Source organism: Bacillus sp. X1(2014), from assembly GCF_007678255.1.
Genome location: NZ_VEED01000007.1, coordinates 115,344 through 230,686, shown reverse-complemented (window position 1 = coordinate 230,686; position 115,343 = coordinate 115,344). Strand labels below are relative to the sequence as shown.

The window sequence follows — 115,343 nt, the reverse complement described above, 5'->3', positions numbered from 1 at the left end:
CTTTCTCATATTAAAACATTTACGGACTTGGAAGATGTTTTTAAAATGGTCAAAGAAAAAGAACCAACATTAACACCAGTAGTCAACACATCAATGGGAACATCGGTTGCCACCGCAATTACTGCTGGAAAATTTGATGTGCTAGGGGACAACCTTGGAGTGGTGTCATTTAAAGATAAGAAAATTGTAAATATGTTTAAAGACCCGCAATATGTAGAAGCAGTTAAATTAGCACGAAAGTGGTTCCAAGCGGGTTATATCATTAAGGATTCAGCCACATCAAAAGAATCTGCCGCTAATCTTGTTAAAGCAAATAAAGGATTTGGCTATTTCGCTAAGATGAAGCCAGGTTTTGATGTACAAGAGAAGGGAATAACTGGATATGACATGGTTTCGGTAAAATTAACGGATGTTTATTCGTACACAGATGCAGCCACTGGCTTCAACATGTCTATTGCGAGAAGCAGTCAAAATCCTGAAAAAGCGATGGAATTTATCAATTTACTTTATACGGATAAAGACATTATGAATTTACTAGATCTTGGCGTGGAAGGTAAACATTATGTGAAAAATTCGGATGGAACGATTAAATTGCCGGAAGGCGTTAAGGAATCAAAATATGCTTTTAACCAGTGGGAAATTGGAAATAACTTCTTGACTTATCCTTGGGAAGGAAACCCTGCAAATTACTGGGATATAATGAAAGAACATAACGATTCAGCCATTTTTTCTCCAGCATTTGGCTTTACGTTCAATCCAGATCAAGTAAAAACAGAAATTGCTGCAACTACAAACGTATTAAATCAGTACAAGCTAGGACTTGAATCCGGTACTCTAAATCCTGAGAAAAGTTTGCCGGAATTTAATAGTAAGCTTAAAGCATCAGGTCTGGGGAAAATTATTGCGGAAAAACAAAAACAATTTGATAAGTGGAAAGAGAAGTAAGGTGAGAAAAGAGAGCTAGTAGTGCTAGCTCTCTTTTTTACTGGCTTGTATTGAGAGGATTTCACGTTCCCAATAGTCGGATAATCGAAAATAAGAAGTCGTATTATGGATAGTTTCAATAGACTTAGTTTAATAAAATAAAATTATAGTAAGAATTGAAAGTTACTTGTAAGCGGAATCACTTTAATCAGCAAGGGGGAAAAAGGATGTCAGAAGTGACAGTGAAGAAAATGAAAGCAAGCATCCAGGCGATACCAACTAAAAAGGTAAATAACAGGATGATCAAGTTTAAAAGGTTTTTACCTCTTTTTATCATGATGGTACCTGGATTAATTTATTTACTGATCAACAATTATTTACCAATGTTCGGTTTGGTCATTGCTTTTAAAGATGTTAACTATGCGAAAGGAATCTTCGCGAGTGATTGGATAGGTTTTAAAAACTTTGAGTACCTATTTAGTTCAAGAGATGCCTTTGTTATTACCCGAAATACTATTCTCTATAATGGAGGATTTATTATCATAAATACGATACTGGCAATTGGGATAGCCATAATGCTCAATGAAATTAAAAATAAGCTCGCGAAAAGCTTTTATCAAAGTGTTATTCTATTGCCCTTCTTGATCTCGATGGTTATTGTCAGTTATCTGGGATTTGCCTTTTTAAGCGAAGATGTGGGTTATCTGAATAGAACGATTCTGCCTTTACTTGGGCTGGATGGAGTTTCATGGTATAACGAAGCAAAATATTGGCCCTATATATTAACCTTCATAAATTTATGGAAGGGTGTCGGATTCCTCTGTGTCATTTATTTGGCGGCTATTATCGGGATCGACCAGGAGTACTATGAAGCAGCCACTTTAGATGGGGCGAATAAATGGCATCAAATTATTCATATTACCATTCCATCGATTATGCCAGTCATTATCATGATGACATTACTGTCAATAGGCCGGATTTTCTACTCTGATTTCGGTTTGTTCTATCAAGTACCAATGAATTCGGGTGCAATCTATGACACAACGAATGTTATTGATACCTATGTATACCGAGGATTAATGCAGCTTGGGGATATCGGGATGTCCGCTGCAGCCGGTCTTTATCAATCTATCGTTGGATTTGTACTGGTCCTGTTATCCAATTATCTCGTCCGTAGAAAAAGTAAAGACAATGCATTATTTTAATCTGGAGGTGAAGCAGAATGTATAAATCTGATCGAATTACGCAATGGGTTTCTCATATCTTTTTAATTATACTCGCAGCAGGCAGCATCATTCCGTTTATCATTCTTTTATCTTCTTCTCTTACAGGAGAAACAGTCATCTTGAAGGACGGGTATTCCTTTTTTCCTAGAGAATTTAGCTTTGCAGCTTATGAGTATTTATTAAATAATTCATCAAGTATCTTAAGGGCTTACGGTATTACAATTTTCGTAACTGTATTTGGAACGGTTGTTAGTTTGGCTATAACTGCGTTTTTGGCATATGCACTTTCACGGCGAGATTTACCTTACAGAAATGTTTTTGCTTTCATTGTCTTCTTTACCTTATTATTCAACGGTGGACTTGTACCAACCTATCTGGTTTACACACAAATCTTTGATTTGAAAAATACGATTTGGGCTTTAATTGTACCCGGTCTGCTTATGAATGGTTTTAACGTATTATTAATGAGGACATTTTTTATAACTTCCATTCCAGAGCCCGTGATTGAATCAGCACGGATGGATGGAGCAGGTGAATTCAGGACCTTTTTCTCCATAGTCCTCCCGTTATCACTGCCTATTTTGGCGACGATTGGATTACTTCAAACTATTCATTATTGGAATGACTGGTTTAACGGTCTCATTTATATTACCGACCCACAACTATTCAGTATCCAAAACATTTTAAACAGGATGCTTGCGGATATTCAGTTTTTAGCGACCAGTGATTTGGGTTCAAATGCCAGTCAGGCAGCTTCGGAAATTCCTTCAACAGGTGTACGTATGGCGATTGCTGTTGTAGGGGTATTACCGATTTTAATTGCGTATCCATTTTTCCAAAAATACCTTGTAAAAGGAATTGCATTAGGTTCTGTAAAAGGATGATATATTGACCGAAAATAGCCCTATCTTAGGGCTATTTTCCTTAGAATGAAAGAGTTATATCAGCGATAAAGGAAGGAGCTATCCTTAATGGAAGGTTTTATGAAGGGCATTCATCGTTTTTCCGAGTGGGTTATGAGATTAATGTACGTAAATGTGCTTTGGATTGTCTTCACGTTTCTTGGTCTGATTGTGCTAGGTTTTTTTCCTGCGACAGCAGCGATGTTCGCCGTTGTCCGAAAGTGGGTAATGAAGCAGGATATTCATGTATTTCAAACGTTTTGGAAGGTTTATAAAAGTGAATTTCTAAAAAGTAATGGTGTCGGTTTGATTCTGATCGCGTTAGGAAGTTTCCTATACTTTAATATAAAGATAATAGAAGCCATATCGATCCCAATATTCAAAATACTTTATATTCCCAATGTTATTTTGATTTTAATTTTCTTCCTTACCTTATTTTATATTTTTCCCGTTCTTGTACATTTTCATGTGGGGGTAAAAGGAGTCTTTAAAAATGCAGTTATCCTAATGACGATTAATCCAATTGCAACCTTAATAATGGCTGTGTTTACAGGAATTTTCTTTTTTATAACATTTAAGTTTCCGGGATTAATTCCTTTTTTTAGTGGAAGTATCCCTGCATTTTTACTTATGTCTCTATGCCATTATACATTCAAAAAATTTCATCAAAAGTCGGATAAATGAAAATAGGTGGTCGTAATTCGAATAGTAGAAATAATGCCAGTGTCTTAAAATGTAATTTAAAGGTAGTTAACTTAGAACAAAAGTAATATTATCCGTAATATCCAATTATGAAAGCGTTATAAATTAAGGAGGATTCTATGAAAAGAAATATTAGACAATTAATTGAAAAAATGACACTTGAAGAAAAGGCAAGTCTTTGCTCAGGTTTAAATTTTTGGGAGTTAAAAGGAGTAGAGAGATTGGGAATTCCATCGATATTTGTTACAGATGGTCCTCATGGTCTACGCAAGCAGCAGTTAAGTGCTGATCATTTAGGACTTAATGATAGTGTACCGGCAACATGCTTCCCATCAGCAGTAGGTCTTGCAAGTACATGGAATCGTTCACTAATTGAAAAAGTAGGAACTGCATTAGGTGAAGAATGTCAGGCAGAGAATGTAGCTGTCCTACTTGGTCCTGGTGCAAATATTAAACGTTCACCGCTTTGCGGAAGAAACTTTGAATATTTTTCAGAGGATCCTTATCTTTCTTCCGAATTGGCTGCAAGTCATATAACTGGTGTTCAAAGACAGGGAGTTGGTACTTCCCTTAAACATTTTGCAGTCAATAACCAGGAGCATCGTCGTATGTCTGTCGATGCTATCGTTGATGAAAGGACCTTAAGAGAGATTTATCTTGCCAGTTTTGAACATACAGTTAAGAAAGCACAACCTTGGACGGTAATGTGTTCCTATAACAAAGTAAATGGGACGTATGCTTCAGAAAATAAAACATTATTAACGGATATATTAAAGGATGAATGGGGCTTTGAAGGATTTATCGTCTCAGACTGGGGTGCTGTAAATGAGCGTGCACAAGGGGTAGAAGCTGGATTAGATTTAGAAATGCCAGCAAGTAATGGAATCGGTGATAAGAAAATTATTGACGCCGTAAAAAGTGGTATGCTTTCCGAACAGACACTAGACAGAGCAGTTGAGAGATTATTAAACATTATTTTTATGGCTGTTGATAACAAAAAAGAAAATGCTGTCTATGCAAAAGAGGAACACCATCAATTAGCTAGAGAAGTAGCAAGGGAAAGTATGGTTTTATTAAAAAATGATGATCAAATTCTCCCACTAAAAAAGCAAGGGACCATTGCAATCATTGGAGAATTCGCTGTAAGACCAAGATACCAAGGAGGAGGAAGCTCTCATATTAAACCTACAAAACTTGATAATATTTTTGAGGAAATTGAAAAGAGTGCCTCGAATGCAAGTTTCCTTTATTCGCAAGGATACGATCTAAAAACTGATTTAATAAATGAAAAATTGTTAGCAGAGGCAAAGGAGGCTGCAGCTCAGTCGGATGTGGTAATACTATTCGTTGGTCTCCCAGATCGCTATGAGTCAGAAGGATACGACAGGGAGCATCTCCGAATTCCAGACAATCACCGGATTTTAATAGAAGCTGTTTCGGAAGTACAACCTAATTTAGTTGTTGTATTAAGTAATGGTGCACCAATTGAAATGCCGTGGCTTGATAAAGTAAAAGGGCTTCTTGAAGGATATCTTGGAGGACAGGCACTAGGCGGTGCGATTGCCGATTTACTTTTTGGGATTGAAAGTCCAAGTGGAAAATTAGCTGAGACGTTCCCTAAAGAGTTACGCCATAATCCTTCTTACCTCAACTTCCCGGGAGAAGGAGACAAGGTCGAATACAAGGAAGGAATATTTGTCGGCTACCGTTATTATGATACTAAAGCAATTGAACCGTTATTCCCATTTGGTTATGGTTTGAGCTATACAAGCTTTGACTATTCAAATCTTAGAATAGGAAAGCCGGAAATGGATGATACAGAAACCGTACAAGTGACGGTTACGGTGAAAAATACGGGTGTAGTTGCTGGAAAGGAAATTGTTCAGTTATATGTACGGGATATTGAAAGTACTGTCATCCGTCCCGAAAAAGAACTAAAGGGATTTGAAAAGGTGGAACTACAACCTGGAGAAGAGCAAGACGTTACCTTTATTTTGGATAAAAGAGCATTTGCTTATTACAACATTGATATTAAAGACTGGCATGTGGAAAGCGGTTTGTTCGAAGTGCTAGTAGGTAAGTCTTCAACCGAAATCATTTTAAAAGGCAGTATAAAAGTGAACTCCACTGTTACTTTAAAAAAATCAGTCCATAGAAATACAACAATTGGTGATCTCGTGGCAGATCCAATTCTTTCACCGATTGTACAAGAAACCCTTACCAAGGCGAATGAAGGAGGCCCATTTGCAAATATGTCCGAAGACTCGGATTCGTTTGAAATGTTTCAGGCGATGATGAAATTTATGCCTTTACGCGCAATGGTTGCTTTCAATCCAGATAAATTTACTGAGGATATGTTAAATGACCTCCTAAATCAACTGAATGAAGTATTAGGAAATGTTCAAGAAGATGTAATCTTACGAAACTATTAATTTACTATCAAATTTACTCAACAGATCTATGATTTTAAAAAAGGAGACTGAAGATGTTATATCCTATCGTTACTGAAACACGGAGTATTATTGATCTAAATGGGATATGGAATTTTAAGCTTGATTCGGGAAATGGTTTTCAGGAAAACTGGCAAAATGCAAAATTAACCGACTCAATGAGCATGGCTGTTCCATCTTCTTTTAATGATATTGGAGTAAATGCAAATATACGCGATCATGTTGGCTGGGTATGGTATGAACGGGAATTTACTGTTCCATCAAAGCTTCAATCAGAACGTGTGGTTTTGCGATTCGGTTCTGCCACCCATCTAGCTAAGGTGTATGTCAATGGAGAGCTTGTTGCCGAGCATAAGGGCGGCTTCTTACCTTTTGAGGCAGAATTAAATACATTTTTACAAAAAGGAAAAAATCGATTAACGGTTGCTGTCAACAATATAGTGGATTACTCGACTTTACCGGTTGGTACAGTCATAGAAAAGGAAATTCCTGGTGTTGGCAAAGTGAAACGCAATCAGCCAAATTTTGACTTTTTCAACTACGCGGGCTTGCACCGTCCCGTGAAAATTTATACAACGCCGATTACTTATATTGAGGATGTAACGATTGTTACGGATATAAATGGGCATGTTCACTATTCAATTGAGGCAGCCGGTACAGCACAAGTAAATGTAAAGGCTATAGACGAATCTGGTGTTGTAGTAGGTGAAGCAGAAGGATCTGCTGGCAAAATTCACATACCCAATGTAAGACTATGGGAGCCATTAAATGCTTATTTGTACACACTCCAAGTAGAACTAGAAAAAGATGGAGAAACGATCGATCTCTATCAACAACCATTTGGTGTGAGATCAGTAGAGATCAAAGATGGAAAGTTCCTCATTAATAATAAGCCATTTTATTTTAAAGGCTTTGGCAAGCACGAAGATACGCCGATTCATGGAAGAGGCTTTGATGAAGCCGCTAACGTGATGGATTTCAACCTGATGAAATGGATGGGAGCTAACTCATTCCGTACAGCGCATTACCCATATTCAGAAGAAATCATGCGCCTTGCTGACCGGGAAGGTTTTGTGATCATTGATGAAGTACCAGCAGTGGGGATGCACTTGAACATGTTGGTGGTCTTTTTAGGTGGACCGAAACGGGAAACCTGGAAAGAGCTTAAAACCTTCGAACATCATCAACAGGTGATCAAGGAACTAATCACGCGTGACAAAAACCATCCATCTGTCGTGATGTGGAATATCGCTAATGAAGCTGCAACAGAAGAAGAGGGAGCATATGAGTATTTTAAGCCACTAATAGAGCTTGCCAAAGAGCTGGACCCGCAAAAACGTCCTGTTACCATTGTTACTGAAATTCAATCCTCACCTGAAAAGGATCAAATTGCGGAATTGCTGGATATCCTTGCCTTTAATCGATACTACGGCTGGTATGTTGACGGTGGTGATTTGATCTCGGCTAAAGAAAAGCTTCGTGCAGAATTTAATGCTTGGCTTAAACGATGCCCCGACAAACCATTTATGATGACCGAGTATGGGGCTGATACGGTGGCTGGCTTGCATGATGTAGAACCTGTTATGTTTACGGAAGAATATCAAGTAGAATTCTATCGGGCAAATCACGAAGTGTTTGATGAATTTAAACAATTTGTTGGAGAGCAGGTATGGAACTTTGCTGATTTTGCAACAGGCCAAGGAATTGTTCGAGTTCAAGGAAACAAAAAAGGCATTTTTACTCGCGACCGGAAACCAAAATATGCTGCCCATGAGCTGCGAAGACGTTGGACAGAAATACCTGATTTTAACTATAAGGGATAAAACCAAGCCTATCATAAGCTCATAAATAGTTGTTTAATATAAATATTTTGTTTGAATAGTGGTGAGTTTTATGGAAATTGGTGTTGCTGCTTATCTTAAGAAGATAAATAAAAGCTTGGTCTTAAGTAAAATTATTAAGCATGGGTTGATCTCTAGGTCTGAATTAGCAAATATCACAAAACTAACAAAGGCAACGATTTCTTCACAGACAGCGGAATTATTAGAGGAAGGATTAATAATTGAATCTCATCAAGAGTATAACCAAGTGGGAAGAAAGCCGATTATGCTTTCACTTAATCAACATGCTGGTTATGTCATAGGTATTGATCTGGACTTTCGGTATATTACATTTACTGTATCTGATTTAATAGGAAATCCAGTTCATTCGAATAACGTAGAGTTAGAGAATTCAAACTATGATAAGATTCTTCAAATTTTAATTAATAAAATTAGAGGATACCAAGAAAAATTTTCCCAATGTCGTTTTGGAATTGTTGGTGTGGGAATAGGAATTCATGGAACTGTGAAGAATGACGGAACGATCTCATTTGTTCCACATCATAAATGGTATAACAAGGACTTAAAATGTGATTTAGAGAAAAATGTAAATACAGCAGTTTATGTTGAAAATAATGCAAATTTATGTGCATTTGCAGAAAAAGTATTTCATTTCCATCAAAGTAACGACCTAATCAGCCTAAGTATGTTTTCCGGTATAGGTCTTGGTTTTTTGTTCAACGGGGAACTAGTAAAAGGGTACCATGGATTTGCAGGGGAAATGGGTCACATGATCATTTCTCCTGATGGAAAACTTTGTAATTGCGGAAAAACCGGTTGTTGGGAGTTATATGCCTCTGAAGACAGTTTCTTTAAAAATTTATCTGAAATAATTGATAAACCAAAATTGACCCACCAGGATATCAAAAATCTTGTTATTGCCAGGGATCCAGCAGTTATGTCTCAATTGGACGAGTTTATTAAGTATGTATCTATTGGACTAAATAATATAATTAATATACTGAATCCTGAAATACTGGTATTAAATAGTGAGTTATTGAAATTGATTCCGGATGCCATGAATACCATTAAATTAAACTTAAAAACTTCAATTAGTAATTATAAAGAAATATTCATTTCAGATCTCGGTACGAACGCATGTGTAATGGGCGCTTGTGCCTTAACAATAAAGAAGTTTTTAGATATTCCTGAATTAAGTTTGAAAATTAAAAAGGAAGCGTTTGTACCAAATAGAGTTTAGAGATGTTTTGATTCGAGGGGACTTGTGAGAATTACACAAATGGAAACATATCTTCCCGAATGAAAGTGAATAAGCAAGCAAGAGGGGTCGGTGGATATATTAACTCGAATAGCAGCAGTCTTCTTTTCGAGTTGGTAAAAGAAAGTGAGGCCGTTTAAACAAAAATGAAATAGCCTGAATTCTTGTCAATATAGAACTCAGGCTGATTTTATAAGATAATTAAAAACTAATATACGTTAGCGATGATAGAAGAATGGATGTATAATAATGGTAATTAGTGGACGTATTGCTTTAGTTCGTAATTTTTTTAAGCTAATATTTAAACCTAATCCTGTCATTGACATTGTCAACAAAAATGATGTACCGTTTGCAATATCAGACATCACTGTTTTTGGTACCACTACCCTATCTCCAATGATATAGCTTCCCAAAAAACTCATAACGATAAATCCAATTAAAAACCATGGAAACTCGAATTTTGTCTCTGCCTCTATTTTCCTTTCCTTTTCATCGAAAGCATAAGGATAAAGCAAACCGGAATTAATAGGAATACTGGTGCAAGTTTGGCAAGTAATTGCTTGGGCAAGAGCATCCTGGCCAGCTGGGGCCCCAGCAATAGCTCTATATAAATTTAACATATAAAGAAAATACAAAGCTCTTTACTGGGAGGGCACTGAAAAACCTTCGGTTTTTTTAAGAATCTGTAAGGCAAAACAAAAAAAGGACGACTCAAAATTCACATTTATGAAATTTGAGTCGTCTTTCTTATTCAATGAGGCTATTTTTGCACCTAAATTTCATCGATTAGTTTTAATATCCTTTTTAGATTCACCGTAAATATTGCCATGGCTCCTTGCAATTCCATACCAATTAGACCCGAGGATTTTGCAACATTGTACCCGTGTCTGTGTTTTAATTCGCTATTCTTAGCTTCTATTTTATAACGCTCTTTAGATTTTTCTTTAAAGTACTCGCTTTCTTGAAATTTTGCTTGTTCTGTATGTTCATTTGATTTGATGGGTTACAGAGTAAGTCTTACTTTTAGCCCCCTCTTTATAACACCCTTCTTTAAATGGACAGTGTTTACACTTATCTACATCGAAATAGTATGTAGTAACTTGGTTTCTAGCTTTGTGTCCTGTTCTAGCTTTCCTTATCGCCATATGACCTGCTTTACAAACATACATTCCAGCATCCTTATTAAAATCAAATTCATCTTCTTTTTTACGGAAACCTTGGGTAACAGAAGAGTTCAGTTTGGCAACTAATTTTATTTTATTTTCATTTGCATATTCGATATTTCCCTTTTCAGAATAAGCTGCATCACCGATAACAGTTTCAACTTGCATTCCAGCATTGATACTATTTTCAATCAGTGTTTCTAGTTGTTTTCCGTCATTCTTTTCTCCTGTAGTAACTGTTGCGGCTGTAATAATCCGTTCTTCGCTTATGGCAATATGTGTTTTATAGCCGAAAAATGAGGTGTCCGCAGTTTTATGCCCTACTTTTGCATCCTTATCTTCAGAGCACTGCAGATGTTCGATATCGTCGTTAACTGTTTCTCTTAGAAGGTTTAACTGTTCCTTTACTTTCGGGTATTGGATAAGACCTTCTTCGTTTTCCATCACTTCAATGAGTTTCTGGCAATAATCGATTTCATCTTCCAAAACATCAGTTGTATTTTTGTCAGGGAACTTCTTTTTCATAGACTCATCTATTTGATAAATAGTTTTTCTCAGTTTTTTAGAACGGTCCCTAAGTATTTCTTTTGGAGACATTTGGTTGTATCGGGCTTTCGTATGGGTGGCGTCCACAATAATGGATTTACTTTTAATGATTTCCTTTTCGATGGCAATTTCAACGGTTTTATTGATAAGCATATCCAAAAGGTTTACATCTTTTAAACGAAGTTTTCGAAACTTGGTTAATGAGCTTGGCTCTATTACTGGCTCCTCCGGAGCCATGTTCTATGCTATATTTCTTTTTTTATATTAAAGTTAAATGAAGCATTTGCATCGCAGGTTCTGGCAGTAAATAAGGAATTGGACTTGCAAGAGGAGATCATTAATTTTAATGGAAGAGCTATTGCATTGGGTCACCCAATCGGTGGAAGTAAGAAAGGAATGAGTTCTATTAATAATGGAATTCATTCCTTAATTCAAGTTTGTGAGAAATTATTATTTAATGACCCTTAGAATGGCTGATTTGGTTAATCCAAGCAAAAAGCTCATTCAAATCATAATCATCACTATGGGGAATATCCCATAGAAGTGCAAAGTCATCCATGTATTAACCATTTAAGTTCCTCCTTTAAAATAAAATCTTAATACAAAGGTACAATTGAAAAATAAACACCTCACCTTTTAATTAATTAAAATAAATTGTTAAACAAAGTAAAATACCATCTAAGATAAATATCAGGTAATTTAAAGGAAGTTGTAAATATACATATAAGTAATGAAAAATAATCGCCAGGCGTTAGAACGGCAGATCTTAACACAATGATTGTTAGCAAAGGAGGGATAGTTTGATGGTGTGGACTATTTTTATATTTCTATTGATTGTTTTTATTGTTGGACCGATTTGCTTACTTTTGTGGTTAAATTTTCTAGCAAAGAAACCACAGCATTCGATTATTAGAGCACATCCTTATTTGGGATGGATGCGCTACTTATTAGAAAAGATTGGCCCGGAATTCAGACAATATTGGTTTGAAGATGACAATAGTGGCAAACCATTTTCACGAACAGATTTTTTAGGGATTGTTTTTTCTGCCAAATATCGAAGTGACCTTATAAGCTTCGGTTCCAAACGTGACTTTGATCAGCCTGGTTATTATATTGCGAATGGTTTATTTCCATTATTAAATGAAGAATTAAAGGTAGACAATCAAGAAAAAGTCCACTCAATGAAATATAAAATTGATCATGAAGGATTGTTTACTCGTCATGAAAAGCTTGAAAAGGACCAAACACCCCGTTGGCTTTACCAAGAGGAAGAGACTATAATCGTTGGCGAGAATCGGAAATTTTCATGGAGACTTCGGGGGCCATTTGGTGCTTCTGCCACATCTTACGGAGCAGTCGGTGAAAACTATATCCTTTCAACAGGTCATGGCAGCCATTTGGCAGGTGGTTCATGGATTAATACGGGAGAGGGCGGAGTGGCACCAGAGCATTTAGAAAGTGGTGCAGATGTGGTCGCTCAAATTGGGCCTGGATTATTTGGTTTTCGTGATTATGAGGGGAAATTTTCTATTAATGAATTTAGGCTTAAAGCACAGGAACCGAATATAAAAGCATTTGAGCTTAAATTCGGCCAAGGAGCAAAAATCCGTGGCGGACATCTGGAAGGGTCGAAGGTTACAACGAAGGTGGCAAATATTCGGAAGGTACCATTGGGAAAAACCATTAATTCACCAAATCGCTTTCCAATTTTGCATAATGCGATCGAAACTTTGCAGTTTATTAAAATGCTGCAAGATGAAGGTGGAAAACCTGTCGGAATCAAAATTGTCGTCGGGTATCCTTCCAGTTTAGATGAATTCTTTGAGGCTATGAATAATCTTAAAATTTATCCGGACTTTATAACGGTTGATGGGGGAGAAGGCGGAACAGGCGCTACTTTCAAATCAATGGCAGATACAATGGGGCTTCCTTTGTTTCCTGCTTTAATTGCTGTTGTCGATAAGGCCTGCCAATTTGGTCTGCGAGACAAGCTGAAAATTTTTGCTTCAGGAAAGTTAATTTCAGCCGATAAAATTGCTATTGCCCTTGCAATTGGTGCAGATGCCGTGAACTCTGCGCGAGGATTTATGATTGCTAACGGCTGTATTATGGCTCTTCAATGCCATACTGGTAAATGCCCTGCAGGTGTTACCACAACCGATCCAAAATATCAAGAAGCACTTGTACCAGAAGAAAAGAAATGGCGAGTAATGAACTATATTATTAATGTACGACAAGGTTTGTTTGCCTTAGCCGCGGCTTGTAGCATTGATAGTCCCCGTAAATTCACTCGTGAGCACATTGTATTTAAAGATGTTGATGGAAAAATAAAAAGGTTATCAGAACTGTTTCCGGACTCTAGGGTCAGTCCCCCAATAAATTAATGCTTTAATGTGGTGGGGGACTGACCCCTAATTTTCATCTTCTCGCTTTGTGACTACTGTTTCATTACCACATCTGTTACATCTATACCAAGTCGCGATATATCCCCATCCATCGGGTCTCTGATTTATTTCTTCATACACGTGACCTTTAAATTTACAGATGATATTCGCTAATATACTCATATATAACCTCCTTCAAAGAAAAGTTGTTTTTTTATTTATTACATCTTTATGTTCCAATGCTTGTACTCGTTTTTTAAGATTTCACTACAATCATTACAATGAAGTAATATCTGCAGGGTCCTATTTTCTTCGAATACAACTCATAACCATTTGATTTGTTGTTGACAGCAGAAAGATAAACATATACACAAAAAAAGTTATTTGTTAATAATAGCTAAATAGATAGCTATAGAAGCAAAGAGGAGATAAATTGGGGTTAAAAGTAAGAGATGTCCTTACGTTTGAGCGGACTTTTACAGTAAAGAAAAGTATAATTGTTATATAAACCACACAATCAAATAATTGTATGAAAAAGGATGCGTATCATGCCGATTAATTCGTTTGAAAACTATCCGATGAGCTGGAAGCCATCGATTGATAAAACTAAAAAGCCAATTTATCAAACACTTGCAGGGCAATTGGAACAGGATATTTTAAACGGAGTTTTATTACCAGGAACAAAACTACCCCCACAGCGAGAATTGGCTGATTATTTAGATTTAAATTTGAGTACCATTTCAAAAGCGTTAAAAGTGTGTGAGTTAAAGGGATTGATCAGTGCCTCTGTGGGAAGTGGCACATTTGTATCGTTTGATGCGTTATCGAATTCGTATTTACTTGAAGATACAAAGCCGAAGCATTTAATTGAAATGGGAGCGACACTGCCAGATAATGCTTCATACGAGCCACTACTACTCCAACTGAAAAATATGCTGCAAGAGACAGATTATGAAAAATGGTTTGGGTATGGTCGAGCGGGGGAAAGTCACTGGCAAAAGGATGCAGCACTAAAGCTAATCCGAAGAGGTGGATTCGAAACAACCGTTGATCACATTTTATTTGCAAATGGGGGTCAAAATGCGATTGCAGCTACACTGGCAAGTCTTTGTAAGCCTGGCGATCGCATTGGCGCTGACCATCATACATACCCTGGCTTAAAAACAATTGCAGCGATGCTTAGTGTGCAAATAGTACCGATAAAGTCAGAGAACGATGAAATGAGTTCAAATGCATTTGAATATGCGTGTAAAAATGACAATATTAAAGGCATTTATTTAATCCCAGATTACCATAATCCGACCGCTTCCTGTTTGTCTGTCGAGAATCGAAAAACGATTGCGGCAATTGCCAAAAAGTATAATCAGTTCATTATCGAAGATGCGACCTATCAACTCCTCAACGAAAAACCAATTCCAGCAGTAGCATCGTTTGCACCAGAACAAAGTATCTATATTGCGAGTTTATCGAAATCAATAGCACCGGGATTACGACTAGCCTATGTAGCAGTGCCGAGTCGATTCAAGGAGCCAATTTCAAAGGCACTTTATAATCTTAATATATCAGTTTCACCCTTATTAGCAGAACTGGCGGCACGTACGATTGTATCGAATCAATTTGAAAACATCATTAAAGTTCATCGGGAACAAACCATTCGTAGAAACCATGTCGTAAATCAATATTTGTCAGACTATACCTGCTTAGGTACTGAAACAGGTATCTTTCGTTGGTTACTATTACCAGGCAAAATCACAGGTGCGGAATTTGAAAGAGTAGCTGCTGGGCATGGGGTACAAGTGTATGCGGCGGAACGTTTTGTGGTTGGAAATAGTTGCCCAGAGCGGGCTGTTAGAGTTGCTGTCAATGCACCAGAAACACTTGAAGAGCTTGAGCAAGGATTGATCATCCTTAAAGGTTTACTAAACGATCTTACCTAATTTTATTTGCCGTACTTCCATAATATTGTTTGCCATACAATTATAATGTTGTATGGTTTTTTTGTGCATGTTAAGATGTTTAGAAAAAATAAACTGAAAATTCGGGGTATTTTAAAGTGAAAGTAGCTATTAAATAAAAAGGAATGATGAAAAGTGGAAAATAAATTTGCTGATCGAACTCATTTAGTAAAACCTTCTGAGACTCGTGAAATATTAAAAGTAACAGAAAGACCAGAAGTTATCTCTTTTGCCGGGGGCCTGCCAGCTCCAGAGTTGTTTCCAGTAGAAGCTCTTAAGGATGTATGCAATGCTGTATTGAATGAAGAAGGTGCGGCTTCTCTTCAATATAGTACAACCGAAGGATTTATTCCTTTAAGAGAAGCTATTTGTCAAAGGATGAAAGTTATGGGAATTAACTCTACTATTGATAATGTTCTGATCACATCAGGGTCCCAGCAAGCAATTGACCTTACTGGAAGGATATTCATTAATGAAGGAGATACGATTATTTGTGAAAGCCCAACCTATCTTGCCGCAATAAATGCATTCAAGCCATACAATCCCAAATTTGTTGAAGTAGCTATGGATGATGACGGGATGGTCATGGAAGAACTTGAGAAAAAGCTGCAAAAGTATCCTAACACGAAATTTATCTATACGATTCCAGATTTCCAAAACCCTACAGGTCGCACATTAAAGCTCGAAAGACGAAAGAGAATGATAGAACTCGCTAATCAATATGATGTACTGATTGTAGAGGATAATCCCTATGGAGCGATAAGATTTGCTGGAGAGGCACTCCCGCCTGTGAAATATTTTGACATCGAGGGTAGAGTAATTTATATCAGTACCTTTTCTAAGATTTTTACTCCCGGTCTTCGACTTGGATGGATTTGTGCAGACGGTTCATTCATTGAAAAGTACGTAGCTTTTAAGCAAACAGCGGACTTACATACGGACAGCTTTGCTCAAAGAATTACAGCTAAGTATTTGGAACTTTACGATATCGAAGAGCACATAAATAAAATCAAAGCTGTTTATAAAGAAAGATGCACAGATATGTTATCGTGCATTGAAGAATTCTTCCCAAAGAATTTGTCTTACAGTAAACCAGAAGGGGGATTATTTATTTGGGTTGAACTTCCTGAGTCTGTTGATTCTAGGGAATTATTCGTTGAATGTTTGGCAAATAATGTTGCCTTTGTTCCTGGTACCCCATTCTTTCCGAATGAAACAAAGAATAACGCTATACGTTTAAATTACTCGAATATGCCTAAAGAGAAAATTAGGGAAGGTATGAAGCGTTTGGGAGATGTGCTACATCGTGAATTAGAAATTAAGAAACAATTCTTGTATGATTCAGAGGTCACAGTCTGACCAAAAGGATTTAAAAGGGACCAATATAAAAAGAATAACTCTTTCAAAAATACATTTAAACAACATAGATACTGTCAGAAGGAGGACAAGATATGAAAAATTCTGTAATTATTGTTGGTGCGGGTTTAAGCGGGCTGCGTGCTGCATCACTACTTACTCAACAAGGGATTAAATGTAGGGTACTAGAGGCAAGAGATAGGATTGGTGGCAGGATTTTGAGTACTTCTGAGCCAAACAGATCTGACCTTGGGAGATTTGACCTTGGCCCGACGTGGTTTTGGCCACAGTATGAAAGCCATATTGTTAACCTTGTTAAAGAACTAAATTTAGAAACTTTCGAACAATATAAGAAAGGCGATATACTTATCGAACGATTCCAAATCAAGCCACCAGAGCGCTGTGTGCTGAAAGAAAATTCTGACGAAAAATGGGTCCGATTGACTGGAGGTGTGCAGTCACTTATCGATACTCTAGCAGAGACGATTCCCTCAGAAATAGTTGAGCTAGAAACGCGAGTTAAGAAAATTAAGCAGAATGAAGCTGGTGACCTCACAGTTGAAGCAGAGCTTTCCGATGGCAGTAGAAAAAATATTCCTGCTGATGCTGTTATTTTAGCATTGCCACCTCGTTTAGTGGCGCATCACATTGAATTTTCGCCTTCCCTCCCTCTAAATCTTATGACTGACATTGAAAACAAACCAACGTGGATGGCGGGACAGGCCAAGGTGGTTGCAGTCTATGATCGTCCCTTCTGGAGAGAAATAGGACTTTCTGGATATGTATTGAGTGCCGTTGGTCCCTTAGAAGAAATATATGATGCTTCTCCTAATAAAGGCGCTGGTTCATTATTTGGTTTCTTCGGAATGCCTCCAGAAGCACGTAAAAAAATGGGTCAAGATAAATTTTTAAAATTGGTTGTTGATCAATTAGTTAAGCTCTTTGGAAGTGAAGCTAAAAATTTAAAGGGCCTTCTTTATAAAGATTGGTCCATAGATTCTGAAACCACTGTTGAGGAAGACTTAAGTCCTCTTAAAAATTACCAGAGCTATGGTCCACCACCAGTAAAAGGTATATGGGAAAACAAAATTATTTTTGCTGGTACAGAAACGAATTCAGAATATAGCGGACATCTTGAAGGTGCCATACAGTCAGCTGAACAGGCAGTTTTTGAGATCATTCATTTAAAGAATAAGGCTTAATGACTCGATTTTTGATGTTTATTTTATTTTTTGTAAAGGAGTACTATGATGCAATTTTTCTTTGATCACCTTGTTTGGTTCTTTAAGAAACCAGAGGAAGCAATTTCACCGTTAAAACAAAGAGGACTTCATGTTGTAAAGGGTGGCCGTCATGAATCTTGGGGAACATATAATACCCTAACCTATTTTGGCTTAAGTTATATTGAATTTTTAGGAATTGAAAATTTATCAATAGCTGAAAAACATGGTGAAAATCGATTAATTACGCAAATCGTTGACCAGCTAGCAAAAGAAAGTCGGGAAGGACCTGCAAAAGTAGCAATCCGAACAAATCAAATTAAAGAGCTAGCAATAAAACTTAACGCAGAAGGACTTACAGTATATGGGCCGCTAACTGGGGAGAGAGTTCGTGCTGATGGTCAAGTAATCAGGTGGTCATTGTTATTCCCTGAATACGCGGAAAACAAGGTTCCTTTACCATTTTTTATTCAATGGGAAAAATCAGATGAAGAAAGGTATTCGGAGTTAGAGGAACAAAGACTCATTGGGTCACACATATTAGGCCAGCCAAAATTGGAAAGTGTTGGTTTTGTCGTACATGATTTGGATAAAACAGTAGAAATTTGGAGGAAATTGTTTTGCCTTAAACAAGGGGAGGAGTATATCGATATGGAAATCAATGCACGTTGTAGAATCCTAGAATTGAACAGAACTAATTTATTATTTTGTACACCAAAAGGAGACGGCCCGGCTGCTAAGGTATTAAAAGAAAAAGGGGAGACTCCTTTTTTAGTGAACCTTACTGATACGAATCAAACCCACTTTTTTGAAATGTTGGATGGTTATTGGAGGTTTCAGTAATATTAGGGGTCAGTCCCCCAATAAATTAATGCTTTAATGTGGTGGGGGACTGACCCGCTGACCTAGACAAAAAATGTTTTTTCTGCTCAAGATAATTTAACAATCGGAAAAACTGCGGCAAGATCACACAAATAATGAGGATTCGAAGAACCTGTACTGCTACGACAAAGGTCGAGTCACCATGGAGGACGACAGAAGTTGTCGTCATTTCAGCAATTCCGCCCGGTGCGAATGCAAGAATAGAGGTTATAAGTGAGATCTTTGTTATCTTAGCCACTAAAATAGCACAAATAACCATCGAAAAAATGAGACCAATTGTACTGAAAAAGGACACCATGATCGTCCGCTTTAAACCGATAAACATGCTTTTCTGAAAACGGGAGCCAATACTGGCCGCAATCATAATCTGTGATAAAATGATTACTTCAGGTGGCCACCACGGAATGATGTCACTGCCTATAATGAACGAACCAAGAGATTGGGCAATCGCTACCCCCACCATACTTCCAATCAGCCACGGAGCAGGAAACCGTAAATATTTGATCAACCGATAGCCTGCATAGGCAAATCCAATAAGTGCAAAAGTCCAAAGCAACATCCCGATTTTAAATACCGGGTCAATCAGTACAGGAATGGGAACATGATTCGCTGAGTTTCCACTTGCTGAAGCAGATAAAGAAGCAAAGAACGGAATCATTAGGATCACTAAAAATACACGCATGGTTTGAATAATACTGACGACAGCCGTATTTGCCCCTGCCTCTTCTGCAATCCCAGGCATGGCGGATAATCCACCTGGAGCCGTTCCAAAAAAGCTCGTCATCATATCCGTATTACTATATTTCCAGAGTACGAGGCCGGAAAGCAAGGAAAAAATGATAGAAAGAAGAAGCATAAGAATGATGGCAAGCCAATTTTCTTTAAAAACATGCAAAAAAGTCAAGTTTAATTTCTGTCCCAAATGAATGCCTAAAATAAACTGCCCCATATTTAACCAGTATTTTGGCATCCCTTTTTGATTCCCATTACCCCTTAAAACTGATGGCCTCCAAAATGAAAGGAGAGCAGCTGCTAAAAATGTGCCGATCATCCATCCAATGGATAGGTCCGTCAATGAAATCAAAAATCCTCCTAAGCTAGTTACAGATATAAAACAAACACTACGAAAAAAGGTGTTTTTTCTATTCATGAACACTCCTCCTTGCATTCAAACCTTCCAATTAACATTTCGTAATTTAAATATAGTATAATCAAAGCAATAAATAAAATATCGAATTTATATCAAAGGCCATAATCAAAAATTATTTCTTATGGTAAGAGGTGATCATGATGGATGAAAGAGACTGGATGGTTTTGCAAACTCTATATCAAGAAAAAAATATAACCAATACAGCTAAAATACTGCATATTTCGCAGCCGGCTTTAACCAATCGTTTAAAAACAATGGAAAACTACTTTGGAGTAAAAATCGTTAATCGAAACTGGCGCGGGGTCGAATTTACCCCACAAGGTGAATATCTTGCAAAAAATGCTCATGAAATGTTATTGCAAATCCAAAGGATGAAAGAAACAGTTCTTAATATGGAGGAAAAAATATCGGGTACATTAAGGCTGGGTGTTTCAACCTTTTTTACGGATTATAAACTTCCTGGATTATTAAAACTTTTCAAAGATCAGTACCCTGATGTCGAGTTTAAAGTTACAACGGGGCCAAGCAACGAGATTGCCCATTTAATGTACAATCATGATGTACATGTTGGCTTTTTAAAAGGGGAATATGGCTGGAAGGGTCAAAAAAAGCTCCTCTTCGAAGAAAGTATTTGTATCGCTTCAAAAGAAGAAATAGACCGGAATTTACTGCCCAGTTTACCTAGAATTGATTACGAAACCGATCCGTTATTAAAAGCTGTAATTGATAACTGGTGGGCTGAAAATTACTCACAGCCTCCACTTGTCAGTATTAATGTGGATAAAGCTGATACATGCAAAAAGATGGTCGGTTATGGTTTGGGCTACGCGATTATGCCAAGCATGAATATTGATGACCTTGTTCATATCAATAAAATTAAAATTAAAAATAAGGAGGGAGAAAAAATAATCCGAAAGACGTGGATGTTTTACCATGAAGAATCTTTAGAATTTAAAGTAGTAAAGGCCTTCGTCGAATTTGTTGATGCGATTGACCTGCAATCCATTACATAAAAAAGCTTTCCAAGCTATCATCTATCTTGGAAGTAATAAATGAAATGGACATTAGACTTTATTTTAGTCTGATGGTCCATTCCATTTCATAGTTTGTTCATAAGTGATTGGAAATCCTTCAATGCCCATTTCCATTATAGAACTCAGACTGCCTACAAATGATTTTAAAAGATTTTTAAAAACTAATATAGGTTATCAATGATAAAAGAATGGGTGTAATAATAATGGCAATTAGTGGTCGTATTGCTTTGGTTCGTAATTCTCTCAAGCTAATATTTAAACCTAATCCTGTCATTGACATTGTCAGCAAAAATGATGTACCGTATGTAATATCAGACATCATTGTTTTTGATACCACTACCTTTTCTCCAATGATATAGCTTCCCAGAAAACTCATAACGATAAATCCAATATAAAAACCATGGAAATTCGAATTTTGTCTCTCCATCTATTTTTCCTTTCTTTTTCATCCAAACCATAAGGATAAAGCAAACCGGAATTAATAGGAATACTCTTGCAAGTTTGGCAAGTAATGCTTGGGCAAGAGCATCCTGGCCTGCTGGGGCCGCAGCTAAAGCAACATGGCCTATCTCGTGTAGGCTGATTCCAACCCAATTTCCATAGTTCATAGGACCAAAAGATAAAAAAGGAAATACTAACGTATAGACGATTGAAAAGACTGTGCCAACTAATGCAATGATGCCGACTCCCATAGCCGTATCCTCATCTTTTGCTTTTATAATTGGTGAGAGGGCCGCGATGGCTGCCGCACCACAAATGCCTGTGCCGAGACTTAATAATAAAGAAAGATTAAAATTTTCAGTACAAATTGGCAACACAAGGGATATTGCTAATGCAATCACTAGCCATGAGATCGATGTAGGAATTGTAGAGGGGGAAATTCCTCATCGAAATTTATATATAAAATCCGTTTCAACCGATCAAATGTATATTGTAGCAGGAGGGAAATATCCAATTTATTTCAATAAAGAAGTAACACGAGGACAAATTGAAAAAGAGAATTGGATTGTTCGCAAAGAAGGTTCTGGCACAAGAGATGCAACAGAAAAACTATTTGAAACTTTAGAAATACGCCCTACAAGGTTAATGGAGTTCGGTAGCACACAACTTATTAAAGAAGCAGTCGAAGCGGGGCTTGGTATTAGTTACTTATCTGAACTGACTGTAAAAAAAGAAAGAATGCTTGGTACCATTCAAGTATTAAATGTAAAAGGGAAACCGATAAAAAGAAATTTTTCAGTTATAACAGAATCTGTGGAATTGCATACGAAATCTATGAACTTATTTATTGAGTTAATAGAAAAATATGTAGAGAATCAATTATTGCAATAGCTCTTAAATCAAACATATAATACTAATAATCTTTTGTTATAAGATATACAGAAAAAAGTTGGTGTAACAATTGAGTAAAAAGAAACAAAAACGTAAAGCAAGGACGAAGGAACCGAGTACATTCGGTACAGCACTAAAGCTATTAGTCTGTTTTTTTCTTGTATTATTTTTAGGCTGGTATATGATGGTAGGTCATTTAGATGGTGAAACTTTTCAGGGAGTCGTGGAGATCCCCTTAAAGGAGAGCTATGCGAACGTTGTATTTAGTTTGGCATTTATACATTGGGTTATAGGCATTCCTAGTGTAATTGTTTTTTTAATATTAATGGTAAAAGGGAACATTAGGGAATTCATGATTTCCTGCTTCTATAGTGTACCTATTATTTTATTGAGTTTGGGCTTTACGATTCAGTATATGGTTTTGTTAATTAAAGTTGGTGCTGAATCCTTATGGTGGTTTTATGTTGTTGCAGCAGTTCTCGGCTTCCTACTAGCTAATCTCTTAATCTATTTGGATAAAAGTAAATTACATACTGTTTTTATGGGACTGGGTGCTGTGTTAATAGTCCTTAGCTGGATCCTTTTAGTCATAGCGAACTCTGCCGATGGAAATTTTATTATTACATATAAGGATAACCTAAGAGGAAGTTTCTCGATTAAGATCATGGTAGGAACCTTTCAAACGATGGGAATTATGATTTTCCTGCTTATGTTTGGTTTTCTATTGAAGCTTCGATTTGGCGGGGAAGATTAATAGTCTCTTCCCACCCCCTGACTATTACGTTTTAAGTGATTTTCGGACGTGAAGATGGATGGCAGAGTTGAATAATACGACATAAAAAAGATGATTTCATCATATTTATCATCAATAAGAGGTTAAAGAGGTGAAAACATGTTACGTTATGTTGGCAGAAAACTCATCTGGTTTCTGATCGGAAGTACGATCTATACTACATTTATCGGATTTATCCTGTTTAAGGCTGGCCTCATATCATTTCCATGTATTCCCAATTCCCAAAATGCACTGAATAATAAAGATCGTAATCGAAATAAAAGAGTTGGTAGAATTCGAGTTACTTAGAGATAAGGTATTGTTAGCTTCAATAGTGTCTATGTAGTAATTCAAAGTCAAACACTGGAGGTTTGGACTTCTTGCCCGCAATGTGCTAAAAGCCCAAACCTTTAATATATTTGTATCTTGACAAAACAGTGAAACCAAAGCGTGAGCAAGAGGGAATTTTACCGTTTATTTTTCCAATATAGTGAAATCAACATTCAGCAATAACTTCTGCCCTGATGTAAATGTCAGGAAAGGGGTATTTTTTTTGAGATTACGGAACACAAGAAAATTCAAGGCAGAAAAAAATGATACAACAGAAATTCCGGAAAATATTACAAATTTGTGATAACGTTGGTTATTTTTTCAAATTTATGTAATAGTTTAGTAGAATTGAAACATAATAATTAATACAACCAGTTTTGAAGCTTCTTACTACAAGAGACATAATTATCTGTTGCAATATTCACAAGAACAGGGAGGAGAAAAACGAATGGATGCTAATATTGGAAAGTGCCCGTTTCACGGCGGCGCTGCTAGTAACAATTCTAAGGGTACGTCTAATAGAGACTGGTGGCCAAACCAGTTGAACTTGAACATTCTCCATCAGCATGACAGAAAATCTAACCCTATGGGAGAAGACTATGATTATGCAGAAGAATTTAAAAAGTTAGACTACTATGCCCTTAAACAGGATCTTCGTGATTTAATGACCAACAGTCAAGATTGGTGGCCAGCTGACTATGGACATTATGGTCCATTCTTTATCCGTATGGCTTGGCACTCCGCTGGTACATATCGTACTGGAGACGGCCGTGGTGGCGGTGGAACTGGCACACAGCGTTTTGCTCCACTTAACAGTTGGCCTGACAACGGTAACCTTGATAAAGCTCGTCGACTACTATGGCCGATTAAGCAAAAGTATGGCAACAAGATTTCTTGGGCTGACTTATTTATTCTTACAGGTAATGTCGCTATAGAATCAATGGGCGGAAAGACATTTGGTTTTGGTGGAGGACGAGCAGATGTTTGGCATCCAGAAGAAGACATTTACTGGGGGACTGAATCAGAATGGTTAGGTGATAAGCGTTACACAGGTGATCGTGAGCTTGAGAACCCACTTGCAGCCGTTCAGATGGGTCTTATCTATGTTAACCCTGAAGGTCCAAATGGTAATCCAGATCCGCTTGCAAGTGGTCGTGACATACGCGAAACCTTTGCACGTATGGGAATGAATGATGAAGAAACAGTAGCATTAATAGCCGGCGGCCATACTTTTGGTAAGGCACATGGTGCAGGAGATGCTGCTCATGTTGGTCCAGAACCAGAAGCTGCTCCAATTGAAGCTATGGGCTTGGGCTGGTTAAGCACACACGGCAGGGGTAAAGGTCATGACACCATCACAAGCGGTATTGAAGGTGCTTGGACTGCTAATCCAACACAGTGGGATAATGGTTACTTTGATTTATTATTTGGATATCAATGGTGGCTTACAAAGAGTCCTGCGGGTGCCTATCAGTGGCTTGCGGTAAACCCTGATGAGAAGGACCTTGCACCGGATGCAGAGGATTCATCCGTTCGTGTTCCGACTATGATGACTACTGCCGATATGGCATTGCGTTATGATCCAGAATACGAAAAGATATCTCGTCGTTTCCATGAGAATCCAGAAGAGTTTGCTGATGTATTTGCACGGGCTTGGTTTAAGCTAACACATCGTGACATGGGGCCGCGTTCAAGATATCTAGGACCAGAAGTTCCAGAAGAAGTTCTTATCTGGCAAGACCCTGTACCGGCTGTTGAATATACATTAACAGATGCAGAAGTTGATAAGATTAAAGTCATGATCTTAGACTCAGGACTTACTATCAACGAATTAGTTACAACTGCTTGGGCTTCAGCAAGTACTTACCGCTGCTCAGATATGCGTGGCGGTGCTAATGGTGCTCGCATCCGTCTTGCTCCACAGAAGGATTGGGAAGTAAATCAGCCGGAGCAACTTACCAAAGTACTTTCTGTACTAGAAAGCATTCAAAGTCATCTAGGAAAGAAAGTTAGCATGGCTGACTTGATTGTACTAGGCGGTAGTGCGGCAATAGAAAAAGCTGCAAAAGACGCAGGCTTTGATGTAACTGTTCCTTTCGCTCCAGGACGTGGCGATGCAACCCAAGAACAAACTGACTTAGAAAGTTTTGCAGTGCTAGAACCTGCCGCTGATGGTTTCCGCAACTATCAAAAGGAACAGTATCGTGTAAGTGCGGCAGAGCTGCTAGTTGACAAGGCGCAACTTCTAGGCCTTACCGCACCAGAAATGACTGTACTTATTGGCGGTATGCGTGTATTAGGTACTAACTTCGGTGGCACGAAACACGGAGTTTTCACTAATCTTGTAGGCACACTTACTAACGACTTCTTTATTAACTTACTTGACATGGGAATAGCGTGGACGCCTGTAGGCGGTGACGTATTTGAAGGACGTGATCGCAAGACAGGAGCAGTAGTACGTACAGCAACTAGTGTTGACCTAGTGTTTGGTTCAAACTCCGTTCTACGTGCCATAGCAGAAGTTTATGCTCAAGATGATAACAAAGAGAAGTTTGTGCGTGATTTTATAGCTGCTTGGGTAAAAGTTATGAATGCAGATCGCTTCGACCTTCGGTTGAAGAAAGCTCAACTACTAGGCTATTCGAAGTAAAATCTAATTAGAGAAAAAAACAGGCTCAAACCTTTAATCAAAAAGGGTTTGGCCTGTTTTTTGTTTTAGGGAAATCAGGGTCAGTCCCCCATTTAATTAATGCTTTAATATGGTGGGGGACTGACCCTTAACAGCTCATTCTTAGGTTAAAGAAAAATATGGGGAGTGATTATAAATAACCTCGGAAAGAATTTTGCAACCTTGAATTCTTTCATAATTTTCTTTGGCTTCCTTTTCCGTCTCAAATTCAAACATTGTAATTTTATTATCCTTAGAGTAGGTGTTGTATACAGTAATGATCCACATGGAATTAGCCCCCAATTTAAAAATTAATTTTTAGCATTTGTTTTATAAAGAAATAACCCCTAAAACTAGTGCTGCTATTACCATTACTGTAGTTGTTCCTAGCGCCCATTTAATTAAGAAACGCTGTAAATCACTAAATTCGATTCCTACCATACCTATTAATAAATGTGCTGCTGCCACTAATGGACTTAGTACGTGTACAGGCTGTCCTAGTATGGAGGCACGGCCTATTTCGGCAGCGCTAATGCCATAAGACTCGGCAGCTTGGGCAATAATGGGAAGTACACCAAAATAAAACGCATTATTGGACATAAAAAAAGTAAAGGGTGCGCTTAAAAAAGCGACAATAACTGGTAAATGCTGCCCCATTGCTTCTGGAATCAATGACACTAAAGTAGTAGCCATCGCATCAATCATTTTCGTTCCTGACATTATACCTGTAAAAATACCAGCTGCAATAACAATGGAGACGACCGCTACTGCGTTACTTGCGTGTGAAGAGATTCGTTCTTGTTGCTCTTTTATATTTGGATAATTTACTAATAAAGCAATAGCAAATGCAACCATAAATAAAATCATGAGCGGAATAACATCCATAATTAACAAAACTATGAGAATGAGGGTTAAAGCAAAGTTAAACCATACCAGTTTTGGACGGCGATAGTTAAACTCGATTTTTGCATCCATTTCAGCCGTACTGGCCACTTCCCGAAATGCATCAATTTCTAAAACTCCAAGTCTTCTGCGTTCCATTTTTCCGAAAATAAAGGATATAACCAGAACCCATAAAAGCCCAAAACCCATGACAGGAATGAGTGGCAGAAACAGCTCAGATGAGTCGAGCTTCAATGAAGTCATCGCCATTGCAGAAGCTCCTCCCCAAGGAGTCATATTCATTACTCCCATTGAAGACATGGCTACTCCTGCAAGAATTAGAGGATTCATTCTTAGACGTTTATATAGGGGAAGCAAGGAAGAAACCGTAATCATATAGGTTGTAGTTCCATCCCCATCTAAAGCAACCATCATCGACAGTACAGCTGTACCTACAACAATTTTTAAAGGATCACCTTTGACGAGTTTTAAAATTTTGCCAATAAGGGGTTCGAATAAACCAGTATCAATCATAAGTCCAAAGTACAAAATTGCGAAAAAGATCATAATGGCGGTAGGGGCAATAGCTTTGACACCCTCAAACATCATCGCACCTAAATCATTCGCATAACCCCCGATTAGACCAAATAGTATGGGAATGAGCATAAGAGCTACAAGGGGGGTTAACCGTTTTGACATAATTAAATACATAAAAACTGCAACCATAGAAAAACCCAAAAAAGATAGCATACTTTATATCCTCCTTCGTTGTTAAAAGCTGGCCATAGAAAATCTCATTTTCTTGGAGTAATGTAAGTCTATAAAAGAAAACAAGAGTGTGACCTACTGATTGTTAGCGCTTTCTCAGAAAGATTAACACGGGAACAGTCAAAGGAATATATATAACGAATATTTTCAATATTCGTTATAAATATAATTATTTTCATATTTTTCACAGCCAATTCTATAATTCTTCAATGTTACTGTATAGCTAGTGACATTGATGGAGGTTGAACTAAAAAAATTAGAATATTACTATAATTGTTATATAATAAAGGTAGTTATATTATGAAGGAATATAAGTGAGGGGAAATGATTGGGCAAAAGAATTAAAAAAACAAGGCTGCTAACACAAATGATAGTATTTATTTCTATTATTATTCTTCTTACGATTGTATCAGTTAGCGCTCTCTTCTCCTCTATGATTGATGATATGATTAAAACTTCATTGGGAAACCAAGCCATGACAGTAGCAAAGATGACGTCTCAAAAGGAACAAATTATCAATGCTTTTAAGGATCCGAATCCTTCTTTAACCATACAGCCCATTGCAGAAGAAATACGCAAAGATACAGGTGCCGGCTATGTCGTAATTGGCAATAAAGAAAATATTCGCTATTCTCACAATATAACAAAATATATTGGAAAGACTATGGGTTCCAGCAACAAACCGGTATTTGAAAATAACGCCTCAATTATATACGAAGGAACTGGTATTTCAGGAAAGGCTATTAAAGCAAAGACTCCTATTTATAATGAGGACGGAGAAATAATCGGTGTATCGTCCGTTGGTTTCTTAACCTCGGAAGTGGAGGGTAAAGTCCATAGCTATCGCCTCAAGTTACTTCATTTTACTGTTTTTATTTTGCTAATTGGGATTGTAGGGGCGGTCATTATATCAAAGAGGGTAAAAAAATTAATTTTTAATCTCGAGCCCGAAGAAATATCTTTTTTGTTTAAAGAAAAAGAAGCGACCTTAGAATCAATTAGAGATGCCACCGTTGCAGTCAATAAAGATGGCAAAGTAACCTCCATCAATAAACGGGCAAGAGAGTTGCTGAAACACGATCACATTGAGAAAGGCATAAGAATGGAGAATGGGCGTTTAAACACGTTGATTAAAACCGTAATGGGAAATCAACAAAACACCATTAATCAAAAAGTTATCTTTGGCGAACAGCTCTATTTGGTTGATGCATCTCCCATACTGGAGAATCAAAGAACAAGCGGTGCCGTATTAACCATACGTCCTGTTTCTGAAATAGAGGAGATTATAGATGAAGTTTCTAAAGTTCAAAACGTTTCTGAGCATATCCGCGCCCAAAATCATGAGTATTTAAATAAATTAAATACTATTTATGGATTGATTACCCTAGAACAATATGATGAGGTAAGGGAACTAATCTCAGAAGAAGTCAAAGAACGTCAGGATATAGTGGTTTTCTTAACTTCATCCGTAAAAGATCCTTTTATTGCCGCTTGTCTGCTCGGAAAAATAAATCGATCAAAGGAATTAAAAGTAGACCTGGAAATAGATAAAGAGAGCAACCTTGAGAGTATCCCCTCTACATTAAATACAAAACTATTTGTTTCAATACTTGGTAATCTTATAGATAATGCCATGGAGGCAGCGGTTCGGACTAATTCTGACGGGGCTAATGTGAAAGTTTCTTTCACAGATATTGGTAGCGATATCATCTTTGATATAGAAGACAACGGCAACGGCATTCCCCAAGAATGGCATGATATGATTTTTATCCAAGGATTTACGACAAAAGAAGGAGAAAATCATGGTTTGGGACTAGCCATTGTTAAAAATGCGTTAAAAAAAATGAACGGGGAGATTTTTATTTCTACCAGTGATTCAGGCGGAGCTCAATTCACCATTGTTTTACCAAAAGGCAAATAAGAGAGGGTTACGATAAATGAGCAAAAGTTTAATCAAAGTAATGATTGTAGAAGATGATGAAACAGCGGCTAAAATTTATGAAAAATTTACTGATAAAGCAGAAGGATTCCAAGTAGTGGCCATTGCAAATACGGGGAAACAGGTACTGGACATGCTTAATGTGTTTACTCCAGATCTCATTTTACTTGATGTCTTTCTTCCTGATATGAATGGGATCGATCTATTATGGGAGATTAGGAAGAATATGAGAAGTTTGGACATCATTATGATTACAGCAGCTAATGATGTTGGCACGGTAAGTGAAGCAATCAGGGGAGGCGCATTCAGTTATATCCTTAAACCGATTATGATTAACAAGTTTTTTGAGGTACTGGAACAATTCAAAGAAACTAGAGAAAAACTAGTCAAATTAACCATTGTCGAACAGGAAGATGTGAATGATTTTTTCATGTTGAAAAAACCACGGGAAGATCCTCTAATCAGGGAGGAATTACCTGAAATACTGCCAAAGGGAATTGACAAACATACATTAAAAAAAGTGAGACAGCAAATAAAGGATATAAATGAAAACATAAATGCAGAAGAATTTTCAAAAATAATCGGAGCCAGTCATTCAACAGGCAGGAGATATCTTGAGTATTTAGTTTCAATCAATGAGATGGAAGTAGAAGTTATTTACGGGACCATAGGACGCCCTGAGAGGAAATATCGGAAGAAGTAATCTGGGGCATTATTTCTTTACCAAAAACAGTTTGTTCGTTCTAAAAAGAAATGAATAAGGCTGTTCGCATGCCTTATTCATTCCTTTTTATTTCATCCTTTTCTCGCTCTGTAGTCTTTTATTTTGGGCATTGATTAAGAATATGGTTGACAGAGAGATTCTTAATAGTAAAATAACTATAATTTAAGTTTATCTGATAATATAAATAGTATATCTCAATCGAATACATAGAAAATAAATGATGAATTTTGAAAGGGGATACATAATTTTGAACTCAAAGTATCTAGACTTACTTGTCCAAAAATATGATTGTGAAGAAAAAGTAGTAACTGAAATTATTAATCTGGAAGCCATTCTTAATCTCCCAAAGGGGACAGAACATTTTGTTAGTGATCTACATGGGGAGTATCAGGCTTTTCAACATGTGTTAAGAAATGGTTCAGGGAATGTAAAAGAGAAAATCAGGGACTTGTTTCAAGATGTTTTATTTGAAAAAGAAATAAATGAATTTGCAGCATTAGTTTATTATCCTGAAGAAAAATTACAATTAATTAAAAATCATTTTGGCAATGAACAAGAATTAAACCAATGGTATATAGTCATCATCGAGCGGATGATCAGGCTTATTTCTCATGCTTCCTCTAAATATACACGTTCGAAATTAAGAAAAGCATTACCGAGTCAGTTTGTGTTTATTATAGAGGAGCTGCTATACAAAACATATCAATCTACAAATAAAGAACAATATTATACAGAAATTGTCCAGCAGATCATCTCCTTAGGTCAGGCTGATAAACTCATTACAGGGCTTGCCTATACCACCCAGAGATTGGTTGTCGATCATCTTCATGTAGTGGGCGATATTTATGATCGTGGACCTGAACCTGATAAAATCATGGATACTCTGATCAATTATCATTCGGTTGATATTCAATGGGGAAACCATGATGTACTATGGCTAGGTGCTTTTGCTGGTTCAAAGGTTTGTCTTGCTAATATCATTCGTATCTGCGCGAGATATGACAATTTGGATATTATTGAAGATGTTTATGGAATCAATCTTAGACCCTTGCTGAATCTTGCGGAGAAATACTATGAGGACAATCCAGCCTTCAGACCTAAGCTGCATTCAGAAAAGAAACTATCTGACCATGAAAAATTACAAATAACGAAAATTCATCAAGCAATTGCGATGATTCAATTTAAGCTCGAAATGCCTATTATAAAGAGACGCCCAAATTTTAATATGTCAAAAAGGCTTTTGCTGGAGAAAATTGATTATGACAAAAACGAAATAACGATTTATGGGAAAACTTACCCTCTAGTAAATACTTGCTTTGCAACTGTAAATCCAGAGCAGCCTGATCAATTATTAGAAGAAGAAAACCAGGTTATGGAAAAATTGTTATTTTCTATCCAACATTCAGAAAAGCTGGCCAGACATATGAATTTCCTAATGAAAAAAGGGAGCCTGTATTTAAAATATAACGGGAACCTATTAATACATGGTTGTATTCCTTTAGATGAAGAAGGGAATATGGGGAAAATGGTAATTGAAAATAAAACCTATTCAGGCCGTGATTTACTGGATGTTTTTGAACATTATTTACGCCATTCTTTTGCGCATCCTGAAGAGACAGACGATCTTGCGACAGATATGGTCTGGTATTTATGGACAGGAGAATATTCATCACTCTTTGGAAAAAGAGAAATGACAACTTTTGAGAGGTACTTTATTAAGGATAAGGCAACTCATAAAGAAGGTAAGAATCCGTACTACCATTTACGTGAAAATGAAGATTTTTGCCGCAGAATCCTAACAGAATTTGATCTGAATCCTGACCAGGGTCATATAATAAATGGCCATACACCAGTGAAAGAGATTGAGGGAGAAAATCCAATTAAGGCAAATGGTAAGATGATCGTGATCGATGGAGGCTTCTCCAAAGCTTATCAATCAACAACAGGTATTGCAGGATATACATTACTCTATAATTCCTATGGTATGCAGCTTGTCGCCCATAAGCATTTTAATTCAAAAGAAGATGTTCTACTTAACGGGACTGATGTTTTATCAATAAAAAGATTGGTAGATAAAGAATTAAAGAGAAAAAAGGTAAGAGAAACGAATATTGGAGAGAAATTATTACAGGAAATTTCTATTTTGAATAATCTGAGAGAACATCGCTATATGGATTGACATCAATTTGGACGTGGGGACAGGAACACTGTCCCTGTTTTTTGTAAATAAAAAATTCTGTTTTAACAATGGAAGAATATGCAAAAAAATAAGCAATCTTAGTCCTGTTAAGTACAGAAATACCAAGATTGCATAAAAGCATACTGTCTGCCTGAAGTCAGATGTTCGTCTATGATGTCTTTCCTTATAGTATGAAATCATTCTTTAATGGAGAAAAAATGCTCTAGAAGTATAAAGTTTTATGAAGGATATAAGTTCTACTATTATGCAAAAATGGCCTTTGTCAATAAAAATAAAATAGATGGGGCAAGTAAGCACCCTAGGCCAGTATAAAATGTGGCGGTAACCGCTCCATATGGAACAAGCTTTGGATCTGTTGCGGCTAATCCTCCTGCCACCCCACTCGTGGTTCCCATGATTCCGCCGTATACCATGGCAGTACGCGGGTTATTTAATCCAATATATTTTGCGATAAAAGGTGTGCCGATCATGGTCAAGATGGATTTTACCAGTCCTGCTGCGATGCTAAGCGTGATAACTTCGGAACTTGCCCCAATAGCAGATCCCGTTACTGGTCCTACAATATATGTAGCCGTCCCGGCACCAATAGTTGTTAAACTAATTGCATCTCTGTATCCAAAGGCAAGTGCAATAATGACACCGACAACAAAAGAGAGGACAACGCCTACAAACAAGGATAAGACCCCGTTTATGCCAGCTTTCTTTATTTCACTAAAGTTTGCCCCAAAGGCGGTAGCAACGATAGCAAAGTCCCTGAGCATCCCGCCGCCCATTATCCCGATGCCAGAAAAAAGGGTAATATCTGATAACCCTTTTTCTCCTCCGGTAACTACTCCGCCGATGTATGCGAGAACAAGTCCGAGAGCAATGGCAATGGCAGAACCGTGGATGCGGCCCTTCGTTAATTTATTAGAGATAAAATAAGAGAGATACATAGTTAAGCCGACAATGGCAAAAGCAACAATTAAACCATTATTTTTCAGAACATTACCTAATATTTCTAACACCCTGCTCGCCTCCATTCACATCTATTTCAAGAATTTCTACCTTAGCGCCCTTGCTTAAAAGAGGAACTACGGCCCAGCTAATCAGTACAACGGCCACTCCGGCAATAATAGCCAAAATCCCTCCATCTAGGGCAGCTACTACATTTTGCTGTGCCGACATAGCAATAACGATTGGAATATACATTCCACTCCAAAAAGCTAGTCCTTCTGATGTTTGCTTGTGTAGCTTATCTTTCTTCTTCATATATTCGACGAGTAGAATCAACATGAGCATAGCAAAGCCAACACCGCCGACATTTGCGTCAATTCCAAGGATGTGACCTAAGAGATCTCCAAAAAATACCCCTGATAAAAAGCAGATAGATAATATTGCTACCCCAAAAATAATCATGCAATTTCTCCTTTTCAATTTTTTCTTTTAAACAATAAGGCATAAAACTGAAAGCGAACAGAACAATTAAACGTATGTCTGTACTCAGAAGAAATTGAAACAAAGGAAAGCGTTTGCAAAAGTGAGAGAATCAACAGTCGACTGTATTCCTAAAACTCATAATAAATCGTGATAAATTACAATGTCAACACCTTTTTTAAATTTTCTAAATATATTGAAATTTGAAAAATCAGGCGTTATAATAAAAATCGACAGTCGACTATTTTAAAATTTAATGGAGGAGACTTCGTCATGAAAACAAATAAATTTACTCAAAATGCGTTATCAAATCATATTGCTGAACATATTACCGATCAAATTATTAAAGGCGAATTAATCCCCGGGGATAAACTAGTCGAACATATTTATGCAGAAGAGTACGGAACTAGCCGCGCTCCTGTTAGGGAAGCTATTTATTTACTTTCCATAGAAGGCCTTGTGGAAAGAATTCCGAGAAAAGGGGCCGTAGTCAAAGAATATACGGTAAATGAAATATATGATCTTCTTGAAATACGCAACATGCTTGAAACCATGGCTATTGAACGTATTGGACGAAACGGAATAGACCAAGCGGACCTGCAAAAAATGGCTGATATTTTAGAAGAAATGAAGGATAAGACGGAGGTTCATCACTATACTCAACTAAATCACTCTTTCCATATGACACTTGTGGAAATGAGTAAAAGTGAGACGATTAAAACGATGTATTCAAGGCTTGGATGGCCACTCTTAAGAATCCAAAGCCTATCTTTCTCAAACGATGGAAATATTGAAAAGTCTGTAAGAGAGCATCAAATGTTAATCGAATTTTTGAGAGAAGAAAACATCCAGGAAGCAGCGAATCTGTTAAAACATCATAACGAGGATGTCATTTTAAGTATGAGGAAGAAGCTAAGTTCACAGAATAAATAAGTTTTTTACAGGATTTTCAGTGTAATTGATTTCCAAACAAGGTGGTGAAAGTTTGGTGAAGCTCGCATTCTTATTTCCTGGCCAAGGTTCTCAAAAACCTAATATGCTCCATGAACTTCCTGAACATCCTGCTGTTGAGGCAGTTCTATACGAAGCGATGGAGGCGCTTGGAGAAAGCGTTTACAAGTTTGATTCTAGAGATGCTTTGATATCGACTGTCTCAGTTCAAATCTGCCTGCTAGTTTCTTCTATTGCTATGTTAAGAGTTTTTGAAGCCGAAGGGGTATATCCAGATTTTGTGGCAGGCCATTCAGCAGGTGCTTTTAGTGCAGCGGTTGCCTGTAAGGCCATTGGGTTTGCTGATGCTTTAAGAATGATAAAGCTAAGAGGGCAGCTAATGGAACAGACCTTTCCCAGAGGTTATGGAATGGGTGTCATTACCGGAATGGATGAACGGACAGTAAAAGAACTTGTACTTTCTTATTTTACAGAGACCGAACCTGTATACACGGCAAATGTCAATGCTACCGATCAAATCACGATTGCAGGCTCTATTAATGCACTAAACAAGGTGATTGACATTGCTGCTACTAGAGGGGCAAGAACAGCGGAACTTTTAAATGTGAACATACCCTCCCATTGTTCCTTGCTACACTCAGTTTCTAAATCTTTACAGGAGGAATTGTCAAAAATTAAATTTAGGCAGCCAGTCATTCCATACGCTTGTAACCGAACGGCAAGGCTTTTAAGATCGCCGGAACAGGTTAGGGAGGATCTTGCTTTTAATGTTTCTCATCCAGTTATGTGGCATGATATTTCTTCCATCCTTTGTGAGCACGGTACAAGGCTTTTTATTGAGATGCCTCCAGGAAATGTTCTTACCAGTTTATCCAAAAAAGCAAGGCCTGGTGCCCGTTCTCTTTCTGTGGATGAAAATGGATTTCGAAATTGTTTGGTTATGGCTAGGCGATCTTGTTCTGAACATTCTTAAGGATAAAAGTTTGATAGGAGAAAGGGGATAGCAGCAAATGCAGGTAATTAAAAAACATTCTTGGAAAAAACGATTAGAGGCAAAAGAAAAGAGAATGGAGAAAATGAAAGACATTACGGGCAGCCGAATTATTCCTACAAACAAAATTGTTCAGGCGCTTGAAACCTTAATCCAACCTGGTGACCGTGTTGTTCTAGAGGGAAACAATCAGAAGCAGGCATCCTTCCTATCGGCAGCACTTGCCAAGGCAGACCCAGTAAAATTATATGATTTGCATATGATTATGTCGAGTATATCCCGACCTGAGCATTTGGATTTGTTTGAATATGGAATTGCTAAAAAAGTAGATTTTTCTTATGCCGGCCCGCAAAGTCTTCGGATTGCACAAATGCTGGAGGATGGGAAGCTTACGATGGGTGAGATCCATACTTATATAGAGTTGTATGGTAGGTTGTTTATTGACTTGATCCCATCAGTTGCACTGGTGGCGGCTGACAAAGCCGATGTTACCGGTAATTTATACACAGGTCCGAATACAGAAGAAACCCCAACATTGGTTGAAGCAGCAGCTTTTCGTGATGGAATTGTCATTGCCCAAGTGAATGAACTAGTGGATGAACTTCCGCGTGTTGACATTCCTGGTTCATGGATTGATTACGTCGTAGTTGCTGACAAGCCATATCAACTAGAGCCTCTTTTTACCCGTGACCCCCGCCATATTACAGATATCCAGGTGCTTCAAGCGATGATGATTATCCGTGGTATATATGAAAAACATCAGGTGAAGTCGTTAAATCATGGAATTGGCTATAATACAGCTGCCGTGGAATTATTACTTCCTACATATGGAGAAAAGCTTGGTCTTAAAGGAAAGATCTGCAAACACTGGGCGTTAAACCCTCATCCTACACTGATTCCAGCCATCGAAAGCGGCTGGGTAGAGAGTGTCCATTGCTTTGGCGGGGAAGTTGGAATGGAAAAATACGTGGCCTCAAGGCGCGATGTATTTTTTACAGGCCGTGATGGAAGTTTACGTTCAAATCGGACATTATGCCAGCTAGCAGGACAATATGCTGTTGATTTGTTTGTAGGTTCAAGTCTCCAAATTGACGCTTACGGAAATTCCTCGACTGTTACCCGCGGGAGGCTTGCAGGGTTTGGCGGCGCACCAAATATGGGGCATGACCCAGGGGGAAGGAGACATTCCTCCGAAGCTTGGCTGGATATGAAGACAAATAATGATCCACTTGCACGTGGGAAAAAACTGGTAGTACAAGTCGTAGAAACCTTCCAAAACGGAAATAAACCGGTGTTTGTTGAATCTTTAGATGCATTGGACGTTAAAAAAGATGCAAATCTCGCAACTGCACCAGTCATGATTTATGGTGAGGATGTCACACATATTGTGACAGAAGAAGGGATTGCCTATTTATATAAGATAGACAGTATGGAAGAACGCAGGCAGGCAATTGCAGCAATCGCAGGCGTTACACCGCTTGGGCTTCAACATGACATCAGAAAGAGCAAAAAATTGAGAAGAGAAGGTTTGATTGCCCTCCCTGAGGATCTTGGGATTAGAAGAAATGAGGCAAAGCGTTCATTGCTTGCTGCTAAAAATGTAGAAGAGCTGGTGGAATGGTCAGAGGGTTTATATGAACCACCTGCGAAATTCCGCAGCTGGTAAGAGGTGGCTTTAAGTGGAACAGTTCCAAACCTACACAGAGAATCTGGCGAATTTAGCAGTGAAAGCACTGATTGAGGAGGCAGAGCTGACGCCGAAGCCTGGGCTTGTTGACAGAGAAAGTGCAGGTTCCCACCATGATATGTCGATAGAATTAATGATTCAATCTGCCAGATCATTAGAGCCGGCGTTCAGAGAAATGGCCGAGGTAAGCTATGGAAGGATCCCATCCCAGGAATTAAGGGAAAAGCTTGCTGCTATCGGGCGACAAGGGGAAATCGATATGTTGCAAGCTACTGGTGGCGTGAATACACATAAAGGTGCAATCTGGGCATTGGGCCTTCTTATTTCAAGCGCAACCATGAACCCAAGAGAGACATCCTTGGAACATATTGCTAAAACAGCAGGAAAACTTGCCCGTTTCCCGGATCGGCACTTACCACAACATATAACCAATGGTAAACGAGTAAAGGAAAAATATGGGGTAAATGGAGCACTGGGGGAAGCACAACTTGGGTTCCCTCATATAAGAAAGATAGCCTTACCTGTTCTTTATGATTCGAGGAGCAGGTGCATCAAGGAGGACCATTGCAGGTTAAATACCCTAATTGCTCTTATGGCAAGCCTTGATGACACATGTATTTTACATCGGGGAGGGGCTCAAAGCTTGGCCGCTACTAAGGAACTTGCTTCGGAAATCCTGCTATTAGGCGGGGTTTGGACAAAGACAGGATGGAAGGTTTTAGAGGAACTAAGCCAATTCTTAATTAAGTGCCATGCTTCTCCAGGCGGGAGTGCGGATTTGTTGGCAGCTACATTATTCCTAGATAATCTCTATAAAAATAACACGAGCCATTTATGGGAGTTTAAAAAGTACTCACTGATTAGAAAATAAGGAGGGTGCCAAAATGGAAAAATTAGTGTTTCGTTTTCCTGCAACAAAAAAAGTCCAGTCGAATGCACATGTGGGTGTAGTTGGATCTGGAGATTTGGAAATTTTGATGGAACCTTCAGAAGGAGCGTATGCAGAAGTTCTTATACGTACTGGTACGACCGGGTTCAAAGAAACATGGAACGCGGTTTTAGAACGATTCTTTACGCAGCACGATTTTTCAGCCATTGTAAAGATTAATGATTTCGGTGCAACCCCAGGAGTTGTAACATTACGTTTATCACAAGCGTTGGAGGTGGCTAACGATGCTAGATACGTTAAAAAATAGTTTTGTAGAATGCAGCGGACGTGAACGGGCACGTGCCTTGTTAGATGAATCGAGCTATAGGGAATTACTGGATCCATTCACAGGGATTGAATCACCACATTTGGAACCTCAGGGCATTGTCCCGCAAAGTGATGATGGTGTGGTAATTGCAAGGGGAGAATTGCATGGTCTATCTTTGTTGGTGATTTCGATAGAAGGGAATTTCCAGGGAGGAGGCATTGGTGAGGTCTCAGGTGCTAAAATTGCTGGGGCACTGGAACTTGCATTGGTGGAGAATAAAGCAGGCGGTTCAGTGTACCCTGTCATTGTGTTTGATACAGGGGGCGTAAGGCTGCAGGAAGCAAACTATGGTCTATTGTCCATTGCAGAAATCGGGGCTGCCATTGTTGCACTTCGGGAATATGTACCGGTTATCGGTATTATTCCTGGAAAGATTGGAGCTTTTGGCGGGATGTCGATTACCGCTGGATTATGCAGCTTTTTAATTATGACCCGTGAAGGACGGCTTGGACTAAATGGGCCTGAAGTTATTGAACAAGAAGCCGGGATTGAGGAATTCGATTCCATGGATCGGCAGTTAATCTGGAATACAATTGGTGGGAATCAAAGAGCAGCAACGGGATTCGCCAATCTGGTTGTGGATGATGATATTGAGGCTTTTCAGCAGGCCATTTTTTATGCAGCTGAAAAAGCGGCTGAAAATCCACCAAGAAGCACCCAGGTCGAGAGGTATTTAACGTTTTTACATTCGGTTAATACTTCAGAACCAATTAAGCCTGAAAAAGCACGTCACTTATGGAAGCAGTACGAGAATACTAAACTAGCTGAATATAGCTTAAAGAGGACCACACAGGAAAATGAGATAGTAAGCAGGGGACATAAATGGTTTAATCTCTTAACGAATGGAACCACAAGTATCAGTAAGATTCCTTCAGTACTTTGCGCAGATTCCTTTATTGGGAACCTCCCGGCGCGTTTCCTTGCAGTTGTACCGGATAAATTCAGCCACTTCCCAAGAGCACGATCCGGTGAATTCGGCCTAGGAGAGGGATGGATGATCGCCAAGCATATACTTGATGTTATCGAGGAGGATCGGCATCAGGAGAAGCGGGCAATTATCTCAATTGTTGATGTTCCAAGCCAGGCTTATGGCTATCGCGAAGAACTACTCGGAATTCATCAGGCATGTGCTGCAGCCGTAGATGCATATGCTTCTGCTAGATTAGCAGGTCATCCAGTCATTGCCTTCATACCAGGAAAAGCTATTTCGGGTGCTTTTCTTTCCCACGGAATGCAAGCCAGCCGTCTGATAGCCTTAGAGGATGAAGGGGTGAATGTTCACGTCATGTCCAAACATTCAGCAGCAAGGATTACTCAGCGAACGATTGAAGAATTGGAGGAAGCAACAAAAAAAGTGCCTGCAATGGCCTATGATATTCGGTCTTTTGAAAAACTAGGTGCACTATTTTCCCTAATGAGTGGTATAAATGCAGATTCACCAGGAAGTTCCGACCGTGAGAAAGTTTTCAGTAAATTAGTTGAAGCCATTGAAGACACAAAAAACAGTCCAAGGGATCTTAGCAGCAGACTCAAAACTTCGTTTGCACGAGAAGGTGGGCGGGCGGCTTCAATACTTGTTCGGAAGAAGCTTAGAGAACAATGGCGCTAGAACCACATGACTTATTAAAGATTAATCCAAAGGATATCATCAGCCACTCTTTTATCCCTGAATGGGTCGTACATTCTTTGGAGAAAGCACCATTTGTAGTAGTCCGCAGGGCACATGCTCCAAAAGGGCAGGCAGCTATTGGCATTAGGGGCAAGGAAAGAAACCAGAGATTTGGGGCATTCTTACCAGAACATAGTGTAATAAAACAAATAAAACCTGAAGAACTTGCCGGAAGAAATCAGTGGAAGGATAAACATTCACCGGTTTTCGCAGCTATGGGATTTGCAGAAGAGATATTCAATGTTCACAGGCTTTCATGGGGGCCTGGAGGAAGTGCCGGTTTCGAGCTTGCCAGTGGGGTGGAAACAGTGACATCAACAAGTGACCTAGACTTGATCATTCGCTCACCAAAACTATTGGAATTTTATATAGCGAGGAAGATTGTAGAAGAATTTAAAAGAAGCCCGGTAAGAGTTGATGTTCAAGTAGAGACCCCTGCTGGTGCCTTTTCATTATTAGAGTATGCAGGAGGTCCAGGGCCAGTGTTATTAAAAACCATGTTCGGTCCAAAGTTGAGCAGTAATCCTTGGGAGCTATGTAATGCTTCTTACTCTTTTATATAGGTAATTTAATAAAATGGGAGAGTGCTTCAAATAAGGAGAGTGGACTAGTCCCATTGAAGACAATAGCAGAAGCCCGGCCCCTTAATAGGTAAGCCGGGTTTTTTTGAACTGTTTTAATAAGGGGTACCACCAGCAAAAACTCTAATTACAAAGTTAAGAAGAACTGTGTATAAAGATTATTCGCACGGTAATGTAACCGATGCTTAATATTATCACTGATTGTTCATTGGCCGTAATGATTCTAAGGTAGCAGCCTCTTTTTGATCAAGCGATACCCACCTAGTAAGTTGATATGATCCATCCTATAGTTAATGGTTTTCTTTATATTTCATTGGTCCACCATCAGGCCAATACAGCAATATATTTATGTTGTAAGGAGCAGATTAAATTGATAAATTTTTTAACATGCATATTTCCCCAGGTTAATAATCTATAATTAGTGTGTTAAGAAAGTAGCTAATTCTTTACTCTTTTGTTTTCGATGCTTGCGCATTAATGCTCGGTCCGGTGCGGATTCATGCAATTTTTTCTCTTCTTCAGTTTCAGGAATGACCTGAGGAACATGTGCTGGACGTTTATGCTGATCAAGTGCAACAAACGTTAATAGAGCAGTAGCTGCAATTCTCCGTTCACCACTTTTTAAATCTTCAGCAATAATCTTTACAAAAACCTCCATGGATGATGTACCTGTCCATGTCACATAGGATTCAAAACAAACCGAATCTGATGTATGAACGGGACATAAAAAGTCTACTGAATCGGTTGAGGCAGTTACACATTCTCTGCGACTATGTCGAGCTGCGGAAATCGACGCTACCTGGTCCACATCACTCATTAATCGTCCCCCAAATAATGTATTGTGGTTGTTTACGTCATTTGGAAATACACGACTTGTTCGTATAACTCTTGATTCTCTACAAAATTTTGCTTCCATACATATTCTCCCTATTTCTCCCATTATCTGTTACCATAAAGATTGTTTCACTATTCCAACATAAGCCGTCCAAGCCCGAACAATTCCAACAACAATAGTTCATACATGAGAACGTTTTGTTTCTATAATATATCTATTTAGAATTTAAGCTAAGACAGATTAGTCCCTTAATACCAATAAACGTTCTTCGATTTCATGTATATTAATATTCCTTTGTGAAACTCCTGTTTCCATTGCCGCCTTAGCAACTGCGGCGGCTACATGTGCAGCTACTCTTGGATCAAATGGATCCGGAATAACATAATTCGGGGTAAGCTCTTCATCCTCAATTAACCCAGCAATCGCATAAACCGCTGCAAGTTTCATTTCTTCGTTGATTTCTTTTGCACTAACATCTAAAGCACCGCGGAAAATTCCAGGGAATGCTAATACGTTATTGACTTGATTTGGAAAGTCAGAACGTCCTGTCCCGACAACAAATGCTCCAGCTTCCTTTGCCTCTTCCGGCATGATTTCCGGAATCGGGTTTGCCATAGCAAATATAATAGAATCACGATTCATCGAACTAACCATTTCTTTTGTAACGGCACCGGCTGCTGATACTCCTACAAATACATCCGCTCCAACAAGAGCATCTGCCAGTGTACCTTGCTTTTGTTCTTTATTAGTGATGCGTGCCATTTCCTCCTTAAAACGATTCATCCCGTTTGGACGACCTTCATAAATGATTCCATTTGTATCACATAAAATAACATCTTTTACACCCATATTAAGCAGCAGCTTAACGATCGCTACACCGGCAGCACCTGCGCCGTTTGCAACAACGCGAATATCTTCTAACTTTTTGTCAACGAGTTTCAACGCATTAATTAACCCAGCGGCGGTTACAATGGCTGTACCATGCTGATCATCATGGAAAATTGGAATATTACAAATTTTTCTCAACCTGTCCTCAATTTCGAAGCATTGTGGTGCAGCAATATCTTCCAAATTCACTCCACCAAAAGTCGGCTCCAATAATTTAACGACCTCGACAATTTTGTCAGGATCTGATGTATCTAAGCAAATTGGGAATGCATCAACATCTGCAAATGATTTGAATAATAAGGCTTTCCCCTCCATGACTGGCATAGCGGCCTTAGGTCCAATATTTCCAAGCCCTAATACAGCTGTTCCGTTTGAGACAACGGCAACGAGGTTCCCTTTTATTGTGTAGTCATACACTTTGTTTTCATCTCTATAAATTTCCTTACACGGCTCAGCAACCCCAGGAGAATAAGCAAGACTCAAATCCTTTGCATCGCGCAGAGGAACCTTTGACATAACGCCAAGTTTGCCTTGCTTTTCCTTATGTATCCTTAATGCTTCTTCATTTAAAATTGACATATACTATTCTCTCCCATTCATTATTCGTTATAGATTTTTAAATAGATGCTATACGGATAAGAATACTGCGGTTATCAGAATAATAAAAATTGTAAAAAATTATACTTACTTATAAGAAATTTTTATATGGGAAAAAAAGGATTGAACTGTAGGTGATATATCCTGGATTTCAGCATTGACCGTCAGGGAAAAATAATATATTGAGATACTTATTTAAAAAAGGTGCGGCTGCCGTCGCACAAAAAGGCTGCGGAATCGCATTATTCCGCAGCCTAATCTATTTTTCATACCATTTGATAGGAAAAACCTCGAAATTTGAATATTTTATTTTAAGAACGGAAAAGGGAAATTACTTCAACAAGAAGATCGTCATTTTTTGTAAAATCACCAATAAGAATTTGAATTTTTGTACTTAAATAATCGGGTACAAGAGTTATGTGCCAGTATGGAAGATAGGTTAAAAATAGTATTCTAACAAAATAAATATCTGCTTACTACCATATCCCCTAGACTCTCTTAGATCGACAATTTTTAATTGCGAATGAAAAGCCAGTAGATAACAATTACCAAAAAAGTCCAACTGGTGTAATTGCTTTTTTCATTTTGTTTTCCTAATATCGTTATTCAAATGAAAAAGCATATACATCTGCTTAGCAAGGAATTGCGGTGTATAAGGCATGTCTTTACGCAACCAAGCTACGATTGTGCCTATAAGAGCTGAAGAACCGTGCCAAATAGCAATATCCCTTTGGATATCGGTAGTAGCGAGCATGGAGTCGATCTCCGTTCTCTCTGTTATTGATTTCGTAAGGATTTTTAATAACCGCTCTGTAAAGATAGGCGTTCGTGTGGAACCAAGAACTACTTTATAGAATTTGGCATTCTCGGCTATGTGCTCAAGCAGGTTTATAAGTTTTAACGAATCCATTTCTTCAGAGGAATTCATGTTTGTTGTTGTACTCATCATAATGCCCTCAATATCCTCGGCCATTTCCTGCGCCATCTTCTCCAGCATGTCTTGTATATCATGATAATGCAAATAAAATGTAACACGGTTGATGGTTGCGCGTTCAGCAATCCGGTTAACCGTGATTTTATTTATTTCCATTTCCTGCAGCAAATCTATTAACGCGTCTTTTATTAATTGGCGTGTACGAAGTACCCGAGGATCTACACGCGTCTTTTCATTATCTTTCATGTCTAACCACTCTTCCTATAAATTGGTAATTTACAATAATTTAAGTTCTGTCTATTTTTTTCGGTTTTCTCAACAAAATTGAAATAAATGATAACTAATTTACACTTCTCAAGAAATTGTCTGTTGTCATAACCAACGGTCTTAATATAATGTAATTTATACAATGTTAATTATTAAACACATTGTAAAAAAAGTCTATATTCAAGTTAGAAAGGGTAGGAGAGAATTGAATAATAATGCTAAAACTGTCACAAATTCGATAAAAAAAGGACCTATTATGTTCATTATGATATTAGGTGCTTTCATTGCAACATTAAACCAAACACTCATGAGCGTTGCTACTCCTGAACTGATGGTTGAATTTAAAATCTCAGCTGCAACAGCACAGTGGTTAACCACAGGTTACATGCTGGTAAATGGTGTTTTGATTCCCATTACCGCCTACTTTATGCAGCGGTTTACCACCCGTCAGCTTTTTCAAGCGTCGATGTTTATCTTTCTAGCCGGGACTATCGTTTCTGCTATTGCAACGGGATTTCCTTTATTATTGACCGGACGTATGATTCAGGCGGCTGGTGCAGGAATCATTATGCCGCTGCTTACGAACGTCATTCTTACCATATTTCCTCCCGAAAAAAGAGGTGCGGCCATGGGGATGGTCGGGCTTGCGATCATTTTTGCCCCGGCCATCGGTCCTACAATTGCCGGTTACATTATTGAAAACTACAAATGGGAAACAATGTTTTATGGAATGATTCCATTTGCGGTTATTGTTATTGTACTTGGATTCATTTATCTCCGAAATGTATCCGATCAAATCAAGACAAAACTTGATATCCTAAGTGTTGCCCTCTCTACCATTGGTTTCGGAGCCTTGCTTTATGGTTTTAGCCGTGCTGGAAGCCTTGGATGGTCAGACAAGGAGGTACTAAGTACGATCACAGTAGGAATCTTGGCCCTAGCAGTCTTTTCATGGCAGCAGATGAAATCGCAAAATCCGCTGCTTGACTTGCGTGCATTCAAGTATAATATGTTCTCCTTAACAACTATTATCAATATCGCGGTTACGATGGTGATGTATGCCGACATGATGCTGCTTCCGCTCTACCTTCAGAATATCCGTGGTTATACAGCGATTGAGTCCGGTCTTCTCCTTCTTCCAGGGGCACTAATAATGGGTTTCCTTATGCCAGTTACAGGGAAGTTGTTCGATCGGTTCGGCGCGAAATGGCTAACTGTTATTGGAATGGTTATTACGATTACCACAACGTTAGGCTTTACCAACTTGACAGACTCAACAAGTTATACCTTTTTGGTTCTGATGTCAACGGGGCGTCGCATTGGGATGGCCTTAATGATGATGCCTCTACAAACCGCTGGCTTAAATCAACTGCCACAGCAGTTAAGTGCACACGGAACTGCCATTAGCAATACCATTCGGCAAGTTGCCGGTGCTGTCGGGACTTCACTCCTTGTTACTGTTATGTCAGACCGAACAAAATCACATCTGCAGGACATGATTCCTACTGCCGCTGCTAAGGGCTTGACTCAAGGGCAGCTTATAAAGGAATCGACTATTCAGGGGATTAATGACGCATACCTCGTCATTATTGGGATTGGCACCATTGGATTAATTCTTTCTTTCTTTATTAAGAAAGTTAAACAAGCTTCCGAACTTGAATCCAAAGCTACTTTGGAAAAGGTACAACAAAGAGACTTGAAAACTACCTAACTTTACGAACGTTGAAACAAATATCAGTTCTTCAATGACGGGAGTTGACGAATTTGGTATGGGGCGCATTAAAGCTGGATTAGGAATAAATCCACGTGTAGGGAAACCAGAAGAAATTGCAAATATAGCTCTTTTTCTAGCCTCTGATGTTAGTGGAACAGTTATTACGGGGGATGCAGGTTGGACCGATTATTAATTTAGTACATTGGTAAAACCGTCGAGATTTATCTTGACGGTTTTTTTCTTTAATAGTTTGTGAAATATTGTTAGTATGGCAATGGGCTTGCACGAGTGCACTCATTCTGGCACCTGCTATCGGTCCAACGATTGCTGTTAAAAAACTAAAATTACTTGTTAGGAGAAAGTTATGAAAGCATATGTACCCTTCAAGGTGACTGGCACTTATTTTAGAATTATGGAACAATTTCAAAAACAGTACCTTGGTTAAGGTCAGTCACTTTCATAGAACCATAGACCCCCAAGTATAGTCTGGATTGATCCATATTCGTTCCCAAACCGACATAATAAGCGGACTGAGACCCAAAATTATACTCTGTTTCAATCACACTATAATCATTTGGTTTGCCATCTGTTCTTACCTTGGTATACGCTAAAACCCCTCTAACCAAAGATTGCGATTTTTCTTTCCTGGCTAGATCGGTAAACACAACACTTCCTGTTAAATCGGGGATTCTATTCCCCATATAGGGCTGGACTCCTGTAAGAGCCGTTCCTCCAAACTTATCAGGCCTTACATCTTTATGAAAATAACTAGTTAGAGGCTGAAGACGCTTCACTGAAGTGTTTACTGCTTCATTGAAATAAGCAATGGTTTTCTCATCCAAATTCGGTTTTCCAGAGCAGCCCCTAACAATTGAAGTAGGAAAAGCACCTTCCCACCCTCGCCAGCCAAAGTTAATAAATCCTTCTTGTTCAGATTCGGTGTTTGTTAAAGAAGCTTGAACAAGTTGAATAACCGGTATTGGTTTATAATGAGCGAATGAAAAAATCGACTCTACCAGGTCCTGTCCGACATTTCCCACATATTTGATATACTGGTTATAAAATCTTTGGAATGAAATGCCTGGTATATTGCGGACCCCTTTGGCAATGACCGTAAGAGTTTCCTGAATAGGTGCAGGAAGTTCGTTAAAACGTGTAACTACAGGTGGATTATTGATAAATGTATTCTTAGCAACGTCAATTTCAATTATTTTACCGGCTATTTCCATATAATCCTGACTTAAATTAAATGGATCATAGCCAGAGCCACCATCTCCGGTGGTTAAAACAAGTTTTCCTGTTTCGGGTGAAAAGTTTAAACTATTGAACCCATTATGATTCAAAAATGGTCTTCTTATGTTAAGTAATGTCCGTCGTTTTTGAGGTTGACCATTCGATTGTAAAATCCATTCTTCAACAGTATCAATATGTTCATATTGTGTTTCTCTATTGATCCACTTTAGGTTTAACGTTTTGGGATCACATGGGTTTGGATTAAAACCTTCAGTGAGAGCACCTGGGCCCTGTGTCCCAGCTACTGAGAAATGTAGATAAAAAAGACCGTTATAATAAAATTCAGGATGAAACGCCAGCCCCAGCAATCCCCGTTCATCATAACCACCAGAAGGACCAAGTTTTATGATTCGCGTGCGAATATCTAAAAAAGTCCTTACTGCTCCGTTTCCTATGTAAAAGATTTCTCCTACCTGGGTTGCAATAAATAATCTTTCAATAGAGTCACCTGGGAGTATAGCTGTTTTCAAAACAGTGGGTAAGTTTATCTTACTAATAATGGGTTGTAAACGGACCTTAACTTTCTTCACCTAAACTTACACCCCTTCTAATTATTTTCTTTTATAAGAATATGATTAGAAATGTTTTATTAGTACCAGTACTAAATTAGGGCTTGGGAATCTAAAAAAGGCATTTAAAAATAAACAAAGAAGGGAAACGGCACTGTCCCATTTCCCTTCTTTTTGGTCATCTATTTATTTCAACATACTATCTAAATAACGAATCACTTCATCGGGTTTACCGGAAACTTTCTCATACCGTTCTTGATCTTTTACAAGTTTTTCTTTTGCTTTCCTTAATACCTCTTCCTCGATCGCTTTCGGAATAACTACAACCCCATCAGCATCCGCTACAATGATGTCTCCAGGACTGACTGAGGTGCCGCCGCAAGATATCGGCACGTTAACTTCTCCCCAACCACCCTTAGCGCTTGCTGCAACAGTCGTACCTTTGCAGAAAACTGGAAAATTTAGCTTTTTTACACCAAGAATGTCACGAATAACCCCATCAGTTACGATTCCTGTAATTCCTAATGTTTGTGCAAGTCCAAGGATAAAATCTCCTGCAATGGTCCGATAAGTATCCCCTTTGGCATCGACAACGAGAATATCTCCTAGCTTGGCCTCACGAATAGCACGTAAAACGCATTGATTATCACCAACTGGCATTTTAACCGTATAGGCGCGACCTGCTATTCTGTATTCCTCTTTTAATGGTTTAATTAATGGATCCATATTATTTAGTCCTTGCATCGTGTCAGAAATGCACGTGGTTGGAATCTCTTGAAATGCTGAAACAATTTCACTCATTGAGTTGCCCTCCTTAAAGATAGTAATAGAATGTAATTCTATGCTACAAAAAACAATGCACTTTAAATAATAGTAAAAAAGAATGGAAGAATATAACCAAAAGGAATAAAAAAAGTTTTGTATTACATTAAGTTGAGAGAAATTTGGTAATTCTGAATGTTATATAGATAATGAATATATTAATCAATTCCATAATTAAAAGGTATGGTATTAGATAAAAAACTGACATCGTTTATAGAAGCAATGAAAGCAGATCCGTCCTCATTGACAGTTATTGATGGGGGTGTTTAGGTATTGATCTTTCTGATATTCTTTAATGGTGGATGATCGTACTTTGTCGCAGAAAGTTGTTTGGATTATTTCAAGATTGCTGATGATGACCAAAACTCCGAAAGTCAGAAGTTGAAAAGGTCATCATTAAGCTGATGATGACCAAAACTCCGAAAGAAAGCAGAAGAAAAGGTCGTTATTAAGTTAATGATGACCAAAACATTGAAAGAAAGCAGAAGAAAAGGTCGTCATCTAACTGATGACGACCCTTTCTCTGAATAATCTCATAAGACTAGTAATTAGTCCACTATATTTTTTTGTTGCTAAAGACTTCTACAATAAACAATTATTTCTATTTTGTTATCTTAAAGCTCTACTCTTTAAACGTTCTGCAAGAGGTATTACAATGATACCCGCTATTACGACCTGCATTATGTTTCCAGGAATGGAGCCGAATGGCTGTATCCAATTACCATAAAGGATTACTTCTGCAAAATAATAGCCAACCACTTTTATGATTAATGCAGTGGCAATTGCCAAACTATTAACAAAGATTTTATTGCCGGGTACTTTTTCAGAAATAAGTCCGACTATGAAGCCCATTGCACCTACGATAATAAATGTAAACGGGGACCAAATAGCCCAGCCAGAGATAAGATCGAATAAGCCCATTCCGAAGGCTCCTGCTATGGCTCCTGTTTTCTTGCCGTAAACCAAGGCTGCTATAAAAAGAGGCACGTTGCCCAGATGGATTAGCCCTCCGTTACCCATTATTGGGAGCTTGATGTTAATGAACATCGTGGCAACGAGAGTTAATGCGATGAAAAGTGCATTGATGACAATGGCCTTTGTCTTAGATGTTGTTTTTGTTGATGAGAATGTGGATTCCATATGTTGTTTACCCCTTCTTTTTTTAAAATAATATCATACAAATAATATTTAATAAATGGAATTTTGAAACATTTTCAAGATTTCAAGATAATTTTTCCACGTTTAGAGGTAATGCAAGTTGAATCGGAGTGTTGTTCACATAATTATAGAAACTTTAGTAGAGACAAAATTATATTAAAAGTAGAGTGATATATATAATGCTTTTAAAAAACTTGTTTTACCGTGACAGAAAATCCATATATATAGGAGTAAAAGCTAATAGGAGTAGAAATCATTGGACAAACAAAATAGCACATTTAGATGGATTGTATTTGCAACTGTCTTGTTTACTTATTTATTGATGGCGAGCCAACGAACCGCACCTGGACTTATTACAGAACAAGTGATGAGGGATTTTAATGTAACAGCATCAACGATTGGGTTACTAACAAGTATACAATTTTTTGTATACACTGGATTGCAAATCCCGATGGGTATTATGGCTGATCGTTTTGGCCCCAATTTTTTTCTCATTATAGGTGCCATACTTACAGGTTTAGGTACAATCATCTATAGTCTTGGTACGCATGAAGTTGTCCTGTTTTTTGCCAGAATATTGACGGGGACAGGAGATGCGACCATCTGGGTCAATATGGTGTTAATCTTGGGTCAGTGGTTTAATGTAAAGGAATTTGTTCGTTTAATTGGTCTGGCGGGAATGTCAGGAAGTCTTGGTTTCCTATTGGCGACAGTCCCTTTTTCCGCATGGATTGTATTGCTTGGTTGGAGGACAGCATTTTTTTCAACGGGGCTCTTATTATGTCTGTGCGGCATTCTCCTTTATTTGGTACTCTTAAAAATACCAAAACAAATCCTTATTAATGAAACGGTATCTTTAAAAAATGAGATACCACGTGAAAGAACATTGGTTTTACTACGAAGAATGTTTTCAAATCCTCAGGCATGGGCTTTATTCTTTTGCCACTTTGGGGTTGTCGGCGCGTATGTAGGATTTATCAGTTCGTGGGCAGTGCCCTATGGGATGAATGTCTATGGAATGACACGTTCAGATGCGAGTCAACTCATTATGGTTGGTCTTATCGGGGCACTTATAGGTGCTCCCCTAACTAGTTGGATTTCAAGCCGGTTAGAAACCATTAAACGTCCCTATGTTGTTGTTCATATCATTATGTTATTAAGTTGGTCTACCTTTCTTTTATTTAGGGAAAATCCGCCCCTTTCCTTGCTTATTACGCTTTTCTTTATCATAGGCTTTGGGTATGGGGCAAGCGCCTTAACGTTTGCTGTCGTTCGTCAATCTTTTCCCATCATAGAATCTGGTATTGTTTCTGGGTTTGCAAATACGGGTGGATTTTTAAGTGCTGTATTGCTGCCAAGCATTTTTGGATATGTGTTGAATCATTATCAGATTGCTTCAGATAGTTTAGACGATGGATACTATTACGGTTTCATCGCTCCAGTTTTTTTCTCGATACTTGGCTTGATTGGCGTGATTTTTATAAAGGAAAAGCGTCAGATGAAAAACATGAATAGAGAGGGAGGCTAAACAAATCCTTCCGTCTCTTAAAGAAAACCTCCCTTCAATTTTGGAAGGGAGGTTTCTTTAACAAAAATCGTTAAGATTAATAGGTCAACATTCGGGAATGAAAATTAAAATGTTCCAAAAATTTCTTTGTGTTAATAGAAAAATGATTATTCTCTGAGCGTACCCAGCCTACACCTATCTTTTCTTGTTCGTAATTGATGATTTCGATAGGAACGATTTCGCCGCTTAAAACATAAGGATCATTTTTGTTAGAAAAGTCTGGGCCGAAACTAATTCCTAAGCCCTCTAAAATCGCTTTTTTTATTACCTCGGTATTATCAGAGGTAAATAAAATGTTCATTGGCCCAAATTTACTAATTAAATCATTTGCAAATCGTTTCACATAATCCCCATTATATAAAATAACGTTTCGAGTTATCAATTCTTGAGGAGTTATAAATTTTTGTGCCGCTAAAGGAGATGATTTGCTAACGTAGACTTTCATCTTTCCTTCAAGTATTACTTCAAATACTAAATCTTCTCTTTTTTTTATTAAATCATCGTAAATCGTAATTAGGCCAATGTCAATCTGGTTATTTTCGATATGCTCAATAATATGTTGAGTTCCTTTTTCTGAGACTTCAATATTTACATTGGGATATGCGTTTTTAAAAGATGCTAGAGGTTCTAACAGGAACAACATAAAGCCAGGAATCGATGATAACTTTAAATTTCCCGAGGTCACTATGTTGAAAGATTGGGCCTCCTCTTTAAATTCTTGAAGTCTGACTAATACCTCGTAAGCTTTTTTTATTAAAGTTTTGCCCTCATTGGTTGGTACGGCTCCAAGTCGTCTGTGGCGTTTAAATATTTTAACGCCCAACTCATCTTCTAATCTAGTAATCGATTGGCTGATTCCCGATTGAGAAACATGCAGGCTTTCTGCTGCTATAGAAATAGATCCTTTTTCAGCAACCTTTACAATGTATTCCAATTGTTCGATATGCATTGTTTTCTCCTTTATATTATAGAAGCGCAGCTTCTATATACTTCATTAACGGTTGATTTATTTAAGTTTAAATTATATATATAATAAATTCAAGGAAATCTTAATTTTCTAAAAACTAAAAGGAGGAAAGGAAAAGGATGGCTTTGAATTTGAATGAGAATTTAAAGAAAAGTGCAGCAAGATTTCCAAATCGCACCGCCTATACATTTTTGAACCAAAGTAAAACATATGCAGAACTTGATAAATTGGTAGATTGTGCATCTATCAGTTTACATGATGCAGGCATCAGAAAAGGGGATCGAGTCGCTTTAATTCTTGGTAATTGTCCTGAGTTTGTGATTGCTTACTTTGGAATCCTACGGGCAGGTGCAGTGGTTGTTCCGATTAATCCTGTCTACACTTCAGCAGAAATTGCTTATATTCTTTCTAATAGTCAAGCAATGGCTGTAATTGCACATTCCTCTTTAGAACCAGCAATAACTTCTGTAAAAAAGAAACTAGAACATTTGAAGATGGTTATCTACACAGATTCAATCGGGTCTGAATGGCCTTGGGAGCGTCTTGTTCAAGAATCAAAAGAAGTTTTTGAAAGCCCTTCCATTGCTGAGGGTGATTTGGCCGTCATTCTTTATACCTCTGGCACGACTGGAAAGCCAAAAGGTGCCATGCTGTCGCATCGAAATCTGGCATCGAATGCTGCTGCAATGTCCCAGCTTGCCGAGTTCACGGAAGAAGATCGAATCATTGCGGTTCTTCCCATGTTCCATGTGTTTAGTATTGCGACTTGCATTAACATTCCAATAGCTTCCGGGGCAGCCATTGTCATTGTTCCAAAATTTAGCCCAACCGATGTCATTAATACAATTAGAAGCGAGAAGGCAACGATTTTTGCCGGAGTTCCAACCATGTTTAGCTTTTTGTTGCAGGTGCCAGGCGCAATGGCAGAGGACTTTTCATCGATTAGGGCTTGTTTTTCAGGAGGTGCTTCGATTCCAGTTGAATTATTACATAGATTTGAAAAGAAGTATAAGGTTCATGTTTTAGAGGGGTATGGCCTTTCTGAAACGGCTCCTGTAACAGCCTTCAATCCGCTGCGGGGAACACGTAAACCAGGCTCTGTAGGAATAGACATACCCGAAGTGAAGAATAAAGTGGTGGATCCGAATGGAGTGGAAGTTTCAAGAGGCGAAATCGGTGAATTAATTGTAAAAGGTCCGAATGTGATGATGGGGTATTTAGGAATGCAGGAAGCTACATCTTCCGTTTTGAAAGACGGATGGTTTTACACAGGTGATTTGGCCCGAATGGATGAAGAAGGATACATCTATATCGTTGATCGTAAAAAAGATATGATCCTCGTTGGCGGATATAATGTCTATCCGAGAGAAGTCGAAGAGGTATTATATCAGCACCCAGCCATTGTCGAAACGGCGGTGATTGGAATTCCGGATAAAGAATACGGAGAAATCGTGAAGGCCTTCGTGGTCACCAACGATGAAGGTATCACGATGAATGACATTCTTTATTTCTGCCAAGACAAGCTTGCCAAGTACAAGCTGCCAAGACAAGTGGAATTTATGCAGGAATTACCTAAGAACAGCACAGGTAAGATTTTGAGAAGAGCTTTACGTGTTGAACAAGTGGAAGTTAATTAGTTTGATAGGGAACTTTTTTAGATAATGATTAATCTTTTGATAAAAAGGAGGAATTGCTATGAAAGCAGCTGTGCACACATTGGAATTTCCACTCTTTATAAACGGGGAATGGAAACCAGCGATAAGCGGAGAAACGTTTGAGGTAATAAACCCTGCAACTGGTGAAGTGGCTGCAAAGGTGGCGAAAGCCGGGAAAGAAGATGTGGAAGAGGCAGTTTCATCCGCTCGGGCCACTTTTGATTCGGGAGTATGGTCAAAAAAATCTCCACAAGAACGTGCGAACGTACTTATCCAATTTGGAAACAAGATTATTGAACATGCGGAGGAATTAGGATACTTAGAATCTATTAGCTCGGGAGCAACCGTTCGCCGTATTTCTAATATGGACATCCTATCAATCGTTGATCTTTTACAGCAAACGGCAAAGTTCACTGTAGAGTATCCGTATGTGGAAGCCCTTCCTACTTTACCATTTCCTGGACCAAGCAATAACCAGGTTTGGCGGGAACCGATTGGTGTTGTAGCGGCCATTACCGCGTGGAATTTTCCAATGATTCTGGCAATGTGGAAATTGGCTCCTGCCTTGGCAATGGGGAACTCCATTGTGGTCAAACCAGCTTCCAATACGCCATTGTCTACCTTGAAATTAGCGGAATTGGCTGCTGAAGCAGGAATCCCAGCAGGTGTATTCAATGTGATATCTGGTCCAGGAGCCAGCATTGGAGAAGCACTTGTAACCCATCCAAGTGTAGACAAAGTTGCTTTTACCGGTTCTACAGAAGTCGGTGGCCGCATTATGCAGATGGCAGCAGGAACGGTAAAACGCGTCACCCTTGAGTTAGGAGGGAAATCACCAGCCATCGTATTGCCTGATGCGGACTTGAGTATTACTATTCCAGGCATTTTATTCGGATTCTTATCACACTCTGGACAAGTTTGTGAATCAGGCACTCGTGTACTTGTACATGATTCCATTTATGAGCAAGTCATCGAACAATTATCTGCTCTTGCAAGCACCATTACAATTGGAAATCCGTTAGACATCGCTACAGGAATGGGGCCGCTTGTATCACAACAGCAATTGGAAACCGTCCTTTCCTATATTGAGTCTGGTATTGAAGAAGGAGCCCGATTGGTTTGCGGCGGAAAACGAAGGCTCGTTGAAGGATTTGAAGATGGCTATTATGTTGAACCTACCATTTTTGCCGATGTTCATAATGATATGAAGATTGCGAGAGAAGAAATTTTTGGTCCTGTTCTCTCCGTTATTCGTTACTCCACAGTTGAGGAGGCAATAGAAATAGCAAATGATACCATTTATGGATTAGCAGGCGGAGTTTGGTCCAAGGATGTAAATAAAGCCATGAAAATTGCCCGTGAATTAAAGGCAGGAACGATATGGATTAATGATTGGCATATGCTCCGAAGTGATGCACCGTTCGGCGGATACAAGCAAAGCGGTTTTGGCCGGGAATTAGGACGCCATGCCTTAGACGAATATTCTCAAGTCAAGCATGTCCACTGCTCACTTGTGCCTGAAGTCAGCCAAAGACCTTGGTATCAAATATTATTGGGATAATTTAATAAATACAAATCTAATAAAGCAGGTGATTCTATGTCGACATCATTTTTTCAATTTTCTGTAAGAACGGTTGTTAATAGCGGAGCGGGATCAAGAACAATGCTTCCTGAGATGATTAAAGGGCTTGGCGGTAAACGAGCAGTACTCTACACAGACAAAGGGTTAACTCAAGCCGGAATTACTAAGAAGATTAAAGAATTATTTGAGTTCATGCCAGGAACGCCGGAGCTTGTTGGGGTGTTTGATAATATCGAACAAGACGCAAAAGGAGAAATTATTAACCAAGGTGCACGTTTCTTTAAAGAATGCAATGGTGATTCCCTAATTGCTCTTGGCGGCGGCAGTGTCTTAGATACCGTAAAAGGGATTAAGTGGATGCTCCATAAAGGTCTGGATGATATTCGTGATTCCCTGCTTACCGGAAATGTGATGGAATGGTGGCCAGAGGCTCAATTTATTTCAATTCCGCATGTAGCTATTGCGACAACAGCGGGAACTGGAGCGGAAGTATCACCTGTTGCCGTTATCCTAAATGAAAATCTCGGAATAAAATCAAACTTGCTTCATCCGTTTATCAATGCTGATATGGCGATTTTGGATCCCGATTTAACAGTAGGGCTTCCTCCTAAAATTACTGCCTTTACAGGATTTGATGCCTTGACGCATGCAGTGGAAGCTTATTTTTCACCGAAGGCCAATCCGATGACAGATGCCTATGCACTAAAATCGATTCGGATGATTGTTGATAATTTACAGACTGCGGTTCACAAAGGGGACGATCTTTCGGCAAGAGCGAACATGCTAATGGCAAGTTCGATGGCGATTTCTGCTTTCTGTTTATGTCTGAATGCCGTTCCAGTTCACAATATGGCACACGCGATTGGGGCAAAATTCAATATCCCGCACGGATTGGCTAATGCTGTCCTTTTGCCAAATGTAATGGAATCATTGCCTGCATACTATTTGCCGCGAGTCACTGAATTTGCCCAAGCATTAGGTATCACAAAACCATCAGAACAACCTGAACAATGTTTAGAGGAAGTTATTCAATTTATAAGAGATCTCCGCAAAGCGGTGAATTTACCTGACACGTTTGCTGAATTTGAATGTAACGAAGACAAGCTTCACCTTTTGGTGCCGGCTGTACATCATGACCCTGCAGGAGTTTTCTTCAAGATCCCAGCCCCTATTATCACCAAAGTGATAAATGAAGTGTTCGAGCTTAAAGCAATAGAGGCTTAACACGACCATTGGCAATCTTGTAATACGGAAAACACTTGAAAACCTCCTGTTAATGTAGGGTCTCCAGACTTGACATTATTGCCGGGAAGTCAAAAGTGTTTTCCTTTTTTTGTAACAGATAAAAAACAACAATCCTTGGAGGTTTCTATGAAAAGCAAAGTATTAAATCCATCTAAGTCTGCCACTTCTTTTACAAAAAAGGCAAATTTAGCCGTATATGAATCACTAAATTTCAATGATCTACAGAATTTCGAGGATGCGAACCGCGGTTTTATTGCTCCTTTGGAAACTACCATTCTAAAAGATCATTCTGGGGAAGTAGTTTGGGACATCGATAAGTTAGATTTTCTTTTAGATACTGCTCCAGAAACAGTGAACCCAAGCCTATGGAGAAATGCCCAATTACAGGCAATATCTGGTTTATTTGAAGTAGTGGAAGGAATATATCAAGTCCGTGGGCAATCGATCGCTACCACTTTCTTTATTGAAGGTAAACAAGGAGTCATTGTTTGTGATGCTTTAGGAAGTACGGAAACGGCAGAAGCCGCCATGGAATTATATTATAAACATCGTCCAAAAAGGCCAGTTTCAGCAATTATTATCAGTCAAAGTCATGCGGACCATTTTGGCGGCATTCAGGCTGTTCTAAAATATGCGGAAAATCCGGCCATTCCTATTATCGTTCCTCAACATTTTACAAAAGAAGCGTTAAGTGAAAATGTGCTTTTGGGTACCATTATGGCTCGTCGGGCTGAGTATCAGTTTGGTAAAAATATTCCAGATGGCCGGGAAGGCTCGGTATCTATCGGTATAGGTAATACGATGAGTTCCGGAACTATGAGTTTTGCGCTGCCTACAGTTGAAATAGAAAACGAAATCGACACGATGGAAATCGATGGGGTAACCTTTAAATTCTTGTTAACACCAAATACGGAAGCACCCGCTGAAATGCACTTTTATATACGGGATTACAAAGCATTATTTGTATCAGAGAACGCCAATCAGTTGATGCATCAAATTTATACGGTTAGAGGGGCGAAAACTCGGGATGCCCTGCATTGGGCCAATTCACTCGATAAAACCATTGATTTATTTGAAAATGAAGAGATCGATGCCTTGCTTATGATCCATGCATGGCCTGTTTGGGGCAAGGATCGTGCTTTAGGACATTTGAAATTGCAGCGTGATCTGTATAAATATATGCATGACCAGACCGTACGTTTAGCCAACCATGGATATACGATGGAGGAGATTGCTGAAACGATCAAACTTCCAAGATCATTAGATACGTATTGGGGGAATCGCGGGTATTACGGTACGTTAAAGCATAATGCAAAGGGGATTTACAATTATTATTTAGGTTATTATAGTGCAAATCCTTCAGATTTAGATCCATTACCACAAGTGGAAGCGGGTCATAAATATGTAGAATACATGGGCGGAGCGACCGCTATATTGGAAAAAGCAAAAGATGATTTTGATAATGGGGAATACCGCTGGGTAGCTCAAGTATTAAAAAATGTCGTTATGGCTGATCCAGAAAATACGGAAGCAAAAAATTTATTAGCAGATTCATTCGAACAATTGGGTTACCAAGCCGAATCAGCCAATTGGCGTAATATTTATCTTGTTGGTGCATCCGAACTAAGAAACGGAATGGATAATGATACTACTCCGTTGGATGTTTCTGGAATTATCAACCATATGCCAATAGAGGATTTCTTAAAGCTGATCGCTGTTAAACTTAACGGACCAAAGGCAGAAGGTAAAAAAATAACGTTGAATCTAACTCTATCAGATTCTAACCAACAATATGCAATTTATATAGAAAATTCTGTTTTGATTTATAAAGCGGATAGGGTAGACCCTAACCCAGATGTTACCGTAACACTTGATCAATTAATATTCTATGGAATTGGACTTGGTCTTCTTTCTTCTGATCAGGCAATAGCAGCTGGTAAATTAATGATTTCTGGTGAGCAAACTAAATTGGATGAATTTTTATCACTTTTGGATAAGTTCAACCCTTTTCCAAATATCGTAACGCCTTAATTAACAAAACAAAATAATTTTTTACAAAAGCACATGCCTTGTCCCATACAGAGGCGGACAAGGCATGTGTTTCTGCTCTTAAACTATGAAAACTAATGTAATTTAAAAATAGGAATGTATTTGATGAGAGGCAGGAGTTGGAATGAAACGATGGACGAAATGGGTTATTTTACTTGCACTTTTTATTATGTCTATTGTTAATTTTGCCGATAAATCCATTACTGGATTAGCCGGTATCGATATTATGAAGGATTTAACTCTTACCTCCACTCAGTTTGGAATAGTTGGAAGCAGTTTTTTTTGGCTGTTTTCCTTAGCTGGAATTATCGGCGGTACTTTGTCGGATAGGCTGGGGACTGGAAAATTACTAGCTATTATGGCGATTATTTGGACAATCGCGCAATCCATGGTGCTATTTGTATCAAGTTTCCCATTACTTATTTTTAGTAGAGTATTACTAGGTGCCGGAGAAGGTGCATTTTCTGCAACTGCAGTCAGTCATCTTAGTAAATATTTTAAACCGGAATCACGTGGACTTGCCATATCGATTATAAATTTTGGCAATGTGGTGGGGATTGCCGTTACAGCCCCAATAGTGGTTTTTCTAATCTCCAATTATGGGTGGAAACAAGCATTTTTTATTTCTGGTATTTGTAGCTTTGTCTGGTTAATTGCTTGGCTTTGGCTGGGAAGGTTTAAAGCCGATGATTCTTACGTAGAAGTGGTAAGTAAACAGGTAAACAAACAAGAAAAAAATGCGAAAGATGTCTGGAAGGTTTTGCGATCTCCTATTTTTATTTTTACAATCTTGCTTGCATTTATTGTCTATTCAATTATTGTTTTTGGACTTACCTTTAATCCTGCCTATCTAATGAAAGTAAAGGGGTTATCTGAACAGCAGTCAGCAAAAGTGATTGCTATTTCCGGATTAATTGGCGCGATTCTTGGAATTGTACTAGCCTTCTGTTCCGATCGTATATACAAAAAAACTCAGAGTTTGCGGAAGTCGCGAATTCTATTTTCAGCAATTTGTGCTATTCTTGCAGGAATTTTGTACGCTCTGTTTCCCCTTGTGAATGGAACGGTCTCCATAATCATCATACTTTCGTTAGTAAATACATTAGTTGTTAGCATGAACACACTAAATCCTGCAATAGTCATAAGTTTACTACCAGAGCGAAGAGGAGCTATGGCAGGTACGTATTATGGATTTATGTCTTCATCAGGTATTGTTGCTCCAATTATTTTTGGAAAACTGATTCAAGTTTCTGGTACAAATCAAGCCGGTGGTTATAGTGCATCCATTTACGGTATTTCTGTTGCTTTGGTGATTGCAGCTATACTCATATACCTTTTCGGAAAGCAAAAACAACAAGTCTCAACAAAGAGTAATAAAAGAACGGTAAACCTCTAATTGCAACTTTTAATTTATATTTTTTCTTAAACTAATGAATAACCTGGATTTCAGACTATACCAAAAATCTTCACTATTTATTAAAAAGGATGTGCGCAGTATGGCTGCCAAAAAAGATAATCTACAAGAATCATTGAAAGAAACAATAGGTCGAAAGAAAAAAGAAGAAGTGGACGAAACAGTAGAAACAGTAGATAAACCATTACGAGAGGAAAAACGGGACGAAGAGTTCACAGCAGATAATGACGATGAAGCATCGCATTCTAGCCTTGACCTGCTCTGTAGATTAGCATTTCATGAATTAGACGAATGGGCAAAACGTTCTAAATATCGCGACGAGGTCTTCTTAAAAGAGGTGAGACGATTCTCAGAAAGTGTACAACGGAACCAAGGGAATAAAAAAGTAATAGCAGAGCATTTTACGAAGGAGTTTACCGAGTGGGAAAAGACTGCACGAGATGAATTTTTAATGTCCACCACCACCTTGCAGCATTTCTTTCCAGTTCGGTCTTATGAGGAAATAAATGCGCAAATGGATCAGATTCAAAAGACAGTATTGTCTCTCTTAAGTACTCCATGTCAAACTATTGCAAATAGCCAAGTGACAGAGAAATATGTAGAAATGATGGAGCAATATATGGAGATTAGGAAAAAAGGAAGATTACAATATATCAATACTATTAAGCAAGTTGGGAATTCGTTCTTTAGATATCAAAAAGGATTTGTCAATCTGTTTACAACACAATTCAAAGAACTGATTTTCCCGCTAAATAAATATATGGAAAAAACCGAAGATCCTTCAACAAATTCTTAATTTAAGGAGAGCAACAGCATGTCAAAGGAAAAAATCTATGATCCATTTGTTGGATTAAACCAATTGAGTGAAATGTGGGACAAACAATTAACTGGCCTTTTATATAACTTAACAGACAAAAAAGAATTTGTAAGCACAGCAAGCCTAGGAATCAACACTTATTCATTTTACCTAGAACGACTTAGAAAGAACCAAGAACTTTTTGCTTCTATTATGAATATCCCGACAAAGAAAGATGTAGCTAATGCAGCAAAGCTATCTATTCAGACAGACGAGAAAATTGATATTTTAGAAGAACAAATTTGGAAATTACAAGATAGTGTCAGCTCCATTGTGAAAGAAAATGAAGGAATGTTCAAGGAGATATTAAACATTGTGATGCAAATGAAGAATGAATTTCAACAAATGGCCCAAGAGGTGGCGGAAAGGCAAAAAATGAATACTGACCTTCAGGATTTGCGAAAAGAAGTAGAGAAAGGTCTCATTGAAATTCGTCGAGAGAAGCAGAAAAAAGAACCGGAAAAAAAGCAGAATAAAGAACTGATGCTCACCGGTATTAATAAATAACATGAAAGAGAGCGGTGACCATAATGAACGCATTAGGAACAAACCTTATTCCGAGCTTTAACTTAGAAAAAGAATTGAAACGGTGGAACCAGCTTAATAAAATTATAACTGGTTCAAAGCCAGATATCGTGCCTACACCGAGACAGGCTGTCTGGAAGAAAAATAAAGCGACTTTATGGTATCATCCTGCCAAAGAAAAAAGACATACCATTCCGGTATTTCTAGTCTACTCCCTGTTAAATAAGGTGTACATTCTGGACATCGGTGAAGGGAGCAGCGTTGTTGGCGGGCTTACCGAGCGCGGCTATGATGTCTACCTATTGGACTGGGGGTCCCCTGGCCTAGAGGATTCTGATATCACACTTGATAATTATATCATTGATTATTTGGAGAACGCCCTAAAACGAGCGTTAAGACATTCAGGTGCAAAAGAAATATCGCTTGCTGGTTATTGCCTAGGTGGTACGATTGCAGCCATTCTGGCTTCCATAACCGAACTGCCAATTAAGAATTTATCACTTGCAGCCGTTCCAATCGATTTTAGTATCGGCGTCCTTCCTGATAAAATCTTGGAAGGACTACAAAAAGGGCAGTTAAGTGTTGATCGTTTTGCCGATGCCCTTGAGACCATTCCTTCAGAAATTCTGTATTTGATGTTTAGGATGCTATCACCGAGTGATGTTAGTCCAAAAATTAATCTTTTCACCCGGGCGTATGATGAGAAATATGTAGAAAAGTGGCGCCGTATGGATAAGTGGACGAAGGACTCTGCTTCGTTCGCCGGTGCTGCATTCAAACAAATGTTCAATGATCTCTATAAGAACAACAAACTTTTAAAGGGAGAATTGGTAATTGGCGGCAGAAAGGTGGATTTAAAGAATATAACCTGCCCACTTTTTGTCTTCTCTTGCTCACGTGACACACTTATATTAGAGCAGCAAAGTCGTCCGGTGATGGACCTTGTTTCAAGTATGGATAAAACGTATGACGTGTATGAAGGCGGACATGTTTCACTAGTCTTGAACGGGGTGTTCGCTGAAATTTGGGATAAGTGGCTTTCGGCTCGATCACAGGAAATTCAAGAAGTACTTATATAATTTTTATTTACAAGATTTAGTGGGAAGGATTCATATCCTTCCCGCTTATCTTTTTTTGGCTGCATTTAAAGTAAACCGATGATGGATTTAGTATCTAGCGAGGATAAAATACATATATTCTTTCCAATGTAATCTATTGAAGAAAATAAACTTAACCGAAAGGGGAGACAATATGGGAGTTTCAGTAGAAAGAAAAGGTAAAGTATGTACGATCATGATCAACAGGCCAGAAGTGAGGAATGCAGTTGATCGGGAAACCGCAGACCAACTTGCAGATGCCTTTAGTGTTTTTGAAGCAGATGACCAGCTGCATGTTGCAGTTCTTTGTGGATCAGGGGGAACATTTTGTGCAGGTGCAGATTTAAAGCGGGCTGCGAATCTGGATAAAGGGGAATCCAACCGATTGGATAGCGACATGTCTCAGAACGGTCCTATGGGTCCAAGCCGCATGCATTTGTCCAAGCCAGTTATTGCTGCTGTTCAAGGCTATGCAGTTGCAGGGGGTCTAGAATTGGCGATTTGGTGTGACCTTCGCGTTGTCGAACAGGATGCGGTATTCGGAGTTTTTTGCCGTCGGTTTGGAGTTCCTCTCATCGATGGAGGAACTCAGCGCTTACCACGCTTGATTGGCATGAGTCGAGCATTAGACTTGATTTTAACAGGCCGGCCGGTGGGAGCAGATGAAGCATTGGAAATCGGTCTGGCCAATCGGGTAGTGAAGTCTGGGACTGCTATTGAAGAAGCTCAGCAATTAGCTGCTCAAATAGCCGATTTTCCGCAGCTCTGTATGAGAAATGATCGGGAAGCAGTCTATCGCGGGTTTGACCTTGATTTTAACAAAGGCATGGAGCTGGAGTTTTTGTTGGGGCTTAATGTGGTGAATAGCGGTGAGACACAGCAGGGGGCTACTCGTTTTGTTTCAGGGCAAGGCCGTCACGGGAAATTTTGATGTTAGGGGTATTATTTCTTTCACTTAAATAAAGCATGTCACTGAAAGTGGCATGCCTTTTCCATTTAATGATTTATCAATACATTGGCCATTTTTAATGCTTTACCAGTTTTTTTCTGTTTAAAATAATAATTAAACAACTCTTTTTTTGAACGTTTAATTAAATAAACAAAGCCAAATTTTTCAAACAAAGGTAATGAATGTTCGGACAAGTATTGATGGTATTCCTGTTCTTTATCTTGAATTAAATAACGAAGTAAGGTAAATAAGTTTATGTATAATTGTTCATTTTTATTAAGAGATTTTTCTAGTCCTTCATTGGCCAGTTGTAATAATTCATCCTTTGGAAGTAAACTTCCATAATATGCACTGTTTATATAACCTTCTAAAGAAAGTAAGTATGGACTTGATTCATTATCTTTAAGACTCATTGAGCCTTTATAGTATTTATTGGCTTGTTCATAATTTTTTCTTCTAAAGTATTCAAAAGCTAAGTTGTGTAATACCTTTGCTTTTCGAGCAGGTGATTGACATAGGTCACAGCTTTTGATTAAGCTTTCAAACCTCTGAATGGTCTCTTTAAAATCTCCATCATCTTTTACTTGAATCGCCATCAGCATTTCTGCATCGATCACTCTAAGATAGTTATTAATTTCTTTAAAAAATTGGCGTGATTTATCTGCGAAAAAATAAGCCATAACGGGTGATTCAATAGAATGATACGCGACTGCTAAATGATAGGTATATTCCTTGTTATTATAATCTGTATCATTTATTGATTTTAATGCTTGAATTGCCTTGAGATTTTCATGTTTCGCTATATAGTAAACTCCTAAAACGTGTTTGAACAAATTAGCTTCGTAGGATGATAATTTATGTTCTTTCATTCGGATTTCAGCGATGATGTCTGATGCTTTCTCGGTCAAATTATGCATAAGTAAAAACCTAACCCGAAGTAACTTATATAAATTAATATAATCGGAGATTTGAATTAAATCTTCTTGCTCAAGTTCATGATTAATAAGATCCATTTCTTCAAATAATTGCATGACAATCACATTATGCCAATGATTTAATCGCTTTTTTATATTTTTAAGTTTAATTATTTCATCTTCGATAGTAATTTCTAGTCGCTCTGATAGAAGAGTGATAATTTCAGGTGCATATTCAGTATGTAAACGCTCTATTTTACTAATATGTGTTCCAGAACAAATCCCTTTTCCTAATTGCTCTTGAGTCATTTGGTATTTTTCCCGATAAAACTTTATGATTTTCCCCTCGTACATGTCGAAATTCTCCTTTAGAAAAAATATATTTTGATAGTTTTGAGCATTGGAAAACCAAGATTCCCCCAAGTACAAAAATGATTTTTTCTAAACAATTTAAAAATTGTCATTTTTTAGTAATATTTTCCGTTTATATTTTATAAAAAATCGTTCGATTCTTCAATGCTTGACAATATTCTACAAGGGTTTCGTCAAATCTTTTAGTCGAATGAGGAAAACTCGTGGAACAATTCCCCCAATTTACCGACGATAAAAGCTCAAGTACAATATGAATTAATAGAGTTGTCTAATTATTCATACTCTTATTTTACACTATCTTTCTTTAGGGAGGAAAGCGATGCTCATAGGCATATGTAACCATTTTATTAGGTTAAACCTGCTAGATTGTTATTTTTAAAAAGTAATAGGGTTTAAATTTGCAGCGGAAATCAAATTGATTGAAGGAGCGTTGATTTATGAAACTTCGGAAGAAGCAATTCCTAAATGTTATGGTGTCAGGTGTAATAGCCTCCAGCCTACTTACATCCTATTTAATGCCTCAGCACAAAACTTATGCAATTTCCAATTCTGCTGAATCGATCTTAAAAGGACTTACGGAAGAACAAAAACAGTCTATAAAGCGATTAACTCCACAAGAAGGCTTTATTATTGATCCAAGTTTATTATCTTTGAAAAATAAAACAGCAAATGTCATTGTTGAGCTTCAAACATCACCAGTCGAAGAGACCCATTTGAAATCAAAAGGGTCACATAACGATAAAAAACAGAAAATTCGAGAGGAACAGGAGTATTTTAAACAACGATTGAATGATCTATTTAAAAAGGAGACACCAACTCAAAAATCAAAAAAAGAAAGCAATCAATTCGAAATTAAACAAACTTATAAACATGTATTTAACGGAATGTCCATGACCGTTCCAACCAATCAAATTCATACGCTTCTTGAGACGGGGGTAGTGAAAAGGATTTGGAAGGACAATGAAGTAACACTGCCAATCAATGAGCTTTCTGCAAAAGAAACGGCGACTGAAAAAATAGTTCCGCCAGCGCTTCCACATTTAGGTGTTGACCGCTTACATAGTGAGGGTTTAAAAGGACAAGGAATTAAAGTTGGTGTTATTGATACAGGGATTGACTATCATCACCCTGATTTAAAAGATGTCTATAAAGGTGGCTATGATTTCGTTGATGACGATGCTGATCCAATGGAATCAACGCCTGCAGATCAATTGGCATCAGGTGAACCCGAGTTTATAGATGGTCTTCCATTTGTAACAGAGCACGGAACGCATGTTGCTGGAACAATCGCATCTAACCCTAAAAATGATGTTGAATATGCCATGACAGGTGTAGCTCCAAATGTTGAATTGCATGCCTATCGAGTTTTAGGTCACTATGGATCAGGATTAGATTCGTGGGTGATCGCAGGAATAGAAAGAGCGATTGAAGATGGTATGGATGTGATTAATCTATCATTAGGTAATAGTAGTAATAATTCCTTAAACGCAACATCTGTGGCCATTAACAATGCGGCATTACAAGGTGTTGTACCAGTTGTTGCTGGCGGAAATGCCGGGCCAAATCCTGGAACGCTTGGATCACCAGGCACCTCACCACTTGCCATAACTGTTGGTGCAAGTGATGTGCCGACAGATATTCCGACTGTAAAAGCAAGTTTAGGAGATATTTCCGTTCAAAATACTTTAATGGGTTATGGATTTGGTAAGGATTATTTGAAAGTAATGGACAAAGAGTTTGAAGTGGTTGAAGTAGGAATTGGTACGGAAGAGGATTATTCAGACAAAGAAGTTAATGGGAAAGTGGCATTAATTTCTCGTGGGACTATATCTTTTGATGAAAAAATTCGACGTGCTCACGAAAAGGGTGCTGCAGCTGTATTGATCTACAATAATGAAGATGGAGAAATTCCATTTTTCTTGGGTGAAAATTATGGATATGCCCCAACCTTTAAAATGTTAAAAGGTGATGGAGAAAAATTACAAGATAAATTAAAAACAGATCCTACTACTAAACTTAAACTATCAGATTTACATTCAAATATGAATTCTGGTGATATATTAGCCGATTTTAGCTCACGTGGACCAGTAAATAATAACTTTGATATAAAGCCAGATGTAGTAGCACCTGGGGTGTCTACATTTTCTACCGTTCCAGAATATATTAATAGTCCAAAAGAGGGTATCGACTATTCTAGCGCATATGCAAGTTTAAGTGGTACATCAATGGCGACACCGCATGTAGCTGGAGTGGCAGCCTTACTATTACAATCACATCCAGATTATACAGTAGCTGATGTAAAAGCGGCTCTAATGAATACGGCAGATCCATTAAAAGGGCGTACCTACAATGTGAATGAAGTTGGAGCAGGCCGTGTGGATGCTTATGAGGCAGTCCACAATACAACTCTATTGGAAGTTCAAAATAAAACAATTACTTTGGATGAAGAAGGAATTAAAAAACAAATCGATGATATTTCTGGGTCGCTTCCATTTGGGAGTATGGCACAATCAAGCGAAATTCAAAATAGAACAACGGAGATTCAAATTAAAAATTTAAGCAGTGAAAAAGAAACCTATCATACAAGAGTAGATTTTTTAACAATCGAAGGAGTATCAAAGGATGCAGGTAAAAGCGGTGTGACGCTTCAATTACCGTCTTCAATTGAAGTGGGTGGGAATGAAAGTAAGTCTATTAATGCAGAAATCACGATTCCAGCAGATGCAGAATTTGGTATATATGAGGGATATATCTACATTGAAAATGAGTCGAAAACGTCAGAATATCAAATTCCATTCCATGTGCGCTATTCTAAACCAGGTTTCGAAAAACTAACATTTTATAAACATGCCATAACGAATGACCTTAGTAATTTTCATCCGTATATCGAGCCGTTTACACCAGTTAGTTTCAAGTTAAATAGCGGAATGAAAACGATTGATGTTGTTGTTAGTGACTTAAATGGGAAACCAATTGGTTTCTATGGCACCTTTAATTTAGAGGAAGCTGCCGTTGATACTGAATACATGATATTTTTCGGATTCTCAGGCGAGGTAAAATATTTTACCGGTGATCCCAATAAACCTTTATCACTCGAATATGAATCACTTAAAGAAGGGAAGTACATTGTTTCATATATTGGTACAGGGATAGATGGTAAAACTTATAAAATTGATAATGACATGGTGATCGATAATACAGCTCCAACTGTAGCATTTGATAAGAAATATGGCATTCATGAAATTTCGAATGCAGATTTAACCACTGAGAATTATGATGGACAAGATTATACAGCATACTGGGTTCACGGAAAAATTCATGATGATACGATTGATTATTTGAAGAGTAGAGGTCATGATCTTACTCAAGAAATGAATACTGTATATGCTTATCAAGATTCTTATTGGCCAACAGCACAATTTTTTCCTACCGAAGATGGCGATTTTAAATTCGGTGTTTTACCTGAAGAATTTGCGAACTATCCAACGAATATCGCAATGTACACGTATGATTATGCGACTGCAGGAAACCCAAATTTCCCAGACTTTACGATTATTAATAAAGGTACCAAATATGCAACGTTAAAACCGGAAACAATGGGAGTTAGTCTTGGATCAGAGTTTGTCAATACATTTGCAGTTCATAACGCTAAGGATTTAACAAGCGCGAATGTTACGATCGATATTCCGAATTTCTATAAGGTTGTAGACGTTAAACCATCACAACAATTAGAGAATTTGGCAAAGAAGAATAATTGGAATATTCGCGTCGCTAAGCCCGAAATAACAAAAGATATTTGGTCTGATATTACAACGTTTTCTGTAGATATTTCTGACCAAAAAACGAAATTACCAGTTTCAATTGATGGTGAAATTAATTTATTAGATATTAATTTAAAAGTGATTGATGATCATAATTACTCCGTAGAAAGTGAATTCAGGTATCAAGAATCATCATATCAAACACGTTCTGGTAGCAAGTTTACTTTACCAACCTTTGCAGATCGGTTTAAATTCACCTCTCAACACTCCATGTTAGAGGGTTACTACCATGGTGAAGCTGTAAACTTCGAAAATTATGATCTAGACTATTCGAAGATTGGTGTAAAAGCTTATCTTGTTGATAAAAAAGGTAAAAAATATAATGCTACTATTTCAGAAAATGGATATATGACGATCACGGATATTCCTGCAGTTGCAGATGAATATACATTGGTGGTTAATATTCCAGGACATTACCAATACAACAAAAAGTTACAATTAAGTAGAACCATTGATGGAAAAGTGCAAGGTATTTACTATAGCTTATATACGGATACAGCAGCAGCTGGAGATGTTAACGGAGATAATGTAATTGATATTTATGACGCAAAGCTGGTTGCAAATAGTGCTGGAGATACAGGTGATAAATTAAAAGCAGATTTAAATAAAGATGGAACCGTTGATATTGTAGATTTCAACTATGTCGAGAAGAACTTTATGACGGTCAATCCATATTTCCCAACATCTATTAAGCCGGTTGAGAAAACGGAAAAACTAACATTAGAAGAATTGAAAAAAAGTTTTAATTAAAAGTCCTTGTAATTGATATTGATATTTTAGCCATGTTGATTGAACCGCACCTGGAGCGGAAATCACTTGCAAGTGTAACACAACCATTAAAAAAAGGGTGCCTTTTGATTAAAGGCATCCTTAATAATCTATATTAGTTCTATAATCATTTTTATTTTTGAATAAATTCAACAAAGCTAGCCACACCAATTCTACGAAATCTCTGAGGTTTTTTAACCAGCCATAGATTTCTTTTTATTTCGACCCCAGTCATTTTTATTTCTTTTAAAAATCCTTGCTCCAATTCTCTGGACACTGTTAGCCTCGGTAAGATGCTGATTCCAAGTCCCGCTTCTACAGCACTTTTAATTGCTTGAGTGCTCCCGATCTCCATATAGCTTTCAATACTATCTAACACTCCATAATCCCTTAAAGCCTTTTCTACAATAAGTCGTGTTCCTGAAATTGATTCACGCCAAATCATTCGTTCATTAGCCAATTCTTTAATATTTATTTCTGTTCTGCCCCTCCACGGGTGATCAGGTGGGTAGATGAGAACTAACTCATCCTCAGCAAATTTCTCTACTTTAAGATTCGTATTTTCAACCATACCTTCTACTAATGCTAAATCGATGACATCATTTGCTAAATCCTCTAAAACACTTGGTGTGTTTTTAATGGTTAATGTTACTTTTATTTCTGGTGCTTGTTTTTTAAAACTGCCTAATAAGCTTGGTAATAAATACTCACCAATTGTCAAAGAAGCACCTACCCTGAGGATGGCATTGGACTCTCCAGTTATCTGCTTAATTACTTCTTTAGATCGGTTGAATTCATAGACGATTTCTTTGGCAAAAGGATAGAGCATCCTTCCTGTTTCTGTTACTGTAAGTTTCCCTTCTGATCGGTTGAACAACAATGTCCCATAATAATTTTCTAATTGATGGATCTGCCTTGTTACAGCAGGTTGAGACACATAACTTAAACGTGCTGCTTGGCTTATACTGCCTTCATCTACAACTAAACAAAACATTTTCAAGTTTTCTATGTTCAATGAAATCATCTCCACTAAATGAAAAGCTTCGCATATATGATAGTACCATAAAAGTAAAAGAAAAAAGTTTTCAAAAGTATAAGATTCTGTTATACCCTATGCATTTCTTGCAATTTCCCTTTGCTATATCACCTGATAATGTAATGTATAGGAGCGGTGATATAGAAAAGAATCTGACCAAGAGAGCAGGGAATGGAATGCGGAAAGAATGGAAAAAGTTGTTACAAATTTTTTGGACTTTTTTTAAAATGGGTCCTGTTACGTTCGGTGGCGGATTTGCCATGATTCCTTTGATTGAAAAAGAGGTCGTAGATAAAAAAAATTGGTTAAAAAGTGAAGATGTTACGGATGTATTTGTCTTAGTTCAATCAGTACCAGGTGCTGTTGCTATTAACTCTGCAACTTTTATTGGAAAAAGAATAGGTGGAACTAGAGGGGCAATCGCCGCAATGCTTGGTGTCTCATTACCTCCATTTTTAATCGTCCTTACACTATGGATTTTATACAGTTTCTTCCAAAGCAACCCTAAAGTAGTAGCAGCTTTCCTTTCCATTCGAGCTTCCATTGTCGCCCTTATCGTTTATGCAGCTATCAGAACCGGAAAAACAGCGATTGTTGACAAATCCACGTTCGCACTAATTGTGGCAGGAATTCCTGTTCTTTTCTTTATTCATCCTATACTAGCCATTCTATCTGGTGCTTTAGCGGGTATTATTATAACAAAGGTAAAAGAAAAGTTGGGTTGTAAAGTAAAATTTGATAATACGAAAGAAACGCAGGTAAATAATAATGATTTTTTCATGGGCTCAGGAATTTAAGAAGAAAGGATAAAAACTATGATATTTTGGGAATTATTCAAAATGTTTTTTGTTATTGGTTTAGTTTCCTTCGGCGGAGGATATTCAATCCTGCCGGTCATTGAGCAAGATGTTATTAAACATGGATGGATGACAACACAAGAGTTTACAAACATTATTGCTGTAGCTGGGATGTCTCCTGGTCCAATAGCTGCAAACAGTGCTATTATTGTTGGATATTCTATTGCTGGAATTAAAGGGTCTATCATTTCTGCATTGGGAATCTTGCTTCCTTCGATCATTCTGGTTCTCATTATAGCAACCTTTTTTCTTAAGCTAAATCAATATCCAATTGTAAAATCTATGTTTTATGGCTTAAGACCTATAGTCACAAGTTTAATTCTATTTGCAGCAATTAAGTTTGCCATTTCAAATAATATTGTTAGTTTTAATTTTACTTGGCATACATTAAGCCTGTTGCTTGTCTTTGGATGTTCACTTGCAGCTCTTCTGAAATTCCACTGGCATCCAGCCATAATTATTGTAATATCTGGATTAGTAGGTATTGCTCTTTATTCATGAATTGGGTATTTTTATTTTCGAGACAAAAGTGAATGATTATTCATTCACCATTAACGGTCTATTTTTGAATCTTGCAGTTATACATACTACAAAGAAAATTTTGATGGTGAATGAGATTTGAGCAGTAATTGCAATATTTACATAGATATTTGCCAGAAAATTCGAATGTAAGGACATCTCTTCTAATAAAGTAATTGTAACGGGAGTAAAAAGGCTTTTTAGCCGAAAAACACCGGCAAGTTTCATATTACTGTAACTAAAGGACCATGTGTCTTTTAATAAAGGGAGGGGTAAAATGCTGCATATTGTAGCTTGTATCAAGCAAGTGCCTGACACCAAAATAATCAAGATGAATCCGAAAACAAACACGATGGACCGCAGAACGGCGCCCGCGATCTTGAATCCGTATGATGCTCATGCTGTTGAAGAGGCGGTTCGTCTAAAGAATAGGTATGGAGGAATCGTATCAGTTGTAACAATGGGGCCACCCCCAGCGGTTACCGCGATTAAAAAGTGTATTGAAATTGGCGCTGATGAAGGTTATTTAATCACAGACCGCCGGTTTGCAGGTGCAGATACACTGGCAACGAGTTATGCCGTGACAAAGGCGATTGAAAAAATTGCAAAAACGAAGCCAGTTGATTTGATTATTTGCGGAAAAATGTCCATCGATGGAGATACCGGGCAAGTCGGACCCGGAATAGCAAGAAGGCTCGATATTCCACCCCTTACGTCTGTAAATAAAGTAGAGGAGATCAATCAAGAGGAAGGATATGCCATTGTTCATCGCAAGTTTGAGGAAGGTTATGAAGTCGTAAAGTCCACATTGCCGTGTCTGTTTTCGGTTGAAAAGACAATTAATGAAGTACCGTATTCCCCGTTTCCAAACATGATAAAGGCTGCAAGATATAAACCCCATATTTGGTCTGTTGATGACTTGGAAGGGGTAGACATTAAGCAGCTTGGTTTGAAGGGATCCCCAACGATCGTATCGAAAGTATGGGCTCCGCAAAAACCGGCAGGGGGCACATTCCTTGATGGCAGCCCGGCTGCACAAGTTGAGCAATTGCTCTCTGTCCTGCTTGAAAAGAAAGAACTGTTTGAAACAAAGGAGGGAGTGTAATTGGATTTCAAAGATTACAAAGGTGTTTGGGTATTCATTGAACAAAAGGATGGTGTAGTTGCTTCAGTATCACTTGAATTATTGGGAGCAGGAAGAAAGTTGGCAGACAAACGGGGAGTGGAACTGGCCGGTATTCTCATTGGAGAAAATGTTAAACAATTAACAAAGACCGTTTTTGAATATGGAGCAGATACCGTGTACGTATATGATCAACCCATCTTTAAACATTACCGGACTGAAACCTACATGAAGGCTCTGCTGGAGTGTGCTGATAAATATAAACCAGAAATTATCCTCTACGGGGCCACCTCAACAGGAAAAGACCTGGCAAGTGCGGTAGCCACCGATCTTCCGACAGGTTTGACAGCGGATACAACGGAACTGGATGTTGAAGAGGAAACGGGTTTACTATTAGCGAGCAGACCGGCATTTGGCGGAAATATTATGGCGACTATTTTATGTAAAAAATACCGGCCGCAAATGGCGACAGTACGTGCCAAAGTCATGAAGGCGCTGGACCCGGAGCCGGGAAGAACAGGCAAGGTGGTTGAAGAAACAATCCCCCTAAAGGAAGAAGATATTCGGACAAAAGTCTTGGAAATTGTAAAGGAAACAGTAAAGAAAGTACGAATCGACGAAGCGGACATCATTGTTGCAGGTGGAAAAGGGTTAGGGAGCTTCGAAGGATTTCAGATAATACACCAATTGGCAGAAACGCTTGGAGGTGCGGTTGGTGCCAGCAGAGATGTAGTAGAAGCGGGTTGGATCGACCATCCTCATCAAGTTGGGCAAACCGGTGTAACTGTAACACCAAAAATATATTTTGCAATTGGAATCTCCGGAGCGATTCAACATATTGTGGGAATGAAAAATTCCGGTTTAATTATTGCCATAAATAAGGACAAAGAGGCTCCCATTTTTCAGAATTGTCATTATGGAATTGTTGGCGATGCCTTTGAAATCGTTCCTATTCTAATCGAGCAGTTTAAAAAGGCTTTATCCAGAGAAAAAGTAAGCCAAACTAAAGAAGTTTAAACTATTAGCGGTGGGGCAGCCTCATTTGCTTCGTTGGGAAACCAAATGAAGCAAACGAGGCTTTTTTAGAAGAATGATAGTATCTGATTCCCAGATATTGTTGGAAAAATAAGCAAATTGCTTTATCATTAAACTCATAAATATTTTAAATTGAGGAAAGAAAGGGTAGGGTCTAAATGCAGATTAGAGAAATCACAGAAAATGAATACTTTGAAGCAATGAAACTATCAATGTACGCTTTTCAATTTAAGGTTCAGGAAGCAGATATACCGGCTAGGAAAGAAGCATTGAAAAATCATAATATATTAGGAATATGGGATGATGAAAACATTCTGGCTGCCAAACTGCATATTATTCCACTCACCATTTTCATGAAGGATGCCGAATGGAAAATGGGTGGAATCGCGGGAGTTGCTACATACCCAGAGTTTAGACGGAACGGCTATGTAAACGCACTCATTATCGAATCCTTAAATCAAATGCGAAATAATAATCAGATTGTATCGCTTTTACACCCATTTGATATCTCTTTTTATCGGAAATATGGATGGGAGGTATTAAGTGAACAGAAGAAATTAACGTTTGAAAAAGTAAACCTAAAGTTCCTTGAAACGCAGCCTGGTTTTATAAAGAGATATTCCAAAGAGTCCCATAATGAGGAGATAGAAGAGATTTACCAGCAATTTTGCACTCAACATAACGGAATGTTAAAACGTGATACAAATTGGTGGAAACAACACGTATATAATGAAGACTCGCAGCTTGCTGTATATTACCATTCCGCGAACGAGGCAATGGGTTATATTCTGTACCAAGTGAAGGATAGAAAAATGGAGGTGGAGGAGCTGGTTGCTCTTGACCATGATGCGAGAAAAGGGCTATGGAATTTTATCTGCCAGCATGACTCCATGGTTGAAACAGTGACTATTAATCTTGCAAGTCACGATCCATTTCCTTATCCTCTGCCGCAGCCAAAGGTGAAAATGGAGTTATCTCCCTATTTTATGGCAAGGGTTGTCGATGCAGAAGAATGTTTACGGAAATTTCCGTTTCTACCAGAAAATGAGTCGCTATTCCTCCACCTTGAAGATACACATGCACCATGGAATAATGGGAGCTATCTGCTTGGAAAAGGAGAAATCAGGGTGTTTAAAGAAAAAACGGGAGGTCAGTGTGTTCATCCTCCTAAAAAAGGGATTCAATTAAATATTAATTCCCTTTCAGCGATTCTATTTGGTTACAAGAGACCGATGGAACTTTTTGAAATGGGATACTTGAAAGGAACCATGACAGAGATCGAACTTTTCGAAAAAATGGTCCCATCATTGAAGTCATCATTTTTTGATTTCTTTTAATATAGGGAAATGGATACAAAAGAAATTTTAGCAAGCTTTATTCATGGAAAATAGAAGAAGGTAGTGAAACATTAGAATAAGGAAAAAAGTAAGACTCAAAAAAGGAATTAATAACCCCATCCTCACAAGAGAATGGGGTTACTAGTCATCTTTTCTGGTAAATTATCATTTAAATACCAAAAATTTATATAGCAAGGCAGGGGTTATTATAAAAGATCACTTCTGTTAAAATTGAATATCCGTGCATTTCGCTTAATGCTTCTCTTGCTTCTTTTTCGGTATCAAATTCAAATATTTTAATACTTTTTTCTGTATACCTTGTGATCACCCACATTTAAAATTCCCCCGTTTTTCTCTGGATTTTTATGACTAGCACACTGAAATTAGGAAGTTACCTATGCCTCTATAGCTAAATCTGAAAGTTGATAATCGTCCTTTGTAAAAACGGAACCTTCTAGGATTGTTCGAGCTGTACGCACTACCTTTATTGAGTTTATATTGCCTGCAAGCAAATCTACCTTTGTTTCCATAATTCCAGCAGGGTGTGCTAATCTAAGGATTTCATGGTTAATTTTCACGATATCCGACAAAATGGTATCCTTCAGGAAAGCACCGGCAGTTGTACAAATGGCACCTGTAATAGCAAGAGCTTGATGCGGCTTTTGCATTGACATCATTCTTATTGTCAAATCCATTTCTGATGCATTTCTCTTAATGCCAGTCACATCAATAAAATCCATTGGAGGGGCAACGAGGGTCATTTTTGGCACAGCTGGAGACTTTTTAGTTGCTTCTTCTTTTTTCGAAAAGTGGCACATTTCAGCTGCTAGAGATCTAATTTCTTCTAATTCCTTTAATTTTTCCGGAGTATACTCATGTGGCAATTCGTTTCCTTTTAACCCCACATCTTCCGCCCTGACAAAAACAAGGGGATTGGCAACATCAATAATGGAAATAGGGATGGTACTATTTTTTGTTTGGATCCAGTCTACAGGTTTTCCAGTTGGAAAGAGCTTCCCAGTTACAGCCCCCTCAGAACGGGTAAAGGAAAGGTAAATAGGGGAACCAGTTCCTGGAACACCAGGGATAGAACATTTTCCTTCAGTTTTCACTTTCCCATTTTTAACTTCAACTTCTGCTATAATTAATTTTTTTGTATTAGTATTAAATATTCTTACTCTCGTAACAGGTTCTATTGCATGTACAAGACCTTGTTCAATTGCGTAGGGCCCTACAGCAGAAGAAATATTGCCGCAATTTCCTTTAAAATCAACTAATTGATCTTCAATGCTAATCTGTGCAAATGTATATTCGATGTCAACTCCTTCTATATTAGACTTTTTAATAATAGCTGCTTTACTAGTTAAGGAATTTGCGCCGCCCAGCCCGTCAATTTGTCTTTGATCAGGACTGCCCATAATATCAAGGAGAAAATCCTCCCAAACTGCACGATTTTCAGGCATGTTTTCGTAATTCAAGAAGACTCCTTTACTTGTTCCTCCTCGCATAATAACAACCGGAACTTTCATATTCTATACCCCTTTATTTTAATTATTTGAAAAATTGTTTTTCTTATGAAAACATCGTATGATAAACTAGATCATAAGTAAAATAGATAATTTTATGAAAAAATATAAAAAAAAACTTATAATATAAAAAGGAATGGGGGATTCATATGGATGAGAAAGATTGGGTTGCAATTAAAGTTTTGTATGAAGAAAAAAATATTAGTCGGGCATCGGAACGATTATTTATATCACAGCCTGCTTTAACATACCGCTTAAAGAATTTAGAAAAAGAACTGGGGACTGAATTGTTTTACAAGATAAAAGGGGGAACCGAATTTACTTCTGAAGGTATTTATTTAGCTGAATATGCTGAAGAAATGATAAAAAAACTTCAGCAGACAAAAGATTATATGCTAAATATGCGGGAGGAAGTAAGAGGAACATTAAGGATAGGAGTATCAAGTAACTTTGCTCAATATAAACTTCCCAAACTATTAAAGAAGTTCTCTATTGAGTATCCTAACGTACAGTTTAGTGTGCATACAGGCTGGAGTACCGGTATTATGAACTTGCTTAATTCATCAAGTGTTCAATTGGGAATACTGCGTGGAAATTATGATTGGTATGGAGTCAAAACAATATTGCATGAGGAAAGGCTTTACCTTATTTCCAAACATGAAATTGACATCAATAAATTGCCTGAACTCCCTTTTATTCATTATCAAACAGATAGTTCCCTAAAAAATCTTATCAATGGCTGGTGGCACGATCGATTTTCTGAACCACCGGTGGTAACAATGGAAATAGACAGGCAGGAAACGTGCAAGGAAATGGTTAAAAATGATTTAGGGGTTGCCATATTGCCTGAAATTTGTTTACAACCCTCTGATAATTTATATACATATGGATTGTCTTACAAAAATGATACACCCGTACTAAGAAGTACATGTTTAATGTATAACAAGGAAGCATTACAACTATCAACTGTAAAAAACTTTGTTGATTTCTTAAACCAAAATTCAAATTTGTAAATAAATAGATCTGTAGGGACAAAGAATTATTTCTTTACTTCTTTGTCTTTATTTGATTAATACACTATCTATGAAAGTTATTTATACATAGTGTTCAAGTTGATTATAAGTTTTTTTTTAGTAATACACAAAAAAATATATATTTTACTTATTATACTCATTGCAATATTCTAAAAATATAGTTTTCAGAGATTAATAGAAGTTGAAATAATTTCTTTTTTATCTCTTTGTTTGTAAGCGATTACTTATTAAGGGGGGATTTATATTATTACTTTTTTAGGAATTTCAATGGTTGTCGTTTTTACTTACTTGATTATGGCTAAACGATTATCTCCTGTCACTGCTCTTGTAGTTGTTCCAATTGGCTTTGGATTAGTTGGAGGCTTTGGTTCAAAGCTTGGAGATATGATGCAGGAAGGATTAAAGGTTGTTGCGCCTTCAGCAGCTCTATTATTATTTGCAATTCTATTTTTCGGTATTTTAATTGATGCTGGATTGTTCGATCCGCTAATTAAACAAATGTTGATATTTGTAAAAGGGGATCCAGTAAAAATCGCAATAGGAACTGCAATCATTGCCATGACAGTTGCACTTGATGGAGACGGTACAACAACACACATGATTACAATTTCTGCATTGCTGCCGCTTTATTTGAGATTAGGCATGAACCCACTTGTACTTGGGACTATTTCTATGCTTTCTGTCAGTATTATGAGCGGCATGACTCCTTGGGGAGGTCCAGCTACAAGAGCAATTGCCTCATTGGGCCTTGATGCAAATGAATTTTTTATTCCACTCTTGCCTACATTATTTGCAGGAATGGGAAGTATCTTATTTACAGCATATTTCCTTGGGAGAAAAGAACGAAAAAAGATTGGAATAATTAGTGTGGAGTTTCCGTCTAGAACCATTTCTGCCATTCCTGAAGCAGCTATAGCTTTGGAAATGACTGAGAATTTTAAGCGCCCTAAGTTGATATGGATTAATCTTCTGTTAACTCTCGTGGTCATGGTCGTTTTGGTAATGGGAATATTGCCAGCTCCAGTGTTATTTTTAATAGGGTTTGTTCTTGCTTCTACGATTAATTACCCTAATTTGAAGCAACAAAAAGATCGTATCATTTCACATGCAGGTAATGCTCTAACAGTTGTTACTCTCGTTTTTGCAGCAGGGATATTTACAGGTATTTTTTCTGGAACAAAAATGGTAGATGCAATCGCCCATTCACTAGTTTCTATAATACCAGCTTCTGTTGGATCGTACTTCCCTGTAGTGGTGGCGTTGACAAGTATGCCGTTTACATTCGTTTTGTCGAATGACGCTTATTACTTTGGTGTTTTGCCAATTTTGGCAGAAGCGGCATCTGCATATGGCGTTGATCCTTTGGAAGTAGCCAGAGCTTCCGTTTTAGGTCAGCCTGTACACTTTTTAAGCCCTTTGGTCGCATCTACACTGTTATTAATAGGAATGATTAATACCGACTTGGGAGAATTCCAGAAATATGCTTTCAAATGGGCTGTTATCTGCTCATTGGTGATCACCATTGCTGCTATTTTAACTGGAGCATTTACACTTTTTAAATGAGGAAATGAAATGATAATAGTATAAATTCAGAGCTGTTTTCGAATCAGTAAATCCAGTGATTTCGAAAGCGGCTCTGTTTTATATAATTTTGTAAATGGAGGTTTATTGTACGGTAAGACGAATGATTTTCACAATCGTTCTAGCAAAATTGAAAACGGTGTATAATCGAGTGTCATTAATAAATTGTGATGCGGGCAGGGGATCAATATAGTTGACCACACCTTTGATATGGTAATCTCCAACTTCAGGTAAAATCTTCTCCAGGGCCTTGCCAGGAGCAAGCGGCCCTTTGTTAAAAATCATAAATCCAACTTGGCCTTTTTCACCCAAACATGCATCAATACTGATAATTAACGGCTTTTTTAGTTGCTTATTGATGTCTTTCAAAATATCCTTTAAGTTAAAGGCGTGAACAGGTTCTTTCAAAGTACCATACACATGATAAGGAACATTACTTTCTCTAAGCATAGTACCCACTAAAGGACCCAGTGAATCTCCTACATACCGGTCTGAACCAATGCAAAGAAACACAATATCTCTATGTTCAAGCGTAGAGCAAGTGATTATTTCTTCCATAATCCTTGCAGAGGCCTCAATTTCCTTTTCCTCCATCATTTCTTTCACTTTAATTCTAAACAATGTGTTTTCTTGTTGTGTGTTTTCATGATTATTGTAAAAAGGGCACATTCTATTTCCCCCAAATTGAATACATAATTATTTTCCTGTAAAAGTACCTGCTACAATTATATCAGCTAAACCAGCATGAAAACAGGAACTTACAACTGGGCACGATAGGAAGTTTTCTTTTTTACCTCCCATTTCCTAAGATGTAAATATGGTAAATATACAATATATAAAGAAATAAATAAAATACAAAATTTTTAATAGTCTAGTTCGATTAATGGATATACTGAACAAAAACATAAACTTAAGACCTTCTTGCCAGGTTTGATGGGTCGATTCCACGGAATCTCGTTAAAATTGCTTTTTTAATCTTCGAAATTTTTCATTATTTTATTGACATAGGAATAAGACTGTGAGATTATTATTTTGTGAATACGCTTTCAATTTTTAGATAATTCTCTCTTTTGTGATTTTACAAATTTTTTATACATAATTAAATAGTTTACGGTTGATTGTATTGGGAGAGAGTGACGAATGTCGCCGCCGACGGAGCAAGTTCCATAAAATCCTTGGAATTAATCTCTCAGGTAAAAAGAACCACTACATGACGTAGCTCTGGAGAGTGCATATACTGGATATGCCACCAAAGGGGATTCGCTTTTATGCGGAACAAACTTTCAGGTAAAAGGACAGAGAAGGTGAAACATTGCCTTCTTCTGTCCTTTTTTTGTTGCATTAACTAGCAAAATTCTACTTAATCACTACTAAACCCTACATTAGCATTAGCCATGTAAAAAGTGAAGATCATCAAAAAACTTCTTAAATGGCTTTTTTATAACTTTTATCTACTGATTAGGGAATTAACTCATTTTTAAAATAAGGAGGAGAAAGAATTTTAATCGGATGAGACTGACCTTTTTAAAATAAAAAAGTAGAGGGTGGGAATTCATATGCAGGAACAGAAATTGGATAGAGGCCTAAAAAACAGGCACGTACAACTAATCGCTATCGGTGGGGCAATCGGAACAGGATTATTTCTAGGTGCAGGAAAATCTATACATTTAGCTGGACCATCAATATTATTTGCTTACTTAATTACAGGAGTCATTTGCTTTTTGATCATGCGGGCACTTGGAGAACTGCTCTTAACCAATTTGAACTATCATTCTTTTGTTGACTTTGTAAGAGACTATTTAGGTAATATGGCAGCATTTATCACGGGATGGACCTACTGGTTTTGCTGGATATCAATTGCAATGGCAGACTTAACAGCAGTTGGTCTTTATACCCAATATTGGTTTCCCTCTGTACCACAATGGATGCCAGGATTAATTGCACTTGTCATCTTGCTAGTTATGAACCTTGCTACTGTCAAGCTTTTCGGCGAAATGGAATTCTGGTTCGCATTAATTAAAGTCATCGCGATACTGGCACTCATTGTCATCGGTGTGTTCATGATTATTAAAGGCTTTTCCACGAATGCAGGAGCATCCAGTTTCACGAATTTATGGAGCCATGACGGCTGGTTTCCAAATGGCATAAATGGGTTTATTCTCTCATTCCAGATGGTTGTGTTTGCGTTTGTTGGCATAGAACTGGTAGGACTTACAGCAGGTGAAACCGAAAACCCAGAAAAAGTAATACCAAAGGCCATCAATAATATTCCTATTCGAGTTTTAATTTTCTACGTTGGAGCCCTTATTGTCATCATGAGTATTTATCCATGGAACGCGATCAATCCAGCGAAAAGCCCATTTGTTCAAGTCTTTGTCGCGGTTGGAATCGCTGCAGCTGCTGGTATCGTCAATTTTGTCGTTCTAACTTCCGCGGCTTCGGCATGTAACAGTGCCATTTTCAGTACAAGCCGGATGGTCTACTCACTTGCCAGAGATAAAAATGCACCTGTACCATTTACAAAACTTACTTCCCGTAAAGTACCTTCGAATGCATTGCTTTTTTCAACTGTGGTCATTTTAATTGCCGTTGTGTTGAACTATGTCATGCCTGAAGGAGTATTTACACTAATTACAAGTATTTCTACCGTATGTTTCATTTTTATTTGGGGTATTACGATTATCAGCCATTTGAAATACCGTAAAACAAGACCGGATCTAGCAAAAGTAAACAAATTTAAATTGCCGCTTTATCCATTTTCTAATTACTTGATCTTAGCTTTTCTAGCATTTGTTCTGGTTGTGCTTGCACTTGCAGAAGATACTCGCGTTGCCTTGTTCGTAACTCCAGTTTGGTTTATTTTACTAATTGCCATATATAAGATGCGGAATATGAAGGCAAACTATGCAGATCAAGTCAATCAGGAAAAGATAGCAGAAAATTAATAGGTAACTTAAAAATGTCATATTTTCGATTTTTGATACCGTTTTCAAAAAAAGCTTGACTTGGTTCCCTTTAACAATTATTCTGAAAATAATAAAAAAATAGAGCGGATGACGGTTGTGGGAGAGTGCAATTTTTACACGCCACCGAAGGAGCAAGTTCCAAAAAAACCCTTGGAATTAATCTCTCAGGTAGATGGAACCACAGCGGGACGCAACTCTGGAGAGCGCATTATAGTTATGCCACCAAAGGGGAATGTTCGTAACAGAACTAAACTCTCAGGTAAAAAGGACAGAGAAGGGAATATGAAGCTACATGCTTCCCCTTCTTCTGTCCTTTTTTGCGTGCAAAAAAGCAGATGTTTGAAGCATAAAGGGGAGCCTGAACGATATTTCAAGGAGGAGTTTACATGAGTTTACAACAGAATGATCAAACCATTTTTGAAGCTATTAAAAAGGAGCAAGATCGTCAGCATCAAACATTGGAGTTGATTGCATCTGAAAACTTCGTTAGCCAAGACGTCCTAGAAGCAATGGGAAGTGTGATGACCAATAAATATGCAGAAGGCTATCCAGGAAAGCGTTATTATGGCGGATGTGAATTTGTCGATGTGGCAGAACAAGCAGCTATTGATCGTTTAACAAAGCTGTTTGGTGCTAAATATGCAAACGTTCAACCTCACTCAGGTGCACAAGCTAACTTTGCTGTTTTTTTCGCACTGCTTCAGCCTGGCGATAAAATCATGGGAATGAACCTTTCACAAGGAGGACATTTAACACATGGAAGTCCAGTTAGTGTTTCAGGAAAATGGTTTGAGGTTGTTTCTTATGGCGTAAAAGAAGATACTCAATTGATTGATTATGATGAGTTAGAAGAAGTTGCGAAAAAAGAACAGCCAAAATTGATTATTGCAGGGGCAAGTGCTTACCCAAGAACAATTGATTTTGCGCGCTTTAGACAAATTGCTGACCAAGTGGGTGCAAAATTCATGGTGGATATGGCGCATATTGCAGGACTAGTTGCCGCTGGTCTTCATCCATCGCCAGTACCATACGCAGATGTTGTAACAAGCACCACCCATAAAACGTTGAGAGGACCTCGAGGCGGTATCGTTTTATCAAATGATGAAGAGTTTATCAAAGCTATTAATAAATCTGTGTTTCCAGGAATTCAAGGCGGCCCCCTTATGCACATCATTGCAGCTAAAGCGGTTGCTTTCAATGAGGCTTTACAACCAAGCTTTAAAGATTATGCGAAACAAATCATTGATAATGCAGCAGCGCTAGCGGATACGTTAAAGAAAGAAGGAGCAACCCTTGTCTCTGGAGGTACTGACAATCACATTGTTCTTTTAGATGTTCGTCCGTGGAACTTAACAGGAAAAGAAGCAGAGAGGTTGTTAGAAAAAGCAGGTATCACTGTTAACAAAAATACGATTCCCTTTGATCCTGCAAGCCCGTTTGTCACAAGCGGAATCCGTATGGGAACTGCTGCTTTAACAACTCGCGGAATGAAGCAGGATGATATGGAAAAAATCGGCAAAGTAATCGCTGCTGTTCTGAAAAGTAAAGGTAATCTAGAAGTTCTTAAACAAGCAAAAGAAACTACTAAAAATATTTGTGGTAACTATCCACTATTTCAACAGCTAATTACTGTTTAAGAAGGAGACATTTCATGGAATTTCAAAGTTGCTTTGATATAATCGGCCCGATTATGGTCGGTCCCTCGAGCTCGCATACTGCAGGTGTTGTGTCAATCGGTAAATTTATTTATGAACTGTTAGGCAGTTGCCCAGAAGAGACAAAAATTGTATTTTATGATTCCTTTGCCGAAACGTACCAAGGACATGGAACGGATAAAGCACTCATAGGCGGATTACTAGGTATGAATACCGATGATCCACGAATAAAAAATTCGTTAGAGTGGGCAAAAGAGGATGGTATGCAGTACCATTTCGAGTTTGAAGACAAATGTACTTATTATAACCATCCCAATACAACGATTGTGACAGCAAAATGCAATAATCGTGCTGTAAAAGTTGGAGGTGTATCGCTTGGTGGCGGTTTATCGAAAATCTTTATGATTAACGGAAGAAAAGTAGATATTCGTTTAAGTTCAGGCGATGACTTTGCCTCCCTCGCTAGTCATTTTCAACCAAACGAGAAAGTATTTATGGAGGCAATTTAATGGAAATTAAGTCCATGGCAGAACTGATTGAGGCTTGTGAAAGAGAACAAAAAACCATTGGTGAAATCATGTTGATGATGGAAGCGAAAAAGTCAGGAAGAGATGAAGAAACCATAATCAGCATGATGGAAGAACGATTGATCAAAATGAAGGAGGCCGTTGATAGCGGAATTAAAGACGGCTCAACAGCACCAAGTGGTATCTCCGGCGGTGATGCGGTAAAAATGTATAACTACATGACACAGGGCAATACCTTGTCAGGAACTTACATTAGTAATGCAATGACGTTTTCATTAGCTACATCTGAAAACAATGCAAGAATGGGGATCATTGTAGCTACACCAACCGCTGGAGCAGCTGGTATTTTACCCGGTGTATTGTTTTCTCTTTATAAAAATGACACCTATTCGTATAAAGATTTAGTCATGGGCTTATTTACTGCTAGTATGCTAGGTTACGTGATTGCTAACCGTTCCTTTATTTCAGGAGCAGCAGGTGGCTGTCAAGCAGAAGTGGGATCTGCAACCGCAATGGCTGCGGGGACAATCGTAGAGTTAAAAGGCGGTACACCACAACAAGCTGTAAATGCCACCGCCATTGCGATGAAATCATTATTAGGCTTGGTGTGTGATCCGGTTGCAGGACTTGTGGAGGTTCCTTGTATAAAAAGAAATGTCATTGGTACATCAATAGCCTTTTCAGCAGCCGACCTATCACTTGCTGGCGTGGAAAGCCGTATTCCTTGTGACGAAGTCATAGAAGCGATGTATAAGGTTGGAAAGGAAATGCCACGGACACTAAGGGAAACCGCACTTGGCGGGCTGGCGATGACCGAAACGGGTAAAAAGGTAAAAGAACAGTTATTTTGTCGGAAATCTAAATCGGAGGTAACACAATGACTACTGAAACATTGTTAAAACGAACACCCTTATTTGAAACATATAAAAAACATGGCGCAAAGGTCATCGATTTTGGCGGCTGGGAACTTCCGGTACAGTTTTCAAGTATTTTAGAAGAGCATGAGGCAGTACGTAATCGAGCAGGACTTTTTGATGTCTCTCATATGGGTGAAGTAGTGGTAGAAGGAAAAGATGCAGAAAGCTACATAAACTATCTGGTCACAAACGATGTTACAAAACTTAGTATCAATCAGGCACAGTATACTGCAATGTGCTACCAGAACGGCGGAACGGTCGATGATTTATTAGTTTATAAATTAACGAATGAAAAATATTTACTCGTCATCAATGCGGCCAACATAGATAAAGATTTTGAATGGATGAAGCAACATGTAAAGGGTGAGGTAACACTCAAGAATATCTCCAATGAAACTGCTCAACTAGCCATTCAAGGGCCAAAGGCTGAACGTATTTTGCAAAAGCTAACGGAAACCAATCTATCTGAAATTGGCTCATTTAAATTTGCACAACATGTCAATGTTTCCGGGATCACAGATGCCCTCGTATCACGTACTGGTTATACAGGAGAAAATGGTTTTGAGCTTTATTTAGCAGCAGACCAGGCGGTAGCACTATGGGGAAAGTTGATAGAAGCAGGTAGTGAAGATGGCTTAAAGCCATGCGGACTGGGTGCACGTGACACCCTTCGTTTAGAGGCCCGTCTTGCACTTTATGGTCAAGAACTGTTAAGCGATATTAGTCCTCTTGAAGCAGGAATCGGTTTCGCGGTAAAAACCAATAAAGAAAGTGATTTTATTGGAAAAGAGGCACTTTTAAGGCAAAAAGAAGAAGGATTAAAACGCAAATTAGTAGGAATTGAAGTAACTGGCCGTGGGATTCCGCGTCATGGTTATAAAGTTATTTCAGAGAGTGGAGAGGAAATTGGTACCGTTACATCGGGAACACAATCACCCACTCTAAAGAAAAGCATAGGTCTTGCCCTTGTATCTGCGGAGTATGCACAAGTTGACACACAACTTAAAGTAGAAATCCGTAATAAACAAATCGATGCAGTAGTAATTAAGACCCCGTTTTATAAAATGGGTTAATAGAATCATAGAATTCCATTTCATTTTCACACATTGGGCAACATGCGGCTCTACCTAAACAAACTTACTTACATGATCTCAATTGTCAAATTCAAAATCACAAACGAAGGGAAGTAAAATTATGACAAACGCAACTGCAAGTTTACTATATAGCAAGGAACACGAATGGGTATTACAACTAGACGGAAATCGAGTACGAATTGGGATTTCTCATTTTGCACAAAAACAGTTAGGGGATATCGTGTTTGTTGAGACTCCGGAAGTTGATGATGAAGTAACTGTGGAAGAATCAATGGGAACCATCGAATCGGTTAAAGCCGTTTCTGAAATTTACGCTCCTGTATCTGGAACGGTTATTTGTGTAAACGAGGATTTAAACGATAGTCCTGAGACGATCAACGAACAGCCATATGATGCAGGGTGGTTAGTAGAAGTGGAACTATCCAATCCAGAGGAGTTAAAATCCCTTTTAAATGAAAATGAGTACCAGGCATATATTGAAGGAGGGGAATAAGATGACCAACACATTTAGATACCTTCCTGATACGAAACAAGATCAAGAGGAGATGCTAAAATTTTTAAACATGTCTTCAATCGATGATTTATTTGAAGACATTCCAAAAGAAATACGTTTAGAGGGTGAGTTAAACATTCCAGAAGCGGTTCCAGAGCCGCTTCTTTTGAAAAAAATGCAACAGCTTGCTTCAAAAAACAAAAATGCCAATAACTATCCAACCTTTCTTGGTGCAGGTACATACGATCACTACATTCCAAGCGTGGTAAATCATATGATTTCACGTTCAGAATTTTACACAGCTTATACGCCATATCAACCGGAAATCAGCCAAGGTGAGCTGCAAGCAATTTTTGAATTCCAGACAATGGTTTGTGAGTTAACAGGAATGGATGTTGCCAACTCTTCTATGTACGATGGCTTTACATCACTTGCAGAAGCTGCCTCACTTGCTGTTTCATCAACACGGCGTTCAAAAGTGCTGGTATCAAAAGCGGTTCATCCTGAATCCCGATCAATATTAAATACAGTAGCACGCGGCCAAGAATATACAGCAGAAGAAATCAATCTTGTTGATGATGTTACCGATCTAAGAGGATTGAAAGAACAAATGGATAAAAGCATTGCCGCCGTTATTGTTCAATACCCAAATTTCTTCGGATCAATTGAAGATTTGGCAGAAATTAAAAAAATTGCGGATACACAAGGAGCATTGCTCATTGTAAGTGCAAATCCACTGGCTCTTGCCCTTCTGCAGGCACCTGGTAAACTCGGGGCAGATATTGTAGTGGGTGATATGCAGCCATTAGGAATACCACTGGCTTTTGGAGGCCCACACTGCGGTTATTTCGCTGTTCACAAAAAATTTATGCGTAAAGTACCTGGGCGGATTGTAGGACAAACAACAGATGAGCAAGGAAAACGTGGATTTGTCTTAACGCTGCAAGCACGTGAACAGCATATTCGCCGTGATAAAGCGTCTTCTAATATTTGTTCCAATCAGGCATTAAATGCTCTTGCTTCTTCTATTTGCATGACTGCACTTGGAAAGCAAGGAATTCGTCAAATGGCCCAGCTAAACATTGAGAAAGCTGATTATATGGCAAAGTGTCTGCAAAAGGCAGGCTTTATCATTATCAATCAATCACCATTTTTTAATGAATTTGTGGTGGAAATTCCTCGTCCGGTCAAAGAGGTCAACACCAAACTGCTTGAGGCAGGAATCATCGGAGGATTTGATTTGGAAAGTGATTACGGTTTTGACAATCAAATGCTTATTGCAGTGACAGAGCAGAGAACAAAAGAAGAAATTGACCAATTTGTAAAAGTATTGGAGGAAGTAGTAAATGATTGAATATAATGAGCTAATCTTTGAAATTAGTCGTCCAGGGCGTATGGGTTCAAGCCTTCCGGAATCTGACGTGGAGAGCATTGATTTAAACACGAAATACCCGAAGCATTTGATTCGTGATGTACCAGCCGAGCTCCCGGAAGTATCAGAGCTTCAGCTTGTACGTCATTACACAGCCCTTTCCAATCGAAACCACGGAATTGATAATGGGTTTTATCCATTAGGTTCTTGTACTATGAAATACAACCCGAAAATTAACGAAGATGTTGCACGTTTGGACGGCTTTAGCCGTATTCACCCCTATCAGCCAGCTGAAACGGTTCAGGGCGCTTTAGAGCTTTTATATGATTTGCAGGAAGAGTTAGCTGAGATCACCGGCATGGATTCCGTAACGTTACAGCCATCTGCAGGAGCCCAGGGAGAATGGACTGGCTTAATGATGGTAAAAGCGTATTTTGAACAAAAAGGAGAAAAAAGAACAAAGGTCCTTGTTCCGGACTCGGCGCATGGTACAAACCCTGCCAGTGCAACGGTTGCCGGATTTAAAACAGTCACCATTCCTTCCAATGAGAATGGGTTGGTCGACTTAGAAGAATTAAAAAAGCATGTGGATCAGAATACAGCCGCATTGATGCTGACAAATCCTAATACACTTGGATTGTTTGAAAAAGAAATCTTGGAAATTGCCAAAGTTGTTCATGAAGCTGGCGGCTTATTATACTATGATGGAGCAAATGCCAACGCCATTCTAGGAAAAACAACACCGGGTCATATGGGCTTTGATATTGTGCATTTAAATCTTCATAAGACGTTCACGACACCTCATGGAGGCGGCGGTCCAGGAGCCGGTCCAGTCGGTGTGAAAGAGCAACTAATTCCGTACTTACCTGTCCCACGTATTGAAAAAGACGGTGAGAAATATGTACTGAACTCAAATCATCCGCTATCAATTGGCCGTGTAAAAGGATATTATGGAAACTTTGGAATTTTGGTTCGTGCTTACACCTATATTCGTACGATGGGACCTGTAGGATTACGTCAAGTATCTGAGGGGGCAGTGCTTCATGCGAACTACCTCCGGAAAAAACTTGAACCGTATTTCGATGCTCCGTATTCACAAGTTTGTAAACATGAATTTGTCTTATCCGGTTCTAGACAGAAAAAGCTGGGTGTAAGAACACTTGATATGGCAAAACGGCTCCTTGATTTTGGTTATCATCCACCGACCATCTACTTCCCGTTAAATGTTGAGGAGTGTTTGATGATTGAACCTACAGAAACGGAGTCAAAGGAAACAATGGATGCCTTTGCTGATGTGATGATAAAAATTGCCAAAGAAGTAGAAGAAAACCCAGAGATCGTGTTAGAAGCACCACATACGACAGTCATCGGCCGGTTGGATGAAGTACAAGCGGCGAGACAACCAATCTTACGATATATAATAGAAGAAACTGATCAAAAAGTAATAGTAAAATCTTAAACAGATGATTGAACCACTAGGAATGAAGAAATGGAGATAATAAACCTTCTTATGATCTCATTCTTGGTGGTTTATTAAATACTAAAAATCTAATGTCTGTTCTTAGGAGTGATAGACATGTCTACAATTGATGTTCGCAAACCAGAATGGTTAAAAATAAAACTAAATACAAATGAACAATATACAGGCCTAAAAAAAATGATGCGTGAAAAGAAGCTTCATACTGTCTGTGAAGAAGCAAAATGTCCAAATATTCATGAATGCTGGGCGGAACGGAAAACCGCGACTTTTATGATATTAGGAAGTATTTGTACGCGTGCCTGCCGGTTTTGTGCGGTTCAAACAGGTCTGCCGACAGAATTGGATTGGGAAGAACCAGAGCGTGTTGCAGATTCTGTGGAAAAAATGGGCCTTAAGCATGTCGTGATTACTGCTGTTGCTCGTGATGACTTAAAAGATGGCGGAGCGGGGGTATTTGCAGAAACGATAAGAGCCGTAAGACGCCGAAATCCATTTTGCAGCATTGAAGTCCTTCCTTCTGACATGAAGGGTGAATATGAAAACTTAAAAACATTAATGGATGCAAGACCAGATATTTTAAATCACAATATTGAGACCGTCAAACGGTTATCACCAAGTATTCGGGCACGGGCAACGTATGAACGTTCCTTAGAACTTTTACGCCGGGCCAAAGAAATGTATACAACTATTCCAACAAAATCAAGTATTATGATTGGTCTTGGGGAAACAAAGGAAGAAATCATCGAAACGATGGACGATCTTCGAGCGAACCATGTGGATATTATGACAATTGGTCAATATTTGCAGCCAACCAAACATCATTTAAAAGTTCAAAAGTATTGGAGTCCACAAGAGTTTGAGGAACTAAAAACGATCGCCATGTCAAAAGGATTTAGTCACTGCGAAGCCGGTCCTCTTGTTCGCTCCTCTTATCATGCGGACGAACAGGTCAATGCCGCAACCGTAACAGTGTAATGAAATTGGCGTTAGGAGAAGAAGGTCGATGATGATAAAAATGACAGAAGCGGCCATTAACAAACTAAAAGAATTGTTGGCCATTGAAAATTTAAATCCTCGGATTGATGCCGAAATTAGCGGCGGATGCGGAATATCTGTTAAGTTTTCGATTGTATTTGATGAACCTAGGCGAAACGATTTATGTATAGAGGTCGAAGGGATCCAATTACAAATAGACCGTTTTACAAAACGCTATTTAGATGAAGAAATGCAAATTGACTATAGCGAAGAACAAGGTTTGGTAGTTGGGGAAAGCTTTGCCTCAAGTGCATGTGCCATTCCAATCGATTAATCGGTAGAGAAGCTTATAACTATATAGTAAAGATTCAGCCGTTTTACGATAGATATAATGTTAAGAGGAGATAACGGACATGACAAAAGAATATGATGTCGTAATTATCGGTGGTGGCACGGGTGGGTACGTGGCTGCCATTCGCGCTTCACAATTAGGTTTAAGAGCGGCGGTTATTGAAAAAGGAAAAATCGGTGGAACATGCCTTCACGCTGGTTGTATTCCGAGTAAGGCCTTATTAAGAAGTGCAGAAGTATTCGCTCAAACAAAGCATGCAGATAAGTATGGTGTAATTGCCCCTGTAGTTGGTCTTAATTTTTCAAAAGTTCAGGCCCGGAAAGAAGAAATTACGGATCGCCTATATAAAGGTGTCCAACATTTAATGAAAAAAGGAAAGATCGATGTATATGATGGAAAGGGAAGTATTACACAGACAAAAGATGTGTTAGTCGAATTGAATAATGGTGAAGGGGAAGTCATTTTAAGCCCCAAAAATATTTTAATTGCCACAGGATCCCGTCCAAGAACACTTCCAGGCCTAGAAGTGGATGAGAAGTATGTGATGACATCGGATGAAGCACTAAAAATGGAGAAGCTTCCGGGTTCTATCATTATCGTTGGCGGCGGTGTTATTGGAATTGAATGGGCATCGATGCTTTCGGACTTCGGCGTCAAAGTTACCGTAATTGAATATGCCGATCGCATTTTACCAACAGAGGATACAGATATTTCAAAGGAAGTACAGCGTTTAATGAAGAAAAAAGGAGTAAAAATCGTTACTGGAGCAAAAGTGCTTCCAGAAACGCTGGAAAAAAGTGAGGGTGTGTCCATTAAGGCGGAGCATAAAGGCAAAGAAACACCATTTTTTGCAGACAAACTTTTGGTATCTGTAGGGCGCTCTCCAAATACAGAAGGATTTGGACTTGAAAAAACGGCCGTTGAACTAAGCCCAATTTTTATTAAAACAAATGAGTTCTACCAAACAAATGAACCGAACATTTACGCAATTGGTGATGTCATAGGCGGCTTGCAGCTTGCCCATGCTGCCTCACATGAAGGGATCATAGCTATTGAACATATGGCAGGTAAAACTCCTAAACTACTTGATTCAAACCTTATTGCCAGATGTACCTATTGCAGTCCTGAAGTAGCGAGTGTCGGACTCACAGAGGAATCAGCGAAGGAAAAGGGATATCTAGTGAAAGTTGGTAAATTCTCCTTCCGTGCGATTGGAAAGGCATTGGTTTTTGGTGAATCAGACGGATTTGTCAAACTAGTTGTTGAGGAAGGAACGAACAAGCTTTTAGGAGCCCATATGGTAGGTCCCCACGTAACGGATATGATAACGGAGGCTGGACTTGCATGTGTATTGAATGCAACAGCAATGGATATTGCCCATACAATACACCCGCACCCTACATTAGCCGAAGCAATAGGTGAAGCAGCCCTTGCAGTGTATGGACAGGAAATTCATGCCTAATCCATTACGAAGGTATTAGCCCTTCTAAAATACATAATTAATAAACTAAAGGATGGTGTAAAAGCGGTGATCACAAAATCAAAGCCAAACCGGGCAAAATTACTAATTTCATGTCGAGAAAAGCCGGGTATTATCTCGACTGTCACGAATTTTTTATTAGAACACAAAGCCAATATTGTCCATTTTGACCAACATACAACAGATCCAAGAGCAGGTATGTTTTTTATGAGAATCGAGTTCGAGTTGGAAGAATTTGAATCTTCTATTAAAAAGCTTGAAGAAGATTTACATGAGATCGCGCGGGATCATACCTTAGAATGGCAGTTGAGCAGTAATGAAAAAAGAAAGCGGATGGCTATCTTTGTTTCGAAAACTGATCATTGTCTAAACGAACTTCTTTGGCGCTGGAAATCCAATGAAATTTCAGTAGATATCCCAATGGTAATTAGTAATCATACTAGTTTAAAAGAAGTAGTTGAGAGTTATGGTATCCCTTTTTATCATATCCCTATGTCTCATGAAACGAAAGAAGATGCCGAACAGAAAGCATTAGAATTGATGAAAGGGAAGGTGGACTTAATTGTCCTTGCTAGGTATATGCAGATACTTTCCCCTAACTTTATTTCTAAGTATCCTAATCAAATCATCAACATCCATCATTCATTCTTACCAGCATTTGTTGGCGCAAATCCTTACGTGAGAGCGTTTAACCGTGGTGTAAAGTTAATCGGTGCAACCGCACATTACGTTACGAATGATCTTGATGAAGGACCAATTATTGAACAGGATGTACAGCGAATTAATCAACGTTATACAGCAGAGGATTTAAAGACAGCCGGACGTCATGTGGAAAGAAGGGTTCTAGCTGAAGCTGTTTCCTGGCATGTTGAGGATAAAGTACTTGTTCATGGTAATAAAACGATCGTATTTGCTTAAGATTATAAGGAGAGGGAGCCATTGCCAGGAAATGAACTTGTAGGGGACCTGATTAATATCCTTTTAGCTATACTTTGGATATGGATTTTTCTTCAAAATAAACGAAAGCGTACGGTAAACCACGCACATGTTTTTCTGTTCGTACTTGCAGTGGGGATATTACTCAATTCACTTTATGAAGCAATTAATAGTTGATGGGTTTTTGGGACAGGGTTAAATGTAGATTGGTTTAAATAGATTATTAGATAAGCTAAAATTAGAGGCTTTAATGGTTAAAATCTTGCTTTCTATTATGGAAGGCGGGATTTTTATTTTTGTTAGAATAGTGATGGTGAAAAATTAGTTACCACAAGTCCAATACTTTATAAGAAAGCCGAAGGAAAGGTCATCATCAAGCGAATGAAGATCAATCTCTTCCGGAAAACCAATGAAAACGGTCATCATCAAGCGAATGAAGACCAATCTCTTCCGGGAAACCAGTGAAAACGGTCATCATCAAGCGAATGAAGACCAATCTCTTTAGGAAAATCAGTGAAAACTGTCATCTAAAATAGTTTCTGTTATAGTTGGAGGTTCACGGTTTGATACATCGGGGTAGCTTTAAATAAGGGGAGGGGACTATACCTATTGGAGTCCGCCCACCTTATTTAGGTTGTTCTATGAACTGGAAAAAGGATCATTAAAACATGGGGTTTTTCCATTCATTGCGACACTAAGATGGTAAATATCTCACTCAATTTATTTTTCCTTGACAATCAGGGCTGAAACCCAGCCTTCGATCCCGTTTGCGGTTTGAACTTTTAGCCACGTAATTCCTTTGGAATCTACTTGTTCTTCATTCAAAAAGTGCATTATTTCTCCATTTGTAATAGTGTATAGATGAGGCGCGGTTAGTGTGGGAGCTTCACGAATATTTCCGCCTTCTTCATATTTCTTATTTAAAATTAATTCTTTTCGTTCAGGTGAAGCCACGGATGCTTGTATGTGCACATGTTCTTGGTTTAACCATATCTCTACTTTCTTCCATTTTTCTGTATACCACTCATTTGGATTGTTGATGATTGCTGCAGTAAGCAAGATTACTAAAGTTGTGGCAGAATAGAAGGTCCATCTTTTAATTCTTTTCCTATTCCTTTTCCGTTTCATGAAAAGCTGAATGATTTTGTTGAAAAAACTTTCGAACAAGGCAAACATTCCTTCAATGATATCAATCCAAACAGGTATACCCGATTTTCCTGCTTCTCTCCGGCTTCTTTGCATCGTGCTAAGAAGTGCCATGATTGGGTAAGAAAGGAGATGATGTACTTTTTTCAACAAACGGGACAACAAGTGTAAGAAGGGAGGAACCATGTACAACAAAATCAGCCTTGCGAACTGCAGGAGCACAAAGAGAGCTAAAAAAATTCGGAACCATTCCGGCAGGACAGAAATAAGTGACCAGATCCAAAACAGCTGATTTATAATGGATTCCACAATCGCTAGTCTCCTTTATTTAAATAGGATGATAGTTCTCTCCTTGGACCAGAAATCTGCTTCTTTCCATTGATGTTTTCCAGATTGACAGGGAGGTAGGGGAATAGCTTTTTTAGCTTGGCCAATCTTTGTTCTGCCTCAAACTGGTCAATAGAGTGGTCGTTGATTAAGTTAAAAAGTTGTTTGTTCACCTCATATTTGAAGGCTTGGTTTTGGCCAAACTCCGATTCCACTAACCGTTTTGCCATTTCATTCTTTTCTCCAAGCTTACCTGCAGTGATAAAATCACCTGCATGAAGAGCTTCTTTAATCGAGGCTGAAATCCGGCGCGCTTCCTCCAAGTCCAGGGCCTCTTGATAGGCAGATAGTTCGGCGTTCCGGTCTAAATCGGCGATGGCCTCATCATGGCGCTGATCCCGAATACCTTGCCGGATCAAAACACGAACATTACGAACCACAATTCCAGCCTCTCTTAACACCTTGACTAATCGTGAGGTTTGAAAAAATTCTTCAATATGCCGGGCAAAACTCAGTTCCTCTTCAATCGGATAAAATCGTGCTTCCGACTCAACCCAAAAGGGCAGATTATTGTTAAAAAGGTGGCCAATTTCTCCTGCATTTTGTTGAACTAACCTTTCGGGGTGTTCAATGGCAATATCAATAAATAAATTGACAGAAAACCTTCTTCCTCTTGTAGCCGATGGGACTTCCTCCTTGTAGGTGATGGTATGCTGCTGCATATTGACTGTATAAACCCTTTTATATTTGCCAATCCGCAATTCACTACGTGACAGACGCTCCCCATTTTTAACTGCATAGTATTCGTTGTGATCATTCACATAAACAAAGGCATGGGTCATAGATGAAGCAGGCGGCTTTTCCAAAAAACTAAATTTCACGTCTTTTACATCTTCAATAAAATGCATTAGGTTATTCCCTCCAGATTAACGATTTTCAGTGAGAGATCACTTAGGCTTGTCTAATTCTATGCAGACAATCGGAAGAAAAGCCCCAAATCTATGCAGAAATTGGGGATTGAGGGAATTGAAGTTACATAGAAGAAATTTTCTACAGTTTATTATATGGAATCATACAAAAAAACTAAACCTAGTATATTATTCTTAAAATTCTTAGTTGATTTATAGGATTAATGTGTTTTATAATTTAAACAAATAAGTGGGAAATTAAGTAAAAGCTGACTGGTCTTCTAGAGGCTCTTTATTTAGGATTAATTATGATCCTAAATAGGGAGCCTCTTTATTTCTAAAGGGTTTCCATGGAAATAAATAAAAAAAGGAGGCTCTATTTAAAGTCCAATTAGTCATAATATGGGATAAAAAAAGTGAAAGGAGAATTTTCATGAACGATGGAGAGGTAAAAATGTGGATAAATGATTATTTAGATTTGTACCTGTATGCAAAAAGTATGAATGATCTTTTATGGCAACAAGAAATTATTGAAAAACTACAACTTTCCCAACATTTTAATATAAGAAATGACACATTCATTGATTCTAAAAATCTATTGGAAAAATATGAACAAAATTAATCAAAAATTAGTATTATTTATTAGAGGTTGCGGGTTATCATTTTTAATGTCAAGTTGTTGAGACTGAATTCAACTGGCTAACGATTGCTAAAAATTTTTTATTAAAACAAATTCGTGTGAAAAAACCGTTGATTAATATTTGGATATAAGAACCGTTTTGTCTTTTGACTTCCCCATCCTATTATTATCCCCATAAACTACGTAACTAGTAATCAATAAGTATCAGTCTGTAAATAAAATAATCCGTATAAATCCAATAGGCATAAAAAAAATAATTGTCTTCCGAACAACTGATGGCATGAATATACAATGTTCATGCTTTTTTTATAACATAAAAAGGCTACAGACATAAAATAAACAAAGGATTCAAACTTTCTTTTTCCTGTTTTATTTTCAAAAATTTACTAATCATTTAAGGTTTATTCATACTTGTAGTCTTTTTGCAGAATTAACAATTTTAGGTATCTATAGGGGGCATTGTGATGAATATTAAGGATAGCTTTTTTGAAAAGGAAGGGCGGAAGTTTCCAGGGGCGACCTATTCAGAGGTAGTATTGGCACCTGCTTATGATCACGCCAAACAAACTTTACTAGAGCCGATGCTAGCTATCCATAAAGCCCACCTGATTATGTTGGTGGAACAGGGATTGCTACAGGTGAGTGAAGCTTCGCGAATTCTGGAAGGGATTTGCTCACTTGATAAAAATGCACTTCTTCAATCCACCTATGATGGACAGTATGAGGATCTTTTTTTTCTTGTGGAAAGTCAGATTATGAATGTAGCTGGTGAAATTGGCGGAAGTTTGCACCTAGCCCGGAGCCGGAATGATATGGGTATTGCCATTTACAGGATGGTTCTTCGGGACAAGATTCTACTCGCCACCCGGGCGTTGCTTTCCTTTCAAGAAACACTTTTGAAGGTGATTGACACCTATAAGGAAACCATTGTCCTGGGGCATACCCATACGCAGCAAGCCCAGCCGATGACATTCTCCCATTATCTTCTGGGTATGTACGATGTCGTTGACCGTGACTTGAAAAGATTAAAAGCAGCCTATGATACATGCAATGCCAGTCCTCTCGGCGCGGCGGCCCTCACTACCACCGGATTTCCAATTGACCGAAACAAAGTCGCAGAGTTATTAGGATTCCCGAAAATCATTAAGAGTGCCTATGATTCGATTGGCGGTGCCGATTATTTGGGGGAAATTGCAACGGCGATCCAATTAACCTTTATCAATCTCGGTCGGTTTTCCCAAGATCTTCTCTTATGGTCCAGCCAGGAATTTGCAGCGATTCGTGTGGCAGACCCTTATGTTCAAACAAGTTCCATTATGCCGCAGAAAAGAAATCCAGTTTCACTAGAGCATATTCGTGCATTAAGCTCAAGTGGTATTGGAAATGCTCAAACGGTACTTCAAATGTTACATAACACACCATACGGAGATATAAATGATACCGAGGATGACCTTCAGCCGTATTTATGGAAGGGCCTGCATCTAATTGATCAAGTTTTTCGGTTAGCAAAAGTGGTGGTTGGAACGTTGGAAGTAAATGAAGCACTATTAAAAAGAAGGGCCCAAGAAAGTTTTGCGACAATTACTGAATTAGCCGACACGCTATTTAGGGAAGCAAACATCCCGTTCAGAACCTCTCATACCATAGCCAGCCAGGTGGTGAAAATTGCCTTGGCGAGGGGACTGAATGCTACTCATGTAACATCTGTCCTCGTAGATGAAGCGGCAAAAGCCGTTGTCGGTGTTCCGTTGAATTTACCGGAGGAGATCATTCGTATAGCAATGGACCCAGAACACTTTGTTAAAATTCGGTCACTGCCTGGCGGACCAGCCCCGGAAGAAATGAAGCGGGCGATTGTTGAAAGAGAAGCTAGTTTACAATCCGATATTTCTTTAACCGATACTGAGGTTAATCGAATTACAGTTTGTATGGAAAAACTTGACCAACTGACAAGCCAGTGGGACAAAACAGATGAAGACAACCAACATATTTAAATCTAGATGATTTGAATATGTTGGAGTGCATTTTTTATTTAACTTTAATTCCTACTTTACACATAGGAATTATAGGTTTATAATAAACTTAATCTAATAAAAAATGTAATCAGACTGAATTTAAAGTTTTTTTTTCAAGGGAAAGTTATTTAAAAAACTGAAGGAGTGTTTATGATGAGAAAAAACGAGGAAAAAAAGCGGCAAAAACTTATCAATAAACTCATTTTTTTAAATGTATATAACAAAGAAGATCAACAGCTTTATAATCTGCCATTGTCCAAATTAGAATATGAGTATAAGAGATTTAAATTACAAAACCATCCTCATGGTGAGTTTGGCTCTATTCAATGGGTATAAAATAGATTTGCTTGATATTGATATACATGAAGTTCAACATAATTAACCGCACGGTGATTTTTCACTTGTGCGGTTTTTTGATAGACTCGCACCCTAGGTTCACCTGTATTTAGCGTTGTTTATCGGTCATTATTTTAAGAAAATTTCATTTACCAACCATATCACAACTAGTTTATAATAAAAGGATGTCCAAATTGGATAGTAATAGTCTATTTCTAAGAAACTAAGAAGATTTAAGTAGGTGAATACCATCGACATCATTGAAACAAGGGTGAGAGGTTTTATATCTGATATTCGACACCCGAAGCAAAAAAAGAAAATAAATATAAACGATTTAGAACTTCAGTTACGGAAGCTTATGGATGATTATTTTGAAATGGATGGATATTCGTTGTTTTATCTTGCAATCGAAACATTGCAGGCTGAAGGAGTACTGATCCCAATTCAAAATAATCAATATAATGGAAGAACACCTTCTCTATCATTACAATATTGGGTAAATATAAAAGTTCAGGAAAACAAATGGGATCGACTTGAAATGATGAAATTAGGTGATCAGTTTGATTTTTCCTTTTACGAACGGTATCCCGAATGGCAAACGAAAGATGAATGGAATCGAATTCAGAATGTCTATTCATTTCTAAAGTCCAGTCAGGAACGGGAGCTCGTGTCAGTAGAAGAAAGAAGCCTGGAGCTTTTTGGTCATGAAAAATTCTTACTCGACAGTGATAGCTATCCGGATGGAAAAGAATTTTTAGCTAGAATTGGCATTGGAGAAGACCAGCTTAAAATGGTGAATTACGGCGAGCCTTTTGTCTTTTGGATGAAACAAGGGAAAGAAATGAAAGATATTAATAGAGTTCTAATCGTTGAGAATCTATCATTCTTTCATACATCCATTAAGTTATTGGAAGCAAATCAACTCGACTATGAACCGGAACTGATTATTTATGGTGAAGGAACGAAAATTGAACGGAGTTTTTCCTTTTTCTTCAGAATGTTTCCACCTAAATCCTATCTTTTCTATTATGCAGGTGATCTTGATGCTGCAGGTTACGGAATCCTCATTCGACTTATCGAAAAATATCCAGATTGCTGTATTCAGCCTGCCTTAAAAATTTACCGAAAGATGCTCGAATGTCTAGAACAAAGGAATGACCAAAAACAAGGTCAAACACAAAACCTCAAATACCGTGATTTATTCTTTCAATGGTTTACGGAAGAAGAGCAAGTGCGTTTACAGCATTTATGGCAGGAAAATAAGAGGATAGCACAAGAAGTGTTAACAATCGAAACATGGAGGCGATGGATGTGAACGAATCATGGGAAGGTTTCGCCCAGCGGATGAAACGATTAAATCCATTGTTTGAACTTGGCAGGGGAATGGAAGTAGGCGAACTAAAACCTCATATTCAAACCATTCTTATGCAAGTGCTCCTCACCATCTTTTATCGAGAATTAAATGATGACAATCATCGAAGTAAATCCGATATCAAATATATGGTGGAAGATTCGATTAAGCAAATGAAGCTTTTAGCAGATGATAAGCAAATTGAACGAATTACAAGTGGGCTTTTATATCAGGGAAAGGAAGAGTATAGTAAACCGTTTGAAGCCCTATATTACGATGAAATCAGACAATCATGGGAAACGCAAACCTACCGATATGTAACGATGGATGAATTATATACGAACTTAGAAATAGGTGGATCCATTGTTTATAAACTCACGGATGTCTCTCAGGAAATGATTTTTATGAGCAGGGAAATGGCAGAGGAATTCTCCATTACGATAGAACAACTCTATAGTATGCAGTTGATTAAAAACGGTAATTTTCGAAAAGCTACGCGAAACCTCGATCACCTCATTTCACGAGTAAACCGCTTAATGGCAAATGAATTCACCTTTCAAAAAGAAATGATCAACAATCCCAAAATCTTATTGATGGAAGAGGAATGGCAAAGGGCCGCCAATCGGGTTGAAATTGAAAAACAATTTGAAGAAGAAAAAAATCACTTCCGTACCATTACAAGTATGATAGAAAAGACCAAACTCAGGAATGAAGAAGATGATTATATGCAGAAAGAATTGATTCTTCTTCAAGAAAAAATTGGCCATACAAGACAATTGCATGATCGTTTTGCTAAGCTAGTCATTCAAAATATTTCCTATGAGATGAAATTAAAGGCGGAAAACCCTTCATTGTTTTGGGAAAACAGTCTCGTTTCATTTCGAGAGCATTTTTATGAAAATTGGTTCATGAAGGAAGGGGTCAAAGATTTCGAGACGATAGAAGGTGTGCTTTCTCCGTTATTTTCACCTAAAAATGAATTTATTCTCCCTCTCGATTGGATTTGGGGAGAACAAGAATTTGATGAAAAACAACTTACAGATGCCATAATCGAAGAAGAGGCTGAAGAAAGTATTACTCGTTTGCGAGTGACGAACTGGGATTCAGTTATTAAGGCATGGAGTTATGTTTTTCAATTTTTACAAACAAACGGAGAGTTCTCGTTAGCTGATTTAGCCGAGATGCCACTGGAAGTACAGGATTTATGGTTTGAAGAATCTGAAACGATTGATTTGTGGATGATGTTCGATAAAAAAACGCTGAAGGTTCAAGTGCTGCATCGAAAGGAAGAAACCTTAACAGATGAGAGGGAAATTCTTCTTTATAAATTAATGAAGGAATATCCGCAATTTCAAGTCTTCGAAGGCTTAAAGATTTATACCATGTTTGACCATCGTGCGGAGCCTTTTCTATGGTATCAAATGAAAATTACCCCTTTTAAAATATGTGTTCAGGAGGAGAAATGATGAATGCAGAAACAATCAAAAGAGCATCATCTGTCTATTTTACTCTATTAAAAGATAAAGTCATCGATGAAAATAGCGAACACTTTCAGACGTATTTTGATCCGGAAGTGAGACAGACGGTTCTTTTATTAGCAGACGAATCAGGTACATATATCATTGAATCGCCTAAACGGATCCACTTAGTTGTTCAGCCAACCGGCTCTGTCTTTGCTACGAATTTTACTCATATGAAAGAGAAGCATCGGCAAGTTGAAACGAAAAAACATTTTCATCTGATTAGCGTTGTCATTATGTCTTTTTTAGCATCCATAGACCGCAACCAGGCTGCAAAAATCCGCACAAAGCGGGAAGGGATTAGTTACTATGCATTAGAACGGCAAGTCAATGACTTAATGATGAAATGGGAGAGCATTCTTAAAGTTGAACCGACCTTCGGTGAAGAAGAACGGATTGATATGAAGGAAGTTGTGACCACATGGAAATACATGGAGGTTGACACGGATGATTATGGGAGTAAAAAAGGCAATCGACGGACCCGAATCGGTTTGATTGCCAGCGCAATGCGCTTATTGGAGACAGAGGGGCTAGTTGTCATTCTTGATCGGGACGATATAGCTAAGGTTATTCCAAAACAAGAGCTTTTTGAGCGAATTGAATACTTGTATCACGATTACGATCGTTATGAAGTTTTTAAAAAATTAATGACTACAGAGGAGGATCTGCATGCCGAAAATCCATCGAATTAGAATTGTTGGCCTCAAGTATGATGGCATGCAAAAGCAGTATAAAGATACCACATTTAATTTTCATAATGATGAGACATCAACAAATGGGCTCATTGCAATGATGAATGGGGGTGGGAAAGGTGTGTTCCTCCAGACCATATTCCAAATACTCAAACCTGGAACTTCGTGGGGAAAACAAAACAATCGTTATTATCAGCAGTTTTTCTTTAACAATAAAGAGCAATTTATTCCCTATACCTTTCATGTTCTTATTCAGTGGGAATTAGATGGGGCGGACGGCCGGCATCTAGTAACGGGCGGAATGTTCTCAGCAGAGCAGCGGATCTCGATGAATGAAGAAGGTGGACATGAAGGTAAACCTTTGGAACAGGAAGCAAAGATTAATCCTATTTTTACCTTTTATACGAGAGAATTTGAACGGAAAGAAGAAGCATCACTTGAGCATATTCCACTCTATGAAAATGGTGAGGTTGCTGAAACGGAAAGTTTGAAGGACTATCTAAAATGGAATGGATATGACGTTTACCGAGATCCCAAGAAGCACTATCGTATCCTTGATACATACGGAATTAATCGTAAAGACTGGGATATTATGAAGGACATTAACAAGGATGAAGGCGGTGTTGGAAAATATTTTGAGGGAGCTGAGGATGATCATTCTCTCTTTCAAAAACGAATCATTCCTACCGTAAGTCAAGTGTTGATTCGAACCGAACATCAAAAGAATGATCTTGTGGAGATTTTCAAAAGTCAGGCAAGTATCGCTAAAGACCTGCCTGTACTCTTAAAGAGGGAACAAGCCCATAAAGAGTTTTTAGAAGACATTGTTCCATTTGAAGAGCACTTAACAAAAGGAGTAGAACATAAAGAAATTGTACATGCAAGTATACAAACAGGAAGACAACTGCTTGGTGCCTTAGAACATTTGAAGCAATCAGAAGAGGAAACGCTGCAAGATTTAGAGAAAAAACTGGAAAAATTATCTATTAGACAAGCAGACTTACGCTATCAAAAAGATAATTTAGAGTTTGCGAAAGCTCACAGAGAGGTCATGAATTGGGAAAAGAAATTAGTGGAAGAAAGGGAGAAACATTCTTCCTTACAAGCAATCGTTAAAGAGAAACAGGAACGAAAAGCACAACTGGACTTTCAGCTGTTATTAAAGGAGTGGAGTGAAAACGAACAAACTATTCGCTCTCTTTCACAGCAGATCGCGACATTGGAACAAAACAGCGGCTTAGAGCAAGTGAATCAAAGAATGGAAGAAATCAAACAAGAAGCTAAAAAGCAATGGGAGCAATCCTATCTATTGATTCAAGATGGTGTTAAACAGTATGTGGGGTATCAAAAGTTCTTAAATAAAAAAGCATCAGGGTTGTTGCAGCAGGATAAACAAAAGACAAAAGAAATGGCTCAACTAAGTACTGAGATTGATTTTCTTTATACGCAAATGCATACGTTTGAGTCGAAGGAAGCAGCACTTATCCAAGAATTTGGTGATCGCTTAACCTATGACTTAAAGGGTTTGATAGAGAGTCACTTGAAACAAATTGAAGATAACAAGGCTGGATTAATTGAGCTGCAAGCAAAAGATCAAGAATCTAGTGAAAAGCAAAATCAACTTGCCACTTCACATGGTACGCTTGTCCAATCGATTCAGTTTTCAGAGGAAAAATGTCAAGACTTAAACTTAGCAAATGAAGAGCAAAAGCAAAAAGAGGCAAAACTATTAGATAAGCTTCTTGGTTTACTAGACGATGTCACAGCACCTTTTACTCAATCTCTCTTATCGAAGTATGCGATACAACTAGAAGAAATACTAGGCAATAACCGCCAACAAGCTGAACAAATAAAAAAGGAACTTTGGGAAACACAACTCGACCATTCCTTAAACGATGAGCCCTTCTGGATCGCAAATAAAGATGTGAAGGAATTAAAGGAATGGATCGATGAGAAGACTGGGATTGATGTATTTTATGGAACCCAATTCCTCCAATCATTAAGTTCAGCGGAAATGGCTCATTCACTTATGACGTATCCGCTCCTCCCATATGGGTTGGTCGTAAGCGGACAGCAATGGCAAAAAATTAATCAGCAGGTGCTTACAGGAAGGATGTTTAAAAGTCCTGTACCGATTTTTATGCGTGAGGAAATGAACAGCGAAAATCACCAGCCAACCTTTTTGATGATTAACGGAATCGAGAAAGAACTATTAAGTGATAAAAATCAATTCACTAGCTGGAAAATAACGATTGCTAAACAAATAGACGAAAAGAAAGATACGCTTCTTGAAATAGAAAAGACAGAAATCTCCTTGCGTCGTATTTTAAAAGAAATTGATCGTTTTTTATCAAGCGAGCTTTCTAGTGATATCGAAAAAGCTCTTAATCAGGAACAAAACGCTCTACTTTCTAAAAAGACGCAATTGCTGGAAATTAAAACACAAGAAGAAAAAGAAAAAGAAATACAGCTACAGTTAAAAGAACAACTGGAAAAGACAAAAGGTAAGATCGAGAAACTTACAAGAAATGTAGAAAGATTAGAGGAGTTTGATCAAGAAAAAACTCTTCACCATGAAAATAAACGGGTAAAACTAGAGAAAGAAAAGCTAAAGGAAACTGTAGGTGTTCAGCAGCAAGAAATAGGGAAAGAGCACCAGAATACCGTTGAATTACAAAACCAGTGGAATCAAACGTATGTGGAATGGAAGCTTACAACCGAGCAAAATATAAAGGAAATCCGGTTCTTTATAGAAGAAGCAGCTTTTCCTGCTAATGAAAAAGCAGACCCATGTGAAGAGGTCCCACATCTTTCAGTGCATTTACTACAAGAGATAAATGGCAGTACGAAAGAGTTAAAACAGCTTCAAAAATCAAAAGAGGAACAGGCTAGAGAATTACTTGTTCTTCAAGCAAAAAGAGAAACCGAACAAAAGCAGCAAAAGAAATTAGAGAAAAAACTCACAACCCATGATCAAGACTGGAATAAAGCAGCAGAACCAGATGAACCTATAAGTATATTAGAAAATATGCTGCAAACTGCTCAGAAGGAAGCGAAGACTGCAGAAAAAGAAGAACGGGAACAAGGAACGGCTGTAACAGTAGCGGAAACGTCCTTAAAGCATGTGGTTGAACAGCGAGATAAGGCAGGAAAGAAACTCGAGAAACATGAAAAACAGCCTGAACAGTGGGAAGACCTTGACCTAGAAGTAAAGGAAGTAGAAATTAAAGACCAAACGAAATTAGCGAAAGAAGAAGTCAAGCAGGCTGAGAAACGCCAAAAAGAGACGGACACCAAAATTACGGGTTATGAAGGCGATTTGTTAACCTTATCCGTTATCTTAAAAGAGGAAGCTGCAGTTTTTACGAATGATGATCTAGAAAAAATTAAGAGTCAAGGTAAAGCATGTATTCTATCCTGGTGTGAAGAACATCAAGCGATTCAGGAAGAGGGGCAAGAAAAACATGCGAAAATTGATCAATCGTTAAGGAATTTAAAGCTCACGATTGAAGGTAAAGATTGGGAGATTCGTTTTAAAAATGAAGTGTTAACGACACTAGACCATATGGATACAAGGCATTATACGCATATCCAGACCATCGTTAAAAATATGAAACGGTTTTCACAAAGTGGATTGGAACAATTAGAACGCGACAAAGAAAGAGCAGAAAAGGCTCAAAACTTCTGGGCCAGCCGTGCCAGCATGAAAGTGTTGAGCATTGCAGAGGCCATTCGTTCCATGGTTTCAAAAATGAAGCTAAAAAATGAACGGGGATCCTTCCCACTCGTCCAGCTCAAAGAAGATATTTTACCTAAAAAGGCTGAAGATATCGAACCACTGCTAAAGCAGCACTTTGTAACTGCGATTAACAAAATTACCAAACAATTTGATATGATTGATGACAATAATCGAGTATTAGATGAAGAAATAAAACAACTCATAAGTGATGAGCAAATTTTATTTGTATCACTCCGAAATCGATACCCTGAGCTGCTCGTCTATAATATGCGTACAGATAATGCCTTTATGTACGGCAAACCGCAAAAAGAACATTATTCAACCTGGCAGACGATTAATCAGGGTTCTAAGACGAAATCCGATGGCAGCGGCGGACAGAAGTTATCAGCCCGAATGGTGATGATGATGATGTTATTATCCGTCAAAAGCGAAACCGATCAAAGTTGGGTTCCTTTAGTCTGTGATAATCCATTCGGCCAGGCAGCATCAGCACATGTCCTGGACCCGATCTTCGCAGTCGCAGAAAAACTGAAGTTCCAATTTATCGTCGTAACTCCTCCAGAACTGGTGAAAACGGAAATCAGCCAAAGATTTGACGCCTATTATAAATTAGACTTCATTCGTGAAAAAGGAAAAGAAATTGTTTCAGATACGATTGTTCCAGCCTTTCGGATTTATCAGGGCCAGGGAGAGGCAGTTGTTCAATAATATAATACTAAAACAAAAAAATCTCACTTTCTTTCTGGAAGGTGAGATTTTTATTTGTACACGGGAAACATTTGTGGGTGACTGGCGGGCGATACTCTCGGATAGTGTGGAATACTCTCGGATAAGAGTAGAATATTCTCGGATAAGCTGCCGATATCCTTGGGGAGATCTATAACCAAAACTGAGGTATGGTACAAAAAATTAGGCTGTATTGTTCGAGTGATTTATAATGGTACATAATAATTTAAAAATACACATCGAAAGTTGGAACTAAAAATGAGCGATAAAAGCATTATATTCTTTGATATAGATGGAACGTTGCTTAATCATGATAAAGAATTGCCTCTATCAACGAAAGAATCCATTTTTAAATTAAAAGAACTTGGACATGAAGTAGCTATTGCAACTGGCCGCGCTCCGTTTATGTTTGAGGATCTGCGAAAAGAATTAGGGATTACTACATTTGTAAGTTATAACGGACAATACGTCGTGTTAAAAGAAGAAGTGTTATATAAAAATTCTTTAAATGCCTCAGCAATTGAAAAGTTAACAGAAGCAGCTCTTCTGAACAATCATCCGGTAGTCTTTATGGATCACGAGGATATGAAAACGAATGTACCAGAGCATAGCTACATTACAGAAAGTATTGCTACATTAAAAATTGGCCGTTTTCCTTCGCACGATCCGAATTATTACAAAGGACGCGAGCTGTTTCAAACTCTCCTTTTTTGTCCAGAAGGGGAAGAGAAACAATATGAACAGGAGTTTCGTGATTTTGATTTTGTAAGATGGCATCCTGTTTCAGTCGATGTACTCCCTAATGGCGGCTCAAAAGCAAAAGGGATTGAAAAAATAGTTGAAAAACTAGGTATTTCAAAAGAAAACCAATTTGCCTTTGGTGATGGGCTTAATGATTTGGAAATGCTAACAACCATAAAAAATAGTGTGGCAATGGGGAATGCGGAAGAAAGTGTAAAGGCAGTCGCAAAATATGTGACAAAATCCGTTGACGACAATGGAATTACTCATGGTCTTCAAATGGTGGGGCTATTATAACTTCATACAGATAAACAATAAAAACCGAAATATAAGGTTTCTTATTGAAACTTTATATTTTCGGTTTATTTTTTATCCTGCTAAACATTTTTTCTTGCTGAATATTCGCCAAGCCACTCAGGGATAGTATTTCGTTGATCAGATTTCCATTCACGTTTCATTCTTTCCCGTCCATTTTGTAATGTTTCTGGGAAATCATTTTCTTCAGAAGTGAATACAGCAATATCAGCAAACGCAGGCGGAAAAGGACTTTTTCGAATGTGATTTTTCACCAGCGCCATTACCTTTTCATAATCCATTTCAGAACAAAATTGGAACCATTGCTGGACCGTCTCGTTCTTAAATATACAGTTAGGATAAACTGATTCAATAAGTATTAAAAGTTTAACTACCTCTTCCTTGGTCATCGTGAATCCTCCTCTAAAACATTTTCTCTTCATGACCCATCCGTTCCATCAGTAGGGCATGGTTGTTTGCCGTTTTTCTCCGCTACTAGTATTGACTTGATGGTCTTTTCTCAAAATAAATATCAACACAGAAGTGGTTGAAACTAAAAATAAGTTGTGGTATTATAACAAAGTCTTATAAATGACTAAAAAACTAAAACGGTCAATAAGGTGATATTTTTTGTCCTAAAATGACTGAATGGGGATTATGGTCACAATGGAGTAAGATGATAATTATGAATGAGGTGATTTGCATGAGATTTTTCCCTTCTGTGAAAAGTGAATTTATGCGGATTTTTCGCACGCGTAAATTGCTAATCGCCATTATCGGTGTGATGACGATTCCGGTTCTATACAGTGGAACCTATTTATGGGCCTTCTGGGATCCATATGCACATTTGGACAGAATGCCTGTGGCGATTGTCAATAATGACCATGGTGCCGAGTTCAATGGAGACCAGATAACAGTTGGCAGGGATTTAGTTGAGAACTTGAAAGAGAAAAAAACTTTTAATTGGAATTTTGTCAGTGCAGAAAAGGCAAAACAAGGCTTGATGAATCAGGATTATTATTTGGAGATTGAAATTCCAAAAGATTTTTCAAAAAATGCCACGACGCTGCAAAGTGAAAATCCCCAAAAACTAAATCTGATCTATACCGTTAATGAAGGTAATAACTATTTATCATCCAAAATCGGCGATTCGGCTGTTGAAAAAATTAAAGAAGCCGTGTCCGAATCCGTAACGAAAACCTATGCGGAATCTATGTTTGACAGTTTAAAAGATGTCGCTAAAGGGTTGAACAAGGCAAGTGATGGAGCGGGGGAACTTTCAAACGGGATGGCAGAAGCCAAAGAAGGGGCCGGCAGTTTAACAGATGGAATTACATCTGCTAACAGCGGCGCAGAAAAATTAACGAATGGTGCAAAATCAGTAGATGATGGCGCCAAGACGATCAAGCAAAACCTTGAGGTTTTAGCGGATAAATCTGTAGCTTTTTCAAATGGTGTAGTTTCAGCTTCAACGGGTTCTGAGCAGCTCCAGAGTGGATTGCAGAAATTCAGCACGGGCCTCACCAAAATGAAAGATGCCAATACGAAGCTGTTAGCAGGTTCGAAAAAAGCGGAGGATGGCACGAAGCAATTATCTGATGGTTTAACATCTGCTGCAGAAAATGTTCCAAGTCTGCAAGACGGGTCAAAGCAGATTGTAAATGGTTCTGAACAGCTCTCAGCTTCCTTAGATAGTTGGAAGACAGGAGCAGAGGAAACAAAGTCCGGTGCCGACACGGTCAGTCAAGGCCTTCAGAAGCTGCTCGACCAAGTAAGTAGCATGGAGGATAATACGACTGATCCAACAGAGAAGGAAAAACTAAACGCACTAAAGGATAGCCTAACCAAATTGTCGAAAGGCAGCCAGCAGGTGGCTTCTGGTGTAGGAGATTTGTCAAGCAGTGCTGAGCAGATAAAGCATGGCTCTGATTCATTAGCCACAGGTGCAAATCAGTTGAATAAAGGTCAAAAGCAATTAGCTGATGGTATTAACCAATTATCTGGCGGGGCTAAACAGGTATTAAATGGACAAGAACAGTTAACCCAAGGACTTACCCTGTTTGGTACAAAGATTGATGAAGCACAAAAAGGATTCGGTCAAATTGAAAGTGGTTCAAGCAGCCTAACTTCAGGTTTAGGGAAATTATCATCTAGTTCCACTTTATTGAATGAAGGGACAAATAAGTTAGCACAGGGCGCTAATAAATTAGCATCTGGCACAACATCACTATATCAGGGTGAAAAAGAATTAAATAACGGCATGTCCGCCCTTGCGAGTGGTTCGAAGGATTTAAATAGCGGGATGACTAAACTAGTGGATGGCTCAAAGAAATTGGGCGATCAACTATCTGAAGGAGCAAAGGATGCCAGTGATATAAAAGCCAATGATCGAGTTTATGATATGTTCGCTGAACCAGTAAAACTTTCGAACAACAAGATGAATCATGTTCCAAACTACGGCAGTGGATTAGCACCTTATTTCTTGTCACTTAGTCTTTTTGTCGGTGCTCTGATGCTCTCCGTTATTTTTCCAATGTTTGAACCAGCCTCGGAGCCGAAAAACGGGTTTAGATGGTTCATTGGAAAAACAGGTGTTATTTTAGCAGTAGGAATTGGCCAGGCGCTTTTAGTCGATGCGGTTATGCTGTTAGGTCTTGGTCTCGAAGTGAAGAGCATTCCATATTTCATTATGCTAAGTATCTTTACGAGCTGGGCATTCTTAGCCATCATCCAATTCCTTGTTACAGCTCTTGATAATCCGGGACGTTTCTTAGCGGTTATAATCTTGATACTGCAGCTAACAGGCAGTGCAGGAACGTACCCGATTGAACTAGGTCCAACATTCCTGCAAAATATAATGAAATACTTACCTATGACCTATTCGATTTCTGGCTTCAGGTCGATTATTTCAACCGGTGATTTTGGTTATATGTGGAATAATATCGGGCACATTGCGATTTTCTTAGTTTTATTCCTAACTGCAACTTTGACATTTTTTATCGTCAAATTCAAAAAGCAGTCTTCTTTACAGCCACAGTAATCTTTAATATAGGGAGGCAGGACCTTTTTAAAGGCCTGCCTCTTTTTTTGCTTTCTGGAGGCTAGGAACATATTAATTCCGAAACTCATTTAATCTTTCATAAGTTTCAAGCAGGAAATTATAAAATAATGCTTCGGTTGGGAGCAGTTTACGCTGGGTCGGGTAGATGACACCGACTGTTCGAGTGAGATTCGCATCGGAAATTGGAATTACCACGGTAGATCGAGGGGTGTTATCTACCAATGTCATCTCTGGCATCAATGCTACCCCTAAACCTGCAGAGACTAACCCTTTTAATGCATCAATATCTTTTCCTTCAAAGTCTATTTGTGGGGAAAAACCTGCATCATTACATGCTTGAACCACCTGTTCGCGAAATACAAACCCTTCAGGAAGGACACAAAATGGGTCATTCCTTAAATCCCGCAGCCGAATGGTTTTCCGATCTGATAATGGATGATGTAGAGGGAGGAGTGCAACGATATTTTCTGTAAATAACGTTGCTCCTTTGATTTTTTTCTCTTTTTCCTGATTGGGCATGGGTGCGATCATGGCCAAATTAAATTCACCATTTATAACACCATCTATTAAATCATAATAAAGGGCATTGCTCATTTGGAATTTCGCGTCTGGGTAGCGAGTGCGAAAAGCGTATATGATGGAGGGCAATGTATGGGCCGCCATGCTAATAGGGAATGCAATTCGTACAGTTCCTTTTTCAGGATTTAAATTTTCTTCTACTTCTCTCTTTGCATCCTCCATTAAATACCATACTTGTTTCATCCGTTCATAAAAAATTCTCCCGAGAGGGGTTAACTTTACACTTCTTCCCTCACGTATAAAGAGTTTTACACCTAATTCGTCTTCTAAATTGAAGATTTGTCTGCTAACGGAAGATTGGGCAACATGCAAGGCATCTGCTGCTTCTGTTACATGCTCTCTTTTTGCCACTTCTAGAAAATATTGAATTTGCCTTGTCTCCATTTTTATTCCACTCCATTTTAATGCGTTAAACGCATTAATTTCATCGTAAATTAAGATTGAAACTATTAATTATTAAATTATAAAATGAAAATACACGTAAGAAAAGGGAATTTTCTTAACTTTAAAATACATTAGGGGCTGACCGAGATGAAAATGCTGGACAGAGTAGAAGAGAATCAAATGCAGATCGTGAAAGATTACGTAAATCGTTTATTTAAAACGGTTCAAATGCGTAATCCAAATGAAGGGGAATTCCAGCAGGCTGTTAAAGAAGTACTTGATTCTTTAGTACCTGTCCTTGTCAAAAATCCAATATATATTAAGCAAGCAGTGCTCGAAAGAATGATGGAACCTGAGCGATTAATTAGCTTTCGAGTGCCATGGGTAGATGATCAAGGGAATGTACAAGTGAATCGCGGGTTTCGAGTTCAGTTTAGTAGTGCGATCGGACCTTATAAGGGAGGACTACGTTTTCACCCTTCAGTTAATGCAAGTATCATTAAGTTTCTCGGTTTTGAGCAAATTTTTAAGAACTCATTAACAGGGCAGCCAATCGGCGGTGGAAAAGGCGGTTCTGACTTTGACCCTAAAGGGAAGTCAGATTTTGAAATTATGCGGTTCTGTCAGAGTTTTATGACGGAGCTTAGCAGATATATCGGACCAGATGTGGATGTTCCCGCTGGTGATATCGGAGTAGGGGCTAGAGAGATCGGATATATGTTCGGACAATATAAAAAATTAAAAGGTGCTTATGAAGCAGGGGTTTTAACTGGAAAAGGCATTGGTTATGGGGGAAGCTTAGGCCGGAAAGAGGCAACAGGGTATGGATTAGTATACTTTGTAGAAGAAATGCTCAAGGATAAAGGATTAAGCTTTGAAGGAAGTACAGTGGTAGTATCAGGTTCCGGAAATGTTTCCATTTATGCCATCGAAAAAGCATTAGAATATGGTGCAAAAGTGGTAGCATGCAGTGATTCAAGCGGTTACGTTTATGATCCAAACGGTATTAATTTAGATACGGTTAAACGATTAAAAGAAGTCGAGAATAAAAGAATTTTTGAATATGTTAAAGAACATCCAGATGCAATCTATCAAGAAGGGTGTTCAGGCATTTGGACGATCCCGTGCGATATTGCTTTACCTTGTGCAACACAAAATGAGTTAAATAAGGAAGCGGCAGAAGTTTTAGTTTCGAATGGGGTTAAGGCAGTAGGCGAAGGTGCAAATATGCCTTCAACTCTTGAAGCTATCGAGACGTTTATCGAACAACATGTTTTATTTGCTCCTGCCAAAGCAGCAAATGCAGGAGGAGTTGCGGTCTCTGCGTTAGAAATGGCGCAAAATAGTGCAAGACTGGCTTGGACACAAGAAGAAGTGGACCTAAAATTACAAGGGATCATGAAAGATATATATAGTAAGAGTGTGAAAGCTTCAGAGGATTATGATGCCTCTGGGAATCTTGTTGTCGGTGCGAATATAGCTGGATTCGTAAAAGTAGCCGATGCCATGATTGCACAGGGAGTAATATAAGATATAGGATCTAGAAAAGATTTTATAGAAAAAGGATCAACACACTACAGGATAAAAAGTCACCTATTGGTGACTTTTTGGTTTACATAGAATAGAAAAAACTGACCCAAAAGGTGACAATACATCAGATTTTTGGGTCAGCTCCATTTAACAGGTTAAATTATCATACATGAATTAATCTCTTGTAGTAGGGTCCTCAATTCTATTCGTTGATTCTGGAATCGCATCATAAATCGCTGTATCCACATCATGAATCGATCCGTCTGCAAGTCCTTTAAATACCTCAAATAATGGTACTTTTACAGTTTCTTTCAACATGCCAGCCTGTTTTTGTCCTAGTGTCTGGCTTTGTCCTTTGATTTCAATCAACATAATGGCTGCATCATTTAATGCAAACGCCCCTAGAGCGGTACCTGGAAGGTTAACATCAGGATATTTTTGAACAGCTCCATATTGTGAGTTCCCTCTTTGAAGAGCGAGATTGGCCAGCGCATTAACTTGTTTGCCAAGCTTTAATACGTCTTCATCCACCTCATAATGCTTTCCTGAGAATGGATCCGTGTAAGGGTCTGCTACTACAGCTGCCACTTGAACTGGAACAGATCTGTTATCTTCATCAGAAAGCGTATTGAACCCACGGTGGTGAACATCAACATATACATCAGGTTTAAATTCTTTAAATACACTTGTAACGGTTCTGGCTTCTGCTGTTACATAAAAACCGCCGTAATTGCTGTTATTTGTTGTTCTGTTATTTAGGAATGCGGCTACTTCAGCTGGATCTTCCTTTTCTACCCTAAAATCCAAATTTGGATTGTAGTCTCGGTTTTGGTCATAACCAGGAATACCATACACTACACGCCCATCATTTGTCTGGCCTCTCTCATCGCCAACTGAGTTATAGTACCATGGCGCCAAAGTACCAACAGGAAGGCTAATATTTTCTGGAAGCCAAGTTTGGTGTGTATAACGGGTAGGGTACCATTTTCCTTCGAATGTATTATCGGATCCTTCTGGATTAATTCTTGGCATAATCCAAATGGAGACCTTATCTAGTATTTCGTTTATTTCCTGCCCGCCGCTAGATAGTTTTTGAATAATA

General features: G+C 38.2%; 93 protein-coding genes, 3 pseudogenes and 2 riboswitches (2 of these 98 cut by a window edge). Of the genes and pseudogenes, 71 read left to right on the top strand and 25 right to left on the bottom strand.

Annotated features, from left to right (window positions below; all coding sequences use genetic code 11):
- The 7 genes from FS608_RS15565 to FS608_RS15535 form a co-directional block, all read left to right on the top strand.
- Window positions 1-945 carry the 3' portion of an ABC transporter substrate-binding protein gene (locus FS608_RS15565; protein WP_144552539.1) on the top strand. 549 nt of this gene lie to the left of the window's left edge, so only the last 945 of its 1,494 coding nucleotides appear in the window; its start codon lies beyond the left edge, outside the window; the stop codon is at window positions 943-945.
- A gap of 230 nt (window positions 946-1,175) precedes the next feature.
- Complete coding sequence (locus FS608_RS15560) at window positions 1,176-2,129, top strand: ABC transporter permease (protein ID WP_186328760.1); 954 nt, start codon at window positions 1,176-1,178, stop codon at window positions 2,127-2,129.
- A 17-nt stretch (window positions 2,130-2,146) separates the two neighbouring features.
- Window positions 2,147-3,034, top strand: a complete 888-nt coding sequence (locus FS608_RS15555; RefSeq protein WP_144552537.1) for a carbohydrate ABC transporter permease — start codon at window positions 2,147-2,149, stop codon at window positions 3,032-3,034.
- An 87-nt stretch (window positions 3,035-3,121) separates the two neighbouring features.
- Window positions 3,122-3,736: a YesL family protein gene (locus FS608_RS15550; RefSeq protein WP_144552535.1), complete on the top strand. Its 615-nt coding sequence runs from the start codon at window positions 3,122-3,124 to the stop codon at window positions 3,734-3,736.
- Between the two features lie 137 nt (window positions 3,737-3,873).
- The gene (locus FS608_RS15545) at window positions 3,874-6,186 is read left to right on the top strand and encodes a glycoside hydrolase family 3 C-terminal domain-containing protein (protein WP_144552533.1); all 2,313 of its coding nucleotides are present in this window, start codon (window positions 3,874-3,876) and stop codon (window positions 6,184-6,186) included.
- Window positions 6,187-6,239: 53 nt separating this feature from the next.
- On the top strand, window positions 6,240-8,027 hold the full coding sequence (uidA, locus tag FS608_RS15540) for a beta-glucuronidase (RefSeq protein WP_144552531.1): 1,788 nt from the start codon (window positions 6,240-6,242) through the stop codon (window positions 8,025-8,027).
- 70 nt (window positions 8,028-8,097) lie between these two features.
- Entirely contained in the window at window positions 8,098-9,285 is a 1,188-nt protein-coding gene (locus FS608_RS15535) for an ROK family transcriptional regulator (protein WP_144552635.1), read from the top strand.
- A gap of 236 nt (window positions 9,286-9,521) precedes the next feature.
- On the opposite strand, the gene FS608_RS15530 is transcribed toward FS608_RS15535, so the two are convergent.
- On the bottom strand, window positions 9,522-9,923 hold the full coding sequence (locus tag FS608_RS15530) for a putative sulfate exporter family transporter (RefSeq protein ID WP_313958719.1): 402 nt from the start codon (window positions 9,921-9,923) through the stop codon (window positions 9,522-9,524).
- 152 nt (window positions 9,924-10,075) lie between these two features.
- Window positions 10,076-11,252 (bottom strand): annotated as a pseudogene (locus FS608_RS15525) (IS1182 family transposase); the annotation flags it as partial.
- A 9-nt stretch (window positions 11,253-11,261) separates the two neighbouring features.
- On the opposite strand from FS608_RS15525, the gene FS608_RS15520 reads away from it, so the two are divergent.
- Together FS608_RS15520 and FS608_RS15515 are read left to right on the top strand one after the other, a co-directional pair.
- On the top strand, window positions 11,262-11,480 hold the full coding sequence (locus FS608_RS15520; protein ID WP_144552633.1) for a hypothetical protein: 219 nt from the start codon (window positions 11,262-11,264) through the stop codon (window positions 11,478-11,480).
- 335 nt (window positions 11,481-11,815) lie between these two features.
- A complete protein-coding gene (locus FS608_RS15515) occupies window positions 11,816-13,396 on the top strand; it encodes an FMN-binding glutamate synthase family protein (RefSeq protein ID WP_144552529.1) in 1,581 nt (526 codons plus the stop codon).
- Window positions 13,397-13,423: 27 nt separating this feature from the next.
- Here the strand turns inward: FS608_RS15515 and FS608_RS30325 are convergent, their stop codons facing one another.
- Window positions 13,424-13,579, bottom strand: a complete 156-nt coding sequence (locus FS608_RS30325) for a hypothetical protein (RefSeq protein ID WP_186328751.1) — start codon at window positions 13,577-13,579, stop codon at window positions 13,424-13,426.
- A gap of 365 nt (window positions 13,580-13,944) precedes the next feature.
- Between FS608_RS30325 and FS608_RS15510 the strand changes: the two genes are divergently transcribed.
- From FS608_RS15510 to FS608_RS15495, 4 genes are all read left to right on the top strand, one after another.
- On the top strand, window positions 13,945-15,333 hold the full coding sequence (locus FS608_RS15510; protein ID WP_144552527.1) for an aminotransferase-like domain-containing protein: 1,389 nt from the start codon (window positions 13,945-13,947) through the stop codon (window positions 15,331-15,333).
- 153 nt (window positions 15,334-15,486) lie between these two features.
- The gene (locus FS608_RS15505) at window positions 15,487-16,710 is read left to right on the top strand and encodes an aminotransferase-like domain-containing protein (RefSeq protein WP_144552525.1); all 1,224 of its coding nucleotides are present in this window, start codon (window positions 15,487-15,489) and stop codon (window positions 16,708-16,710) included.
- A 92-nt stretch (window positions 16,711-16,802) separates the two neighbouring features.
- Window positions 16,803-17,909 carry a flavin monoamine oxidase family protein gene (locus FS608_RS15500; RefSeq protein WP_144552523.1) on the top strand — a complete coding sequence of 369 codons (1,107 nt, stop codon included), beginning with the start codon at window positions 16,803-16,805 and terminating at the stop codon, window positions 17,907-17,909.
- A gap of 48 nt (window positions 17,910-17,957) precedes the next feature.
- Complete coding sequence (locus tag FS608_RS15495) at window positions 17,958-18,770, top strand: VOC family protein (RefSeq protein WP_186328750.1); 813 nt, start codon at window positions 17,958-17,960, stop codon at window positions 18,768-18,770.
- Window positions 18,771-18,795: 25 nt separating this feature from the next.
- Here the strand turns inward: FS608_RS15495 and FS608_RS15490 are convergent, their stop codons facing one another.
- Window positions 18,796-19,959 carry an AbrB family transcriptional regulator gene (locus FS608_RS15490; RefSeq protein ID WP_144552519.1) on the bottom strand — a complete coding sequence of 388 codons (1,164 nt, stop codon included), beginning with the start codon at window positions 19,957-19,959 and terminating at the stop codon, window positions 18,796-18,798.
- 140 nt (window positions 19,960-20,099) lie between these two features.
- Between FS608_RS15490 and FS608_RS15485 the strand changes: the two genes are divergently transcribed.
- Complete coding sequence (locus FS608_RS15485; RefSeq protein ID WP_144552517.1) at window positions 20,100-20,972, top strand: LysR family transcriptional regulator; 873 nt, start codon at window positions 20,100-20,102, stop codon at window positions 20,970-20,972.
- A gap of 175 nt (window positions 20,973-21,147) precedes the next feature.
- On the opposite strand, the pseudogene FS608_RS15480 reads toward FS608_RS15485, so the two are convergent.
- A pseudogene (locus FS608_RS15480) lies at window positions 21,148-21,784 on the bottom strand (YeiH family protein); the annotation flags it as partial.
- Between FS608_RS15480 and FS608_RS31295 the strand changes: the two are divergent.
- From FS608_RS31295 to katG, 4 genes are all read left to right on the top strand, one after another.
- Window positions 21,669-22,325: a LysR substrate-binding domain-containing protein gene (locus tag FS608_RS31295; protein ID WP_313958718.1), complete on the top strand. Its 657-nt coding sequence runs from the start codon at window positions 21,669-21,671 to the stop codon at window positions 22,323-22,325. The pseudogene FS608_RS15480 and the gene FS608_RS31295 overlap by 116 nt on opposite strands.
- Before the next feature lie 70 nt (window positions 22,326-22,395).
- On the top strand, window positions 22,396-23,079 hold the full coding sequence (locus FS608_RS15470; protein WP_144552513.1) for a hypothetical protein: 684 nt from the start codon (window positions 22,396-22,398) through the stop codon (window positions 23,077-23,079).
- Between the two features lie 138 nt (window positions 23,080-23,217).
- The gene (locus FS608_RS15465) at window positions 23,218-23,406 is read left to right on the top strand and encodes a hypothetical protein (protein ID WP_144552511.1); all 189 of its coding nucleotides are present in this window, start codon (window positions 23,218-23,220) and stop codon (window positions 23,404-23,406) included.
- Between the two features lie 469 nt (window positions 23,407-23,875).
- Window positions 23,876-26,077 (top strand): catalase/peroxidase HPI, encoded by a 2,202-nt coding sequence (gene katG, locus FS608_RS15460; RefSeq protein WP_144552509.1) that lies wholly within the window; start codon window positions 23,876-23,878, stop codon window positions 26,075-26,077.
- Between the two features lie 348 nt (window positions 26,078-26,425).
- Here the strand turns inward: katG and FS608_RS15455 are convergent, their stop codons facing one another.
- A complete protein-coding gene (locus FS608_RS15455) occupies window positions 26,426-27,727 on the bottom strand; it encodes a CitMHS family transporter (RefSeq protein WP_144552507.1) in 1,302 nt (433 codons plus the stop codon).
- 346 nt (window positions 27,728-28,073) lie between these two features.
- On the opposite strand from FS608_RS15455, the gene FS608_RS15450 reads away from it, so the two are divergent.
- The 3 genes from FS608_RS15450 (at window position 28,074) to fbp (ending at window position 32,587) form a co-directional block, all read left to right on the top strand.
- Complete coding sequence (locus FS608_RS15450) at window positions 28,074-29,666, top strand: ATP-binding protein (protein ID WP_260871697.1); 1,593 nt, start codon at window positions 28,074-28,076, stop codon at window positions 29,664-29,666.
- A gap of 16 nt (window positions 29,667-29,682) precedes the next feature.
- On the top strand, window positions 29,683-30,387 hold the full coding sequence (locus FS608_RS15445) for a response regulator (RefSeq protein ID WP_144552505.1): 705 nt from the start codon (window positions 29,683-29,685) through the stop codon (window positions 30,385-30,387).
- A gap of 268 nt (window positions 30,388-30,655) precedes the next feature.
- The gene (gene fbp / locus FS608_RS15440) at window positions 30,656-32,587 is read left to right on the top strand and encodes a fructose-1,6-bisphosphatase (RefSeq protein ID WP_144552503.1); all 1,932 of its coding nucleotides are present in this window, start codon (window positions 30,656-30,658) and stop codon (window positions 32,585-32,587) included.
- Window positions 32,588-32,850: 263 nt separating this feature from the next.
- On the opposite strand, the gene madM is transcribed toward fbp, so the two are convergent.
- Together madM and madL are read right to left on the bottom strand one after the other, a co-directional pair.
- Window positions 32,851-33,615: a malonate transporter subunit MadM gene (madM, locus tag FS608_RS15435; protein ID WP_186328749.1), complete on the bottom strand. Its 765-nt coding sequence runs from the start codon at window positions 33,613-33,615 to the stop codon at window positions 32,851-32,853.
- On the bottom strand, window positions 33,596-34,006 hold the full coding sequence (gene madL / locus FS608_RS15430) for a malonate transporter subunit MadL (RefSeq protein ID WP_144552499.1): 411 nt from the start codon (window positions 34,004-34,006) through the stop codon (window positions 33,596-33,598). The genes madM and madL overlap by 20 nt, the downstream gene beginning before the upstream one ends.
- Window positions 34,007-34,297: 291 nt before the next feature.
- Between madL and FS608_RS15425 the strand changes: the two genes are divergently transcribed.
- Genes FS608_RS15425 through FS608_RS15395 form a run of 7 tightly spaced genes read left to right on the top strand, consistent with a single transcriptional unit; the run spans window position 34,298 to window position 41,141 of the window.
- Window positions 34,298-34,957: a GntR family transcriptional regulator gene (locus FS608_RS15425; protein WP_144552497.1), complete on the top strand. Its 660-nt coding sequence runs from the start codon at window positions 34,298-34,300 to the stop codon at window positions 34,955-34,957.
- A 55-nt stretch (window positions 34,958-35,012) separates the two neighbouring features.
- Window positions 35,013-35,948, top strand: coding sequence for a malonate decarboxylase subunit epsilon (gene mdcH / locus FS608_RS15420; protein WP_144552629.1), 936 nt, complete (start codon window positions 35,013-35,015; stop codon window positions 35,946-35,948).
- Window positions 35,949-35,985: 37 nt separating this feature from the next.
- Window positions 35,986-37,632, top strand: coding sequence for a malonate decarboxylase subunit alpha (gene mdcA / locus FS608_RS15415; protein WP_144552495.1), 1,647 nt, complete (start codon window positions 35,986-35,988; stop codon window positions 37,630-37,632).
- Between the two features lie 13 nt (window positions 37,633-37,645).
- Window positions 37,646-38,524, top strand: coding sequence for a triphosphoribosyl-dephospho-CoA synthase (locus tag FS608_RS15410; RefSeq protein ID WP_144552493.1), 879 nt, complete (start codon window positions 37,646-37,648; stop codon window positions 38,522-38,524).
- Between the two features lie 13 nt (window positions 38,525-38,537).
- On the top strand, window positions 38,538-38,849 hold the full coding sequence (locus tag FS608_RS15405; protein ID WP_144552491.1) for a malonate decarboxylase subunit delta: 312 nt from the start codon (window positions 38,538-38,540) through the stop codon (window positions 38,847-38,849).
- Window positions 38,827-40,518: a biotin-independent malonate decarboxylase subunit beta gene (locus tag FS608_RS15400; protein ID WP_144552489.1), complete on the top strand. Its 1,692-nt coding sequence runs from the start codon at window positions 38,827-38,829 to the stop codon at window positions 40,516-40,518. The genes FS608_RS15405 and FS608_RS15400 overlap by 23 nt, the downstream gene beginning before the upstream one ends.
- Window positions 40,509-41,141 (top strand): malonate decarboxylase holo-ACP synthase, encoded by a 633-nt coding sequence (locus tag FS608_RS15395; protein WP_144552487.1) that lies wholly within the window; start codon window positions 40,509-40,511, stop codon window positions 41,139-41,141. The genes FS608_RS15400 and FS608_RS15395 overlap by 10 nt, the downstream gene beginning before the upstream one ends.
- A gap of 436 nt (window positions 41,142-41,577) precedes the next feature.
- Here the strand turns inward: FS608_RS15395 and FS608_RS15390 are convergent, their stop codons facing one another.
- The 3 genes from FS608_RS15390 to FS608_RS15380 all read right to left on the bottom strand — a co-directional run bounded on the left by FS608_RS15390 (window position 41,578) and on the right by FS608_RS15380 (window position 44,659).
- Window positions 41,578-42,075, bottom strand: a complete 498-nt coding sequence (locus FS608_RS15390) for an acyl-CoA thioesterase (RefSeq protein ID WP_144552485.1) — start codon at window positions 42,073-42,075, stop codon at window positions 41,578-41,580.
- Between the two features lie 159 nt (window positions 42,076-42,234).
- Entirely contained in the window at window positions 42,235-43,461 is a 1,227-nt protein-coding gene (ystJ, locus tag FS608_RS15385; RefSeq protein ID WP_144552483.1) for an NADP-dependent malic enzyme, read from the bottom strand.
- Between the two features lie 598 nt (window positions 43,462-44,059).
- Window positions 44,060-44,659 (bottom strand): TetR/AcrR family transcriptional regulator, encoded by a 600-nt coding sequence (locus tag FS608_RS15380; protein ID WP_144552481.1) that lies wholly within the window; start codon window positions 44,657-44,659, stop codon window positions 44,060-44,062.
- Window positions 44,660-44,885: 226 nt separating this feature from the next.
- Between FS608_RS15380 and FS608_RS15375 the strand changes: the two genes are divergently transcribed.
- On the top strand, window positions 44,886-46,391 hold the full coding sequence (locus tag FS608_RS15375; RefSeq protein WP_144552479.1) for a DHA2 family efflux MFS transporter permease subunit: 1,506 nt from the start codon (window positions 44,886-44,888) through the stop codon (window positions 46,389-46,391).
- A gap of 10 nt (window positions 46,392-46,401) precedes the next feature.
- Window positions 46,402-46,587, top strand: a pseudogene (locus tag FS608_RS30320) (3-ketoacyl-ACP reductase); the annotation flags it as partial.
- A 217-nt stretch (window positions 46,588-46,804) separates the two neighbouring features.
- On the opposite strand, the gene FS608_RS15370 reads toward FS608_RS30320, so the two are convergent.
- The 3 genes from FS608_RS15370 to FS608_RS15360 all read right to left on the bottom strand — a co-directional run bounded on the left by FS608_RS15370 (window position 46,805) and on the right by FS608_RS15360 (window position 50,158).
- Window positions 46,805-48,217 (bottom strand): PQQ-dependent sugar dehydrogenase, encoded by a 1,413-nt coding sequence (locus FS608_RS15370; RefSeq protein ID WP_144552477.1) that lies wholly within the window; start codon window positions 48,215-48,217, stop codon window positions 46,805-46,807.
- A 165-nt stretch (window positions 48,218-48,382) separates the two neighbouring features.
- On the bottom strand, window positions 48,383-48,997 hold the full coding sequence (locus FS608_RS15365) for an RraA family protein (protein WP_144552475.1): 615 nt from the start codon (window positions 48,995-48,997) through the stop codon (window positions 48,383-48,385).
- A 630-nt stretch (window positions 48,998-49,627) separates the two neighbouring features.
- A complete protein-coding gene (locus FS608_RS15360; protein ID WP_144552472.1) occupies window positions 49,628-50,158 on the bottom strand; it encodes an ECF transporter S component in 531 nt (176 codons plus the stop codon).
- Window positions 50,159-50,432: 274 nt separating this feature from the next.
- Here FS608_RS15360 and FS608_RS15355 point away from each other — a divergent pair, with 274 nt between their 5' ends.
- The gene (locus tag FS608_RS15355) at window positions 50,433-51,704 is read left to right on the top strand and encodes an MFS transporter (RefSeq protein WP_144552470.1); all 1,272 of its coding nucleotides are present in this window, start codon (window positions 50,433-50,435) and stop codon (window positions 51,702-51,704) included.
- Window positions 51,705-51,780: 76 nt separating this feature from the next.
- On the opposite strand, the gene FS608_RS15350 is transcribed toward FS608_RS15355, so the two are convergent.
- The gene (locus FS608_RS15350) at window positions 51,781-52,692 is read right to left on the bottom strand and encodes a LysR family transcriptional regulator (RefSeq protein WP_144552468.1); all 912 of its coding nucleotides are present in this window, start codon (window positions 52,690-52,692) and stop codon (window positions 51,781-51,783) included.
- A gap of 137 nt (window positions 52,693-52,829) precedes the next feature.
- On the opposite strand from FS608_RS15350, the gene FS608_RS15345 reads away from it, so the two are divergent.
- The 9 genes from FS608_RS15345 (at window position 52,830) to FS608_RS15305 (ending at window position 64,064) form a co-directional block, all read left to right on the top strand.
- Window positions 52,830-54,347 carry a long-chain-fatty-acid--CoA ligase gene (locus FS608_RS15345; protein ID WP_144552466.1) on the top strand — a complete coding sequence of 506 codons (1,518 nt, stop codon included), beginning with the start codon at window positions 52,830-52,832 and terminating at the stop codon, window positions 54,345-54,347.
- A gap of 58 nt (window positions 54,348-54,405) precedes the next feature.
- Entirely contained in the window at window positions 54,406-55,926 is a 1,521-nt protein-coding gene (locus FS608_RS15340; RefSeq protein WP_144552464.1) for an aldehyde dehydrogenase family protein, read from the top strand.
- A gap of 36 nt (window positions 55,927-55,962) precedes the next feature.
- Entirely contained in the window at window positions 55,963-57,171 is a 1,209-nt protein-coding gene (locus FS608_RS15335; RefSeq protein ID WP_144552461.1) for an iron-containing alcohol dehydrogenase, read from the top strand.
- A 147-nt stretch (window positions 57,172-57,318) separates the two neighbouring features.
- Window positions 57,319-59,223, top strand: coding sequence for an alkyl/aryl-sulfatase (locus tag FS608_RS15330; protein ID WP_144552459.1), 1,905 nt, complete (start codon window positions 57,319-57,321; stop codon window positions 59,221-59,223).
- Window positions 59,224-59,365: 142 nt separating this feature from the next.
- Complete coding sequence (locus tag FS608_RS15325) at window positions 59,366-60,637, top strand: MFS transporter (protein WP_144552457.1); 1,272 nt, start codon at window positions 59,366-59,368, stop codon at window positions 60,635-60,637.
- 100 nt (window positions 60,638-60,737) lie between these two features.
- A complete protein-coding gene (locus FS608_RS15320; RefSeq protein ID WP_144552455.1) occupies window positions 60,738-61,451 on the top strand; it encodes a hypothetical protein in 714 nt (237 codons plus the stop codon).
- Between the two features lie 18 nt (window positions 61,452-61,469).
- Window positions 61,470-62,018: a polyhydroxyalkanoate biosynthesis repressor PhaR gene (locus FS608_RS15315; RefSeq protein ID WP_144552453.1), complete on the top strand. Its 549-nt coding sequence runs from the start codon at window positions 61,470-61,472 to the stop codon at window positions 62,016-62,018.
- Between the two features lie 23 nt (window positions 62,019-62,041).
- Complete coding sequence (locus tag FS608_RS15310) at window positions 62,042-63,115, top strand: alpha/beta fold hydrolase (protein ID WP_144552451.1); 1,074 nt, start codon at window positions 62,042-62,044, stop codon at window positions 63,113-63,115.
- 172 nt (window positions 63,116-63,287) lie between these two features.
- A complete protein-coding gene (locus FS608_RS15305) occupies window positions 63,288-64,064 on the top strand; it encodes a crotonase/enoyl-CoA hydratase family protein (protein ID WP_144552449.1) in 777 nt (258 codons plus the stop codon).
- 65 nt (window positions 64,065-64,129) lie between these two features.
- Here the strand turns inward: FS608_RS15305 and FS608_RS15300 are convergent, their stop codons facing one another.
- Window positions 64,130-65,350, bottom strand: coding sequence for a helix-turn-helix domain-containing protein (locus FS608_RS15300; protein WP_144552447.1), 1,221 nt, complete (start codon window positions 65,348-65,350; stop codon window positions 64,130-64,132).
- A gap of 455 nt (window positions 65,351-65,805) precedes the next feature.
- On the opposite strand from FS608_RS15300, the gene FS608_RS31645 reads away from it, so the two are divergent.
- Window positions 65,806-69,939, top strand: a complete 4,134-nt coding sequence (locus FS608_RS31645) for a S8 family serine peptidase (protein WP_144552445.1) — start codon at window positions 65,806-65,808, stop codon at window positions 69,937-69,939.
- A gap of 151 nt (window positions 69,940-70,090) precedes the next feature.
- On the opposite strand, the gene FS608_RS15290 is transcribed toward FS608_RS31645, so the two are convergent.
- Window positions 70,091-70,981: a LysR substrate-binding domain-containing protein gene (locus FS608_RS15290; protein ID WP_313958717.1), complete on the bottom strand. Its 891-nt coding sequence runs from the start codon at window positions 70,979-70,981 to the stop codon at window positions 70,091-70,093.
- A 188-nt stretch (window positions 70,982-71,169) separates the two neighbouring features.
- On the opposite strand from FS608_RS15290, the gene FS608_RS15285 reads away from it, so the two are divergent.
- From FS608_RS15285 to FS608_RS15265, 5 genes are all read left to right on the top strand, one after another.
- Window positions 71,170-71,790 carry a chromate transporter gene (locus tag FS608_RS15285; protein ID WP_144552441.1) on the top strand — a complete coding sequence of 207 codons (621 nt, stop codon included), beginning with the start codon at window positions 71,170-71,172 and terminating at the stop codon, window positions 71,788-71,790.
- 18 nt (window positions 71,791-71,808) lie between these two features.
- A complete protein-coding gene (locus FS608_RS15280) occupies window positions 71,809-72,351 on the top strand; it encodes a chromate transporter (RefSeq protein ID WP_144552439.1) in 543 nt (180 codons plus the stop codon).
- 295 nt (window positions 72,352-72,646) lie between these two features.
- Entirely contained in the window at window positions 72,647-73,474 is an 828-nt protein-coding gene (locus tag FS608_RS15275) for an electron transfer flavoprotein subunit beta/FixA family protein (protein ID WP_144552436.1), read from the top strand.
- Window positions 73,475-74,509: an electron transfer flavoprotein subunit alpha/FixB family protein gene (locus tag FS608_RS15270; RefSeq protein WP_144552434.1), complete on the top strand. Its 1,035-nt coding sequence runs from the start codon at window positions 73,475-73,477 to the stop codon at window positions 74,507-74,509. It begins immediately after the preceding gene.
- A 176-nt stretch (window positions 74,510-74,685) separates the two neighbouring features.
- Window positions 74,686-75,864 (top strand): GNAT family N-acetyltransferase, encoded by a 1,179-nt coding sequence (locus FS608_RS15265; protein WP_144552432.1) that lies wholly within the window; start codon window positions 74,686-74,688, stop codon window positions 75,862-75,864.
- A 184-nt stretch (window positions 75,865-76,048) separates the two neighbouring features.
- Here the strand turns inward: FS608_RS15265 and FS608_RS30315 are convergent, their stop codons facing one another.
- Both FS608_RS30315 and FS608_RS15260 read right to left on the bottom strand, forming a co-directional pair.
- Window positions 76,049-76,198 (bottom strand): hypothetical protein, encoded by a 150-nt coding sequence (locus FS608_RS30315; protein ID WP_186328746.1) that lies wholly within the window; start codon window positions 76,196-76,198, stop codon window positions 76,049-76,051.
- 61 nt (window positions 76,199-76,259) lie between these two features.
- Complete coding sequence (locus tag FS608_RS15260; RefSeq protein ID WP_144552430.1) at window positions 76,260-77,393, bottom strand: 2-methylaconitate cis-trans isomerase PrpF family protein; 1,134 nt, start codon at window positions 77,391-77,393, stop codon at window positions 76,260-76,262.
- Window positions 77,394-77,539: 146 nt separating this feature from the next.
- Between FS608_RS15260 and FS608_RS15255 the strand changes: the two genes are divergently transcribed.
- Window positions 77,540-78,403 (top strand): LysR family transcriptional regulator, encoded by an 864-nt coding sequence (locus tag FS608_RS15255; RefSeq protein ID WP_144552428.1) that lies wholly within the window; start codon window positions 77,540-77,542, stop codon window positions 78,401-78,403.
- Between the two features lie 264 nt (window positions 78,404-78,667).
- Window positions 78,668-79,987, top strand: a complete 1,320-nt coding sequence (locus tag FS608_RS15250) for a CitMHS family transporter (protein ID WP_144552426.1) — start codon at window positions 78,668-78,670, stop codon at window positions 79,985-79,987.
- A gap of 102 nt (window positions 79,988-80,089) precedes the next feature.
- Here FS608_RS15250 and yyaC read toward each other — a convergent pair whose 3' ends face one another.
- Window positions 80,090-80,674 (bottom strand): spore protease YyaC, encoded by a 585-nt coding sequence (yyaC, locus tag FS608_RS15245; RefSeq protein WP_260871696.1) that lies wholly within the window; start codon window positions 80,672-80,674, stop codon window positions 80,090-80,092.
- A gap of 445 nt (window positions 80,675-81,119) precedes the next feature.
- Window positions 81,120-81,221: riboswitch (glycine riboswitch) on the top strand.
- 340 nt (window positions 81,222-81,561) lie between these two features.
- On the opposite strand from yyaC, the gene FS608_RS15240 reads away from it, so the two are divergent.
- From FS608_RS15240 to FS608_RS30310, 13 genes are all read left to right on the top strand, one after another.
- On the top strand, window positions 81,562-82,950 hold the full coding sequence (locus FS608_RS15240) for an amino acid permease (RefSeq protein ID WP_144552424.1): 1,389 nt from the start codon (window positions 81,562-81,564) through the stop codon (window positions 82,948-82,950).
- A gap of 108 nt (window positions 82,951-83,058) precedes the next feature.
- Window positions 83,059-83,162: riboswitch (glycine riboswitch) on the top strand.
- Window positions 83,163-83,357: 195 nt separating this feature from the next.
- The gene (glyA, locus tag FS608_RS15235) at window positions 83,358-84,608 is read left to right on the top strand and encodes a serine hydroxymethyltransferase (RefSeq protein WP_144552422.1); all 1,251 of its coding nucleotides are present in this window, start codon (window positions 83,358-83,360) and stop codon (window positions 84,606-84,608) included.
- Window positions 84,609-84,622: 14 nt separating this feature from the next.
- Window positions 84,623-85,135, top strand: coding sequence for a serine dehydratase beta chain (locus FS608_RS15230; RefSeq protein WP_144552420.1), 513 nt, complete (start codon window positions 84,623-84,625; stop codon window positions 85,133-85,135).
- Window positions 85,135-86,034, top strand: coding sequence for an L-serine ammonia-lyase, iron-sulfur-dependent, subunit alpha (sdaAA, locus tag FS608_RS15225; protein WP_144552418.1), 900 nt, complete (start codon window positions 85,135-85,137; stop codon window positions 86,032-86,034). The genes FS608_RS15230 and sdaAA overlap by 1 nt, the downstream gene beginning before the upstream one ends.
- A complete protein-coding gene (gcvT, locus tag FS608_RS15220; protein ID WP_144552416.1) occupies window positions 86,031-87,143 on the top strand; it encodes a glycine cleavage system aminomethyltransferase GcvT in 1,113 nt (370 codons plus the stop codon). The genes sdaAA and gcvT overlap by 4 nt, the downstream gene beginning before the upstream one ends.
- A 121-nt stretch (window positions 87,144-87,264) precedes the next feature.
- Window positions 87,265-87,657 (top strand): glycine cleavage system protein GcvH, encoded by a 393-nt coding sequence (gene gcvH, locus FS608_RS15215; protein ID WP_144552414.1) that lies wholly within the window; start codon window positions 87,265-87,267, stop codon window positions 87,655-87,657.
- A gap of 1 nt (window position 87,658) precedes the next feature.
- On the top strand, window positions 87,659-89,011 hold the full coding sequence (gene gcvPA / locus FS608_RS15210) for an aminomethyl-transferring glycine dehydrogenase subunit GcvPA (RefSeq protein WP_144552412.1): 1,353 nt from the start codon (window positions 87,659-87,661) through the stop codon (window positions 89,009-89,011).
- Window positions 89,004-90,488 carry an aminomethyl-transferring glycine dehydrogenase subunit GcvPB gene (gene gcvPB / locus FS608_RS15205; protein WP_144552410.1) on the top strand — a complete coding sequence of 495 codons (1,485 nt, stop codon included), beginning with the start codon at window positions 89,004-89,006 and terminating at the stop codon, window positions 90,486-90,488. The genes gcvPA and gcvPB overlap by 8 nt, the downstream gene beginning before the upstream one ends.
- Window positions 90,489-90,605: 117 nt before the next feature.
- Entirely contained in the window at window positions 90,606-91,484 is an 879-nt protein-coding gene (gene lipA / locus FS608_RS15200) for a lipoyl synthase (protein WP_144552408.1), read from the top strand.
- A 28-nt stretch (window positions 91,485-91,512) separates the two neighbouring features.
- Window positions 91,513-91,818, top strand: a complete 306-nt coding sequence (locus tag FS608_RS15195) for a HesB/IscA family protein (RefSeq protein WP_144552406.1) — start codon at window positions 91,513-91,515, stop codon at window positions 91,816-91,818.
- Between the two features lie 79 nt (window positions 91,819-91,897).
- Window positions 91,898-93,298 carry a dihydrolipoyl dehydrogenase gene (gene lpdA, locus FS608_RS15190; protein WP_144552404.1) on the top strand — a complete coding sequence of 467 codons (1,401 nt, stop codon included), beginning with the start codon at window positions 91,898-91,900 and terminating at the stop codon, window positions 93,296-93,298.
- A 66-nt stretch (window positions 93,299-93,364) separates the two neighbouring features.
- A complete protein-coding gene (gene purU / locus FS608_RS15185; protein WP_144552402.1) occupies window positions 93,365-94,234 on the top strand; it encodes a formyltetrahydrofolate deformylase in 870 nt (289 codons plus the stop codon).
- A gap of 21 nt (window positions 94,235-94,255) precedes the next feature.
- On the top strand, window positions 94,256-94,429 hold the full coding sequence (locus tag FS608_RS30310) for a hypothetical protein (protein ID WP_186328745.1): 174 nt from the start codon (window positions 94,256-94,258) through the stop codon (window positions 94,427-94,429).
- Between the two features lie 543 nt (window positions 94,430-94,972).
- Here FS608_RS30310 and FS608_RS15180 read toward each other — a convergent pair.
- The gene (locus FS608_RS15180; RefSeq protein ID WP_144552400.1) at window positions 94,973-95,707 is read right to left on the bottom strand and encodes an SH3 domain-containing protein; all 735 of its coding nucleotides are present in this window, start codon (window positions 95,705-95,707) and stop codon (window positions 94,973-94,975) included.
- 5 nt (window positions 95,708-95,712) lie between these two features.
- Entirely contained in the window at window positions 95,713-96,633 is a 921-nt protein-coding gene (locus FS608_RS15175; protein WP_144552398.1) for a hypothetical protein, read from the bottom strand.
- Window positions 96,634-97,066: 433 nt separating this feature from the next.
- On the opposite strand from FS608_RS15175, the gene FS608_RS15170 reads away from it, so the two are divergent.
- The 8 genes from FS608_RS15170 to FS608_RS15135 all read left to right on the top strand — a co-directional run bounded on the left by FS608_RS15170 (window position 97,067) and on the right by FS608_RS15135 (window position 108,690).
- Complete coding sequence (locus tag FS608_RS15170; protein WP_144552395.1) at window positions 97,067-97,255, top strand: hypothetical protein; 189 nt, start codon at window positions 97,067-97,069, stop codon at window positions 97,253-97,255.
- A gap of 482 nt (window positions 97,256-97,737) precedes the next feature.
- Window positions 97,738-99,267, top strand: a complete 1,530-nt coding sequence (gene argH, locus FS608_RS15165; protein ID WP_144552393.1) for an argininosuccinate lyase — start codon at window positions 97,738-97,740, stop codon at window positions 99,265-99,267.
- 174 nt (window positions 99,268-99,441) lie between these two features.
- Window positions 99,442-99,624: a Fur-regulated basic protein FbpA gene (locus tag FS608_RS15160; protein WP_144552391.1), complete on the top strand. Its 183-nt coding sequence runs from the start codon at window positions 99,442-99,444 to the stop codon at window positions 99,622-99,624.
- A gap of 241 nt (window positions 99,625-99,865) precedes the next feature.
- Window positions 99,866-100,939 (top strand): Wadjet anti-phage system protein JetD domain-containing protein, encoded by a 1,074-nt coding sequence (locus FS608_RS15155; protein ID WP_144552389.1) that lies wholly within the window; start codon window positions 99,866-99,868, stop codon window positions 100,937-100,939.
- Window positions 100,930-102,441, top strand: a complete 1,512-nt coding sequence (locus FS608_RS15150; protein ID WP_260871695.1) for a hypothetical protein — start codon at window positions 100,930-100,932, stop codon at window positions 102,439-102,441. Before FS608_RS15155 ends, FS608_RS15150 begins: the two co-directional genes overlap by 10 nt.
- Window positions 102,441-103,187 carry a DUF6063 family protein gene (locus tag FS608_RS15145; protein WP_144552385.1) on the top strand — a complete coding sequence of 249 codons (747 nt, stop codon included), beginning with the start codon at window positions 102,441-102,443 and terminating at the stop codon, window positions 103,185-103,187. Before FS608_RS15150 ends, FS608_RS15145 begins: the two co-directional genes overlap by 1 nt.
- A complete protein-coding gene (locus tag FS608_RS15140; RefSeq protein WP_144552383.1) occupies window positions 103,165-107,634 on the top strand; it encodes a coiled-coil domain-containing protein in 4,470 nt (1,489 codons plus the stop codon). The genes FS608_RS15145 and FS608_RS15140 overlap by 23 nt, the downstream gene beginning before the upstream one ends.
- Before the next feature lie 276 nt (window positions 107,635-107,910).
- Window positions 107,911-108,690, top strand: coding sequence for a Cof-type HAD-IIB family hydrolase (locus tag FS608_RS15135; protein WP_144552381.1), 780 nt, complete (start codon window positions 107,911-107,913; stop codon window positions 108,688-108,690).
- An 80-nt stretch (window positions 108,691-108,770) separates the two neighbouring features.
- Here FS608_RS15135 and FS608_RS15130 read toward each other — a convergent pair whose 3' ends face one another.
- Window positions 108,771-109,097, bottom strand: a complete 327-nt coding sequence (locus FS608_RS15130) for a replicative helicase loader/inhibitor (protein WP_186328744.1) — start codon at window positions 109,095-109,097, stop codon at window positions 108,771-108,773.
- 293 nt (window positions 109,098-109,390) lie between these two features.
- Here FS608_RS15130 and FS608_RS15125 point away from each other — a divergent pair, with 293 nt between their 5' ends.
- The gene (locus tag FS608_RS15125; RefSeq protein ID WP_144552377.1) at window positions 109,391-111,727 is read left to right on the top strand and encodes a YhgE/Pip domain-containing protein; all 2,337 of its coding nucleotides are present in this window, start codon (window positions 109,391-109,393) and stop codon (window positions 111,725-111,727) included.
- A 72-nt stretch (window positions 111,728-111,799) separates the two neighbouring features.
- Here the strand turns inward: FS608_RS15125 and gltC are convergent, their stop codons facing one another.
- Window positions 111,800-112,711, bottom strand: coding sequence for a glutamate biosynthesis transcriptional regulator GltC (gene gltC, locus FS608_RS15120; protein ID WP_144552375.1), 912 nt, complete (start codon window positions 112,709-112,711; stop codon window positions 111,800-111,802).
- 147 nt (window positions 112,712-112,858) lie between these two features.
- On the opposite strand from gltC, the gene gdhA reads away from it, so the two are divergent.
- On the top strand, window positions 112,859-114,241 hold the full coding sequence (gene gdhA, locus FS608_RS15115; RefSeq protein WP_144552373.1) for an NADP-specific glutamate dehydrogenase: 1,383 nt from the start codon (window positions 112,859-112,861) through the stop codon (window positions 114,239-114,241).
- 174 nt (window positions 114,242-114,415) lie between these two features.
- Here the strand turns inward: gdhA and FS608_RS15110 are convergent, their stop codons facing one another.
- On the bottom strand, window positions 114,416-115,343 hold the 3' portion of the coding sequence (locus FS608_RS15110; protein ID WP_186328743.1) for a M14 family zinc carboxypeptidase. It continues 380 nt past the right edge of the window; 928 of the gene's 1,308 nt are visible here — the last part of the coding sequence; its start codon lies beyond the right edge, outside the window — the gene reads right to left on this strand; the stop codon is at window positions 114,416-114,418.

Excerpts from the sequence above, each read along its gene's own strand:
- FS608_RS15560 (WP_186328760.1), top strand. The coding sequence starts at position 1,176 with ATGAAAGCAAGCATCCAGGCGATACCAACTAAAAAGGTAAATAACAGG.
- FS608_RS15555 (WP_144552537.1), top strand. The coding sequence starts at position 2,147 with ATGTATAAATCTGATCGAATTACGCAATGGGTTTCTCATATCTTTTTA.
- FS608_RS15550 (WP_144552535.1), top strand. The coding sequence starts at position 3,122 with ATGGAAGGTTTTATGAAGGGCATTCATCGTTTTTCCGAGTGGGTTATG.
- FS608_RS15545 (WP_144552533.1), top strand. The coding sequence starts at position 3,874 with ATGAAAAGAAATATTAGACAATTAATTGAAAAAATGACACTTGAAGAA.
- uidA (WP_144552531.1), top strand. The coding sequence starts at position 6,240 with ATGTTATATCCTATCGTTACTGAAACACGGAGTATTATTGATCTAAAT.
- FS608_RS15535 (WP_144552635.1), top strand. The coding sequence starts at position 8,098 with ATGGAAATTGGTGTTGCTGCTTATCTTAAGAAGATAAATAAAAGCTTG.
- FS608_RS15530 (WP_313958719.1), bottom strand. The coding sequence starts at position 9,923 with ATGTTAAATTTATATAGAGCTATTGCTGGGGCCCCAGCTGGCCAGGAT.
- FS608_RS15515 (WP_144552529.1), top strand. The coding sequence starts at position 11,816 with ATGGTGTGGACTATTTTTATATTTCTATTGATTGTTTTTATTGTTGGA.
- FS608_RS30325 (WP_186328751.1), bottom strand. The coding sequence starts at position 13,579 with ATGAGTATATTAGCGAATATCATCTGTAAATTTAAAGGTCACGTGTAT.
- FS608_RS15510 (WP_144552527.1), top strand. The coding sequence starts at position 13,945 with ATGCCGATTAATTCGTTTGAAAACTATCCGATGAGCTGGAAGCCATCG.
- FS608_RS15500 (WP_144552523.1), top strand. The coding sequence starts at position 16,803 with ATGAAAAATTCTGTAATTATTGTTGGTGCGGGTTTAAGCGGGCTGCGT.
- FS608_RS15495 (WP_186328750.1), top strand. The coding sequence starts at position 17,958 with ATGCAATTTTTCTTTGATCACCTTGTTTGGTTCTTTAAGAAACCAGAG.
- FS608_RS15490 (WP_144552519.1), bottom strand. The coding sequence starts at position 19,959 with ATGAATAGAAAAAACACCTTTTTTCGTAGTGTTTGTTTTATATCTGTA.
- FS608_RS15485 (WP_144552517.1), top strand. The coding sequence starts at position 20,100 with ATGGATGAAAGAGACTGGATGGTTTTGCAAACTCTATATCAAGAAAAA.
- FS608_RS31295 (WP_313958718.1), top strand. The coding sequence starts at position 21,669 with ATGATGCCGACTCCCATAGCCGTATCCTCATCTTTTGCTTTTATAATT.
- FS608_RS15465 (WP_144552511.1), top strand. The coding sequence starts at position 23,218 with ATGTTACGTTATGTTGGCAGAAAACTCATCTGGTTTCTGATCGGAAGT.
- katG (WP_144552509.1), top strand. The coding sequence starts at position 23,876 with ATGGATGCTAATATTGGAAAGTGCCCGTTTCACGGCGGCGCTGCTAGT.
- FS608_RS15455 (WP_144552507.1), bottom strand. The coding sequence starts at position 27,727 with ATGCTATCTTTTTTGGGTTTTTCTATGGTTGCAGTTTTTATGTATTTA.
- FS608_RS15445 (WP_144552505.1), top strand. The coding sequence starts at position 29,683 with ATGAGCAAAAGTTTAATCAAAGTAATGATTGTAGAAGATGATGAAACA.
- madL (WP_144552499.1), bottom strand. The coding sequence starts at position 34,006 with ATGATTATTTTTGGGGTAGCAATATTATCTATCTGCTTTTTATCAGGG.
- FS608_RS15425 (WP_144552497.1), top strand. The coding sequence starts at position 34,298 with ATGAAAACAAATAAATTTACTCAAAATGCGTTATCAAATCATATTGCT.
- mdcA (WP_144552495.1), top strand. The coding sequence starts at position 35,986 with ATGCAGGTAATTAAAAAACATTCTTGGAAAAAACGATTAGAGGCAAAA.
- FS608_RS15405 (WP_144552491.1), top strand. The coding sequence starts at position 38,538 with ATGGAAAAATTAGTGTTTCGTTTTCCTGCAACAAAAAAAGTCCAGTCG.
- FS608_RS15400 (WP_144552489.1), top strand. The coding sequence starts at position 38,827 with ATGCTAGATACGTTAAAAAATAGTTTTGTAGAATGCAGCGGACGTGAA.
- FS608_RS15395 (WP_144552487.1), top strand. The coding sequence starts at position 40,509 with ATGGCGCTAGAACCACATGACTTATTAAAGATTAATCCAAAGGATATC.
- FS608_RS15390 (WP_144552485.1), bottom strand. The coding sequence starts at position 42,075 with ATGGAAGCAAAATTTTGTAGAGAATCAAGAGTTATACGAACAAGTCGT.
- ystJ (WP_144552483.1), bottom strand. The coding sequence starts at position 43,461 with ATGTCAATTTTAAATGAAGAAGCATTAAGGATACATAAGGAAAAGCAA.
- FS608_RS15380 (WP_144552481.1), bottom strand. The coding sequence starts at position 44,659 with ATGAAAGATAATGAAAAGACGCGTGTAGATCCTCGGGTACTTCGTACA.
- FS608_RS15365 (WP_144552475.1), bottom strand. The coding sequence starts at position 48,997 with ATGAGTGAAATTGTTTCAGCATTTCAAGAGATTCCAACCACGTGCATT.
- FS608_RS15360 (WP_144552472.1), bottom strand. The coding sequence starts at position 50,158 with ATGGAATCCACATTCTCATCAACAAAAACAACATCTAAGACAAAGGCC.
- FS608_RS15350 (WP_144552468.1), bottom strand. The coding sequence starts at position 52,692 with ATGCATATCGAACAATTGGAATACATTGTAAAGGTTGCTGAAAAAGGA.
- FS608_RS15345 (WP_144552466.1), top strand. The coding sequence starts at position 52,830 with ATGGCTTTGAATTTGAATGAGAATTTAAAGAAAAGTGCAGCAAGATTT.
- FS608_RS15340 (WP_144552464.1), top strand. The coding sequence starts at position 54,406 with ATGAAAGCAGCTGTGCACACATTGGAATTTCCACTCTTTATAAACGGG.
- FS608_RS15335 (WP_144552461.1), top strand. The coding sequence starts at position 55,963 with ATGTCGACATCATTTTTTCAATTTTCTGTAAGAACGGTTGTTAATAGC.
- FS608_RS15330 (WP_144552459.1), top strand. The coding sequence starts at position 57,319 with ATGAAAAGCAAAGTATTAAATCCATCTAAGTCTGCCACTTCTTTTACA.
- FS608_RS15325 (WP_144552457.1), top strand. The coding sequence starts at position 59,366 with ATGAAACGATGGACGAAATGGGTTATTTTACTTGCACTTTTTATTATG.
- FS608_RS15320 (WP_144552455.1), top strand. The coding sequence starts at position 60,738 with ATGGCTGCCAAAAAAGATAATCTACAAGAATCATTGAAAGAAACAATA.
- FS608_RS15315 (WP_144552453.1), top strand. The coding sequence starts at position 61,470 with ATGTCAAAGGAAAAAATCTATGATCCATTTGTTGGATTAAACCAATTG.
- FS608_RS15310 (WP_144552451.1), top strand. The coding sequence starts at position 62,042 with ATGAACGCATTAGGAACAAACCTTATTCCGAGCTTTAACTTAGAAAAA.
- FS608_RS15305 (WP_144552449.1), top strand. The coding sequence starts at position 63,288 with ATGGGAGTTTCAGTAGAAAGAAAAGGTAAAGTATGTACGATCATGATC.
- FS608_RS15300 (WP_144552447.1), bottom strand. The coding sequence starts at position 65,350 with ATGTACGAGGGGAAAATCATAAAGTTTTATCGGGAAAAATACCAAATG.
- FS608_RS31645 (WP_144552445.1), top strand. The coding sequence starts at position 65,806 with ATGAAACTTCGGAAGAAGCAATTCCTAAATGTTATGGTGTCAGGTGTA.
- FS608_RS15290 (WP_313958717.1), bottom strand. The coding sequence starts at position 70,981 with ATGATTTCATTGAACATAGAAAACTTGAAAATGTTTTGTTTAGTTGTA.
- FS608_RS15285 (WP_144552441.1), top strand. The coding sequence starts at position 71,170 with ATGCGGAAAGAATGGAAAAAGTTGTTACAAATTTTTTGGACTTTTTTT.
- FS608_RS15280 (WP_144552439.1), top strand. The coding sequence starts at position 71,809 with ATGATATTTTGGGAATTATTCAAAATGTTTTTTGTTATTGGTTTAGTT.
- FS608_RS15275 (WP_144552436.1), top strand. The coding sequence starts at position 72,647 with ATGCTGCATATTGTAGCTTGTATCAAGCAAGTGCCTGACACCAAAATA.
- FS608_RS15265 (WP_144552432.1), top strand. The coding sequence starts at position 74,686 with ATGCAGATTAGAGAAATCACAGAAAATGAATACTTTGAAGCAATGAAA.
- FS608_RS30315 (WP_186328746.1), bottom strand. The coding sequence starts at position 76,198 with ATGTGGGTGATCACAAGGTATACAGAAAAAAGTATTAAAATATTTGAA.
- FS608_RS15260 (WP_144552430.1), bottom strand. The coding sequence starts at position 77,393 with ATGAAAGTTCCGGTTGTTATTATGCGAGGAGGAACAAGTAAAGGAGTC.
- FS608_RS15255 (WP_144552428.1), top strand. The coding sequence starts at position 77,540 with ATGGATGAGAAAGATTGGGTTGCAATTAAAGTTTTGTATGAAGAAAAA.
- yyaC (WP_260871696.1), bottom strand. The coding sequence starts at position 80,674 with ATGTGCCCTTTTTACAATAATCATGAAAACACACAACAAGAAAACACA.
- FS608_RS15240 (WP_144552424.1), top strand. The coding sequence starts at position 81,562 with ATGCAGGAACAGAAATTGGATAGAGGCCTAAAAAACAGGCACGTACAA.
- glyA (WP_144552422.1), top strand. The coding sequence starts at position 83,358 with ATGAGTTTACAACAGAATGATCAAACCATTTTTGAAGCTATTAAAAAG.
- FS608_RS15230 (WP_144552420.1), top strand. The coding sequence starts at position 84,623 with ATGGAATTTCAAAGTTGCTTTGATATAATCGGCCCGATTATGGTCGGT.
- sdaAA (WP_144552418.1), top strand. The coding sequence starts at position 85,135 with ATGGAAATTAAGTCCATGGCAGAACTGATTGAGGCTTGTGAAAGAGAA.
- gcvT (WP_144552416.1), top strand. The coding sequence starts at position 86,031 with ATGACTACTGAAACATTGTTAAAACGAACACCCTTATTTGAAACATAT.
- gcvH (WP_144552414.1), top strand. The coding sequence starts at position 87,265 with ATGACAAACGCAACTGCAAGTTTACTATATAGCAAGGAACACGAATGG.
- gcvPA (WP_144552412.1), top strand. The coding sequence starts at position 87,659 with ATGACCAACACATTTAGATACCTTCCTGATACGAAACAAGATCAAGAG.
- gcvPB (WP_144552410.1), top strand. The coding sequence starts at position 89,004 with ATGATTGAATATAATGAGCTAATCTTTGAAATTAGTCGTCCAGGGCGT.
- lipA (WP_144552408.1), top strand. The coding sequence starts at position 90,606 with ATGTCTACAATTGATGTTCGCAAACCAGAATGGTTAAAAATAAAACTA.
- FS608_RS15195 (WP_144552406.1), top strand. The coding sequence starts at position 91,513 with ATGATGATAAAAATGACAGAAGCGGCCATTAACAAACTAAAAGAATTG.
- lpdA (WP_144552404.1), top strand. The coding sequence starts at position 91,898 with ATGACAAAAGAATATGATGTCGTAATTATCGGTGGTGGCACGGGTGGG.
- FS608_RS15175 (WP_144552398.1), bottom strand. The coding sequence starts at position 96,633 with ATGCATTTTATTGAAGATGTAAAAGACGTGAAATTTAGTTTTTTGGAA.
- FS608_RS15170 (WP_144552395.1), top strand. The coding sequence starts at position 97,067 with ATGAACGATGGAGAGGTAAAAATGTGGATAAATGATTATTTAGATTTG.
- argH (WP_144552393.1), top strand. The coding sequence starts at position 97,738 with ATGAATATTAAGGATAGCTTTTTTGAAAAGGAAGGGCGGAAGTTTCCA.
- FS608_RS15160 (WP_144552391.1), top strand. The coding sequence starts at position 99,442 with ATGAGAAAAAACGAGGAAAAAAAGCGGCAAAAACTTATCAATAAACTC.
- FS608_RS15150 (WP_260871695.1), top strand. The coding sequence starts at position 100,930 with ATGGATGTGAACGAATCATGGGAAGGTTTCGCCCAGCGGATGAAACGA.
- FS608_RS15145 (WP_144552385.1), top strand. The coding sequence starts at position 102,441 with ATGAATGCAGAAACAATCAAAAGAGCATCATCTGTCTATTTTACTCTA.
- FS608_RS15140 (WP_144552383.1), top strand. The coding sequence starts at position 103,165 with ATGCCGAAAATCCATCGAATTAGAATTGTTGGCCTCAAGTATGATGGC.
- FS608_RS15135 (WP_144552381.1), top strand. The coding sequence starts at position 107,911 with ATGAGCGATAAAAGCATTATATTCTTTGATATAGATGGAACGTTGCTT.
- FS608_RS15130 (WP_186328744.1), bottom strand. The coding sequence starts at position 109,097 with ATGACCAAGGAAGAGGTAGTTAAACTTTTAATACTTATTGAATCAGTT.
- FS608_RS15125 (WP_144552377.1), top strand. The coding sequence starts at position 109,391 with ATGAGATTTTTCCCTTCTGTGAAAAGTGAATTTATGCGGATTTTTCGC.
- gltC (WP_144552375.1), bottom strand. The coding sequence starts at position 112,711 with ATGGAGACAAGGCAAATTCAATATTTTCTAGAAGTGGCAAAAAGAGAG.
- gdhA (WP_144552373.1), top strand. The coding sequence starts at position 112,859 with ATGAAAATGCTGGACAGAGTAGAAGAGAATCAAATGCAGATCGTGAAA.